The organism is Roseivirga echinicomitans, from assembly GCF_001592935.1.
Lineage (GTDB): Bacteria > Bacteroidota > Bacteroidia > Cytophagales > Cyclobacteriaceae > Roseivirga > Roseivirga echinicomitans.
Window position 1 is genome coordinate 57,672 of record NZ_LRDB01000050.1, and the last position, 115,343, is coordinate 173,014.

Genomic DNA, 115,343 nt, shown 5'->3' on the forward strand with positions numbered 1-115,343 from the left:
GGTGGCCGTTATTATGGTAGAAATCCTTTTGCCTTCGGTATCCCAAATTATGGGCATCAGCCTGAAGATGGACTATGAAGACATTACCATTTTAGGCTACTTATTGGCCTATGCATTGTTCTGTGGTCTTTTGGCTGGTATTTATCCAGCGGTACTATTGTCTCGTTTCAACCCGGTGAAAGCACTAAAAGGGCAGAAACAGCAAGGTCATTCTCGTTTTTCTCATCGCAGTATTTTGCTCTTTTTTCAGTTCACCATTTCAGCTTTTATGATCATTGTGCTTTTGGTGGCCAATAAGCAAATCAATCATTACATCAACTTTGACCTTGGCTTTAATAAAGAAAGGGTGGTCAGCATTCGCATGACAAAGGAAATGTCTGAGAGACCTCAGGTATTTATGCAAGAGGTAAAGAATATTAGTGGGGTTGAAGGGGTTACAACGGGGCCACTTCCCGGAGGTGCTTTCGGTTTTAATACATTAGAATTTGAAGGAAAGACTTTTAAAAATGTCCCTCGGGTTGAGACTGATGAGAGTTTCATCACAATGCTTGAAATTCCATTGCTGGCCGGCAGAAATTTCGACCCTGAAATTACATCTGATTTTGATAATGCAATCATAATTAATGAAGCCTTAGCCAAGAAGTTGGAATTGGAGGATCCAGTAGGGGCAACGCTGATATTTGAAGGGAGTACTAAAAGAGTGATAGGCTTGATCAAGGATTTCCTCATTACGGGTTCTATGTCGACAGCTGGAGATCTGATGTTAACACCGCTACTCAGTGGAAGGGTCAATAATCTATTGATCAAGGTGAACGCTCAGAACATGGCCAGCACCTTAGGGCAGATTGATGCCATTTGGGATCAGTTTGATTATAAGGACGCTTATCAATATCAGTTTTTAGATGACGCATATGAGGCCAAGCTAAGTGAATTGCAACGCCTTACTTTGATTATTAACGGGGTTACTACTGCCATTGTGGTGATTTCACTCTTTGGGCTATTCTCTTTGGTTGCCTTTCAAACTTCACAACGCATTAAGGAAATTGGCATTCGAAAAGTGTTAGGAGCCACTGCAAATAACATCCTCTTTATTTTAGCTAAACCTTATGCTTGGTTGATTCTTTTATCGTCTCTAGTGTCCATACCATTGGCCTATTACTTTATGGGCAACGCACTCAATCAATACCCGAACAGGATTGATTTGGACGCGTCATTTGGAGTCATTACAGTGATCAGTATTCTCGGTTTTTCAGCACTGGTGTTACTGAGTAGGGCGCTTTCAACCATTAGAAACAATCCAGTAGATATTTTGAGGAACGAATAAGTCGGTCAATAGTCAATGGACATTGGTCAATAGTTTGAATTGGCTGATTCACCAATGACCAATGACCAATTAACTAATAAACCAATACGCTATGCTACGAAACTACATCAAAGTTGCTTTTAGAAACCTGAGAAGAAATAAGCTCTATGCAAGCCTGAACATCATTGGGCTGAGTATCGGTTTGGGCTCATTCTTTATCATTTACCTATTTCTTCAGAATGAATTGGCCTATGACCAGTTTCATGAAAAGAAGGATAGGATTTACAGGGTAGTAGCGATTGCTGAAAGCGATTTTGGGGTAGAGAAACAAGCCAGTATGAGCCATGCCTTTTCTCAAAAGTTTATTGAAGGGATACCGGGTATCGAAGCTTTTAGCAAAGTGGATAGAAATTCTGCTGTATTCAATTTTCATGAGGTAACGGAGAACGGTACTCCAACAGAGACCTTAATTGTTGATCGTGATTTCTTGAATTTCTTTACGATCCACTTTATGTATGGTAACACTAAGAGTGTATTTAAATCTCCCAATTCCATGCTGATTAGCGAATCAATGGCCTTGAAGCAATATGGTACAACTGATGTTTTGGGTAAAACTGTCGGCTATTATAAAGACAGTTACATTATTACTGGACTGTTTCATGACCTGCCGAAGAGTTCATCTATTAAGGCTGATGTTATTGTTCTTAATGAAAAAATGAATGCTCGCCATGAGGTAGGGGCTTGGGGAGTAAGAATGAATAACCTGCAAGCCTATATGCTGTTGAACGAAAATACCGAGGTAGCTGATGTTGAAAATAAACTCACTGAACTTTATTTAGAAAAGAATAAGTACGGGAAGGGAAGTGAACTGAGCTTACAGTCCATTTCCGATGTTCATTATTCATTAGATGTAAAAGATGAGGTGAAGGAAAAAACTGACCGTCAGTACGTTTCGATTTTTGCATTTGTAGCCATCTTCATTTTAGCAAGCTCCATTTTTAACTACATCAGTTTATCAGTCTCCCAGTCTATTGAAAGAGCAAAAGAGATCGGAGTTCGAAAAGTGGCAGGCGCCAGCAGCAGAGAGCTACGCAAACAATTTATAATTGAGTCATTATTGCATGTCCTTATAAGCTTTGTACTTTCCATGATTTTGGTGGAATTACTTATTCCTCAACTAGAAGCTTTAGTAGAAAGAGATTTAGGCATCAGCGTTTTAGCCCAGCCTATTCTTTTGCTCCAAGGCATTATGTTCGCCTTGTTTATTGCCCTTCTTTGCTCGTTCTATCCCACTTATTTGAGCACAAAACTAAAGGTGGTTCAAGTTTTTAAAAATGGCAAAGGTGTTTTTTCTTCCCAACGATTGATCGGAGCAATTGGCATTTTTCAAATTGTGGTTTTTGTAGTGCTTATCTGTGTTTCGGTCACTGCTAACCGACAAATGCGCTTTATGCGGAACGAGAATTTAGGCTTCGATAAAGATCAACTACTGGTATTGGAACACATGCCCTATCAAAATAGAGTCGAGCCCAAAAATGAATTACTGAAAATCCCTGGTGTAAAATCTATCAGTAGTGGTGGTCAACTTCCAAATGATGTTGTACCTACCATGAGTTTTAAAGAGTTTGATTTTGATTTCAGTTTCTTCGAGATAGATGAAGACTACGTTCAAACCATGGGTATGACTTTGTTAGGTGGGCGAACTTTTTTACCCGAAGATGCCGATTCGGCTAGATTGGTATTGATCAATACCACTGCCGCACATAAAATAGGCTATGATGAGATTACAGCGGTTGGTAAGATGCTAGGCTCGGGCTCGTCAGCCTATAAAATTATTGGTGTAGTTAGTGATTTTCACTTTGCTTCCAAAAAAGAACTTATAGCGCCAGTAGTATTTAGACCTATTACCATTGGCTTCAGTGGTCAGTTCATCGTTAAACTTGACGGTGCAAATTGGGCTTCAACCACCAAAGAAGTTTTAGAGTACTACAACATAATCCCAGACGTCTATAGGCCTTCGTATTTCTTTTTCGAAGATCGAATTGACGCCCAATACAGACAAGAAAACGTGATGATTACTATGCTAAACACTTTTACAGTGATAGCAGCTTTGGTGGCTTTTATTGGCTTGTTCGGTATTGCAGGCTATTCGGTGAAACGCAGGCTAAAGGAAATGGGCATTCGCAAAGTACTCGGTGCAGGCTTCATGAGTATTCAGAAAACACTTAATGTTTCAAGTGTATGGAAACTACTGATTGCGGTGGCTATTGCTGTACCCGTAGTGGTGTATTGGATGGACAATTGGCTGAGTTCTTTTGCTTATCGCATTGAAATGCCTGTCTTCCTAATCTTCGGAGCCATTGCCGTTGCCTCCATCGTGATTTTCATTACTGTTTCCATTCACAGCATAAAAGCCTATTTGATTAACCCAGTGGAGATATTGAAAGACGAATGAAGGAATGATAGAAGGGATTAATGAAATAAGTTTAGAAGACCGAAGATGGATTCAGAAGTGGTTTTTCGTTTTCACTAATGACTAATGACTAATGACAAATGACAAATTAACTAATAAACCAACACGCTATGCTACGAAACTACATCAAAGTCGCTTTTAGAAACCTGAGAAGAAACAAGCTCTATGCAGGCCTGAACATCCTTGGACTGAGTATCGGTTTGGGGTCATTCTTTATCATCTATCTCTTTCTTCAGAATGAATTGGCCTATGATCAGTTTCATGAAAAGAAAGACAGGATTTTCAGGGTAGTTCAGGTTAGCGAAATAGATGGTGGAGAGGAAAAGACGAGTAGTCTTAGCTCTGCTTTTGGCCCAGTGGCAAAGGATGAAATCCCCGAAATAGAAGCTTTCAGTAGGCTCGATAACTCCCAAGTGAGTATAGTAGTCAAAGGAGTTCAAGATTCTATCGGACGCGTACACAGTGCGGCCATTGACCGAGGATTTTTAGAATTCTTCGACCTTGATTTTGTCGCTGGCGATGTATCAGGGGCACTAAAGACTCCCAACTCTATGCTAATGAATGAATCAAAAGCCATTCAATACTTTGGCAGTGCTAATGAGGCGCTTGGCAAGGTGGTTAAAGTGGGGCGTGTTGACTTGATCATTGATGGAGTATATAAAGACCTCCCAAATACCACCTCGATCAAAGCTGAAATCATTGCGCTACTCACCACTGTGAATGCTTGGAGAGGGGAGAATGGCTTTAATCAGTGGAGGGCCAGCTATGGAGACCAAACTTATTTTTTACTCAATAAAGGCGATCAAATAACAGAAGTGGAATCAAAACTCAATGACTTATATCAGGCCAATGCTAAGATTGAGAGTATGTCTTTGACGCTTCAGCCATTAGCTGATGTACATTTCTCTTTGGATGTAACAGGACGAGTAACAGAAAAGACGGATCGTCAGTACATTTTTATTTTCACACTAGTTGCTGCATTTATACTCATCTGCTCTGTGTTTAACTATATAAGTCTTGCACTTTCTCAATCTATTGAGAGAACTAAAGAAATTGGTGTAAGGAAGGTATCGGGTGCTAGGAATAAAGAGCTTTACACTCAATTTTTGATTGAGTCTGTCATTCAGGTGTTTTTCAGTTTCTTGGCCGCTATCATTTTGGTAGAATTATTACTTCCGCAACTGGAAAGCCTTATCGATAGAAGTTTGGCCATTAGTGTTTTTGAACAACCAGAGTTTTTATTCAAGGGCTTAATATTTTCTTTGATTATTGCCTGTCTGTGTGCTCTTTATCCTGCCTATTTAAGCACAAGGCTTAATGTGGTGAAGATTTTCAAAAACACTTCTAGTAATTTCTCAACAAAGAGGCTTATAGGTGTTGTCAGCATTTTCCAAATCGTAGTATTCATCGTGCTTATTTGTGTTTCATTTACGGCCAATCGTCAGATGGATTTTATGCGAAATGAAAACCTTGGTTTTGATAAAGACCAACAACTGATTTTGCACTTATCTCGAAAAGTAGGTGCGGAAGTATTTAAAAATGAGTTTCAATCTCTACCTGGAGTCAAGTCGGCTAGTTTAACAAGCTCAATACCAAGTAGGGTATCAGGATGGGGTAAATTCAGTGATTATGACTTTGGCTTTCATAATTTCGATATTGACGAGGATTACCTTCAGACTTTAGGCATGTCTTTGATTGAAGGAAGAAATTTTGTTTTGGAAGATACCGATTCCTCAAGGGTAGTGATGATAAATGAAACGGCTGTTCAAAAACTTGGCTTCAAAGGCTCAGCAATAGGAAAAACAATAAGACGAAATCAGGAGGACTTACGGATTGTAGGTGTTGTGAATGATTTCCATTTTGTGTCTAAAAAAGAATCCGTTGAAGCTACATTATTTGAGCTTTTAGATAGAAATGCTTCGCTACTCGTCTTAAAGTTGGATAATGAAAGCACCGTGTCCGTAGTGGATAACATCAAAGCCAAGTACTCAGACTTAACCAGTGGGGACCAAGCCAATTTCTTCTTTCTAGAAGACCAAATCAACGCCCAATACAAACAAGAAAATGTAATGATTACCATGCTCAACACTTTTACAGTGATTGCAGCTTTGGTGGCTTTTATCGGCCTGTTCGGTATTGCAGGTTATTCAGTAAAACGTAGGTTAAAGGAAATGGGCATTCGTAAAGTGCTGGGAGCCGGTTTCTTCAGTATTCAAAAGGTGCTGAATGTTTCAAGTGTATGGAAACTACTGATTGCGGTTATCATTTCAGTGCCAGTGGTTGTCTATTGGATGGACAATTGGCTTAGTTCTTTTGCTTATCGCATTGAAATGCCTGTCTTCCTAATCTTCGGAGCCATTGCCGTTGCCTCTGTTGTGATTTTCATTACTGTTTCCATTCACAGCATAAAAGCTTACTTAATTAACCCAGTGGAGATATTGAAAGACGAATGAAGCAATGAATTAAGGGATTAATGAAATAAGGTTGGAAGACCGAAGACGGGAGTCAGAAGTGGTTTTTCGTTTTCACTAATGACCAATTAACTAATAAACCGACACGCTATGCTACGAAACTATATAAAATCAGCTTTTACTAACCTAAAGAGAAACACTGGCTACACACTTTTAATGATCTTTTCATTGGCTTTGGGCATGTACTGTTTTGTAATGGCAGGGCTCTATGTACGCTATGAATATTCCAGAAACCTCAATCACGCAAATGCAGATAGGGTGTATAGGGTTATGCTAGATTATGAGCGATATCATCAATATATATCAGCGGATATGGTAGCAGAAATGCCAAATGTAAGCCCAGATATTGAGGCAGTCAACGTGATTAACTCCTATAACGGAGAAGTCTATTTAAGTAAGGATGAACAATCTTTCATCAGACAAGCAAAGGCCTTTTATACTGACGCCAATGTATTCGATGTATTTAGTTTTCCACTTAAATATGGAAATCCTGAAAATGCCTTGGTGGGTACAGGTAAAATAGTGATTTCCAACTTTTTGTCAGAAAGGCTATTTCCAAATGAAAACCCAGTAGGCAAGGAAGTTTTGGTTCATGAAAAAGGAACGTTCTTAATTAGCGGAGTGCTTGAAGAAGTGTCTGAATTATCAATATTAAATCCTGGGATCTTCTTTTCAATGGATCAGTTTGTGGCGGACACTAAAGCCAGTGGTAATACAGATGCAATGCTAACGCATGTTTTGTTAAAAGAAGGAGCTGACCTTAATCGTTTTAAAGTGAGCTTGCTTAGGACTGCCCAAACTATGGCGCCTACGGAAGGATTGAAAGGTATATATACTGAAAAACTAGCGGACGCCTATTGGGGGAATTCTATCTATGATTATGGTGCGCAGTACTATTCTCTTTTTGGGGCTTCCAAAAAAATGATAAAGACTGTATTATACGTTAGCATAGGCGTATTGCTTTGTGCCTTTTTGGGTTACGTAGCCATTGCGTTGAGTTTATCCTTAAAAAGGGCGAAAGAGGTAGGGGTTAGAAAGGTAAATGGTGCGAATGTTAGCACCATTCGAAGTCAATTCTTAGTTGAATCAGTAATTTATGCGGCAGTATCTTTACTGCTAACTGTTGTTGCTTTAGAGATTTCTGGGAAGTGGGTTTCCGATTTGCTTCAAGTACCTATTGGTCTGCGGATGGATCAACCTGAGGTGATTGTATTACTAATCGCATTTACACTTTTCACAGGTCTTATTGCGGGTTTATATCCTGCATTCATAGTTTCTAAATTAAACCCTGTAAAAGTACTTTCTGGTTTTTCAAGTCCAACAGGTTCAGGCTTTGTGATGAAACGGGTTTTGCTTACAACGCAATTCGTGATTACCATCTGCTTGGTTTTCGGAGTTTATGTTCTGAAGCTTCAAGTTTCTGAAATGGCCCAATTCGATAATGGCTATACGACTGAGAACATCCTGTCTTTCGACAATACAAACCCAGAAATGAAGAAGAATAGCACAGTGCTTTTAGAGTCGTTGCGTTCAGTGTCTGGAGTGGTAGAAGTAGCCAAAGGTCCGTTTCCGCTTAATTTTAATGGTTTTTCAAAAGTAAAGATTCAAATAGGGGATAGCCTTATTCAAGATAATCCTTCTAGAATATTTGTGTCGGAAAACTTCTTTGAGACTATGGAGATTAAGCTTCTAGAAGGAGGTTCTTTCAATGGAGTATCAGATGAAAGTTCTTGTTTAATTAATGAGAGTTTTGTGGCTCAACATGGCTTAGTAAATCCATTAGGAATGACTTTGAGTGTTGATGGAAAGCCAAGAATAGTCATTGGCGTAGTGAGTAATTACGCAGACTGGGGTGTGAGTAACCCAACTCCGATGAGCCATGTGTTTTTACCCGCTGTTGACACGAAGTTCCATAGTTATTTACTGAAGATTTCTGACAATAATCAGGCTTCAGTTATGGCACAGTTAGAAGCGGTTTGGGAAACTTTTGACCCAGTTAAAGACTCGCGTATCTATGCATTAAGTGATAGGGTACAAGGTTCCGTTCAGAAGGTATCTAAAATCTCAACGCTCTTTAGCATTTTGGCGGGAGTAGTGCTTCTGCTTTCCTTTATGAACCTTTTCGGGATGGCTATTATGTTTGCTAATTCCAAGATGAAAGCAGTGAGTATTCGTAAAATTCTAGGGGCAAGTGTTCCTGAATTACTGGGAAGGTTGTCACTTCCTTTTCTCTATAGCCTTATCATCGCTTTACTGATTGCTTTACCTATTGGCTATTATTTGATGGAACAATACCTGCAAGACTATGCGGTGAGAATAAGTCTTAATGCCAGTCAAGGCCTTATCGCTGGTGTCTTTATGATTGTACTGCTATTCGTAGTTATCGGCTTTAAAATGCTTCAGTTTAGCAAAACCAATCCGGTTGAGGTATTGAGGAAGGAATAAAAAAGCTGAAAGTCCGAAGACGGGAGCCCACTCTTAACTAATAACTAATAACCCATAACTCAATAGGACATAAAAAAAGCGACTATCACTAGTCGCTTTTTTTATGGTATTAGAAATAAGATTATTTCTTAATGATTTTAAGCGCAGGGTCATTCTTTTTAACACCTGGAGTTCTATCTAAGAATTCGTCAAACAATCTGATTTGCTGAGAAGTCATTGGTACTTTATAACCGTCAATGAATAAGTCAGTAATCTTAGTAGCAGTTTCAAATGGATCGCCAGTAGAAATAAACACGTTTGCTTTCTTTCCTACTTCAATTGATCCGATACTATTAGAAACGCCTAAAATCTCAGCAGCATTGATAGTAATGGCTTTCAATGCTTCTTCTCTACCCATTCCGTATGAAGCTGCGAAGCCTGCATGGTAAGGTAAGTTTCTAACATTTTCAGTATCACCAGTACGCAAGGCTACTTTAACACCTGCAGCGCTCATGATTCCTGGGTTTGCATAAGCTGCATCATATTTATCAGAACCACGCGTTGGAATAGCTTGAATAGGGCCAGCAATTACAGGAAGCTTAGACTTAGCAATTTCATCGGCTACTCTCCAGCCTTCAGAAACACCAGTGATAACAACATCTTTGTAACCTCTAGATTTTACCCAATCAATAACTGCAAGGATATCCTTTGCAGCATTAGCTTCGATGAAAAGTTTCATCTCACCTTTAACAACAGGTACCAAAGCTTCGATTTCAGGGTAGTTTCTTACATCATCTGAATTCTCAATTTTAGCATAAAGCTCTGCTTTGTCCCAAGCATCGTTTACTTGCTTTAAAGCTCTTTCAGTAGCTTTTGCTTGCTCTTCAGGAGATCTTCTTCTGAAACGACCTCCACCAGCGGTAGAAGGGAAGTTCATGATGATTCCTTTTGCGCCAGCGAACATTTGATCTGGAGTGTAACCAAACAAGTTAATTGCAGCCGCTGTTCCTGGTAGGAATCCTCCGCTAGGAGTAGTCCATACTGTAGTAACACCACTTACACGGGTTACTGGAATAACAGCTGAATTTGGGTTAACCGCAGTTAAGGCTTGCATTTGAGGTGTTAAAGCTCCGCTTTCGCTAAAATCTTGTGACACATCAATACTACCGATTTCTGATAAACCTACTTTAGTACCAGAATCAATCATGCCTGGGTAAATTTCTTTTCCCTTGCAGTCAATTACTTCAGCATCATCTGGAATTCTAACATTGGCGCCAACAGCTTCGATAATGCCATTGTTAATAATCAAAGTACCGTTCTCAATAATACCGTTGGTTACAGTATAGATCTTGGCATTTGTAAGCGCGAATTTACCCGCTCGGGCTTTCATTACTTGGTCGTCTTCTTGCCCAAAAGAAAGAAGTGGAACCATTAAAGCGATTATGAGTATTTGGAATATTCTTTTCATAGCTACTTTCTATTTTTTGTTGGAGAATAATGCCTCGAAACTAACTACACCTTCTTCCATGCATCTGTCTTCATCAAGACGATTGAAAATAGTGATATTTTCAACAGACTCTTCAGGGTTAACATAGATACGCTGGTCAGCTATATCATTGGCTCTATCAAAGTATTTTACACCATCCACGAAAGTCATTACTGGAATAGCATAAACAGATAGGGGATGACCCTCAAAGATTGCGATATCAGCATCTTTTCCTACTTCAATTGAACCAACTCTGTTGTCGATACCTAATTGTTTGGCAGGGTTTAATGTGATTAAAGAAAGGGCTTCATCATCGCTTAAGTCACCATATTTCTGCGTTTTAGCAGCTTCATGGAATAAGTGACGAATCAATTCGCCAGAATCAGAGTTGATAGAAGTCAACACGCCATTTCTTGTAAGAATAGTAGCGTTGTAGGCTGTCGACCAGTATACTTCTAATTTATATGCCCACCAGTCAGCAAAAACTGAAGCGCTTGCTCCAAATTCAGCCAATTCAGAAGCTACTTTGTACGCTTCGTTTGCATGTTGGAAGGTGAGTTTCTTGATTCCGAAATCAGTGAAAACTTTCAACAACATGTAAATCTCATCCGCACGGTAAGAGTGGCAATGCACCAAAACTTTACCATCAAGAATATCAACCAAAGTCTCCATTCTTAAATCATATTCTGGAGCTACTTTTCTTGGGTTTTTGTCTGCTTTGTAAGCAGCCCATGTAGATCTGTAAGCAATAGCATCGTTAAATGAATTTCTCAACATAGCCTCAACGCCCATACGGCTTGAAGGCTGAATGCCACGAGAACGACCACCTCTAGTTGGGTTTTCACCCAAAGCGAATTTAATTGTTCTTGGAGCATCTTCGAACTTCAATTCCTCAGGATTAGAAGTTCCATAACGAAGTTTTAAGGTTTCGCTTTCTCCACCAATTACGTTAGCAGAACCGTGAAGTGCGTGCGTAGAAGTTACACCTCCAGCCAATGCTCTATAAATAGAAACATCAAATGGATCAATAACATCGCCCATGTTTACTTCAGCTGTTACTTGGCTTGTGCCTTCGTTAACAGAGCTAAGAGCAATATGCGAGTGTGCATCGATAATTCCAGGCATAATGAACTTACCTGTAGCGTCAACCTCTTGAACTCCATTGGGAGCTTTAAGATTTTTTCCAATTCTAGAGATCTTGCCGTCTTTAATGAGAACGTCTGTATTGTCCAAAGTTCCTTTGGTAATGGTCAAAACGGTTCCATTCTTAATCAGCACATCTCCTTTCTTTACCTGAGCTTTTGCAACAAAGCCAGTAAAGAGAATAAGTGTTAGTATTAAAATATTCTTTTTCATGTTTTCAGATTTTATTGGCCGTCTTTAGTAGCACTCATCGGAGTAGAGAAATTGAAAGCAGAAACTGTAACCTCTGCATCGTATTGGTTGCCAGTAACGGTTCCAGAAACAACTAATTCAACAGATTGACCTCCTGCATCTATCATAAAGATGAAGCTAAGTGTGCCATTGGCAAAAACTATTTCTTGCATGTTGGCATCAGGGGCACCGTCATTGCTGGTCATTGAGCCAGTATATGTACCGCCATCTTTAGCGAAAGTCATTTTACCAGTAGAGGCACCTTGAGGTGTTTCGAAGTTATAAGACCAAGTCCCAACAATTGGGTCATTTCCAGCAGCAGCAGACCCTGCTCTGTTACCATTTCCTGCTGCACTTTTCTCTTTGATTTCGAAGTCATACTTATCACCATCCACAAACATGAACTTGATTTGAGAATCTTTAGTGAAGTAAGGAGCATTGCTCACCATAATGTTGGCAATTTTACCAGTTTCTACAGTTCCTGTGATCTTATCAATTCCCAAAATGCCAGCAGCATTTGTGGTAAGGGCAGCAAGAGCATCAGTTTCACTTAAGCCATTTTCTATCATGGTCAATAAGTTGGCCTTTACTTTAGTGCTTGTCACATCAAGTGAAGAAAAACCAAATTTCACACCTGAAGTGGCAAGAGAAGCAGCTTGGCCTACGTATTTTTTGTAGAAGTCTACTTTTCTAGCTTCTAACCTTTTGGTTTCTTCTGTCATCTCATCTAAATCTTTTCCTTTCGCTTCTTTCGGAGCATCAGGTAAATCTAGAGACAAGAATACACCTGTACCGTTGTCTTTGAACATTTGACCTAAATCCCATGCTTGTTTTACATTACCAACCATCAATTTAAAACCTAAGTCTTTTTGTAACCTAATGGCTCTCTGAACTTCAAGAACACTAGATACATCAAACATTACTGATTGTTGTTTTGTAACAACAGGGAAGAAAGCCTCAGTCACTCTGTCTCTTTCTGGTCTTTCAATACCACTTGGGTTTTGAGCATATGAATCATAATGCTTTTTGTTGTTTTCAGCATTACGATAAAGGTTTCTCCATTTGGCCATAATTCCCAATACATTGCCTGGGTAAGCACCTGGAGCACCTGCGAATTGGGTGAACATAGAGATATCTTTAGATAGCACAAGCTCATCAGCGTGTTTTTTATCTCCTAAAAGGATGATAGAACCTGAGCCAGGAAGCATTCTTCCGAAAGGCACAGAGTGAGAAACTCCGAATCCTTCTTTTCTCAATGAAGCGATTGTGTTGCTTTCAATGTCCAATTGATCCAAAAGACTATGCTCTGGAGTTATTCCTGCATAATCGTTTGGAGGATCTGGGCTGAAAAGGTTATTTGGGCGAGGCATGTTTTCAGGGCGTTTTGCACCTGTGTTAGACAAACCGTCAATAAAGGCAGCATAAACAAACATGTCCTTGCCGTCAATTACTTGAGCATTTTTAGGTACCGTTACATTGGTGCCTACGGCCTGAATTAGGCCATTTTTAATCACTACGGTTGCTCCTTTTAACTCCTTACCAGGTGCTTGAATCACCGTTGCATTGGTGATGGCGAAGGTTCGGGTTACTGCTGATTCTCCGGATGGATCACTTTGAGCATTTAAGCCAATTGTGCTTACCGTTAGCAGCATAAGGAAAACCGCGCGAATGGTTTTCGTAAGTAGTAGTTTCATTCTTAGCGCTTTGAATTGTTGAAAATTAAAAACCTAATATATAAGAAACTACGGCACTTTTTCAAAGCCAAATATAGGAGTGGTAAGATTCCAATTCGAAGACATCCATAATTATCATTATTCTTCAATTGGAGGCGTATATCAGTTGAAACTCAGAGTTATTACTAACTATTTAGTGATAGGACTTACTTTGAAAACCCTTTCAAAATTTAGTTGGAATAAAAAAAAATGCCCACCCAAATTTTCTGAGTAGGCATTTTTAAGACTTTATAGTTCTTATGATTACTTGTTACTGATAATAAAATCGATATCAACTCTTCTGTTCAGCGCTCTTTCACCTGAAGTGTCGTTATCAGTTCTAGGGGCTCTTTCTCCGAAACCTTCAGCCATTAATCTATTGGCAGCAATTCCTTTGCCTATAAAATACTTTCGTACAGTTTCTGCTCTATTTTTAGATAACTGGTAATTGTAATCTACAGAGCCCGTATTATCTGCATGACCATTGATGTCAAGCTTCATACTAGGGTTATTCTGTAATACATTCAGAATGTCATTTAATGCTTCGTAAGAAGCTTGAGTCAAAGTTGCTTCATCTAGCTCGAAAAGAATGTTTTCAGCAGCTTCGATCAATTTGACTTTAATATGCTCTTCTGATTCAGGAATCATCGATTCAATGGCTTGTTGTGTACATCCGTTTATTATACCATATGTGTTAGGGCAAGGGTCCTGTGAATCCACCACACTATCATTATCTGAATCTGGGCATCCACCTAATGCAGGGTCTCCTGCTGTATTTGGACAAGCATCGTAAATATCTGGTACTGTATCTCCGTCAGTATCTGGGCAACCATTTAATGTTCCAGCTACATTTGGACATGCGTCATAAATGTTGGCTACACCATCGTTGTCGTCATCATCCAATGGACAACCATTGTTAGAAATAGGCCCAGCCATTTCGGGACAGGCATCATCTCTATCGAACACACCATCTTCATCGCTGTCCTTGTTTCTTTTAAAGGTGAATTTTACACCAAGCGAGTATTGCATGTAGTTATAAGTGTCGTCAATTGAGTTTTTGAAAGTGGCCTGTGTAACAAGGTCTGTTTTCGGGTTGACTCTCCAGTTTAAACCTGCGGCAAATGGGATCATCGCATGAGATTCTTGAAATTCCCCAAAGTAGTATTCTTGGTCATCTAAATTTGTCATTCCAAAACCGGATGAAATAAAAGGAGAAACTCGGGCGTCTTCAGGTAATATATAACCGTTATTAAACTTGTAGGTCAATCGGGCATCTAAATCTGTTACCGTTCCACGGAAAATATTGTCAAATCTTAATTTCCCTCGTGTTGCACTTAGTGCGGCATTAAAGCTAGGGTTAATATAAAGTTCAGAAGCCACCCTAATTCCAAATGCGTTTAGGTTACTTAAATCGAAGGGTCTTTCTAGCTCCTTTAGCTCAATCTTGTTATTGGTAACTCCGACTTCAAATCTTATTGGGTCATATTTTGTTTGAGCTGTGGTTGAAAGCGTAAACAAGCTCAAAATGAGTAATAGGTATATCTTTTTCATCTTTTCGAATTTTGGTTATACTCATATTGCGACCAGAATCCTGCCGACAGCGGCTTTTAACTCGATTCTTTCTTATTCGTAAATGAAAACTTATAATATTTATATTATTTAGGATTTAGTTGTGTATCGTTTTCTACACGACTGTGTAGTCTGCTTCTTAATGAGGGCTACATTAATGAACGAAGAATAACGAGTGATTGAACTAGGTTCAGGTTAAAATAGCTTGATCCAGAGGCCTGGGGGCTGAGATTAAGGGATTAGTATTCACTTTGAGCTATTGAAAACAAAAAGGCCTTCTCAGAAATTCCTGAGAAGGCCTTTTTAAAGAATCGATAACCTAATTTACTTCGGATCAAGAATTTCAGCTATTCGATCTAATAGATCTTCTAAATGAATTGAACTAGCCCTGTCTGTAAATTTGCCTTTATTACTTTTGATCTCTTGTTGAAGTGCTTTTAATTCGGATTTTACTACTGGACGAATATCCGATTGTGCAACATTCACTTGTCTTGCCTGGAATGAATTTGAATCAGTGGTCATTAACGATTCAAGCTTTTCAACAAACGATCTCTGTAAGTTTCTACGGTAAGTATCAATTTCATTACCTGAAGTAAGCTCAGAAAACAAACCTTTTCTCATATCACCAAAAAGTTGATAAATGGTATAGGTGTTTCTGCCTTTAAAGGCCTCTGCTTCAATTAATCTTTGTGCCCTAGTGGGGTCTAAAACTGAATTTAGGAAAGAAGACTGAGTTCCACTGATACGATTTACGGCACCATAGTTTTCAAGTCTTCTAAGCAATTCTTCATCAAGTAACCAATCAGGCGTACTGAAAGCATATTTCTGCATCCATGCCATGGCTTCCTTTTGATAAGTTTCTGGAACTACGTTGAATACTGAACCAGACTGATCAGCTGATTTCAAGTCTTCCGTAATACCACCGATCACGGTAGTTACATGTCCCGTGAAACGTCTCCATTGACCAATGATTTCACCATAGATTTCGTTGGTTTCAGTATAATCCTCACCAGCGGTAGTGGTCCAAGTCAATAAGTTAGGCACTACCTTTTTGAGGTTCTCCATTCCGTACATACTTGCCATTACAGCGTTATCGCCTAAATCTTCCGTTTGTGCTTCGGGGTTACTTCCGTTACTACTTCCAAAACGATACATTCTGTCATTGGCCTTTTCCATTATCCACTTGTCTAATGTGCTAGATTCGGCTTGTGGTGTATTGGCAGAAGGAATTACTCTATAGCCCCAGTTGATGGAATACTTATCGTAAGGACCAATTTTGCGGATAAAGCGAGTTACACCATCACCAGGTTGTGCAATGTAGTTTACACGAGCGTAATCCATAATGGTAGGGGCTACACCATATTCTTGCGTAAACTCAGGGTCTCTTAATTTTTCAACCGGGTAGGCTGAACTGGCTTTCATATTGTGAGGTAAACCAAGTGCATGGCCTATTTCATGGGCAATTACAGCTCTCATCATTTCACCAATCTCATCTTCTGGCACATCAAGGCTTCTTGCTAAAGGGTTTGCAGCGCCTGTCTGAATCATGTACCAGTTTCGATATGACCTCAAATGATTATGAAACCATACAATATCACTCTCAATAATTTCACCTGTTCTAGGATCGGCAGTGCTTGGCCCAACTGCATTTCTTGTCATGCTGGCTACGTAGCGCACCGTTGAATAACGAGCATCCTCTGGAGACCAATCTGGATCTTCCTCTTTGCTTGGAGGCTCTTTGGCGATGATGGCGTTTTTAAAACCAGCGGCTTCAAAAGCTACTTGCCAATCTTCAATTCCAAGTTTAAACCACTTTACAAACCTTTCTGGAGTAGCAGGGTCTAAGTAGTAAATAATAGGTTTGATAGGCTCAACCAATTCACCTCTAGCGTAAGCAGCAGGGTCTTTGGGTTCTAATCTCCATCTTTTTAAGAAGGTTTGTTGATCACCTTTTAGTTTTAGGGAGCTATAATTGATATTGCTTTGAGTAAACCAGCCAACACGCTCATCTGCCAACCTAGGCATCATTTTGTTCTCGGGTAATTTAATCATCGACTGACTTACTTCGACAGTCATTAAACCTAATTCAGAATTTGAAGGAGGTCTTCCTGCATCATAAGTCATTACCTGACGCACTTCTACGTTGATCGGGAAACTCTTTACCGAGGACAAATAACTCTTTTCGTTGTCAAGTCTACGTACTTGAAACTGCGTTCGCATTCCATTACTTATCGCGCTAATGGCTTTTGTGTCCTGGGTGAAGAATTTACTTACATCAATTAAGTAAGCCTCTGAACCATCTGGTTGTCCTTCTATTTTGAAAGAACCGATAATAGGGGACAAGTTGTTGTCTGCCACTGATTTAGAGATGGCATCCGTAGTGTCTGCTACATTGTTGAATGAAATAGACTTGAGTAGGATGTTTTCATTTAACTTCTCCCATTTTACTATTTGCTCACTCATTTTCCAACCACTGCCTATAAAACCACCGAAGTTTTCGGGTACTGCAACTACTCGAGTTACCCAAAGCATGTCCTTACCTAATTCCGACTTAGGGATTTCGAACATGACCTTATCGTCTTTTTGATAAAGCTTAAAAATTCCTTCATCCTCGGTAAGTCCTTTTACAAGGTCTGAGTAACCTTTTTCTTTTTTCTCAGGCTTAGTTTCAGGAGCCGTCTGCTCCGTAGTAGTTTCGTTCTTTTTTCTCTGGGCCTGTAAGTCCTCAGGTAAGCTGCCGATTGCAACAAAAGCCAAGGCTAAGATTGCAGTACTTCGTAATTTCAATTTCATAATAAAGTGGTTAAATGAATTTTCGACCAATAAGTAAATGAACATCCATTGGGATAATTCTGGAACTTTTATTTAACACAAAGGGTAAATGGTTATGTTAGTGGTCACAGATAAAATTGAAATGAACAGATATTGGGAATTAGCGAAGGAATCTTACACCGGATATGCAAATTATATCTGGAACGAAATCACCTTTCAGTATGACTATAAGCCCCTTTGGCAGAATTACTTTTGGGGATTAATTCTTTTGTCACTTTTCTTTTTTGTTTGGGAATGGCTTAGGCCTTGGAGAAAAGAGCAACCTAAATTTAGGAAGGACTTTTGGCTCGATGCCTTTTATATGTTCTTTAACTTTTTTCTTTTCTCACTTATTATATTCAATGCGCTGTCTGATGTTTTTGTAAACTTATTCAATGACTTTTTAGGCGTTTTTGGCCTTACTAATGTAGTCGCCTTAAAGATTGAAACGTGGCCCAAAATTGCGCAACTCTTTATGCTTTTCATCATTCGAGATTTTATCCAATGGTGGATACACAGGTTACTACATGCGTCACCAAAGCTGTGGGAATTTCATAAAGTGCATCATTCGGTAGAGCAGATGGGGTTTGCAGCCCACTTACGCTATCATTGGATGGAAACCATCGTATATAGAACTATTGAATATCTTCCGTTGGCCATGATTGGCTTCGGAATTGATGATTTTTTCTTCGTCCATATGTTTACCCTAGCGGTGGGGCATTGGAACCATGCCAACATCAATGTGAGATTGGGTTATTTAAAATACATTTTCAATAACCCTAACATGCACATGTGGCACCATGCCCATGATTTACCAAAAGAAAGAAGAACCGGAGTCAATTTTGGTTTAACATTAAGTCTTTGGGATTACATTTTCAGAACAGCCTATATCCCACATAGTGGAAAGGATATTAAACTCGGCTTCCCAGGAGTGAAGAAATTCCCAAAGAGCTTTATCGGTCAAATTTCGCATGGTTTTAATACGAAAGGTTCTTCCGAAAAGGAGTAGCCGTGTCGTTTTGATACGATTAGAGCATGAGTTTAAATGATGGCTTAGTATTTTTTTTGGACTAACTACATCATTTTTTCAATTTTTTGGTTTATCATGTCGAAGATAAAGCCATGAACAAACAAATAATCCGAAACGCCCAAAACGAGATTTTCTACGAAGCGAAGCTCGATCAAGAGAACGGTTGGATCTATATCAATTGGATTGGAGACATTGAACTTGAGGATGTTAAAAGAGGAACTCAAGCTTACTTGGACCTGCTTGCTATTTCCGGTTGTAGAAAGTTATTGAACGATAATAGTTTACTTACCAGTAATTTTTTGGAGATCAATGAATGGATAGAGGCCAACGTATTACCTGTGGCCGTTCGAACTGGTTTACGATACATGGCACATATACTCTCTCCCAAATTTATTGCTCGATTTTCAGGCATTGATTTAGGACTTCGTTTGAAACCCGTTGAATTCCATGCATTTAAAGAATTGAAGAAAGCGGAAAAATGGCTTAATTCTAAAAGTTAAATCGATAAAGTAATACATAGGCAAAGCTATCTCTACAGCACACTATAATTGTCAGACAATAAGTTCTATACTCGCCTTCCCATTCAAAAGAGCACAATTAGCCAGCTCTTGGCCAACGAAGCGATGTTTTCCCGTTGTCCGCCCGATTGGGTTGTGATCACCACAGATATTAAAAATTCGACCAACAGCATTAAGAATGGCAAACATCAACTTGTCAATTTAATTGCCACTGGGAGTATTATTGCAGGGTTAAATATTGCTCATAAAACAAATATCGAAATACCATTTTTCTTTGGTGGGGATGGAGCAGCTATGCTTGTTCCTTTGGCTTTAAAGGGAGAGACTTTAAACGCATTGCTTGAACATAGGCAGAATACAAAAAAGAACTTTGATTTAGACTTGAGAGTAGGTTCTATACCCGTTTCTGAAATCTATGAAAATGGTCATAATATAATGATTGCTAAAGCTCAAATCACCAAAACATTAGTATCGCCTGTTATTGTTGGTTCGGGTCTGCATTATGCCGAAAAAGTACTGAAAAATAGCCATTCCCCTCTAACGTTAGACACTAATCAATTGGGCTATTTATCGCTTGAGGGCATGAATTGTAGGTGGAATGAGATAAAAGCACCAAACACGGGGAATGAAGTATTAAGCCTTTTGGTTGATGTGATCGATCCAGCCGAACAACATGCAATGATGGCCAAAGTAATGCTGGAAATGGAAGGGATTTATGGTGACATCGCAAAGCGTAATCCCATTTCATTAGCAAAGCTCAATCTGAACCCAGGTTTTACAAAATTGCAGGACGAAATTAGGGTGAAGCTGGGGCAGAGAAGCTTCTTCCGAACCTTATCAGCCTCCATGATGACTTTCATTGGGAAGTCGTATCTATCGAACTCAAAAAAGGGGAAGCGATATCTGATTAATATGGTTGAATCTTCGGATACATTGGTGATTGATGGAAGAATTAACACTGTAATTTCTGGTACTACAGATCAGTGTAAATCACTCATTTCTAGCTTGGCTAAAATGGAAGATGAAGGGGAAATTCATTTTGGTTACCACATTACAAATGCCTCGATTCTTTCTTGCTATGTGAGAAGTATGGAGGCTGATCATGTTCATTTTGTTGATGGTATCGGGGGAGGTTATACCCAAGCATCGAAAATGCTTAAAAGCAAATATCAAAAATCACTTTAGTCCATTTGGAAGTACTCTCTTTTTTAAACATTTTCAAGTCAAATTATGAATCATGAGATCACACGAAATAGATTATGAATTGCATGGCGATGACATGCAAATGGTGGAAATAGAGCTTGATCCACAGGAAACAGTAATTGCCGAAGCAGGCGCCATGAACTGGATGGAAGAAGATATTGATTTTCAGGCCAAAATGGGGGACGGATCGGAACCAGATAACGGCATTTTCGGGAAACTACTAAGTGTCGGGAAACGAGTGCTAACTGGTGAATCCATTTTTATGACCCATTTCACCAATTTGGGTCGCGCAAAACGCAAAGTAACCTTTGCTGCACCATATCCTGGCAAAATTATTCCTATTGATTTAAATGAAATTGGTCAGAGTATTATTTGCCAGAAAGATGCATTTCTTTGTGCCGCTATGGGTACAAACGTTTCTATAGCCTTTAGTAGGAAGCTAGGCGCTGGTTTTTTTGGTGGCGAAGGTTTTATTCTTCAGAAACTTAAAGGTGATGGAATGGCATTTATGCATGCCGGTGGTACCGTAGTGAAACGCCAATTGAATGGAGAAACACTTCGTGTTGACACAGGTTGTATTGTAGCTTTTTCTCCCGGTATTGATTATGATATTCAGCGAGCAGGTAACTTGAAATCTATGTTTTTTGGTGGTGAGGGGTTATTCTTGGCTACATTGAGAGGTACTGGGACAGTTTATTTACAAAGCTTACCATTTTCTAGATTAGCAGATAGAATTATTCAACATGCACCAAGAGCAGGTGGTTCTTCAAAAGGAGAGGGCTCTATTTTGGGTGGCCTTGGAAGGATAATCGATGGTGACCGATAAACAAAAAAAGGCATTAAGCAGGAAATTCCGCTTAATGCCTTTTTTAATCCTAAATCATCAGTTGTGCTTAGCTGATGATCAAAATAGGAATACTTACTTTGTGACGCACGACATCTAAGGTGGTTCCGAAAACCAAATCCTTAAGGCCTTTGTGGCCGTGAGCGCCCATAACAAGCATATCGATATCGTTCTCCTTCACAATTTTGACAATCTCTGTTGGCGCACTTCCAAAGCCAATTTTTTGCTCCGTTTTATAGCCTAGCTCTTCCAACATTTTCTGATATTGCTTTAGGTTATCAATATCAAGTTGAGTTTCATTATCAAGGGTATTCTTACCTAAATAACGCGCAGCAGCACTCTCTACCACATGTATGAAAATGTAAGTAGCGGATTTCCCTCCCTGTTTTAATGCGTTCTGAATGATGGTTTGGTCATTGCCAGAGAAATCAATAGTAATACCAATGTGCTTGTATTCAATAATCAGTTCTTCAGAAAAGTCTTCAGCTTGTCCATGCGGTAAATGGTTAGTTTCATTAGGCTCTTCTTCTTTATTTTTGTTAAGGAAAGGGTGGATAAACACATAGACCAATAACGCGAGACAAGCGAGGGCAATAGGGATGACAATAGTGTATATATAAACTTTATTATCACCAGAGTTAATCGCCCAAGAGCTGATTTCATCAATAACCAAGGTGATATTTAAGTACACAATGATGGCTGCTATTAACCAAGCAAGTCCTTTTACCCAAGGTTTGATCGCAAATTCTCCCATCATTTTTTTGTCTGAGTTAAAATGTATGAGTGGAATTACAGCGAACCCCAATTGTAAACTCAAAACTACCTGACTAAGGATCAAGAGACTTCCTAAGGCTTCTTCACCAAAATAGATAATGGTAAATAAGGCAGGAGCAATAGCCAATAATCGAGTAATCAACCTTCTGAGCCAAGGCTGAATTCTTAAGTTCAAATGTCCTTCCATTACAATTTGACCTGCCAGTGTGCCCGTGATTGTTGAGCTTTGGCCAGCAGCAATCAAAGCAATGGCAAAGAATGTTGGTGCAATGCTACCAAAAAGATTTTCCAATAAAATAGAAGCATCTTGAATTTCGGCCACATTATAAAAACCATTGGTATAGAAGGCGGCAGCAGCTAAAATTAGAATGGCAGCATTAACAAAAAACGCCATATTCAAGGCAATCACAGTATCAATGAAATTGTACTTAATCGCCTTTTTTAATCCTTGAAAAGAGCGATCAATTTTTCGAGTTTGAACTAATGAAGAATGTAAGTACAGGTTATGGGGCATCACCGTAGCCCCAATAATACCGATAGCGAGATATAATGCGTTTCCGCCTAGGTCAGAAGGAACAAAGCCCTTCACCACATCGCCATACACAGGCGCAACGACAATCATTTGTATGATAAAAGAAACACCTATGATAAAGATCAAAGAAATGATAAAAACTTCCATTACCCGCATTCCCTTTTTAAGTAGGAAAAGGAGCAGAAATGTATCTAATGCGGTAATACTCACCCCCCAAATCAAGGGTAGGTCGAACAATAAGCTTAAACCAATGGCCATCCCCACAATCTCAGCCAAGTCGCAAGCTGCAATGGCTATTTCAGCTAGAATATAAAGAGGAATGTTAGCCCATTTTGGATAGGCATTTTTAGACGCTTGTGCTAAGTCTAGGCCTTTTACAATCCCTAAACGGGCACTTAACGATTGGAGCAACAAGGCCATTATATTGGACATGAGTAACACCCAAATTAGCTTGTAGCCAAATTCCGACCCCCCTGCAATATCGGTTGCCCAGTTTCCTGGGTCCATATAGCCCACACTTACTAAATAGGCAGGGCCTAGAAATGCTAAAACCTTTCTCCAACCTTTTTTGTCGGTGCGTACCGTAGAGTGGACTTCGCTTAACGATTCTGATTTCATATATAGGTCAAGTATATATTAGTTTTCTAATATCTCAAGCATCTGTTGAGCATCTAAATATTGGAAGTAACGGGCCGTAGCTTCGAAATTCTCATTCAATACAACCATGGCGGGTAGTGAAAAAGGCTTCCCCTTTCTGCTGGCCATCATCAAAGGGATTTCGTGGACAGACATTCGTTTATTGGCATTCTTATTCTTGAATTCAGTGTTGCCAAAAATTATAGTATCCTCTGATTCAATATTCATTTTTACCACATAGTAATCTTTATTAAAACGCTCTATGATGGTTGGATCTTCAAATACATTACGATCCATTTTATGGCAGTAAGTACACCAATCAGCATTGAAGTAAACAAAAACCTTTTTTGGGTTTACTTTAAGTGAGTCTTCCAGTTGCTCAAAGTTGAGCCAGTTTATCTGATCTGTTTTTTGAGCGTGTAGCTGATTCGGTCCAGTGGCCATAATACTTGACCAAAGCAAAAATATTGTCAATATGTTTAATGTCCGTTTTGCCATGCTGAAAACTAGTTGGATTTCACTTTTAGTCCAAAGAAAAAGGTACGTGGCAGGCTTGGGCCATAAACATAATTGCTATCCCTGTTTTTACCGTAGTCAAAATCACTCTGATATGCATCGAAAACATTTTTAATTCCCCCAAAAAACTCAAGACTGGTATCGATTTTAGGTATATCTACCATATGTCCAAGCCTTATTCCTAACTCTGTAAAAGTAGGAGAGCTGTAGTATTTGTCTTCGCTATTTCCAGTGGCTGAGCCTCCAAAATGAACCAGTTCCATTGTGCCTGTATAAACCAAGTTCCCACTTAAGGACCAGTTTTTTACTGGTGTATAAGTAAGTGTAGCATAACCGTAATGGTTTGGGGTTCTTAAAAACTCACGCTTTTCAGGCAAACCCTCAATGTTTTCAACTGGTGAAGTAAATAGACTCGATTGAATGGTGAAACCAGCGTCTACTTCAAATACATAATCAAAATTGGCTCTGGTTTCTAAGGTGATTCCACGCACCGTAGCGCCATCGCCATTGCGCTTTTCGAAACGCTCACCAAAGGCATCTGTCCCTAATGGAGACAAGAAGAAGGCATCCTTTAAATTGGTATAAAACCCTTCTAGGGTGAAGCCCGCAATAACGTGCTCAGTGGCTTTGTCGTAATTAAAAGAGGCTGTTAAACTATTTGAACGCTCTTCTTTCAGATTGTCAGCCAATGAAATTCTAGAAATTCCACCCCCAGCAAAAGCGATATGAAGATCAGCATCAAAGGCCTGCGGTGCTCTAAACCCAGTACCCCAACCCAACCTTATCTGCGCTGTTGGTTTTAGTTTATAAAGAAGCGAGACCCTAGGACTAAAGATGGCCTTGTCCATTAAATTGTGTTTGTCTAGTCTAAAACCTGTAAGCAGATTTAGTTGAGGACTAACATCCCAGTCGTGCTGAACAAATGTCCCTATATTCCTTGTGGTTTGATCAATAAGGTAATTGTAAGCCTCAATTTGATCGTATACTTTGTCGTGGACATATTCGGCACCAAAAGTTAAAACCGCATTCCCGCCTAAAAACTCATCAAACCTATTATTCATTTGAACGCCTCCTTGATGCGTCACCACATCTGAAGTACCGTAGGGAGGATTGGCAAGGAATTCTTCGAGCGCTGGACTGTTATCAGGAATGATACCCGTGTAATGCTGTCTGTCCGTCTTTTGCCCTCCATAATAGAAAATGAAAGAGTTCTTATTTTCATTAAAGTTAACCTGATAGTCTAGGCTGCCCATAAAAATATTATGCGTCCTTTCTTCAGATTGTTGAGCCAAATGAGCAGGTTTACTTACTATTTCTCCACCAAAGCGATACTCGTTGATGCTACTCAGGCTTATGGAAAGCTTTTGATCTTTGCTGGGCAAATAGAAAAGGTTAGTTCCGAAGGATGTGTTTTTTAATTCTGGTGCCTCCGAAAAATTGTCACCGTTGGCATCATAAGCTTGCCGCGTTCTGTTGTTCACAAAAAAAGTTGCTCCAGCATCTTCGTCCTCATTAATTAAAGTGGCATTTCCTGAAAGGATATTGTCTGCAGCTTGGCCATCTATACTTTGAAAGGTGTTGGTAAGTGTATATTCATTTCTATCTGGAACTTTAGTAATCACGTTTACTGTGCCACCAATAGCGCTTGATCCATACAATGCCGAAACGCCACCCCTTACTACTTCAATCCGCTCAATCATGTTGGCAGGAATCTGTTCCATTCCATAAAGACCAGTCAATGGACTGAATATTGGTCTGCCATTAATCAGGATTTGAGAATAGCCACCTTGCAAGCCATTCATTCTGAGTTGGGTATAATTACAGGTTTGGCAATCCGTTTCAACACGTAAGCCAGGTTGAAAGCGTAGGCCTTCCGATAGATTTGTAGCAACAACCCTGTCCAATTCCTTGCTGTCCATCAAGTTGACAATTACAGGAGTGTTGACTCTTCTTTTGGCAGTTCTTGTCCCTGTTACCACTACTTCATTAAGATTTAATTTACTTTCTGTTAAGCTCACATCAAGTGTGAGCTCTTTCCCTTCAACGATTTCAATGGCTTGGCTATAGTTTTCATAACCCACCGAACTAACCATGAGATTATATTTCCCTTGAGGTATTTTTTCGAATTTAAATCTACCTCTTGCGTCTGTGCTGGTACCAATATCAGTACCAGCTATAATTACGGTGGCATAGGCGAGAATATCATATTGGTCATGAACAGTACCCGATAAACTACTCGTTTGGGCAAATGAAGATGAAGATAAGCAAATCCCTATGAGTGTAATCAGTATTTGATGCTTCATAAATGATGGCCTCTAGAGTAATCGATTTTATTAATTTGAATTACAAAACTAATATGTTAGAGTCTTCTAACAAATGTTTTCTAAACAAATTTTATACTTTTGCTTTCACAGAGAAGAAAAGACATGGCTTCACAAACTGAAGAAAATTATCTAAAGGCATTATACTCGCTATCCGTTGGGAAAATGGAGGTTAATATTTCTGAATTAAGCGCGGCCCTTAATGTGAGTAATCCCACCGTAAACAGTATGGTAAAAAACCTTAAAAGCAAAGGTTTGGTGAAGTATGAAAAGTACAAACCAATTTCGCTTACAGAAAAGGGGAGGAAAGCGGCTGCATTAATAGTCCGTAAGCACAGGCTTACCGAAATGTTCTTGGTTGAGAAAATGGGATTTGGCTGGGAGGAAGTGCACGAGATTGCAGAGCAATTGGAACATGTGAATTCGTCTGCACTTTTTGAAAGGATGGATGAGCTAATGGATCACCCTTTGGTCGATCCGCATGGTTCACCAATTCCTGATAGGCAAGGGAATATCTCAGAATCTGCATATGAGCCACTTAGCAAATTCAGTTCAGGCAGAAAGGTCAAGCTTGCAGCCCTTGGTCACTCTTCCACTGAGTTCTTGAAATTCTTGAACAGCCGTGAACTCAGTTTAGGGACCGAAATAGAAATCAAATCCATTGAAACCTATGATGGGAGCATGGTTTTAAGCTATCAAAACCATGCTTCGGAAACTTTCACTAAAGCCGTTTGTGAAAGCCTATTGGTGGAAAGAGTGGGTTAAATCTTACTTTTTGATCTCTTTGTTAGTAACGTAATAGTTACGATCAACTTCCACTGTTTGAATGGTGCTATCAAACTTTTTAGTTTGTGCTTTAGTGGATGGTTTAATCCTTACTTTTTTCCCGTTTACCATAATATCCAACGGCATATCAAAGCCATAGACGACCTTTTTCCACTGATAAGTAAGTTTGCTTCCTTCAATGCTATATTCAAACTCAGGAATCATGGTGTCCCTCAAATACTGGTCAAACACTTTAGATAAGTTGATTCCAGCCTTTTTAGAAATGTAATTCTCGATTTGAGCTGTGGTAACCGTTTGGTGATAGAACTCCTTGTTTAAGCCCCTTAAAATTCCTCTCCATTTTTCATCATTTTCAATAATGGTTCTGATGTTGTGGAGCATATTGGCGCCTTTATAGTACATATCGCTCGAACCCGAGGCGTTTACTCCATAGGTTCCAATTATAGGCCTGTCATTTACTATGTTTTTACGTATGCCAACCGCATAGTCTTGGCTTGCCTCTTTACCGAAATGGTAATCCACATATAGATTTTCTGAATAAGAGGTGAAGCCTTCATGCACCCACATATCAGCCATGTCTTTATAAGTGATGTTATTAGCAAACCACTCGTGACCAGATTCGTGAATAATGATAAAGTCGAATTTCAGGCCCCAACCGCTTCCACTTACATCGCGCCCTAAATAACCATTGGCATACTTGTTACCATAAGTGACAGAGCTTTGATGTTCCATGCCCAAATAAGGTACTTCCACAAGTTTATAGCTGTCTTCGTAAAAGGGGTAAGGGCCAAACCAATGTTCGAAGGCTTTCAACATAAGTGAGGCCTGCTTAAACTGTTCTTTGGCCTTATCTAAGTTTTCGCGCAGCACATAATAATCGCAATCAAGTGGGCCGTTTTCTCCATCAAAAACCTCCGAGAAATGCACGTAATCCCCAATGTTCATATTCACTCCGTAATTGTTAATGGGGTTATCCACGAACCAGTTATAAGTTTTGGTCTTATCCGCATTTTGATCTACAGACTTCAATCTACCGTTTGAAACGTTCATCAAATGTTCGGGTACTGTAACACTAATGAGCATACTATCTACCTCATCGTACATATGGTCTTTATTGGGCCACCAAAGACTTGCCCCATCACCTTGGCAACTGGTAGCAATAAAGTCTAAACCATTACTGTCTTTCTTCCAGGTTACACCCCCGCTCCACGGTGGGTTTTTGCTGATTACTGGATTGCCTTCAAACTCAATTAATATCTCATTAACGCTGTTTTTGGTTTGCTTTTGACCGAGTTCAATGAAATAAGCATTTCCATCTTGCTCTACTTTCAAATCCTTCCCCGCTTGCGTTACTTTCGTAATCCGCATCGGAGACTGCAGGTCAATCTGCATGCGTTGTGCAGACTTCAATACTTTATACTGTACCAAATTTGTGCCTTTCAAAAACTTCTGATCGATGTCTGTTTTGATGGAAAGGTGATAATAGGTCAAATCCCACCATTCGCGTTCAGGAGTGATGCTTCCCCGAAGCGAATCTTGTCGAGTAAAGTCTTGAGCACTTAAGGAGGCGCAGAAAAGAATGCATAGAAGAAGGTAGGTATGTCTCATTGCTTAAAATTTGATTGAAATTAAGAATTATTGGGGCCAGTTTGATTTCCATGAACGAATAAAAACCATAGAAAATTAAAAATGAATTATTAGTTTGGTTTTGAACGGCCTTTAGCTGTTCCGATGTTGTGAGGAAAACCTGTCTTTCGTAAACCATTTATCTCTTATGCTTACGCCTTTCGAAACAAAGATTCATGAATGCCTTATTAGCAAGCGGTATTCAAAAATCACCTATTTTAATGAGTATCAGGAGTTCCATTCTGTAGATGCTTTAATCAAAAGCATTGGCAATCATGAGGATAGCGACACTATTATTTTGAGTACTGGTGATGAAATTCGATTAGAAAAAGTGATCAGTATAAATGGACAATATGCTGAGAACTATAAGCATATCGAAGATTTCACCTGCGACTGTTAATGCTGTGTAACCTATGTTACAAAGGCAATTCATTTCTTTTAACTTTGGTTACCTTTGTTCTGTTATTGAGAAATTAAAGGCTTGTCAAATTAGCATTCAGTGATTAAAAGATTGTTCCCCATTCTTAGTTGGCTTCCAAATTACCAGAAGCAAAACCTTAACGGTGATGTTTTTGCTGGTTTAGCAGTTGGTGTAATGCTGATTCCACAGGGAATGGCCTATGCTATGATTGCAGGTTTACCGCCTGTTTATGGCCTTTATACCGCCATTTTTCCTCAACTCATTTATGCCATCATGGGCACTTCTCGCCAGCTGGCGGTTGGCCCTGTAGCCATGGACTCTTTATTGGTGGCTTCAGGCATCTCCATTTTAGCCACTGAAGGCACAGAAACCTACTTAGCCTTTGCCATACTTCTTGCTTTTTTTGTTGGGGCTTTGCAATTTATGTTGGGGGTTTTGAAAATGGGTTTTATTACCAATTTACTCTCCAAACCTGTCATTAGTGGGTTTACTTCTGCCGTTGCATTTATCATTGCGCTCAATCAATTGAAAGATTTAATAGGAGTGGAGTTGGTGAAGAGCAATAGGAGTCATGAAATCCTCATTTCAGCCTTCAATAATATAGGCCAGACACACTTGATCACCTTGGCAGTGGGAGTGGCTGGTATTGTACTTATAAAGTCATTGAAGGGATGGAACAAAAGAATACCTGGGGCTTTTATCGCATTGATAATAGGGATTGGAGCAGTCTATGGTTTAGGCCTTCAAAATATGGGAGTGAGTATTGTTCAGGACATTCCTTCTGGTTTGCCTCAGTTTGTTATTCCCGAAATCACTTTGGCCCATTTCAAAACATTAATTCCTCTCGCGGGTACTTTAGCTGTGATTTCCTTCATAGAAGCCTATTCTGTAGGAAAGGCCATGGAGGCAAAGGAAAGAACCTATAAGATTGTTCCAAATCAAGAGCTGATGGCCTTGGGCGCATCAAACATGTTTGGCTCATTTTTTCAAGCATTCCCGGCTACAGCAGGTTTTTCTCGTTCAGCAGTGAATTACGAATCAGGAGCTAAGACTCCTTTGGCAGGTATTATCAGTGCGGTGATCGTGACGCTCACATTACTGTTTTTAACGCCTTTATTCTACTACCTGCCTAAAGCTATTTTGGCTTCCATTATTATGATTGCGGTAGTCAACCTAATTGAATATGCTTATTTAAAACACCTCTGGCGCACGAGTAAAATGGAGTTTGCCCTTATGCTCATTACTTTCTTGGTGACCTTTAGTTTTGGTATGGTTGAAGGAATTGTTACTGGGGTGGCCTTGTCAATTTTACTCTTGCTTTTTAAAGCCGCTAATCCACATATGGCGGTTTTAGGAAGAATAAAAGGATTTACAGAATACCGTAACGAAAAACGGTTTAGCGACTTAGAATCTTGGGAACACCTGCTCATAGTTCGTGTGGATGCACCATTTGCGTTTGTGAATATTCAAACCATTAAAGAATGGGTGCTTAGCGAGATTCAGAAAAGAGAAGGGAAACTAAAAAAGGTAATAATAGACGCTGGCCCAGTTTCATACATTGACGCCACAGGAGTGGATGGTATTCGAGACCTTATTCACACTTTAAAAGAGAAAGAAATCGAATTGATTTTTTCGGAAGTAATTGGGCCTGTTCGTGACGCTTTCCATAGAAATCAATTATTCAGTGAAAAGGCTTCGGAAGTGTTTTTTATGACTACTGATGAGGCTGTGAACTACTTTATAGTGGAAGATTCTAAAAATCACCATGCAAATTTTGCTGTTCAGGTGAACGAAAAGAGCAAGCAATTGTTAAAAAAGTAGTGTTACTCGTAACATCATAACTAGAAAATTAAAAGAGATGAAAATAGATCAAATTTACACCGGATGCTTGGCTCAAGGAGCCTACTATATTGAAAGCAATGGAGAAGTGGCAATCATAGATCCGCTTCGAGAAACGCAAACATATATCGATAGAGCAGCTAAAGATGGCGCAAAGATTAAGTATGTTTTCGAAACACATTTCCATGCCGACTTTGTATCTGGCCATTTAGACCTTGCCAGCAAAACAGGTGCTACTATAATCTACGGACCAGGCGCAACGACCAATTTCGAAATTCATGAGGCGAAAGACGGTGAGATTTTCGAATTGGGTAATGTAAAGTTCAAAGTGCTGCATACACCAGGCCACACACAAGAAAGCTCAAGCTATTTACTCCTTGATGAAAACGGGAAAGAAAAAGCCTTATTCAGTGGTGATACCCTATTTATTGGTGATGTTGGAAGACCCGATTTGGCCATTAAATCTGATTTAACGAAAGAGGATTTAGCCGGCATGTTATTCGATAGTCTTCGAAATAAAATTATGCCCTTACCAGACGATGTAATTGTTTATCCAGCACATGGCGCGGGCTCTGCCTGTGGTAAAAACATGAGCAAGGAGACTTCCGATACACTAGGTAATCAAAAGAAAGTGAATTATGCACTTCGTGCGAATATGACGCGTGAAGAGTTTATAAAAGAAGTTACCACGGGTATTTTACCTCCGCCACAGTACTTTCAGAAAAATGCCATGTTAAACAAAACGGGAGCTTCTGGTTTAGATGAAATTCTCGAAAAGGGAAGTGTTCCTTTAGATGTAGAAACATTTGAAGCCATAGCAAACCATGAAGAAGCTTTGATTTTAGATACCCGTAAGCAAGGTGACTTCAAGGACGGTTTTATTCCCAACTCTATATTTATTGGTATCGATGGAAGTTTCGCCCCTTGGGTGGGAGCATTAATTACAGACTTAAAACAGCCTATTATTTTCTTGGCTGAAGAAGGCAGAGAAGAAGAAGTCGTGACACGATTATCTAGAGTAGGTTACGACAATACTTTGGGCTATCTGAAAGGCGGAATTGAGGCATGGAAGAAGGCAGGTAAAGAAATTGATACTATTGAATCTATTCCAGCTACTCAGTTAGCAGAAGAGTTTAAGTCTGGCGATTTGAATGTGCTTGACGTAAGAAACCCTACTGAGTACTCTTCAGAGCATATTGATGGTGCCGAAAACGTGGCGCTTGATTACATTAATGAAAACATGGGTAAAATCAGCAAGGACAAATCTTACCACATTCATTGTGCAGGAGGGTATCGTTCCATGATTTTCTCTTCAATACTGAAGGCAAGAGGTTTCGATAAGGTAATTGATGTAGCGGGAGGCTTTAAAGCTATCAGCGAAACTGATTTACCAGTAACAAATTTCGTTTGTCCTACGACACTTAATAAGTAACCCTTTAGAAAAAGGAAACTATTCTTCCAGCTACTTTTGGCCAACCTTGGTCTAAGAGTAGCTGGATTTATTTTATACTCATTTCAACTCTTTTATGAACAATTTTATTGAGCTGATCAGCTCACCATGGCCATGGTGGATTGCAGGTCCAGCTATTGCATTGTTAATGTTTGCCTTAATCTATTTCGGAAATAGTTTTGGTTTTTCTGCTAATTTCAGAACCATCTGCTCCATGTTTGGGGCGGGGAAATCTTGCGACTTTTTTGATTTTGATTGGAAAAAGCAGACTTGGAATCTAGTGTTTGCATTAGGTGCCATTCTTGGCGGATTCATTGCCAGCCAATACTTGACATCTGGAGATGCCATTGCGCTTTCAGAAAATACCATTACCGAACTTGAAGGCTACGGTTTAGAAAACGTTGGGGCGGATATGGTACCTATGTCCATCTTTAATTTTGAAGCACTGTTGACTTTAAAAGGTTTCGTATTTATAGTGTTAGGTGGCTTCTTTGTTGGCTTCGGAACTCGCTATGCAGGTGGTTGTACTTCTGGTCATGCTATCTCAGGCTTAAGCGATTTGCAGCCTGCTTCGCTAATCGCAGTCATAGGCTTCTTTATTGGAGGTCTTACTATCACTTACTTTGTTCTTCCTTCAATATTAGCCCTTTAAACTACTGATAATGAAATACTTTAAATACTTAGTTTTAGGAGTAGTATTCGGAATAACATTAACGAAAGCTGAACTTATTTCATGGTACAGAATTTATGAAATGTTCCGCTTTCAATCTTTCCATATGTATGGCGTAATTGGTTCAGCGGTGGTGACGGGAATTATAATTACCCAAATAATCAAACGAACCAAAATGAAAGACGCTCAGGGAAAAACCGTTGTTATTGCTCCCAAGCAGTTCTCAATTTGGCGATATCTTCTAGGGGGAATCATATTCGGTTTTGGCTGGGCCTTAACGGGCGCTTGCCCAGGCCCAATGTTTATTTTGGCTGGTAATGGTGTGTTTGTTATTTTCGTGGCCATTGCATCGGGGCTATCTGGCACTTATGTTTACGGAAAAATAAGACATAAACTTCCACATTAGAAACCATGAAACGAACTCGATCTCTATTCTTGATCTGCTTTTTTATTCTTCCATTTATAGCTGTTTTGGCTCAAGAAGGAGAAAAAGAGCGTGGCTTTTGGTCCGCAGAGGTGACTACTCGTTATATGCAAACTTCCAACAAAGGAAGCCTAGAAGACTTCTCCATTTTGGCTTCTTATGGTAGAGTTGGCTACCATATTAAACTGCGTGATTGGCTTAAATTTGGTGTTTCAGGAAATGGACTGGTTCATTATGGAACGGGTGGTATTGATAAAAGAGATCAAACAACAGGCTCAGGGCCAATTTACGAGACTAACCTTTGGAATAGTAGATTGATGTCGGGATCAACAGAATTCAGTCTACCAGAGTTTTACCTCGACTTCAAATTCGATAGTCATTTAATAAGAGTAGGGAGGTTTATTGAAGATACACCCCTGATAAATGGTGAAGGCTGGCCATTTCCAAATGCCATCAAAGGGCTATGGTATAAGTACTCGTCTGTGGAAGGTTTTAATGCGGAAGCTGGTTTTATAGACAGGATTTCTTCCCGGTTCACTGGTGAATTTCAGAATGTCGGAAACACATTGGGTGCTGGCGGCATTGGTGTGGGAACAGACGGCAATAGCAGCCAATACCGAGATGTAACGGAGTCTGATTATATAGCCATCGTGAAATTGGGCTATCGCTTTTCTAGTGGATTGGATTTAGCTCTTTGGAATTATTACACCGACAATATTTCGAATACAATTTTTACAGAAGCTAAATTCGATTTAGGATCGGATAAGGATTGGCATATTTCTAGCCAGTTTATTTATCAAAGCAAAGTAGGAGACGGGGGAAATAATTCTGGGGTACTTCAATACAAAGCAGACGAATCTGCTAACGGTTTTGGATTCATGGTAAAGAAAGACATTTCGAAAAGTGCTGTATCTTTAGCCTTTACAAGGATTGGAGACGGAGGCCGACTGCTCTTACCTAGAGAATGGGGAAAAGAACCTTTCTATACTTTTCAGCGAAGAACTCGTGTTGAGGGATTTAGTGATGTAACAGCCGTTGCTTTAAAATGGGAGAGCAACTATGATAAGGAAAACTATAAGTTGAGCATGTTTTCAAGTCTAGGTTATCACAGCTTACCAGATCCTGCTGATGCATCTAAAAGCAAATATCAAGTGCCATCAACGGCACATTTAGATGGTTCAATTAAGTATAGTCCTAAAAATAAGCTCTTTGGTTTTTCAGCGGAGCTATACTTGGCAGGTCGATTTTTGGCCGGAGAAACGGTTTCAAACCCCGCTTATCTAATTAATCGTGCCGATTTCTTTCATTCTGACCTGATTTTAAGCTACATTTTCTAAAATTAGAGAATGAACCCTATTGAAGGAATAAAAGCGATTAGTAAAATCCTAAAGCTGATACTATCGGTTTTAGTAGTGCTTATTGTGTTTGTTTTCATGCTCCAATTTAACCCCGAAGCATTTCAATCTAAGAAAGTTGACCCTGCCAACTGGAAACCTCGTTCGGTACTTACTGACTTAGAAGGTGAAAGTCAGGCTCCTCTGATCAAGTTTGGTCATGAGCTGATTATTAAAACACCACAATTCATTGGCCCTATGTCAGCCGATGAACGTAAGCGCTTGGCAGGTAATAACCTCACCTGCCAAAACTGTCATTTAGAAGCAGGTACAAAACCAGGAGCTGGCTCTTTTGTTGGGGTGTTTAATCGTTTTCCCCAATTCCGCGGGAGAGAAAATATCATAGGAACACTCGAGGAACGCATTAATGGTTGTATGCAACGCAGCATGAATGGCGATACTTTGCCAGAAATCAGCCTAGAAATGAAGGCCATAATTGCTTATATCAAATGGGTGAGTGAAGATGTTCCTGAGGAAAAAGTTGACATATATAAGGGGTTTGTTAAGGTTGAATTGCCCGATGTAAAGGCTGATCTTTTGATTGGAAAATCTGTTTATGAGAAAACCTGTGTTAGCTGTCATGGCCCAGACGGACAAGGAGTGAGGCTTAGCGAAAACAGTCTGTATCAATATCCACCGCTGTGGGGGAGCGACACGTTTAATGATGGCGCAGGAATGCATCGAATCATTACCGCAGCAGAGTTCATTAAGGGAAATATGCCATACTTGCAAGCCACTTGGGACAATCCAGTATTATCTGATGATGAGGCCTATCATGTGGCCGCTTATATCAACAGTTTCGATCGACCTGAAAAGACAAATAAGGAACTGGATTTTCCTGATAAAAAACTCAAGCCCGTTTCTACGCCTTATGGGCCATGGGCGGATACTTTTTCTGCAGAACAACATAAATACGGTCCTTTTCAGCCTATAATGGCTTATTACGAAAAGGAATTCGGCATGAAGAAATCGAAATAGTAGGCTAGATTCTTTAGCCTACAATGGGTTTTGGCTTTGTGTATAATCTAAATCTGTATAGCTTTAGGAAACAACCTTAAACCATGAAGACTTTATTGACACTCGCATTGCTGGCCTTTGCTGTTTTACCTACCTATTCTCAAGCCAGTAGTACCCATATTCTTTCAATGAAAGACAGGGCTGAAACCATTGATCGGTTACTGGAAGATAAAATTCAGAACTACCTTCCTGAAATAATGAGAAGGGAAGGAGTAGACATGTGGGTGGTGATGTCTAGAGAGTACAATGAAGACCCCGTGATAAAGACTTTATTGCCAGCTACTTGGTTGGCTGCCCGAAGAAGAACAATCCTTATTATGTTCGATCGGGGTGAAAAGGAAGGAATCGAATCGATTGCTGTAGCTCGATACGATGTGGGCTCAAGTTTTAAAAGCTCATGGAATCCAGAAGAACAGCCTGACCAATGGGCGCGTGTGGCTGAGATTATCAGAGAAAGAAATCCGAAGAAGATAGCCGTCAATAAGTCAAAGCACTTCGGCATCACCGATGGGGTGGTGGCTACGGATTTAGAAGAGTTTACAGCCGCTTTAGACAAGAAAGATCAAGCCAAAATTACCTCAGCAGAGAAAGTAGCCATTGGTTGGTTAGAAACGCGTACAGAGGCAGAAATGGCTATTTACCCTCATATCGTGCGTATTTCACACATGATTATTCAAGAAGCTTTTTCAGATAAGGTAATTACACCGGGAGTAACCACTACCGAGGATGTCGTATGGTGGATGCGAGACAAAGTAATAGAGTTGGGGCTACAAACATGGTTTCATCCCACCATCGATGTGCAACGCGCTGACCCAGAGAGCTTCGATCATTTACGCACTTTTTCAAAACGACCAGAAAAGAATGTGATACTACCTGGAGATTTATTGCACTGCGATTTCGGCATTACCTATTTAAGGCTCAACACCGACCAACAACAACACGCTTATGTATTAAGACCTGGCGAAAATGAAGTGCCATCCTATTTAAAGGCTGCTTTCAAAAACGGGAACCGTCTTCAAGACATCTTCACTAATAACTTTAAAGAGGGGAGAACAGGGAATGAAGTATTGAAAATGTCTCGTGAGCAAGCGATTGCGGAAGGTATTAAACCCTCAATTTACACCCATCCAATTGGCTATCATGGTCACGCTTCTGGTACTACTTTAGGGATGTGGGATTCACAGGGGGGAGTACCAGTTACAGGCGATTATCCTTTGCACTTGAATACGGCTTATTCGATTGAATTAAATGCTGCCACCTTTATTCAGGAGTGGAAAAAAGAAATTCGAATAATGTTGGAAGAAGAGGCCTTTTTCGATAAATCGGGTATTTGGTATATTGATGGTCGTCAGAATGAAATCATGACCATTCCGAGAATACCAGCCAGGTCCAAATAAGTCTTAAGTTGATTAGCTTCAGCAAATGAAAAAGCAGCAAAAGGGTTTCTATAACTACTTTACTAAAAACCTGATCAAGGGCTTTCTTTATTTGGCTGTTCTTGTCATTCTCATCATTATTTTTAAAAACTACTTTCAAGAACAGCATGACGCCATAGAACATTGGGTCTCCGATGACTACGGTATGATGCTGGTTATCTTTCTGATCTCTGAAATTTTCGTAGGGATTCTTCCTCCCGAACTTTTTATGATATGGTCTATTGACGATCCTATGATGACGTATATAGGAATAGTGGCCACAATGACTGTTATCTCGCTTTTCGCAGGTTGGGTTAACTATTGGGTTGGAAAAAAAATAAGTACCAAACGTTTCTTTCATCGTATTTTTAAAAGGCGACTGCGTAAATTCCAGAGACGCTATGAGCAATATGGGGGAGGTTTTATAGTGGTGGCAGCCTTAACGCCATTGCCGTTCTCTTTGATCAGCTTATTTACAGGCTCAATGTCATACCCAGCTAAAAAGTATATGGTTTATTCTTCCTTCAGGATACTCAGGTTTATTGTCTACGGCATTATTGTTTGGCATTTAGAAGGAGTGATCTAAGTATTCATTTAGAGTTTTCGCCTTTTATCTATCTAGAATCAGGTCCATAATAATAGGCAAATGATCACTATAGCCCCCAATGTATTTTGGTCCTTGGTATGTTCTGAATGGTCTCCTTGCCCCAGTGGCTCCTTCCATAATTAGAAAGTCCATATCGAATATTTGGGCGGTTCGATTAGCTATTCTGGTTTTCGATTGCTTCAGCAGTAAGTTGCCTGAAACCACAAACTGATCCAGAATACCCCATTTGTTTTCGAAGCTATGGGTGCCAGTTACAAATCTAAGGTCATACATCAGATTGAAGAGGTCTGTAGATTTTAGGGAATTTATATCGGTGTTAACGGCCAATCCATTCAGCATACTTTCTTCTTCTGGTTCGTCATTAAAGTCACCAGTAATTACAATGTGAGCATTGGAGTTTAACCTTAGCAATGAATCTGCTTTCGACCTTACAAACTGAGCAGCAAACATACGCTTTGGTTGAGTCTCAAATTCACCACCAAACTTTGAAGGCCAGTGGTTTACAAAAAAGTGGAGTGTATCTCGGTTGGGCATCTCCATAACCGCATGTAGAATGTCTCGCGTACGGCTTGCTGTATCGAAGGGAAAGTTGAGTACATAGAATTCGTAATTGAGTAATTTAAGCCTGTCCGGTCTGTAAATAGCTGCCACATCAATTCCTCGAGCATCCCGTGAGTCTTTATGGATGATTTCGTAGCCTAAGGGCTTGAGCTGAGTAAACTGGGTTAGCGACTCTAAGACATACCTATTTTCAACTTCGCATAAACCAATTAACTCGGGAGCACCCCAGCCCCCCATGGCCAGAATAGTTTTGGCCAATTTATTCTGTTTTTCAGTATAGCGGGCTTTGGTCCAGTAATGATCTCCGCGGGGCAAGAACTGTTCGTCAATCGTCAGGCTGTCATCGAAGTAATCGAAAAGGTTTTCTACATTGTAAAAGGCAAGCCTGATTCTTTCTTCATTTCTTGGGCTTGGGTCGAAGGATTCACTGGCCAAATAAGGCTTTTGACCATGAGTGATAAAGGGCACTAGAAATAGACAACTCCATAAGGTGATGTTTATTTTTTGCTTAGAATGCCTAAAACACGATTGGTTAATCATAACTTTGTCGATTGGTAAACCAAATTAGTAAAAGATAAATCATAATGAGCATGGAAATAGGTAAAAACCACGTATTAAAAGTAGCTCGTGAAGTAGATTTCGGTCTATACTTGACTAATGGCGAAGAAGATATTCTTTTACCAATGAAATATGTGCCTTCAGACACGAACATTGGAGATGACATTGAAGTGTTTGTTTATGTTGACTCATTGGGACGTCCTATTGCTGTAACTGCTCAGCCTTTTGCTAAGGTCGGTGATATTGCCAGCTTAGAAGTAAAGCAAGTGTCTAGCGTGGGTGCCTTTATGGATATAGGCTTAGAAAAAGACCTGATGGTTCCTTTCAAGGAACAAGGACAAAGGATGGAGACAGGCCGTAAATATGTTGTTAAAGTGCTTTTAGACTTTAAGACCAATCGAATGATTGGTACAACGAAGATTGGTCCATTCCTTAGTGCGCACGAAGACGAGCTCGAAGAGGGAGAGCAGGTGAAGATTCTTATTTGGCAAGAGACCACTTTGGGCTATAAAGTAGTAATTAACAACAAGTATCAGGGGTTAGTTTTTCATAACGAAATTTTTGACCACGTTGAAATTGGTGATGAGCGTTCTGGTTATGTAAAAGCCATTAGAGAGGATGGTAAAATTGATATTTCTTTACAAAAGCAGGGTTACGAAGCTGTAAAGGACATGAGTCAAGTTGTCCTTGATAAGATTAAAACTACAGGCAGTTTGGCACTAGGAGATAAAAGTAGCCCAGAGGAGATAAAATATAAGCTCGGAATGAGCAAAAAGAACTTCAAGAAAATTCTAGGTGGCTTGTATAAATCAGGACAAGTGGAAATCTTTGACCATGAAGTGCGTTTAAAAGCGGAAGGTTAGCCTGAGGAGAGACTAACCTTCACATAAACTACCTATAAAACTAAAACTAACTTAAACTTAGTTTGATTAAACTAACATGATCCATTACAAAAATGGAGATCAAAAGCTTGTTAGCACCTATTGCTGTTAAATCAATAGGCACCATTAAATTAGGTAAAAATACTGACTTGTAAAATATTATTTTACAATAAATAAATTAACGAACTATTTAGGTGGTGAAATCATGTTTTACCAACGATTAAAGGAAAATCCATTTATTGTTACTTAATGTCAATTTCGTTGGCGATTCCTAAGGCAGTAAAACGAATCGATAATTTTCTAGGGTTTTCCGAAGGTTGATCGCATTTGGGAGATGGATCAATATAATACCAATAATAAGTTTGGCTACGCTCGTAGAGCTCTTCGGCCTCTGGTTTGCCCAAGACTTCTATTATTGATTTATGATATAAAGCCAACAGGTTTGGTTTGATCTTAATCAAATCTTGAATCATTTCAGCCCTTTGACTAGAACAGCCTTCTTGATCACCAATCCATTTCGCAGAATCAAAATCACCTACATCTATTTTTTTGGTGCAAGCCGTAGCGAATAAAAAGACAGAACATAAGGTGATAACTACTAGTTTAGAGATTTTCATTCCAATTGGGCTTTGACTGGTAAAGGTACTTTGCGCACCAGCATCAACCAAATTTGAAACACGATAAGAAGAGCAGCGGCAAGTATAATCATCAGGGGCTCTGTATTTATTCCTACAAAGGCATAAAAGGCTGCCGAGATAATGAATATTAGCCGAAAAGATTCCATGACTAAAGCCCAAGAACGGTTTTCAAACAACGCGCCAAAGCTAACCACTGAGAAAATGATAACCCCAGCAAAAATTAATTTATCAGTGGCATGCATTTTATCCAAGTTGAAAAGGAACATGGAGGTACCTGCAAGCAATAAGATATACTGGACCAACACATAAATATTGAGTTTGGCGGCAGTATTGGTATTGAATTTTTTATAAGTGTCTGTGTTCACTTCCTGTGGTGCTCTATAGCCGCCCATATAATTAGGTAGCCATCCTGGCTTCTCAAAAACATAGCGAATTTTGTCACCCAGTTTTGGGATGGATTTGATATCCAACCACATGTCTGAGTAATGGGCCATGTTTGCCCATACAGGGTTCCAACTATTTAAATTTTTAGTAATGCCATAAATAGGTCTTTCTTCTTCCGCTTTGAAGGTGCCGAAGAGCTTGTCCCAAACGATAAAAGTACCAGCATGATTTTTATCAATATATTTTGGATTTCTAGCGTGATGAACCCTATGGTGAGACGGTGTATTAAATACGGCTTCAAACCACTTGGGAAGTTTATTGATAGACTCGGTATGAATCCAAAATTGATATAGAAGATTAAAGCCAGAAACGGAAACTAATAAAATCGGATGGACACCCACTAAAGCCATTGGAATATAAAAGGCGAAGGTCCAAATGGTTTGAGTAGAACTCTGTCTTAAGGCTACAGAAAGATTATATTCTTCACTTTGGTGATGTACACTATGACCTCCCCAAAATAAATTCACTTGATGACTCATCCGATGGGCCCAGTAATAAAAGAAGTCATATGCAATAAAGGCACTTATCCATATGATGGCCGAATTTGGTAAATCCATGATCCTGAAGTTCTCAAATATTATTGTGTAAACCCCTATACTTAATACTTTAAGGAATGCCCCTGTCACTTGTGAAGTCACTCCGCAATTAATATTTGTAATGGCATCGTTTAGCCTATATGATTTAACAGCTTGAACCCGATGTACTATTAATTCAATTCCTATCAGAAGGAAGTAAACAGGAATTGCAATGACGGTTGGATCTAGTATCATCTTAACATATCAATTACCGAATGTATAACCTTCATTAATAAGTTTCAAGTGTTTTTGAACATTAGCAGCATTGCATTTCTTTGGCCATGATCAGGCTAAATTAATTATGAATTTGTGCTTAAATATGTTTATGTTTAGTTTAATTCATCTTACCAAAACATCGATCAGTACTTTTTATGGATATCATTTTTGACCAAATCTTCAATAACCCTGTAATAGGCATAGCACTGGTGAATCATGACGGAAAAATCACTAGGGTCAATAAGACGTTCTGTGATTTACTAGGCTACTCTATCACTGAAATGACTGGGATAAATTTTGTGGAAATTACTCATTCAGAAGATATCGACAAAGACTTGCAACTTTTTGAGAAGCTTAAAAGAGGCGAAATAAATCAGTATAAGCTTAATAAAAGGTACATCACAAAAGCAGGAGATAACACATGGGTCGAGTTAAGTGTGTTTATGGGGGAAGAGGTTGAAGGGCAGGAAACTGTTATTTCATTTGTTAAGAATATATCTGAGGCCAAAAAATTACAAGATGAATTGAAAAGTCATAAAGCCAGATTTCAAGCCATTTTCGATAATACTTTTCAATTTATTGGGTTGATGAATACAGATGGATCATTACTTGAAGTCAACGAAGCAATCACGCAATTTTATGGACGAACGAGAGAAGAACTTATCGGTAAAAAATTATGGGAAATATCTGGTTTATTAGATCTAAATGAAAAAGAAAGAAATAAAGTCATTTCCTCAGTTCAGTTAGCGGCCAAAGGTAAGTTTGTGCGATATGACACCAAAGTGACTGGGGCCCTCATTACTGAGATGGTTGATTTCTCCATTCGCCCCATACTCAATGATAGCGGTGAAGTAATTCTATTGATTCCCGAGGGACGAATAATTACAGAGCGCTATAACCTTCAGCGCCAACTTGAAAGTAAAACACGCCTTCTTGAAACAACGGAGCAATTATCAAGTGTTGGAAGCTGGGAATGGCTCGTCCAGCCAGATCAATTGTACTGGTCTATAGGTACCTATGATATGTTTGAAAAAAAACCATTAGACAATAGATACTTAGTGGTACAGAACTATGTTGAATATGTTCATGAAGACGATTTAGAAAGAATTCTGAAAGCCATTGAAAACACTGTGAATAATGGCGTTGACTTTAATGTAGAGCACAGGATAAGGGTAGGCGATAATGTGAAGCATATTCATGTGAAAGGTGAGTGTGTATTTGATAAATCAGGAAGGGTAATTATCGTTAGAGGAGCCGTTAGAAATCATACTTCTGAGATTCAGATTCAGGAATCTTTGATGTTGTATAATGAGCTTCTTGAAAAGAAAAATGATGAATTAAAGCAGTTTGCTTACGTAGCTTCTCATGATCTTCAAGAACCCTTAAGAACGATCACCAGCTTTATTCAATTACTAAGAATGGAAATAGGGGATGTTGAGGACAATATTGAGAAGTACTTAGAAATTATTGAAAAAGGGGCAGGACGAATGAAAAGCCTTATTTCAGATTTACTTTCTTATTCTCGACTCGAAAATCATGACCTCGCCATTGAGATGAATGACCTCAATGTTATGTTTAAAGAATTGGAACAGGACCTTACCACCAGTATTAGCGAATCAAAAGCCAATATTACCATAAAAAATAAGCTACCCACCATTGAGTGTGATTTGCGAAGAATGAATATCCTCTTTCAAAACCTCATTTCAAATGCCATTAAATTCAAGAAGCCCGATTGCCTTCCAGAGATTCAAGTAGATTGGAGATTGAATAATGGGTTTTATACCTTTACGGTCACTGACAATGGAATTGGAATTGATCCAGAGTATTTTGAGGCTGTTTTTGACCCATTTAGGAGGTTGCATGCAAGAGCTCAATATGAAGGAAATGGTATTGGCTTGGCGCTATGTGAAAGAGTAATTAAGCAACATAGTGGTGAGATTTGGCTTAGCTCTGAAAAAGATATGGGTACTGCATTCCATTTCACCATACCACAAAATATAATGAATGTTAGCCCAGGGGCTTAAAATTTATTCAGGTCTGCACAAAAATTATAAACCAATCCATAATGGAAATTTTACTCATAGAGGATAATGAAAATGATGTATTCCTGATAATGGAATATTTAAAATTAATTGGGTTTTCAAGCGCTAAAGTTACAGCATTAGCTACTTCTAAAGAAGTGAGAGAGGTTTTGAAAAACAAGACTTTTGATTTAGCGTTGTTGGACCTTACATTACCAGACACCACTGGGATTTCTAGTTTTGAGTCGTTGATGAGTTGCTCTCCAAAATTCCCGATCATTGTTCTTACTGGAGTAGAAGATCAAGAAATAGCCAGAAAAATAATCCATAAAGGAGCGCAGGATTATTTAGTAAAAGGGCTCTATCAACCAAAAGATTTAATGAAATCAATTGAATATTCCATTGAAAGACATCAATGGTTTATGGATCGATATAACATGGAGCGGAATTATATAAACGCCATTATTAAGGGGGCCGAAACGGAAAGAACAAGAATTGCCAGAGATCTACATGATGGAGTTGTTCAAACCTTAACCATAAGTTTATTAACCGTAGACCTTCTTATTAAGAAAAATCCTGACTTTAATGAAGACAACAGTGCTTTGATTGCAAAAACCAGGAAACAATTAAAGAACTCTGTAGATGAAGTAAGAAACATTGCCCATTCGCTAATTCCAAATGCGATTCAAAACACTGGATTGAAACTCGCTTTGAGTGAATTAATGGAGGACATTCGATCACTGGCCAGTATCAATGTTGATTTTAAATATGACATTGTTTCAGAAGACCTTTCAGAAGATAAATACATGACTGTCTATAGGGTTGTGCAGGAAATTTTCAATAATATGATCAAGCATGCCAAAGCTACTCATTGTTTAGTCTCTATGGTACAAAAGGAAAACTTCATCAATATCCTGATCAAGGATAATGGCTCTGGGTTTGATCTTGATGCTATCAAAGAAACCAAATCATCATTTGGTATCGATAATATCGAGAGTAGAATAAATTTATTGAATGGTACCTGTACTCTTGACTCTAAAATAGGAGAGGGGACTTCTTATAAGATTAGTTTCCCTATGAGTTAATGCAATTGTCCAATTCATTGTCATTAAGGAATCTAAAGATGAATTGTGCTTATTGGTATTTTATGTAATTTCGATGCTTACTAAAAAATCGAATGGCTATAGAAATCACTACTGCACTCAAAGAACTGACAGGGGAATTAAATGATAAGAGTTTTAATGCTTCAAATTACCTAGGAAGCATTGGTTCCGAAGAGGTTGTGAATGCCATGATCGCATTGCTAGATGACCCAAACCCTGAAACTCGGTTTATGGCCTCTAGAACACTGGGCTTGGTTGAGAATAATTCAGCCGCATTATCTTGGCTTTTTGAGGCTTTTAAAAAGAAAGAAAACAGTGAAATACTAGGCGATTTAATAATGGCCTTAGAAGGCTTTGATGTGAGTGATAATTATGTAGATATCTTTAAACTATACCTTTTCGGAAGCTTTAAAGTATCGCGTATTGCAGAAGACTTATTAGACCACAAAGAATTTAATATTACGCCTCGTGTGTTGAAAAAGGTGCAAAAACACTGGCTACATTATTCAAATAATGTGAAACAAGATGAAGCCTTTAGCCTTCAAAAAATAGAAGTAGAAGAAAGGTTGAATGACCTCAAGGGTTTTATCGATGATTCTCAAGGTTAGCGTTGATCAATGACTGACTCAGCATTGAACCGATTAGCTAATTTTTCTCGTTTTTAATGGAGTTATTTTTTACATTCAGCGCTAGATATTTTTTCACTTATACCAATAGGCCAAACTAAAATCGCTTTATGAGATTCAATCCCAAATACTCAATTTTCGCAATCGTTCTATCACTTTTTTCTGTAGCATGTGTTCCAAAATCTAATACCATTGATCTATTTAATGGTGAAAATTTAGATGGCTGGGTCAATCACGGAGAAGAAAAGTGGTATGTAGAAGATGGACTCTTAGTTTGCGAAAGTGGACCAGCTGCCCAATATGGTTACCTTTCCACAGTTGATTTTTATGATGACTTCGAATTGACACTTGACTTTAAACAAGATGCCAATGGCAACAGTGGAGTATTTATCAGGTCCACGGTAGAAGGCACAAAAGTAAGTGGATGGCAGGTAGAAGTTGCGCCTCCTGGAGACAATACCGGAGGTATTTATGAATCATACGGACGTGGTTGGTTAATTCAGCCTGACAAAGAAAAGGATAAAGCCCTGAAAATGGGAGAGTGGAACTCTATGAAGATCAGAGTAGTAGGTTCAGAGGTTACGACTTGGTTGAACGGTACTCAAATGGTCAATTTAGTAGATGAAAAAATTGGCGCTGGTAAAGGCGCGATCGCCCTTCAAATTCATGATGGTGGTGGAATTAAAGTAAGCTGGAGAAATATTAAATTAACTCCGATAGTAAGCGAGTAATCTCTTTTTATTTAAACTATGAACACAAAATCAATAACCATAAACATGAAAAAACTCTTTCTACTTACTTTTTTGGCCGCAACAGTTTCGGCCTGTAGTTCTGGTTCCAAAGCCGAAGATGATGGCTGGATTTACCTGTTTGATGGCACCAGTACAGAAGGATGGAGGGCCTATAATGGAGAAGACCTTCCTCCCCAATGGGTCATTGAAGATGGAGCTCTGACTTTTGACACAGAAAAAAAATTAGAATCTGAGCGCCAAGGCGGTAAAGACATTATTTATGCTGCGGAGGAATTTGACAACTTTGAGTTGTACTTGGAATGGAAAATTCCAGAAGGCGGAAACAGCGGTGTTTTCTATCATTTGAAAGAAGGTATTGAAGGAGGTCCAGCAGCCGTAGCCCCTGAATACCAATTACTAGATGATCTTAAATGGGAGGAAATCAATAATGCCAAACTCGAAGAGTGGCAGAAAACTGGTGCGGACTACGCCATGCATCTTCCTGATCTTACGCAGAAAATTGTAAAACCAGCAGGGGAGTGGAACACCACTAAAATCATCTTTACCCCAGAGCGAGTAGAACATTGGTTGAATGGAAAAATGATTGTGTCGTTTGTGCCTTGGTCAGACGATTGGTATGAGCGTAAATCTGTTGGGAAATGGAAAGATTATCCAAAATACGGTTCGTTCAAAACAGGTTATATTGGTTTACAAGACCACGATAGCCCGCTTTGGTTCAAGAATATCAAAATCAGAAAACTTTAACTCATTAATTCCTTCTTTCATTAAGCCCCTAATTCATTATTTCCTTAACTCATTGTTATGAACAAAAGAGACTTTTTAAAAAACGCAGCCATACTTACTTCAGCTTCCATGTTACCCTCCTCCCTTTGGGCATTGGGAAAAGCTGACAAACTCAGAACCGCTCATATCGGAGTAGGTGGAATGGGAATGGAAGACCTTAAGGCCATTTCTTCACATTCGGCAGTAGAAGTGACTGCTCTTTGCGATGTGGACGCCAATAATCTGGCAGCCGCTCTTAAAATGCATCCTAATGCCAAAACATACATGGACTATCGCCAAATGTTGAATGAAATGGGTGGAAGTATCGATGCCGTTGTGGTCTCTACTCCAGATCATACACATGCGCCAGCATCTATGATGGCCATGGGCATGGATAAGCCCGTGTATTGTCAGAAGCCATTGACGCACCATGTTACTGAAGCCAGGGCCATGCGTAAAATGGCAGAAGAGAAGAACCTAGTCACTCAAATGGGGATTCAAGTACATTCGTTCTATGATTACAAATTAGGGACAGCCCTGATTCAATCAGGTATTATCGGTAAAGTAAAAGCTGTGCACGCTTGGTCTCCAAAGAACTGGGGCTTTGATGGTCCAGCACCGGAAGGAAGCGACCCTGTACCAAACACTTTAGACTGGAACCTTTGGTTAGGAACAGCCCCTGAAAGACCTTATAAACAAGGGGTTTATCACCCAGGGAATTGGAGAAAGATTATGGATTATGGCTGTGGCACTTTAGGGGATATGGGCGTACATATTTTCGATACTCCTTATAATGCATTGGCCTTAGATATTCCAAAAACTATTCGGACTAAATGTAGAAAACCAACGGGTTTTGGTTTTCCAGAAAACAATATAGTTACCTATGAGTTTCCGGGAACAGAATATACCACCAAGAAATTTAAATGGGTTTGGTATGATGGGCCAGGTGCTCCTAAAGACCATAAAGATTTGAAGTTGCCAAATGGTGACCAACTTCCTGACCAAGGTGCCATGTTTATTGGTGAAAAAGGGAGACTCTTATTACCGCACTTCATGCAGCTTCCTAAGCACATTGTTAAAGGCGAATATGTAGACATTGACTTGGAGCCGTTCTCTAACGTAGGCAGCCCGACAGAGGACTATGGAGCAGAAAGCAAGAAGCACTACCATCAGTTTGTTGATGCCTGTATAGGGAAAGATCAAGTGACTGCACCATTTTCATACGCTGCCCGACTGACAGAAACCATTCTTTTAGGAGTGATCGCAGGTCGTTTCCCCAATAAAAAACTACACTGGAATAACCAAACGGCTCGTTTCAAAGAAGAGGCAGCTAATGCCTTTTTAGATGGTGAGTATAGGAAGTTCTAATTGACTTCGGTTCATTTCCTGAAAGCTTATTTTATCACTTAAAGTCCCAGTCGAATCAACGGCTGGGACTTTTTTGTTTATGCCAAACTTGACAGTCTCCAGTGCTCCATAGTCGATGCATATCCATGTCTGAACTATAAAAACCTCACTATCAACAGATTATTTGTGATGAATGATAAAATTTATATTGTGAGTTACAATAATCACACGTATCTTCTAACTATTATTTTTTACCAACCAACCAAAAAACCATGCAATTAACTATCAAAAACCTCACAAAGACCTATTCAAATGGTGTTTGTGCACTCAACAATGTTTCACTAACCATTAACCAAGGTATGTTTGGTTTACTAGGGCCTAACGGTGCTGGTAAATCCACTTTAATGAGGACTATAGCCACCCTTCAAGATGCGGATTCAGGGAGTATTTTTCTAGATGACGTCAACCTGTCTGAAAACAAGCAAGCCATACGAGAGAAACTGGGTTATTTACCGCAGGATTTTGGGCTTTATCCACGCATAAGTGCTGAGGTAATGTTAGATCACATCGCTCAGATGAAAGGAGTGGGGAATAAGTCAGAGCGCAAAGAGTTGGTCAATGGACTGCTGGAAAAGGTTAACCTTTACAGGCACCGTAAGAAGGCCTTAGGTACTTATTCTGGAGGTATGCGCCAACGCTTCGGTATTGCACAAGCCTTAGCCGGTAATCCCTCCTTAATTATTGTTGATGAACCTACAGCAGGGCTTGATCCATCGGAACGTAATCGATTTTACAATTTATTGAGTGAAATAGGTGAAAATACGATTGTAATTCTATCTACGCACATAGTAGAAGATGTCAGCACTTTATGCTCTAATATGGCTATTATTTGCGCTGGAGAAGTATTAATGCAAGGAAAGCCATCAGAGGGTATTCAGAGTATGGATGGAAAAATATATGCTAAAACGATAGATAAGGTAGAACTAGATGAATACCGTGAGGGCCATCAGGTAATTTCAACGCAACTAAAAGAAGGTCGTTTAAGCTTGCGGATTTATAGTGATGTTGCACCGGGCAATGGTTTCGAACCGTCAAAAGCAGATTTAGAGGATGTGTATTTCAGTAACATCTCTAAAAAAGTAGATCCAATCACTATTTAACCCTTGCTCCATGTTTTTTAATATTTTCAATTTCGAATTGAAGTATCGGTTCAGTAGACCTGCTACTTACATATATTTTGCATTGCTGTTTCTGGTGTCATTTGTATTAGTTGGTGTTGGTAATACGCCAGCTACCGAAAAAGTATTTCACAATGCTCCCATAACATTAGCCTTCTTACAGCTCATCATGTCGCTGTTTGGTATTTTTCTAGCCTCGGCTGTTATGGGCGTACCAATTTATAGAGACCTAGAACATAAAACAGGGACTTTTCTCTTTAGTTATCCCATTTCAAAAACAGCCTATTTCATGGGGCGATTCTGGGGGTCTTTCGTTATACTGGTTTTCATCTCATTTGGGTCATTAATCGGCTCATATCTTGGAAGTATAATAGGCCCTGCACTTGGCTGGGAGGAAGCTTCGAGGTATGGTCCAAATTTGTTAATGAACTATTTGTACCCTTGGCTTACGCTCACCTTACCAAATTTATGGTTAGCGGGCACCCTGTTTTTTGCAGTAATTGTATTTACTAAAAACATTAAAGCAATTTACGCAGGAGGAATTATTGTATTTATTATTTATATGCTCTCCAGTATTTTTTCGGAAGACGTAGCGAGTAGTAGCATTGCTCAGATTTTAGATCCTTTTGGTTTGAACACTTTTGACATTCAAACGAGGTACCTAACCCCTTATGAGCAGAATAATTTTTTATTGCAGGTTGAAGGAAACCTGCTATTGAACAGACTTCTGTGGTTTGGTATTGGCACGGTTCTTTTTGTAAGTGCTTATGCAAGGTTTAGTTTTGAAAACTTCTTTTCACCAAAAGTAGCCAAGACTAAAAAAGAAAAAGAGGCCACAAAAATCAGCAGTATAAAAAAGCTAGTAGCAAATGTGAGTTTTACCAATAAATATCAATGGTCAAGCTTCAAAACACTGGCGAAAATTGAGGTTCAAAATGTTTTAAAGGATGTTTACTTCAAGGTAATTCTACTAGGAGGAGTTATATTTTTGTTTGTTGACCTTTGGTTTGGTTTGCCACTCTATGGGGTGTCTTCGTTACCAGTCACTTCGGATATAGTAGCAAATAGAGGTTTTACTTATGCTATTTTTGTTTTCATCATCATAGTATTTTTTACTGGTGAATCGCTTCATCGTGATAAGGCGAGCGGCTATGCATCAATCAATGATACTTTTCCAGTAAAAGACAGCGCAATCGTTGCCTCCAAGTTTGCTGGAATGGCCTTTATTTGTGTGCTACTCACTCTAGTGCCCGTTTTTGCAGGCTTGGTTACTCAGACGCTAAATGGCTACTTCAATTATCATTTGGATGTCTATTTAATTGATGCTTTCCTTATTGCGCTTCCTGACTACTTACAGATGGTCATGCTTGTATTCGCTATTCATTTGCTTGTGAATAATAAGTTTGCGGGTCATGCCACAAGTGTGGTTGTGTGGCTTTCAATGCTAATCCTGAGGAACTTAGCAGGTTACGATTTCAATATGTTTTTCTATTCGTATAAACCAGGTTTCAGTTGGTCTGAGATGAATGGCTTAGGGCATTTTGGAGAGTCGCTTTTTTGGTTCAATAGTTACTGGACAGCGTTTGGTATATTTTTGGTGTTATTCTTCAGCATATTTTTTAGCCGAGGAACAAATGACGGATTCAAAAGTAGGCTTCGAGGTGCCAGAGGCAGACTAACTTCCGCCAACGCTAAACTGTCCTATTTGTTTTTAATCATTACCATAGGCCTAGGCGCCTATATCTTTAAAAGTGTGGTTTATGATAATAATTATCTTACTTCTGATGAGGCCACATTGTCATCTGTGAGTTATGAGAAACAGCTGAAACAATTTGAGAATTTACCTCAGCCAAAACTGACAAGTGTAAACATGAAAGCGGATCTTTTTCCATATGATAGGGAGGCGCATTTTAATGCTGAAGTTACCTTGGTTAACAAAACAGATAGCAATATTGATTCCCTTCACCTAGATATAGGTCAGCTTTCTGATTTGGTGGTAATGTATCGAGAAGATACTCTTAAGTATAGAGCACCATTGAAACTTGAGCCTAGAAAATTTCAAATTTTTGGAAAGAAACCAAGACAAGGTTACTATAGAATTATGGCGTTACCCAAAACTATGGCCCCTGGAGATACGCTTAACTTGGTAATGAACAGCAAAAGAATCTATAAGGGTTTTCCAAACTCTGGTTCTGGAAGAGATATTGTTTATAATGGCACTTTCACCTCAGAAACTTTACCCACAATAGGTTACAATCCTCAGGTTGAACTTACGAGTGACAGTGAGCGAAAGAAGTATGATCTACCTGCTAAAGATTATGATTTACCCGCTCATGATGATGAATTGGGTAGACGTACACTTTTGTTTACTGATGATGCGGACTTTATTCAGTTTGAAGCAACCATAAGCACCGTACCAGATCAAATTGCGATTGCGCCAGGTTATTTACAAAGAGAATGGGTAGAAAATGGGAGACGTTATTTTCACTATATCCAAGACACGCCCATTCAAGCCTTTTTCAGCATAGTATCGGCAAAGTATGACGTGCTAAAGTCAGAGCAAGAGCTTCCAAATGGAGAAAAGGTGAATATTGAAATTTTCTACCATCCAGACCATATTTATAACTTGGGTCGATTTGAGGCGGCTTATAAAGATGGGCTTAAGTATTTTTCTGAAACCTATGGATCGTTTCAGTTTAGGCAAATGCGTTTACTCGAATTCCCTAAGTATGCTAGTTTCGCCCAATCATTCCCGAATACGGTTCCTTTTTCCGAAGGCTTTGGTTGGTTGGCAGACTTCAATGACCCAGACGATTTTGATTATACTTATTTCGTTACGGCACATGAATTAGCGCATCAATGGTGGGGGCATCAAATTGCTCCTAATTACACCCGAGGAGCTAACCTTGTTTCCGAAGCACTGGCCGAATACTCTGCTTTGGTGCTTACAGAAAGACAATATGGTAAGGATAACATGACGTATTTCTTAAGAAATGAGTTGGACGATTACCTATACGGTAGAGCGAATGAAAGTAAGAAAGAAAATACTTTCATAAACTGTAATAGAGCTTATCAATGGTATAACAAGGGTAGCCTTATTCTGTATGGTTTACGCGATTATATTGGAGAAGAAGCCATGAATACAGCATTGAGAAACTTCACAGATGAGTTTGCTTTAAAACAAACACCACCATTTGCAGGCAGTACTGATTTGTACAGACATTTAACAGAGAATACGCCAGATAGTCTTCATTATTATTTAGATGATACTTGGAATAGAATCACGCTTTATGAAAATAAAGCAAGCGAAGTAAAAGCTGAGAAAATAGCTGAGGATGAATATTTGGTGACATTTGATATCAGCTCTCAAAAATTATATGCAGACAGCGCAGGAATGGAATCTAAGGCTGAATACTTAGGCGATTATATTGATATAGGAGTGTTCTCTGAAGATGATAAAGATGAAAACGGAAGAACTAGAACCAATTCAATTTATCTGCAAAAGCATAAAATCAGTCCTGGTCAAACGAGTTTAACAGTCAAGGTTAAAGGTGTCCCAGTCAGGGCTGGAATCGATCCTTACAATAAACTAATTGATAGGATGCCAGATGACAATATTGTGGATGTAGAAGTTGATAATTCTACTTACAAAGAATAATGATGAACTTTTAACAAACATTTACTGAATTAGGTGTTACCTGATTTATTTACTCAAAGTCCCGGCTATTAATCAGACTGGGACTTTTTGTTTGTGCTAATCTGTACTCATTATGGCCAACTGTATTGACTTTTATTAAAACTGCAATTGCGAATAAAATAGTTTTATCTATATTTACTGCAATTACGATTAATATAAAATGAAGAAAACAAAACTTGGTGAATTTGAAGAGTTGGTGCTATTAACAGTGCTAGTTTTAAGAGAGGAGGCTTATGGAGTCGAAATTAAGCGTGAGTTAGAACACCGCTTAAAAGAGACCTTAAGTGTAGGCTCAGTTCAGTCCGCTTTAAAAAGACTAGAAGAGAAGGGCTATTTAGATTCGGAGTTTGGTGAAACGACACTGAAAAGAGGAGGTAAGCGTAAACGTATTTATACCGTCACCGCTTCAGGCACAAAAGTACTGAACGAAATGAAAGATATTCGTACGCAATTGTGGAACGCGATTCCCCAAGCCTCATTGAGCTTTTAGAGCATATGAAATCTTCTAATCAAAAGCATATTCATCCACCTAAATGGCCACTTAAACTTCTTCGAGGCTTGGTCAAGCCTCGTTATTTAGAAGAGATAGAAGGGGACATGGAAGAGGTATTTACAGATTATCTGGAAGTTCATTCTCCTACCCGTGCCAAAAGGCGATATATCATAGAAACACTCAAACTATTAAGGCCCAGTCTGCTCCGTGGAATGTCTGGTTCCTATCAATTAAATTATTTCGGCATGTTTAAACTAATGGTCAAAAGCGCAACAAGAAATTATTTAAAACACCGAATGGTAGCCACCATGAGCCTTCTTACGCTCATTTTTGGAGCCGTTTGTTTTCAGCTGATCAATGCTTGGCTTCAAAATGAGCAAAGTATGGATCAGTTTCATAGTAAGTCAGATCGAATTCACATTGCGGTAGCAAAACTGAATCCAAAGGCTGAATTATCACCGCTACATGTTCAACGAATCTTTAATCTGGATTACAGCAAATTTCCGCAAATAGAAAAGAGCCTGATTGTACATACTTATGGAGAAGATGAAATCAAGCTGATCAAGGATGAAGTCGCATTTGGGGGGAAAGCATTGATAGCGGACAGCACATTTTTCGACTTCTTTGATTTTGAATTGATTCGAGGTGATCAATTAGTATTGAACGACCCAAGCAGTATTGTCCTCACAAAGGAATTTGCAGAACGTGTTTTTGGTAACGAAGACCCAATGGGCAAATTAGTTTCAATCCGCTGCGACCAAACTGGTACATATAAGGTAGCTGGAATAACAGCCAATATCCCTTCAAACAGTTCTATATCCTTTGATTTTCTAGTTCCAAGACAATCAAAGAGCTTTTGGCGCAGAATGCCGCAAGATTTACTCTTGGTGAATGAAAATTTTGATCGTGAGGCTTTCAATCAGCAAATTGAATCAGTAGGAAGGCAAAATGCTCGCTTCCCTGAAAGCCAAATTTCGACAGTACCACTGAATACCGTCTATAACGATCGGCCTTTTAATATTTCACTTTTTGCGAAATATGGTGACAGCACGAGCTTTCAGACCATGCAATTTGTGGCTGTTATCATTTTCCTTATTACGCTCATCAGTTTTGTGAATTTACAATCCACACTGCAACTGACTTTAGTAAAGAAGTTAGGTGTGAAACAGGTGATGGGTGCCAGTAAATTCGACCTAGGTTTTGAGATAGTAGTGAGTAGGCTACTCTATTTCTTAATAGCCTCAGGAATGGCTTATCTACTTTATCAATTTACCTTCCCCTGGTATGTAAATACAATGGGACTTTCTCTGGATCTTTATCCAATTCGATACCTTTTCAACTTATTGACAATCATAGGTGTTGTAGTGATGATTTCGATGATCACTTCACTTATTCAAACTTCTAAGATTAAAACGATGCAGGCCATTTCGGGGGAAGCAAATATGCTGAAAATACCTCGTGCACAACGGGTGATGACGACCATTCAATACACTGTTACTATATTGCTTTTAGTCGCAACTTCAGTGGTGTTTCTTCAACTGCGTTTTATGCTGAATAAGGACACAGGCTTGAATCAAGCCAACATCATTAAAACTGACTTTTTTGAAATGTCGCCTAATGGAGCTCAAGACAGTTTGGCTCAGCAAAACATGGAACGGCAGTTTCAATATGTGATGTCGCATATAGCGGAACAACCTAATGTTATGGCTGTTTCTCAAGGAAGTATGCCAATTGATTTTGCCTATCAAAACGATTGGAAAGTTGTGGGTTCGCAGGATGATTACAATTCCATTAACAGCATGTCTGTTGATCCACATTACAGAGAATTGTTCGGTTTACAGCTGGTCAAAGGTCGCTTTTTTGCTGATTCTTTGGATACAAACAATTCTCCAAAACTGGTGATCAACGAAGCTGCAATGAAATATTGGGGCATCGATGATATTGGTCAAGTGAACCTTACCACCAACTCTCGTTCCAATGAAACAGTGAGTTATAATATCATTGGTGTGGTAAAAGATTATCACTATGAACACTTATCGCAGAAAATACGGCCGTTAGTGCTATCGTACTATACCTATATGGACAGCGATATACTTATTCGTGTAAAGCCAGAAAAGCAAGCAGAGGTGCTTGCGTTTTTAGAAGGGTTGTTTCAAGAGATCAATCCAAGAGGTTTTTTCACCTATACCGCTATGGAAGAGCAGATTGCCCAACAGTACTCAAAAGAGCAACAGACAGGAAAAATCTACTTGGCCTTAAGCCTTGTTGCCTTACTGTTGTCTTCGGTGGGCTTATTCACTTTTGCTTTCCACGAAACCAAACGTAGGACCAAAGAAATAGGCATTAGAAAAGTAAATGGAGCCAATGCGGGCAATGTGTTCTGGCTTTTGAGCCGTTCATTCCTTAACTCTATAATTATTGCTTTCGTTTTAGCCTGCCCTGTGGCTTGGTATTTAATGAAACAATGGCTCGATAATTTTGCCTACCGTGTTGGGATTAGTTGGTGGGTTTTCGGCTTGGTAGGGCTTGTGGTAACTATGGTTGCCTTAATTGCGGTTAGTTGGCAAACCCTGAGAGTGGCTTATCTCAACCCAGTCGATTCACTGAGGTATGAGTGAATTAACGATGTCTAAATAAAAAGGCTTCCCTCTTTGTCAACTGACAAGAAGGAAGCCTTTATGATTGATGAGAACTAAAACTAGTTCCCCTTTTTCTCTAAAGTAATTTTACCTGAAAGCGGTTGTTGCTTGAGGTCAGAATTAAGTACTTGATCCAGTTTGTCTAAATGTATTTTCAGCTCTGCAGAAAGCTCTTCAAATACCACGTAAGAGGCATCTGTTGGTCTTGCCTGCCCACTTTCAACACTTCTTCTTAAAGAAGCCAAACGGTTATTGAGCTTGATAGGGAAGTTGAGCGGATCTTGTCCACTTTGGTTCTTCACTTGGTATAAATCTTCTTCAATGACCTTCATTTTTTCAAGCATGTCATTAATGGCGTTGTTAAGACCTGCATCGCCAGACTTCGATAATGCTTCGGCTTGCTTACGAATATTTCTGATCTGAATCACAGCTTCGTTAGCGGCTGAAGTTTTATCTCTAATCTGCACGGCCAAATCAAATTGCTTTTGAATATCATCCGCTGTAACGCCTTCTAAGTTCGGATCCATTTCTACAGTAAATGTACTAGTTTGAGACACTCCATCCGCAGTGAGTTTCACTTGATAGTTTCCTAATGGTGCTAGAGGCCCGTTTTGAGGTCTTCCACTCCAGATAATCATTCCTTCAAAGGTGGTAGCACCTGGGTAGCGTAAGTTCCAATTAAAGTCGTTTAGCCCTTTGCCCGTAGCAACACGTGACCTTCTTCCTTCTGATTTTGTACCCTTGTAAGTTTCGATGAGATTACCTTTGGCGTCCATAATTTCTATGGTCACATTATCAACCTCTTCTGGTAAGTAATACTGAATAGTCGCACTGTATACACCTCTAATCGGGTTGGCTGGTTTAAATAGTTTTACTTGATTCATGTTCATTGAAGCTGCATCTCGGAATGGGGCTACATCATGCATAATCCAGAAACCGCGGCCATGAGACCCTAATACAACATCATCATTTTTCAATACCAAATCACGGATAGGGGTATCCGGTAAGTTCATTTGCAATGATTGCCACATGGCACCATCATTGAATGAAACATATACACCGTGTTCTGTAGCTAAATACAATAACCCTGGTACTTTCAAGTCTTCACGAATAGAACGGGCAAAATGACCTGGTTTAATGCCCGTGATGATCTTTGTCCATTTTTTACCATAATCTGTAGTTTTGAACACATAAGGTTCTCTATCGTCTACCTGATAGCGGTTGGCTGCTAAATACAAAGTACCTGGGTTGAATTTACTTTCTTCGATAATACTCACCCTTGAGAACTTAGGAAGGTCTTTAGGAGTAATGTCGTCCCATTTCTTTCCACCATTTCTTGTGATATGCACCTTACCATCATCAGATCCAGCCCAAATGGTGTTCACATCGTAGTTTGATGGGGCTAAGGCAAATACAGTCGCATAAATTTCAGGCCCATTCATGTCCATCGTAATTACCCCACCTGTTACGCCTAATGTTTCAGGGGCGGCATAGGTAAGGTCTGGACTGATTTTCTCCCAAGTTTGTCCGTCATTGGTGGTTTTCCAAACGTGTTGCGATGTAGTGTACATCACTGAAGGATCTTTAGGGGAGAACATAATTGGGAAAGTCCACTGCCATCTTTCTGGCAAAGCACTAGAAGGCTCTCCAGAGAAGAATCTCGGATACACCTGAATATCTCTGTATTGGCCAGTTCTGCGGTTATAACGGGTTAATAAAGCGCCTTGACTACCTGCATAAAATACGTCAGGGTCAACAGGACTTTGGGTAATCCAACCACTTTCACCACCACCAACAGAATAAGATGGCCCTCTGCCTTGGCTAGGCATGGCCAGGGTGCTGTTGTCTTGCTGGGCTCCAGCGACATGATAAGGCACATCACTAGTAGTCATAACATGGTAAAACTGAGCGGTAGGGAAATCTAAATCCGTCCAAGATTGGCCGCCATTCACACTTACAGTTCCGCCACCATCATTCGAACTGATCATTCGCATAGGGTCATTAGGATCTATCCACAAATCATGGTTGTCACCATGCGGTGGACGAATAGTAACATCGAAAGTCCTTCCACCATCTGTAGATTTGTAGAAACCTACATTTAGGCCATATACCACATCTCTGTCTAACGGATCGGCATAAATTCTAGAGTAATAGAAAGCGCGTTGACGTAGTTTACGCTCTGAATTGACACGTTCCCAAGTCCAGCCACCATCATCGGAACGGAAAATTCCACCCTCATTGGCTTCAACAGAAGCCCAAACACGATTGGGATCGGCAGGGGAGACGGTTACTCCAATTTTACCGATCGGCCCTTCAGGCATGCCTGGGTTTTTGGTCAAGTCGATCCAAGTATCACCACCATCTAAAGATTTAAAAAGCTTGCTGTCAGGTCCACCGCCCCACATTTTCCATGCTTTACGGTACACTTGCCAAGTAGAGGCATAAAGTACATTTGGATTGGTACGGTCGATGATTAAATCAGCAGCACCGGCTTTATCACTAACATACAATACTTTTTCCCAGGTATTTCCTCCGTCTTTCGATCGGAAAACACCACGTTCTTCATTGTCGCCATAGGGGTGACCTAATGCCGCCACATAAACGGTGTTGGGGTTTGTAGGGTGAACTCTAATTCTTGAAATCGCTTGCGTTTCTTTCAGACCTATGTCCCTCCATGTTTTTCCACCATCGGTGGTTTTATAAACACCATCACCTTGGGTAATGCTGCCTCGAAGCTGTGTTTCTCCACCTCCGATATAAACAATATCTGGGTTGGTTTCTGCCACGGCCACAGCGCCAATACTAGAAGAGGTGATTTGGCCATCGGTGACTGGAAACCATTCATTTCCGCCATCAACAGTTTTCCATAAACCACCACCAGTAGCACCAAAATAGTACTCGTTAGGTCGGCCTGGGCTTCCTGAGCTTCCTAACGAACGTCCACCACGGTCTGGGCCAATGTTTCGCCACGAGTAGTTTTTATAGAAAGAGGGGTCAACAGGTAAGGTCTGTTTCTGAGCTTGTGCAAAAGCTAAGCTGTCGGGTATCAGCAAGGCACTGATACACAGGGAAAGCATAAATAATATTCGATTGATTTTCATTGTTTTTGTAATAAGGTTGAAGGGAAAATTACAAAAACTAAAAGGCATATCATTCACCAATTTACTTTAATGGTGATTTCAAGAATATTCTTATTCTGAATGAACGACATACTATTTAGTTTGTACTCCTAGGAATATTTATCTTGCCATGTTTTAATGTTCGAAACAAAGTAGGCAAGCTAAATTCATGACTAGATTGTAATGATAGAATTTTTTCAAAAATATCAGGGTGACTTGATGTATGTGGCTCTCGTAGTAGTCAGTGTTGTATTGTTACGCTACCTGACCAACCTCTTACACAAATGGCTCATTAAAAAGGAACAAAAGAGGTTTTCAGGCGAAATCACTAAGCCTGTTTATTTTATCAAAAGAATTCTGAATGCTCTTTGGTTAGTTTTAGGAGTGCTTTCACTACTCAATATCTTCCCAGATCTGACTCACAGCGAATCTCTCATTACTGATTTTAGATTCATTTTTTATCTAGGCTTCCTATCTGTATGTACCATTGTTGGTGCAACGTCAGTAAATTTATGGTTTAAGCAGAGCATTACTAAAAAAATAAACAAACATGAAGACCCTACGAGCTTAAAGTTCTTAAGGTATGTAGCGGTATATGGAATCTACTTTTTCGGTCTATTTTTCGGTCTCCTGGCTATTCCTTCTTTTCAGAACGTAGCACAAACCGCATTGGGTGGAGCAGGTGTCATAGCCATTATTGCAGGTATTGCTTCGCAGGAAGCCTTATCAAATCTAGTAGGGGGTGTTTTTATTATTTCCTTTAAGCCATTTAAAATTGGCGACATCATCAAGGTGACCGACAACATGGTAGGCACCGTCACAGACATTACATTACGACATACGGTGATCAGGAATTTTGAAAATAAGATGATCGTTATCCCTAACAGTATCATCAATAAGGAAAGGCTAATTAATTATGATTTGGGAGAAAAGAAGTGCTGTGAGCATATAGAAATTGGTATTTCCTATGATAGCAATGTGAAACTGGCCAAAAGTATCATGCAGCAAGAATGCGAAAATCACCCTCTTATTTTTGATAACCGTTCCGAAATAGATTTAGCCAACGACCTACCGAAGGTGAGAGTAGCACTTACTACACTGAACGATTCTTCCGTAACCATTAGGGCATGGGCATGGGCTGCTAACTTCACAAATGCTTTCCAGCTTCGAATTGATGTACTCGAAAGTATCAAAGAACGTTTCGATAATGAAGGCATCGAAATTCCATTCCCGTATCGCACCATTGTTATGAAAAAGGAGAAGTCGGATGAAAAGGTGAAAACTGGGAAGTAGAGCCTACCTCAAAGTTGAGGTCACTATGCCCCGAAGGTTAGGAATCGTAGACATCAGGTTCATCTTCAAGACAAACAAGGAATAATTTGATTTTATTGTAAAGAAATTTTGACAGACATAAATCTTTGCTTTTGGCTCAGAATGACACTTTTTATTCTGTAACAATCTAAAATATAGGGTTTTTCAACTGTCCATTCTCGTAATTCCTACTTCATTTCTTTTTATATTAATTTATTCCTTTTAAATTGGTCGACCAGTTGTTGGTAAACTAGTTAAGAATGGAAATCGATTTATTAAATAATTTCAAAGAAATAGTCATTGAGAAACCGGTTGATAAAATCATCAATCAGATTAAGAAATTAATTTCCTCAGGACAATTAAAACCCGGTGACAAACTTCCGTCTGAAAGGATGCTGAGCGAACGCTTTGGTATTGGAAGAACAAATGTGCGAGATGCAATTAGAAAACTCGAGTTCTATGGCATTCTCAAGACACTTCCTCAAAGTGGGACCATTGTTGCAGGTTTTGGAATCAGGGCTTTGGAAGGTTTGATTACTGATGTACTCGAATTAGAGGGTACAGACTTCCATTCGCTAGTTGAAACCCGTTTTCTTTTGGAATGTAACTCGGCAAAATTTGCCGCTGTTAGACGTACTGATGAAGACATTGCAGCTTTAGAGAGTTCGTTGATCTCTTATAAAGAAGCAGTATTGGATGGAAGTGAGGCTGTAGAGGAAGATGTGATGTTTCACTTGAAAATTGCTGAAGCGAGCAAGAATTCAGTTTTGAAGTCACTCATGCTCATCATCACGCCAGATATTCTAAGCTACTTCAAACAACATGATGTTTGTGGAGATGGCCGGTCAGTAAGGGCTATCACTGAACACGAACTGATTATTGCCAAAATTAAGGATCGGGATGTTTTGGGAGTTGAACAAGCAATGCATCAGCATTTGCAAGACCTGATGGATTTCTCGAAAAAGCTCTAAGTAAACTAAGAACCAAATGACCAAACTAAAAAACGCTCATCACTATGAATAGTTGTTAAAAAAAAATGGATCAGCCAAAAGGCCAATCCATAATCGGTAGGAATGTTCCAAACCACTTTCGAAATATCAATTTGGCGATCGGTATCGAAATAGGTAGGAGGAAATTCTAAGGGCAAATGTAAAAAATATTTCCCGGAATCCCCCTCTAATGTCGTTCCTGCAAATCTGCGTTCAACATTTTGAAATCTAACAATCAAAAAATGAAAATTTTTCACTCACTCGATTCCCGTTTAAAACGGAGTATCGTATTAAAAAGCATAATGCTAGTGCTAGTTTTTCTAGTAGTCTCTATGCCATCGTTCGCGCAAACGAGCGACAAAATAGCAGGAAAGGTTGTCACAGATGACGGTCTACCGCTCCCTGGGGTTACTATCAGAGTTCAAGGGACAGAAAAAGGAACTATTTCTGATGCTGATGGTAAATTTACCATTGAAGCGAATACAGGTGAAGTCCTCAGCTTCACTTTTATCGGTTACACCGAGCTTATCGTTTCAGTGAATAATCAAACACAGGTTAACGTAACCATGTATGAAGAAACAACAGAACTTGGAGAGTTTGTAGTTGTGGGTTATGGAACACAGCGTAAATCACTTGTTACAGGTTCGATTTCCAAGGTTACTAACGAAAAGCTTGATCAAATTCCGTTATCTCGTGTTGATGACGCTCTAGTGGGGCAAGTGGCAGGCGTGAATATTCAACAAACAAATCCTGCTGCAGGTGAAGCACCGACATTACGTATTAGAGGGCCAGGCTCAATTTCTTCGTTTTCCGACCCACTTGTTGTGGTTGACGGTCTTGTTGTAGATAGTGATTACCTAGGCAATATCGACATGAACGATGTGGAGTCTTTAGAAATACTGAAAGACGCTGCCTCAGCTGCCATTTATGGATCTCGTGGAGCAAATGGAATTGTGATGATTACCACAAAATCAGGAAAAGAAGGGCCTACAGTGTTTTCTTATAACACTTATGTTGGGTTCAAATCTGTTCCAAAGAATGACGTACTATCAAATGTTAATGATTGGAGTAGTTGGGTGAGAGAAAACAACAATGGAGAGCTGACTGAAAAGTTAAAATACATTGAGTTACTCGGCACTTCCACAGATTGGGAAGATGTAATGTATGATGGAGGTATCATTAATAGCCACAGTTTATCCGTAAAAGGGGGGACAAAGACTACCAAATACAGAGCCTCAGCTAGTTATTTGAAAGACGAAGGAGTATTACTTACTGATGAATACGATAAAGTCAACTTCTCATTGAACATGACTACTAAGGTGAACGAGAAGGTAGAATTTGGAATAACGCTAAACCCTTCCTTTACTAATCAGAGAAGATTTCCCATCGGACTTCATGACGCCATGAGAAGTGCCTCTTGGTTACCCCTTTATCTTGATGAAAATAACATTCAGTATGTAAACAGACTCCGTGAAAACGGACGCTGGGCTGATGCCAAAGTAGGGGATTACGCCATGGAACGTATGTTTGACAATTATGATTTAACCAATGGAATATCATTAGCTTCAGGAGGTACAACTATTAGTACCACTTCGAATGCATCTTCTTTAGCGAAAGTGTTGGAAAGAGAAAACACAAAAGCAGAGACAAAAATATTTTCAAACATTTTCTTAAAATTTAATTTAACAAACGATCTCTTTTTCAAAACTTCTTTCGGTGGAGATTTTCGTTATAGAAAATACCAAAACTGGACTGGAATTAAAGCGAGTAGAAACGGTGCTTCAGATTCAGAGTCGAGCATTTCAACACTCTCTCAAACACATATTGTAAGTGAAAATACTTTCAACTATACTAAAGACCTTGATAAGCATAGCTTAAGTGCTGTGGTAGGTTTTGCTTACGAAAAGTATGATGGTCAGACCACAGGTATTCAAGCCGCAGGTTACAACTTCGATTATATTCAAACGATTCCTGCAACAAATGTTGTAGGTGCAGGAACTGCTGAATTTGAAGAATCTCTAGTATCTTTCTTCGGTAGATTCAATTATTCTTATGCCGATAAGTACTTACTTTCTTTAAGTGCAAGAGCTGATGGTAGTTCAAAGTTTAGCCCTGATAATAAATATGGCGTTTTCCCTGCTGTATCTGTAGGCTGGAGAGCTGCAGAAGAAGATTTTCTTCGAAATAGTGATGTTATTTCAGATTTGAAGTTCCGTTTTAGCTACGGACAAACAGGAAGTAATTCAGGTATTGGTAGGTATGCGCATATCGGTTTGGTTGAACCAGCTGGAGCTGTGTTAGATGGTGGTGTAATCACAGGTTTTAACGTGGCAAATATTTCTAACTCTGATTTACGTTGGGAAAAACTAGTAGAAGTAAACCCAGGTATCGATGCGGCTTTCTTAAACGGCAGATTAAGCTTGGGACTTGACTACTATGTAAGAAAGAGTAAGGATTTGCTTTTGAATCAGCCAATTCCTTCAATAACAGGATTTAACGAAGCACTTGTGAATCTTGGAGAGGTAGAGAATAAGGGATTTGAACTTGAATTTGGTTCGAATAATTATAGCAATTCAAATTTCTCGTGGAGCACGATAGCCATTCTAACTCACAACAAAAACACATTGGTGAATTTTGCAGGAGCCAATGGCCTTATTAGTGTTGTGGATGAAAAGAGACCAGCAGAGTGGATTGCTCTTGAGGGACACCCTATTTCATCTTTCTACGGTTATGTCGTAAGTCACGAAATCACTCCAGAATACATCAATGATTCATTTTATCCGATTGCTGGCCAAAGCCAAGATATTTATGTAAAAGATTTGAATGGTGATGGTGTAATCGATACTGACGATCGTACAATTTTGGGATCTCCTTTTCCAGATTTTATTTGGAGCATTACCAACAACTTGACTTACAAAAATTTCGATTTCAGTCTTATGTTCCAAGGTTCTCAAGGAGCAGAGGTTAGAAACATTGACTCACAATACATCTATAATGAGTTCGCCTCGGCACAAGATTACGTGTCGACTTTCCCAGATACAGACTTGGTTCGTGAAAGAATATACACTAGTGATGATATACAGGATGCGTCTTATATCGCTCTGAGAAACCTAAATATCGGCTACAAAATACCCTTCAAGGTACTTGAGCGCTCAGGGTTGAAAAGTGCTAGAATCTATGTGGGTGGTCAAAACCTGATCTATAAAATGTCTAAGAGTTATGAAGGCTGGAATCCTGAAGGAATTAACCAAGGATTGGATAGCCCACTTACTTACGGATATCAGAGAGGTGCTGCACCACTTTACAGAACATACTCAGTTGGCTTAAATATCGAATTTTAATCATGAAGACTATGAAAAAAATATATACAATAGTGTTGACAGTGATTATACTTTTCTGTTTCACAGCATGTAAAGACCAGCTTGACTTACAGCCCATTTCGACCATTGGTGATAATGCGTTTTACAATACACCTGATGAGATCAATGCAGCAGTAGTTGCTATTTACGATGGACTTCAGAATGTTGTGCAGCGCGAATTTGCTATCACAGAAATGCGTTCAGATAACACCCGAACTAAATCAAGTGAGGGTGATTGGGCTCAGTTTCAAGAATTTGACGTTAAGCCTACCAATTTGACTGTTTCTAGTTATTGGTCAAGTTATTACAACGTGATTTTCAGAACAAATAAGGTGCTTGAAAACCTTGATGTAGTAACCAATGATGTTCAGAGAGCTCAATATGAGGGGGAAGCGAAATTTGTGAGAGCACTTGCTCACTTCAATCTATTGCGAGCCTATGGAGCCATTCCTTACATAGATCGAGTAATTATTCAAACCGATACTGAGTATATGAGTCGTGATTCACAAGCTGACGTTCTTGCTGCTATCATAGCAGACCTTACTGAGGCAATGGGTAAATTACCAACTCGATCAGGAATTGCAGAAGGTAGAGCCACTAGTGGCGCTGCTGCTGCTTTGTTGGCAAAAGTTCAACTAACAGCAGAGAATTATCCTGCAGCTGAAACCTTATTAAGTCAACTACTGACCAGCACTGATTACGAATTGGTGGATAACTATCGCAATGTATTTTACTCTGAATTGAATTCTGAAATTATTTTCGCCATTCAGTTCTTAAACGATAATGCCAATGAAAGCCAAGATTTCTCTTTTGAAATGACGGCAGGTGGACAAGCCAGTGGCTTGAACTATATCACAAACGATTTCATTGCATCTGTTGATCCATTAGATACTGAAAGGTCAGGTACATTATTCAATCCAAATGTAAGTGTAGAGGTAGGTAAATTTATGACCACTTCTAATGATGCTAGGCTTTGCGGAAATGACTGGATTGTATTGCGATTGGCTGACGTATATCTGATGCATGCCGAGGCCATCATGGCTGGAAGTAGTTCAACTAATGATATAGATGCAATAGCTTCTTACAATACGATCAGAAATAGAGTAGGGCTAAGTACTCTGCCGTTAGACGGTAGTGCAACATTGACTCGCGATGTGCTTTTGAAAGAAAGAAGAGTGGAGTTGGCTTTTGAAAATCACAGGTTATACGATTTGATGCGTTTCGGAGTAGCCGAAAGTGTATTGTCTGCCTTCGCGGTTAGTGAAGGATATAATTTTGCTGCAACGGATTTGCTATTGCCAATTCCGCAAAGAGAAATCGATACGAGCTTTGGAGTTTTAACTCAAAACCCAGGTTACTAAAATTAGAATACACCTCAATGTATAGGATACTTTGCTCTTGGGATTGTGTACAGCAACCGAAGTGCAAGGTTATCTGAATTTGAAATCTCATGTTCACAAATTTTAAAAAGTAAATCATGAAACTTAATCAAAGAACAAAGTCATACAGGGCTGGATTATCTGGGCTCATTACAATATTGTTTCTGGTGTTCATTACTATTTCATGTGATGAAGAACTACCTGGAGAAGGCAGTATCATAGATTTAACCCCAGCGTCTGCAGATTTCTCTTTCTCACCTTCTGATGGGGATTATAAGGAAATATTATTCAGCAACTTATCTGTTAGTGCGTCTGGTTATGCATGGGATTTTGGTGATGGAAGTACAACTACCGAGAAAAATCCAACTCATATTTTTGCTGCTGTTGGTAGTTATAGTGTAAAACTAACAGCTTCAGATAATAACGGCCTCACAAGTGACTTTACTACTACAGTAGAAGTGGTAGAACCAATTAACGACTTTGAACCAGTGATACTCAACCCTGGTTTCGATATTCAGGGCTCAGATGATTATAGAGACAATTGGACTAACCCTAATGGAGACAGAAGTAAACTTTTACAAATTACCACTAGCCCTGTTCATTCAGGGGCAAAGGCAGCTAAACTGCCTGCTGACGGAAGCAGAGAGATCATTCAAGTGATCACAGTAGAGAGAAATAGTGATTATATTCTTTCTTTCTATTACACTTTGAAAACCTCCCCAGCAGGCTTTGTCACTATGGCTATTTTAGCTTCTGACGGAACCACAGAAATAGTATCAGAATCATTCAATGACCAAACTGATGCTAGTTCTTATGTGCTAGCTTCTATGTCCTTTAATTCTGGTGACAACACTCAGATTGTGATTTATGGCACCAATCAAGGAGCTGAAGCACGTGTTGACTCATTTACAATCGTAAACGACTAATGAATACGCAACGAACATATGGTATGCTAGTCTTGCTATTTTGCTTCACAATCGTAAGTGGTTGTGCAGAAAAAGGACTTGTAAATCCTGATGGTTCTATGGCAAAATATAAGTTGCCGAATGTAGACTTATCCCACTGGAAAGTAACCCTTCCAGTGGGTGATTCTAAACCTATTGAAGTTGATCCTCCTGAGATTTTGGCTTACGCTAAAGACAAAATGGTTCAACCCTATATGTACAATGATTCAACCGATGGTTCATTGGTTTTCTATGCCTTTCCAGGAGGTGTGACTACTCAGAACAGTAGTTATCCGCGTACGGAACTTAGAGAGCAGATGACTCCAGGTAGTAACAGTGTGAATTGGACTTTCGCCCAAGGTGGAATAATGAAAGGGCAATTGGCTGTTTCTGATGTTACTAAAAGTTCAGATGGCAAGTATCATAAAGTCATCGTTATGCAAATTCACGGAAGGCTTTCAAATGAACAAAGAGACCTTTTAGGCAGAGATGATAATGATGCTCCACCCATTCTAAAAATTTACTGGCAAGACCGAAAGGTGAGGGTAAAGACGAAAGTATTGCAAAACCTGAATGCCAATGCTACTGAAATTCTCGAAAAAGATGCTTGGATTGATGACAATGGACACACTTTCAGCCAAGATGTAGGTTTCGGAAAATTCACATTAGAGGTCATCGTATCTGAGGGTAGACTAGAAGTAGTACTCAACGAATACGAAAGGATAGTTTACGATAGCGAACACATTGAAAAGTGGGGCGTTTTTGAAAACTACTTCAAGGCCGGTAACTACTTTCAAACGAATGATAAAGGAGCAAAGGCTATGGTAAAGTATTATAGCCTGCAAGTATCGCATAATTAGTCTGAATTAATAAAAACGAAAAAATAATTCACTTTTCATAAACATAAAGGGGCTTCGGCCAAGTTGGAGACCCTGATTTTAACATATGTACAAATCATTGAAGCAATTAAAATTAGTCGCCTTAGCAGTTATCCTAACCATCGGTTTAACCAGCTGTGGAGATAACAGTATTGTTAAGAATTTCATCGAATTGGAACAAGCCATTTCTAATGCTCAGCCGGGCACCGAGATAGTAATGGCCAACGGAGTTTGGAAAGATGTTGAAATTGAATTTAAAGGAGTGGGCACAGCCGATCAGATGATCGTTTTACGTGCAGAAACACCGGGTAAAGTGTTTATAGAAGGTGAGTCTAACTTAAGCCTATCAGGAGAGTTTCTCGAGGTTTCAGGTTTGATTTTCAGAAATGGTTTTACGCCTACTGCCGAAGTAATTTCATTTAGAACATCAAGTGAGGATTTGGCCAACAACAGCCGAGTAACCAACTGTGTAATTGACAATTATAACACCTTCGAGCGCTTCGATTCAGATTTGTGGGTAGCGATGTATGGCAAAAACAACCGATTCGACCACAATAGCTTAATCGGAAAAAGAAATCAAGGAGTAACCATGGCTGTGCGACTCAATACAGAAGCTAGTCGTGAAAACAATCACCTCATCGACTATAATTATTTCGGCCCACGTCAAAACCTAGGTTCAAATGGTGGCGAGACATTAAGAATTGGAACGAGTCATTATTCACTCACCGCTTCTCGCACCATGGTGAGCAATAACTATTTTGACCGTACCAACGGAGAACATGAAACGATCTCCAATAAATCTGGAAATAACACCTATAAAGACAATGTGTTTTTCGAGAGTAGGGGAACACTCACCATGAGACACGGTCAGTACACTTTGGTGGAAGGCAATTACTTTTTAGGAAACAGAAAATCGAATACAGGTGGTATTAGAGTGATTAACGAATACCAAACAGTAAGAAATAACTACCTCAGCGGACTTACAGGCTATCGTTTTAGAGGTGCGCTAGTGGTCATGAATGGTGTTCCAAATTCACCCATCAATCGTTACAACCAAGTTGTCGATTCTAAAATCGAAGGAAACGTGGTCGTTAATTCAGATCACATTCAACTTGCTGCGGGTAGTGATGAAGAACGTTCCGCTGTTCCAATAGGATCTAGCTTTAATAATAATATTATCATGAGCGAAACCAACCTCAACCCATTTACAGTGTATGATGATGTTTCAGGCATATCATTCGAAGGCAATATCATTAATGACAACGCTGAGGTTCCATTTAAATCAGGTTTCACCAAAGTACCATTTAGCCTAACGACTAACGCTGAAGGTCTTTTAGTGCCTGACCAAGCATTGCTTGCCAAAATAGGTATGGAAAAAATCATTCTTCCCGTGTCGAAAGAAGAAACAGGGGCCAGCTATTACCCTAAATCTGGCCCAGAAGCAACATTTGGAACTGGTGAGGTGATTAAAGTAGCACCGGGTACAAATACTTTGCTTGAAGCTTTTGAGCAAAGTAAGCAAGGAGATGTACTGGAACTAGAAAACGGAAAAGACTACCTCATTACAAAGGATTTTAGAATAACTCACCTGATCACGATCAAAGCTCCAGCAGGTGCTAAGCCAGTCATAAAATCGAGAAAATCAGCATTTTTCCATATAGAAAATGAAGGTGGACTTGAGCTAGACAATATCAAAATTGACGGAGCTGAATCTCCAGACGAACCAGGCAACAGCGTGGTAAGTACCAGCAAATACTCCATGAATCGAAACTATAAGCTCTTTGTGAAGAATTGTGAAATAGTTGATCTCGATGTCAACCACAGTTTCAACTTCCTTAAGATTGCTCAACACACCATGGCAGATACGCTCTTGATCTCCAATTCACACTTTAATAATGTGACTGGATCTATTTTCTCTCTCGATAGAGAAGTGGAAGATCTCGGCATCTATAATGTTGAAGATGTGATTATTGAAAACAGTAGTTTTTCAAAAATTCAAGGAGCCATCGCCAATATCTACAGAGGCGGAACGGATGAAAGCACCTTTGGCCCAATTGTATCGGTGAGCGGAAACACTTTCGAAGACACTGGCCTTGGCGACCGTAATAAAACCAGCGCTTCTTTATTGTTCCATGGGGTTCAGGACCTGAGCATTGAAAATAATGTTTGGACGAGTAGTGCGCCTTTGACACTATACCTCACTAATGGAGAGCCAGTTACGATGATTAAGAACAACACCATGAAAAATTCAGGTGGTATTGTATCGAATAACAATGAGTACAAATCAGAGAGCAATACAATCTCTAAATAGAAATAGATTGAAAGCAAGAATTATCATATTCATTTTAGGCTGTTTTTCTGCACACTTTCTAATAGCGCAGCATCCTTCACTCATCCTTACCAAGGCCGGAGTGGAGCAAATGCGGAAAGAAGGTGTTAAGTCTCCGCTTTTCAGTGCGTCTTTAAATGAGGTTCAGAAAGAGGTTGATGAATACATGGCCAAGGGGATAAAAGTACCTATGCCAAAGGATTTGGCCGGGGGCTATACCCACGAGCAACACAAGTCAAATTTCTTCATGCTTCAGAAAGCCGGTGTATTATTTCAGGTCACTGGAAACGAAGATTATGCCCGATATATTCATGAAACATTGAAAGCCTATGCTTTGTTGTTTCCAACCTTTGACAGACATCCATCCGACAGATCATATGCCCCAGGTAAGTTCTTTTGGCAGTGTTTGAATGATGCGAACTGGCTCGTTTATGTAAGTCAGGCTTACGACTGTATTTATGATTGGATTTCGGAAGAAGAAAGAAATGACTTGAACTCGAAGCTGTTTAGGCCAATGGCTGATTTTCTCTCTGTAGAAACTCCGCAATTCTTCAACAGAATTCATAATCACAGTACTTGGGCGAATGCCGCTGTAGGTATGATTGGTTTGGTGATGGATGATGAAGAACTCATTCAAAGGGCCTTATATGGTTTAAAATCTTCAGACTTAAGGCTCACACAAGTGGATAATGATGGGGGCTCTATTTTGCAAGAAGGGCAACAAGAGGCCGGCTTTATTGCCCAAATCGACTTCGCCTTCTCACCTGATGGTTATTTTACAGAGGGGCCTTATTATCAACGATATGCGATGTATCCATTTCTGATCTTCGCACAAGCCCTGGCCAATAAAAGACCCGATCTTAAAATTTTTGAACATCGCAATGGATTGTTGATCAATGCAGTATATGCATTGTTGTATCAAACCAATTCAGAAGGAGAATTCTTTCCTATCAACGATGCGCAGAAAGGGATGTCCATTTACTCAAGAGAATTGATCACCGCTGTTAGCACAGCTTTTCATTACGGAAATAAGGATGAAGCGCTGTTATCTATCATTGCCGACCAAGGCAAAGTATCGCTGGATGACGCAGGGCTAGAAGCTGCGTTGGCTTTAGAAAAAGTGAATGTAAAACCTTTTGTTAAGCCAAGTATTCAGTTTACGGATGGGCCAAATGGAGATGAAGGAGGGGTAGGAATACTCAGACAATATGCAAATGAAGATGAACTGACCTTGGTGATGAAATATGCCAAACATGGCATGGGGCACGGTCACTTCGATCAACTTTCTTTTCTCTACTATTTGAATGGTGATGAAATCATTCAGGATTATGGCGCAGCACGATGGGTGAACATTGAGCAGAAATCGGGAGGTGGTTACTTGAACGAAAACAAAACGTGGGCAAAACAAACCGTTGCACATAATACACTCGTCATCAATAACGCTTCACAATTTGGTGGAAATGTTACCGAAGCAGATAAATACCATGGTGAGCCATACCTTTTCAGCGGCACGGATGAAAACCTAATGGTTGTCAGTGCTAAGAATAATCAGGTTTATGAAAACACAGGTTTGCATCGCAGCATGGTGATGATCAAGAATCCATCGTTTGAAAACCCAATTCTACTCGATCTTTTCAGAGTAACAACGACTGGACAAAACGATTACGATTTGCCTTTACTATACCAAGGTCAACTGATGAAAACGAGCTTTGACTTTGAAATCCATGAATCTATGGAAAAACTGGGAAGTTCAGATGGTTATGAACACCTCTGGAACGAAGCAGAAGTACCTTTAACAAAGGGAACAAGTCAGGTGAGTTGGTTTAATAAGAACCGATTCTACACCCAATCATTTGTTTCAACAGCGCAAGACAAAATGATTCATGCAAGGCTGGGAGCCACAGACCCTGAGTTCAACCTCAGACGCGACCCAATCTTGATTACAAGGAGAACAACAACTGGTAATACGCTTTTTGCCAGCATTTTAGAAGTACATGGTGCCTATTCAACTGTATCGGAAATAGCCACGAATACTTATAGTCAGGTCCAACAACTGGAAATTTTGAGAAATGACGAACAGTATTCATTGGTTGCTTTCACGCATAAGAATGGTGAATCATGGGTATTCGCGATATCCAACAACGACAATGCTGCGGAAGCAAAACACGAAGTAGTACAGAACGGGGAGAAGTTTGTCTGGAAAGGCAGTTTTCACCTGTTCGATCAATCAAGAAATCAGAAATAAATATGGAAAAGGTATTTGCAAGCAAAGAATTTCTTTTTGGAAATGAACTGGAATGGGAAGATGTGGGGCCAGGTCTAAAAAGGCAGATTATGGGCTATGACAATAAAATATTGATGGCCAGAGTACTGTTCGAAAAAGGAGCCATAGGAGAGGTGCATGAGCATCATCACAGCCAGGTGACTTACGTGGTGAGTGGTGCTTTCGAACTTCAGGTAGGTATCGAGAAGAAAGTAATAAAAGCGGGAGATGGTTTTTACATTCCACCTCATGTAGATCATGGAGCAGTTTGTCTAGAAAAAGGCGAATTGATCGATGTATTCAGCCCAATAAGAGACGATTTATTCAGTTCAAACATCCAACATGAAAGTTAAAGGACTTAGGTGGTGGATTATATCACTGATTGGTATAGCTACAGTAATTAATTACATCGATCGATCTGCATTGAGCATTATGTGGCCAAGCATTTCAGAAGATCTGGGCATGGACAAAAATGACTATGCACTGATTCTGAATGTCTTTATGGTGGCTTACGCCATAGGACAGTCATTGTCTGGTAAAATGTTCGATAAGATTGGTACCCGTTTTGGGTTTGTCGTTTCAATTACTGTATGGGGCCTTGCAACTATGATGCACGCCATGGCAAAAGGTATTTTCTCTTTCTCAGCATTCCGTGTAATACTCGGATTGGGAGAAGCAGGAAATTGGCCGGGTGCTGTAAAAAGTAACGCAGAATGGTTCCCGGTAAAGGAGCGGGCAATGGCACAGGGCATATTCAACTCGGGTGCTGCATTAGGCTCTGTGGTTGCTCCGCCTCTTATCGCTATACTTTGGATTGCCTACGGTTGGAAAGTCACTTTTATTCTGATCGGAGTTTTAGGCCTGATCTGGATTATTCCTTGGTTGTTAATCAATAAGGCAAAACCCAACGGTCACCCTTGGATTACCGAAGAGGAGAAGGCGTATATAAAGAATGGGCAGTCTGAAGCGGACAATGCTGAAGACAGCAAAGGCTTGAGCATGAGAGAAATTTTATCTCACAGAGCTTCATGGGCAGTACTCATCTCTAGGTTTTTCATTGAACCGATTTGGTGGTTGTTTGTAGGCTGGATGCCAATTTACCTCGCAGACGTTTATGGCTTCAATGTAAAGGAAATTGGCTTTTTCGCCTGGGTTCCATATGTAGGTGCAGCCTTGGGTAGTCTCTCTGGAGGTTACTTTGCTGGTCGATTAATGTTAGGTGGGGCCAGTGTAGATCAGGCCCGTAAGCGTACGATACTCATTGGTGGAATCATCATGTTCGTGGGACTAATTATGACCATTTTGTTTGCAGATACTGCGCTCAAATTTGTACTCATTGTAGCCCTAGTGCTCTACGGGTTCCAGTTTGTTATCAGCAATATCCAAACATTAGCAAGTGACCTTTTTAGTGGGAAATCTTGTGGTTCCCTTGCAGGACTAGGAGGTACTTTCGGGCTCTTCTCGGTCTTTATCATGAACTTTTTAGTACCCGTAATATCCGATTATTCTTACACACCAGTTTTCATTATGATCGCTGTTTTTGTTCCTCTGGGTGTGGGAGCAGTGTATTGGTTTGCAAAAGAAATCAAGCCTATTCAATAAATACAATTAAAAAGATTAACAATAAACAATTACAATATGACTCTTAAGAATAAAGTAGCAATAGTAACAGGTGGGGCAAGAGACATTGGCCGCGCAGTTTCAATTAAATTAGCACAAGAAGGTGCACGTGTGGTGATCAATTACTTTGATAACAAAGCACAAGCGGAAGATACATTGAAAGAAATTGAATCGTTAGGTGGTACTGCTATGATTGTTCATGGCGACATGACTAAATCGTCTGATGTGGATGCAGTTGTAGCCGAAACGCTCAAAGCTTATGGAGATGAAATCAATGTTTTGGTAAATGTAGCAGGTGGTTTAGTGGCTAGAAAAACCATTGAAGAAATGGACGAAGACTTCTTCAGCTTTGTAATGAAATTGAACATGACTTCTGTGTTCCTTATGACCAAAGCAGCTGTTCCGCATATGAAATCAGGTGCTTCTATTGTCAACTTTGCCTCACAGGCAGGTAGAGATGGCGGTGGACCTGGAGCTTCAGCTTATTCAACAGCCAAAGGTGCAGTAATGACTTTTACGCGTTCAATGGCGAAAGAATTAGGACCAAAGAACATTCGTGTGAATGCACTTTGCCCAGGCATGATTGCTACCACTTTCCATGATACTTTCACTAAAGATCAGGTAAGAACTAATGTAGCCAATGGTACACCATTAAGAAGAGAAGGAGAAGCGGTAGAAGTTGCTAATTTAGTAGCTTGTTTAGCATCTTCCGCTACCTCTTTTGTAACGGGAACCAATATTGATATTAATGGAGGCTTGGCCTTCTCTTAATTCTTACTAGAAAGAATGAAAATTGTAACCTTTGGTGAATTATTAATGCGCCTGACTCCTCCGGGAAATTTCAGGTTTGCACAAGCAGATACTTATCGAGTGGTGTACGGTGGGGCTGAGGCCAATACTGCCATTAGTTTAAGCCAAATGGGGCATAAACTACATTACGTAACGCAGTTGCCAGATACCATGATAGGTCATACTGCCATTCGTGAGGTGACTAAATGGGGCGTAAATGTAGATGATGTCAAATTTTCTGGCGAAAAAATGGGCATCTACTTTCTCGAACGCGGTGTCTCTGTAAGAGGCGGTCAAATTATTTATGACCGCAAAAACTCTTCGTTCAGTGAGATTGATGAAAACACCTTTGACTGGGAAACCATTCTTGAAGGAGCCGACTGGTTTCACTGGACAGGCATTACGCCTGCATTATCTGAAGGAACTGCCAAGGCATGCCTGAAGGCGATAACCGTTGCACATAAGATGGGAATTCCTATTTCTTGCGATCTTAATTATCGTGGGATGCTCTGGAAGTATGGAGCGGATCCGAAAAGCGTTATGCCAGAACTCATTTCAATGTCTACAGTAGTGCTAGCAAATGAAAAAGACGTAGCTAACTATTTGGGAATAGAACCTACAGAAGCAGATTATCAAGAGGTTGAAGGCTTTGGTAAGCGATGCCATGAATTTGTGAGTAAGGCTTTGGTAGCTGAGTTTCCGAATATTAAAACGGTCGTCACTACGCTTCGCCAAACCATCAACGCTACCCATAATAGGTGGTCAGGTGTAGTTTATCACGAGGGCAATTTTATCACAGGTAAGGTCTATGACCTCAATTCTATTGTAGAGCGTATTGGTGGTGGCGATTCATTTATGGGCGCATACTTACATGGTGTGCTTGAATATAAAGATCAGCAAATGGCCCTAGATTTTGGTTTGGCAGCGTCAAGCTTAAAGCTTACCGTCCCAGGCGACTATAATATCGCATCTGAGAAAGAGATTAATCATTTTATGAACAGCAAGTCTGTAGGAAGAATAAACCGTTGAAATGGCAAATTTTACACGAATAGAAGTAACAACAAGTATGTATAAGACTGGAATTGTTCCAGTCTTTTACCACCCTGACCTTGAAGTATGCAAATCGGTACTTAAAGCCTGTTATGATGGTGGAGTTAGGGTGTTTGAATTTACGAATCGAGCGGATATGGCCCATGAAGTATTTGCTGAGATCAATCAATATGCCTTGGCCGAACTGCCAGGGATGATGCTTGGTATAGGTTCAATCATTGATGCAGCTACCACGGCACTTTACCTTCAGATCGGAGCTAATTTCATAGTATCGCCTATTGTAGATGCGGAAATGGCTCGTATTTGTAACAAACGAAAAGTGGCCTGGTCGCCTGGTTGTGGCAGTGTAACTGAAATATCACTAGCGCATGAACTTGGTGCCGAAGTGGTTAAAGTTTTCCCTGGTGGATCTGTAGGAGGTCCTTCTTTTGTAAAAGGAGCTCGTGGCCCATTGCCTTGGGCCAGTATTATGCCAACAGGAGGAGTAGAACCTACGGAAGAAAGCTTATCGGCTTGGTTTAAGGCTGGAGTGCATTGCGTAGGCCTAGGCTCTCAGTTGTTTACCAAGGATGTTGTAGAGCATGGCAATTATGCCGCACTTGAAACCAGTGTTAAAAAATCTATTCAGTTTGTAGAGAATTTTAGATGAAACTTTTAAAGTAGAGTATAGAAGTATGTGTTAATTCAGCTGACTGCCTGATTGTCCATAGGAAACTTAAGTGAAACAAATCTGAAATCTGCAAATTCAGATTGTTAAATAAAACTCCCAATCGACAATCGGGTAGTTCGGTTGATTTGAGCATTGTTACAGATTCATTCTTAAGCTAAATCAAAGTCTAAATCCTTTCACTTAAGCTTGTGTAATAGCTCAAACCTAGAATTTAAGTCATGCTGCAAGCCCCGAAGCTCCATAATTTTTCGTAATGACGGTTCGAGTAGTCATCCAGCTCCGAAGGTCCAGAGTGTTTCAGTAGCTGTTGATTTAGACAGTTGTCATTGCATAGGGATCCTGAGACAAGCTCAGGATGACCTCAATAAAAAAAAAATGCGCTCCTTCGTGCCCTTTGCGGTTTCATCGTTACTTGACACTCACATCAAAAAACATATCCCCCAAAAAAGTACAGTTCTAAATCATAAGGATAAACTGTATATTGATCGACATCACCATTAACTTTTAGAGAAGCTACCTTCTCATTCAACCTTAAATGCGCTTTTGTCATGCAAAAATTCTTCAAACCTCATTTTTACACACTCCTTTATGGTTTACTACTTTTTAGTCAAGTAGCCCTCAGTCAAGAAAAGAAAGCTTTATCGCTTGACGATTATGGTCAATGGAACAGCATCAGGAATACTTCCATTTCGCCCAACGGGCTTTGGATGACTTATTCTTATGTTCCAAATGATGGAGATTCTCGCCTTCATATCCGAAAAATAGATGGTGACACCGTACGCAGTGCCATCAACGGAAAGCAAGTGAATTTCTCCATGGACAATCAATGGGTGGCCTATCTTACTGATGTTCCAGAAAAATCAAAGAAAGCAGGGCAGCCGAGTACTAGTACACTTGAGTTATTTAACCTAGCCTCAAACACGGTGTTGACAGTTGAAAACACCAGTGGTTACAGTTTCTCTGAAGCTTCTAATTATATCGCCATACAGAAAAACCCAGGTGATAGAAAAGCGGAACACAAAGGAAGTGACCTTATTCTTAAGAATTTGAAAAGTGATAAAGCTCTGAATATTGGTAACGTATCCAGCTATGCCTTCAATGAAAAAGGAACGCTCTTCGCTTATTTGGTAGACGCTGATGGAGACAACGGTAATGGCTTGTACATTATCGACTTGAGCAATAATCGCTCTTGGCCGCTACATACGGGTGCTTTTACTTACAGTCAAATGACTTGGAATGAAGAAGGAAACCAACTGGCTGTATTGTACGGCAGCACCGAAAAAGGCAATGTAGAACAGAATAACAGCCTTTATTGGGCTTCCAACCTTGCTTCAGGCATGTCAGCCCTCAATAGCGAGAATACTTACTCACCAGACTCAAGTTTCCCTAACAACATGGTGATCAGCGAGTATGGTCGATTAGCATGGAATGAAAATAGCACACAACTCTATTTTGGAGTGAAGGAGCAAACAAAGGAATTGAAAAAAGACGATGAGTTGAAAGCCAATGTAGATGTATGGCATTGGAAAGATGAGCGTGTGCAATCTGTGCAAATGGTGCAGTCGGGTAGAGATCGTAGGTCTACCTATACCGCTGTGTTAAACCTTGGAAATAAGAAATTCATTCAATTGGAAAATGAAGACATGCCCAATGTGAGTTACAGTGATAAAAGCCAATGGGCTGTGGGGCAGAATAATACTAAGTATCGTAATGACGTGAACATCCCTGGCAACTATGCAGACATTTACAGCGTCAACACACGCACAGGGGAAAAGAAGTTGATAACTGAAAGGTTGTATTGGAAACTGGGAATGTCGCCCAATGGAGAATGGACGGTTTTCTCAAGAGAAGGCGAGGTATTCGCTTACAATTTCGGAACAGGAAAAACGACCAATATGACGGCCAAAGCTGGTGTGAGCTTTCAAAACGTAGATTATGATACGCCTGTGGAAAAGCCTTCTTATGGTGTCGCAGGCTGGTCTAAAGATGGTAAGTGGCTGCTGTTGAATAATAGATATGACCTCTGGGCCATTTCTTTAAACTCGAACGAAGCCAAAAACATAACACAAGGGATGGGCGATCAAGAAGAAATTCAGTTCAGACTGGCACAGCTAGATCCTGAAGCAGACGACTATGACTTGAGCAAACCCTTGTTGCTGTCTGCTTATGGCGAATGGACAAAGAAATCGGGCTATTACACAGTAGAAATGGGTAAGAAACCCAACGTATTGCGCTATGAGGACAATATGATTGGAAGACCAACCAAGGCAAAAGATGCCAATAAGCTTATTTACACAGAACAGACCTTTGTGGATTTCCCTGATTATTGGATAGCTGACTTGACATTTAAAAACCCGAAGAAAATCACAGATGCCAATCCACAACAAGCCAATTACAAATGGGGGAAAAGGATTTTAGTAGACTATACTGATCAACGTGGTAACAAACTGCAAGCTACTTTGGCCTTACCTGCCGACTATGAGCCAGGCAAAAAATATCCAATGGTGATGTACTTCTATGAGAAAATGTCACAGCGCCACCACCAGTATTCTATGCCGACTTATGACGACAGACCACACATGTCTACCTACGCCAGCAACGGTTATTTGGTGTTAATGCCTGATATCGTTTTTGATGAAGGTAAGCCTGGTTCTTCTGCTTTAGACGATGTTACCAGTGCGGCCAAAGAAGTAATTAAGCTGGGATATGCTGATCCTGAACGAATTGGTTTACAAGGGCATAGCTGGGGAGGTTACGAGACTTCCTTTATAGTCACCCAAACCGATATGTTTGCAGCGGTTGTGACTGGCGCGCCACTCACTAACCTTATCAGTATGTACAATATTGCTTACAAGCAGTCGGGTAGTTTGAATGGGCCGATTTTAGAATGGTCTCAAGGTAGAATGGGCGTTAGTCCTTGGGAGAATATGCAATTGTACCAAGACCAATCTCCATTATTTCATGCACAAAACATCAAAACACCTTTCTTGCTTTTGCATGGTACTGCCGATGGTGCTGTGGACTGGAACCAAGGTTTGGAGTTTTATTCCGCGGCCAGAAGGCTGGACAAAGAAGTGATTATGTTATCCTATCCTGATGAACCGCATCATTTGGCCAAAGAAGATAACCAGAAGGATTTTCAAATCCGTATGAAGCAATACTTCGACCATTACCTAAAAGGCGCTGAAGCTCCATTATGGATGAAAGAAGGAATTCCTAACGCAGATAAAAAGAGAGTAGGACCAGAGGTGATGGAGGGGAATAAGTAAGATATAATTAAGCGTCACTCTTGAGGTTGAAACTTGAAAAGCGAGACCGTGAGAGTCTGTCTAGAGAGGTAAGCGCCAAATAACTGACAGATTCTTGCGGTCGATTATTTCTCTATCGCGAAATACTCTTCCTCAGAATGACGATAAAAATATACCGTCACTCTGAGGTTGAAGTTTGCAAAACGAAACCGTGAGAGTCTGTCTGTTGGAAGGGAAGTGTCATGAACCGACACTCCGTGGAGCTAGCGGTCATTTACTTTGTGTACACACAGAGGCTAAAAAAGATAAGTGAGTACAAATAATGCATTAACTTGATATAACAGACCAAAAATAAACCACCACCCCATGAACACGATCATCAAAGGCTGCGATCATGCTTGGCCAGCATTAGATTATAACAGTTGGAAGGACACGGTGAAAACCATTCATCAGTGGACGCAGATAGTGGGTAAAATACGGCTTAGGGCCATGCCTTGGCAAAATCACTCATGGCACGCTACGCTTTATATCACCGCCAGAGGCTTTAGTACAGGCCCAATGCCCTACAAAGATGGCATTTTCGAAATAGAGTTTGATTTCGAGAATCATCAGTTGATCATTTCTTCTACTTTTAACCAAAACGAGGTGATTGGTCTATTCCCTCGCTCCGTAGCCGACTTCTACAGAGAATTGTTTCAAAAGCTCAAAGCCTTGAAAATCGATGTAGCTATTCACGCCTCACCCAATGAATTGGCAGAAGCCATCCCTTTTGCAGAGAACACCACCAACAAGTCTTATCACAAGCAAAGTGTACAAGACTTTTGGCAAGCTGCCGTGAGTGTACATAATGTATTTCAAAAATTCAGAAGTGGTTTTATTGGCAAATGCAGTCCCGTGCATTTCTTTTGGGGCGCTTTCGATTTGGCTGTTACTCGCTTTTCTGGGCGTAAGGCTCCATTGCACCAAGGTGGAATGCCCAATATGCCTTTGTCGGTAATGCAAGAAGCCTATTCGCATGAAGTGAGCAGTGCTGGCTTCTGGCCCGGCAGCGATGATTCACCCATGCCTGTTTTTTATTCCTATTGTTACCCGTCTCCAGCAGCATTTGCAAACCAAAAAGTACAGCCTGCTGAAGCTTTTTGGAGTCCAGAAATGGGAGAGTACTTCCTTAAATATGACGATGTACGTCAAGCCAAAGACCCCGAAGCCATGTTGATGTCATTTTTAGAATCTACCTATATAGCATCGGCCAATACGGGTAACTGGGATAGAGAGAACCTGGAATTGAAGAAATAGCGACTCGTTAGCTATTTCTTCAATTCTTATCTGTGCCGTGCATTTCGTCTTCATGCTCAGCAAACCAAGCAGGGGCTGGAAGCTCATTATCATAAATAAAAGCAACAATGGCCTTGATTTGCTCATCAGTCACTGGTGGTTTAGGCATTAAGCCAAAACGACCTATTGGCCCTTTCATCAATGCAGCCTCTTCACTCGGGTTAGTGACGAATGCCCCCATGCGTTCTACAAAACCCGCACGATCTTCAGTAGCATTTAAGTATTGTTGCTTTATACCGACAAGGGGCGGAGCCAGCATTTCATCATGCGAGCCACTTTTTGGGTTGTGACAGGCATAACATACCGTTGTAAGCAAGTTAGCGGCATCGATATTCGCCATTACCTGAGTAGGTTGATCGGTTGGCTTTTCAGCTTCTTCTGTACTAACATTGCTTTTACCATTACAGCCCACGGCTGCTAACATGGCTGTAAATAATAGGCCTAAGGCTAAAAATATGTTTTTCTGTTTCATGTCTTTTATCGTGTCATAAAGTGGGAAAGCTTCCTACAGTAAATAGACACATCTCTAAGTTAAGAGTGAGTAACATTTGTTACCGAAGCGCAAACAAGACAAAAATATACGTCACTCTGAGGTTGACGCTTGAAAAGCGAAACCGCAAGAGTCTGTCTGTTTGGAGGTAAGGTGTGATAATAATTTACAGATTCTAGCGGTCATTCACTTTGTGTACCCACAAATGAATTCCCTCAGAATGACGCTGAAGCTTGCTAACTAGAAGATAAAAACCCTTAAATTCGGCTCTATATGCTGACGAACAACGATATCCTCAAAAAACTAAGAGTAGCTCATAAACTCCGTGATGAAAACATCGTGGAAATTTTGAAATTGGTAGACTTTGAAATCACCAAAGGTGCCCTTGGAGACCTATTCAGGGCAGAAGACCATCCCAAATATGTGGATGCCGGTGATCAAATCCTTAGAAAATTTTTAGATGGACTGATCATTCACCTCAGAGGGGAGCGGCCACCAAAAGTCAAAGGAGAAAGTAAACCTACTACTCCAAATAAGAACGCATAATTTTATTTACTAGAATTGTTTTCCCTAACTCGTCTTCCTATAACTCCAAACGGCCAATCCATTCATAATCACGGCAAAGGCAAGGGTTTTTAAAAGCTGAGGCATAATGTCAGTAAGGCTGGAGCCTTTGAGCATGACCATCCGCATGACCTGTACAAAATACTTGATGGGATTAAAATCGGTAATCGTTTGCGCCCATTTAGGCATACTTTCAATAGGGGTAAAGAGGCCGCTCATCAGAATGAAAATCACAATGAAAAACCAAGAGATAAACATGGCCTGTTGCTGTGTATCGGTAAAATTGGAAATAAACAGCCCAATGCCTAAAATGACTAGGATATAAACGGAGGTGTAGCCATACATCAGTACCAAGCTGCCCAGCATAGGCACATCAAAAATCAGTTTGGCAATAATCAGCCCAACGCTCAGCAGAGCCAAACCAATCACCCAAAACGGAAAGAGTTTGCCAATGATAAACTGGCTCTTTTTAATGGGCGTTACATTGATTTGTTCCAACGTGCCAATCTCTTTTTCGCGCACAATGTTCATTCCCGATAAAAACAAGGTAATCATCGTTACAAGCAGCACCAAAATACCGGGCACCATAAAAGTTTTATAGTTGAGGGTTTCATTGTACCAGAACAGGGGAATGGTATTGATGCTTTTCATCAAATTACTGGCTTGGCCCTGCTGCATCAGTTCCGGTCTGATGTTGCGGTTAAAGCCTTGTATAATCTGGCTGATATATACATTCTCAATCCCCGCAGCCGCACCGTCAATGGCGTTGATGGTGATGCCCAGTGGTGCGTATTTGTCCTTGGCCAGGTCGCGCTCAAAATGTTGAGGGATTTCTAAAATCACATCTACTTCTCCACTCAGCATGGCCGAATTGGCCAAAGCAGCAGAAGGAAAGTCAGTAATGACATTGAAATAGCTGGAAGTATTGAATTTCTCAATCAAAGCCCTAGACATGGCACTATGATCGTGGTCGATATAAGAGAACTTGATGTTTTTTACATCAAAAGTAGCCGCATTCGAAAGGATGATGAGCTGAAAAAGCGGCATAATGAAAATGATAGGAAGCATGGCTTTATTTCTAAAGATCTGCCTGAATTCCTTCTGAATGATATATCCGATCGTCTTCATTATTCCAGTCTGATTTTATATTTCTTCGCGCTTAGGCCAATCAAAAATAATGTCATTCCCAAGAGCACCAGCGTTTCCTTCCATAGGAAACTGATGCCCACGCCTTTGAGCATAATCCCTTTCAGGATAATGATAAACCACTTGGCAGGGATAATATTACTGATCACTTGCAGGGGCAAAGGCATGCTAGTAATCGGGAAAATAAAGCCTGAGAGTAGTATAGTGGGCAGCATTAATCCCATCAGGGAAATCATCATGGCCGTTTGTTGGGTGGCCGATGCCGTGGAAATCAAAATACCCAAGGACAATGAAGTGATAATAAACAGGATGCTTTCTAAGGCCAGTAAAAACAGGCTTCCGTTCACGGGTACCCTGAAAATGAAAATGCTCATTACCACAATAACGGTGGCGTTGATAATGGAAAGGAAGATATAGGGCACTACCTTTCCGATAATGACTTGCAGTGGTTTTAAAGGCGATACCAACAGAATTTCCATAGTGCCTAATTCCTTTTCGCGCGAAATAGAAATGGAAGTCATCATGGCGGAAACCAACATCAGGATGATGGTCATTACCCCGGGCACAAACATAAATACACCCTTGAGTTCTGGGTTGTACACCATGCGCGTCTGTGGAACGATTTGATAAGCAAGCTTTACATTCTTGTTCATCTCTTGCTGATAATTCTGGAGAATGGCATTGGTGTAATTGCTGATGGTATTGGCCGTATTCGGGTCTGTAGCATCCGTAATGATCTGTACCGTAGCAAAACCATCCGTGATCAAATGTTGGCCGAAATCCTTTTCAAAATTCAATACGGCTTTGATTTTTCCTTTTTTGAAAACGGCTTCAATGTCTGCTTCGCGCTCTATAAAAGTCTCTATGGTGAAGTATTTGGAAGCCGAAATCTTATTGATGATTTCTTGGGTGGTTACATCCTTTGAATGGTCCAACACCGCGATATCCACATTGTTGATCTCGTTGGTAATGGCAAAGCCAAAGAGCAGAATTTGGGCAATGGGCATTCCGAAAAGGATAAACAAAGAACGCTTGTCCCTGAAAATGTGGTAAAACTCCTTTTTGATAAATCCTATAAAGCGCTTCATCCTCTGGCCAGTTTTAAAAACACATCATTCATATTTTCCACTCCGAATTGCGTTTTCAGGTTTTTTGGGCTGTCCAAAGCCTCAATCTTCCCATTGACCATAATGGACACGCGGTCGCAATATTCCGCTTCATCCATATAATGGGTCGTCACGAAAACGGTGGTACCGTTATTGGCGGCTTTGTAAATCATTTCCCAAAACTGACGTCTAGTAATCGGATCCACACCGCCTGTAGGTTCATCTAGAAATACGATTTTAGGGTTGTGTAAAAGTGATACAGAAAAGGAAATCTTCTGTTTCCAGCCCAAAGGCAATGCGCCTACCAGTTGGTTCACTACTTCTTTCAAATCGAGTTCTTCTACCAATTCGGCAGTTTTCAATTTGATCTGCGCCCTGGACAAGCCATAGATGCCGCCAAAGAAGGTGATGTTCTGTTTTACTGTGAGATCGTCATAGAGCGCAAATTTCTGGCTCATGTACCCAATGTTCTTTTTGATCTTCTCGGCTTCGCTAGACACGTCAAAACCGGCTACTGTGGCTTTGCCAGCACTGGGGGTCGAAATACCGATGAGCATTTTCATGGCGGTCGTTTTTCCGGCACCATTGGCGCCCAAGAAACCAAAGATTTCACCCTTCCGCACTGAGAAGCTGATGGCATCTACAGCGGTAAAAGAACCAAAGGTTTTGGTAAGGTTTTCAGCTTGTATGACGAGTTCGTTGGTCATTAATTCTTTTTACAATTTGGTGCTAAACGATTAGTTCCTACACTGTCTTCAGAACGCTTGCGCCCTAGCTTCAGCGATGGAGCAATGAAAAGCGGTGTGCGTGAAATTGAGGTATTAAGGATGATTCGTCTTTGCATGTTTATCAATCGTCTACTTAGCTAATTCCATAAAAGTGTCTTCAATAGTCGGGGCGGTGGGCTCAATGGTAATGTCCTTGAGACCTTGACTTTCGAGAAAGGCGTTCAAGTCACTGCTGTCGAAATCCGTCCTTTTGTCGGTGTAGTGCACAAACTCTCCAAAAGGGTACACGCTATAATGATGCTCATAGGCTTTAAGGCCTTGAATCAGCGCATACATATTGTTGGCCTTCACATTGTACAGTGGCTTTGGATAATGCTTTACAATGGCTTGTGGCGTGTCTATTTCTAGAATTTTTCCTTCTTGAATAAAAGCAATGCGATCGCAAAGCGCGGCCTCGTCCATATAAGGCGTAGAAACCAAAATGGTAATTCCTTTTTGTTGAAGGCGCTTGAGCATTTCCCAAAACTCTTTTCTGGATACCGGATCAACGCCTGTGGTAGGTTCATCTAGAAAAAGCACTTTAGGTTTGTGAATCAAAGCACAGCAAAGTGCGAGCTTTTGCTTCATTCCACCTGAAAGTTTGCCAGCCCTACGTTTTTTGAAAGGTTCAATTTGAACATAAATATCCCGAATCAGCTCGTAGTTTTCCTCGATTGTCGTTCCGAAAATGGTCGCGAAGAAGTTTAGGTTTTCTTTGACCGTCATGTCCTGATACAGCGAGAACTTGCCTGGCATATAGCCCACACTATTTCTGATCTGTTTGTAATCTTTGACCACATCATAACCCGCTACCGTGGCATCGCCTTGGTCAGCAAATAGGAGTGTGGTCAAAATTCGGAATAGGGTGGTTTTGCCCGCACCATCAGGCCCAATCAAACCGAATAATTCGCCTTCCTTCACCTCAAAAGAGATGTCGGTCAAGGCGTTAACCTTTTTGTAAGACTTGGATATGTTGGAAATGGTAATGCTCACTGTATTAATTTGAAGCAATCCACATTTCGGCTGGCATTCCGATTTTTAATCGGCCATCGTTTTTAACCTTCACTTTTACCGCATAGACCAAGGCCACGCGCTCTTCTTTGGTTTGAATAATCTTAGGGGTGAACTCTGCTTCCGAAGACACCCAAGTGATGGTGCCTGTTAAAGATTCCATGTCCTCGTTGGTATCGATTTTCACTTCCACTTCTTGACCTATTTTGATACTGGATAGCTGCGTTTCACTAACATAAACCCTTAACTCCAAAACACTTAGATTGGCAATCTTATACAATGGCTTTCCAAAGGCAGTAACCTCATTCGGTTCCGCATATTTCACCAGCACCGTTCCGTCAATCGGATTAATGATTTTACCTTTTTCGATTTGATCATTGATTTGTTTGATCTGCACATCGATGCTTTTGAGTTCTGTCATGACAGGTGCATTCTGAATTTCAATGCTCTTGGTCTGCTGTCTGATTACCGCCATTTCCCCATTGATATCATCGAGTTGCTTCTGCGTACCAGCATTTTCCCTGATCAGGTTTTCAACACGCACTTTATTGACCTCCGCTGCCGCCAATTGTGCATTCAACACATTAATTTGTGACAATACCCCTCTAGACTTTGAAGCAATCAGTTCTTTAGAAACGGCCAGTTGTTCCCTTTTTAGGGCCAAGGGAATGGTGTCTATATAACCGATAAAGCTGCCTTGGGTCAGTTGCTGACCTTCTTCCACATTAAAGGCCATCAATTTGCCATTGCTCTCAGCAGAGATGGTGGTTTCCGTGGCCTCAAAGTTGCCATAACCATCGGCCCTGTCGTTTTGCTCTGTGCATGAGAAAAGTGTCAAGAGACTGAGACTTAAAATGGAGATTGTTTGTATCTGTTTCATCGTTCTATTGTCCTTTGGTGGTGTTGTAGTTCGCTTTCAGCAATTTGAGCTGGATCTTATGGATGGCCAGGGTATTCTTGGCTTCGAAAAGGTTGGTCAATTCGGTAATGTAGGCGGAAGCGGTAATGATTCCGTTTCTCAATTGGGCATCGGCCGATTTAAGTACTTCGTCACGTAATTCAATAATCTCATCATCTGAGCTGATAAAGCCTGTCAGCTTTTCCATTTCAGATTGCAGCTGATCCATTTCTATCTGGGTATTCAGCTCAAATACTTTGGTTTCATTGTCAATGATTTCCTTATTGATGGAAAGCGACTGACGCTTTTTGGTATTGACATCCCAGTCAAAAATGTTCCAGTTGAGCTTAACGCCCACAGTATAAAAGGCTTGGAAGGAATTGTCTAACATGTTCAGTCCAGGATTTCCATAACCTCCTGTTGCAAAGCCAAATACCTTAGGCGAGTTCTGTTTCGACATTAAGGACAGATTACTTTCTATTTCCGTCTTTTTAAGTTGAAATAACTCCAGTTCTGGTCGTTTGATTTCAGTAGTAAAAGGGGCGTTTATTTCTGAGTTTTGAAGTCTTGTGTTCGGACTGATGTTTTTGCCCAAAAGGGAAGAAAGGCTTTGGAACAAACTGCTTTGGTTATAATCCACTTCGCTGAGTTGCTGCTTGATTTTGATTAATTCAGCCTCAATCACCTTGTCCGAAGTGGGGAGAATGGCACCGTATTCAATTCCCGATTTCACCTCTTTTAGTTTGGCTTCCAGCTGTTCTTGTCTGGCGCTTAATAAAGCGGCCTTTTCCTGAAGCAGTAGCACAGAGAAATAGAGCTGGTTGACCTGCTTTTTCAAACCATATAGATTGACCTCAATCTGTTTCTTCTTGGTGTTCAGCGCGGCTGTTTGGGTATTGAGGGTGGCGTCAATCATTCCACCATTGTAAATCAACTGATTGACAGAAACCGTAGCGCGGTATTGGTCTTTATTGAGCGGAGTGATACCCGGAAGGGGCACTTGAATCACATCAGATTGATAAGTAGCCTGTGCATTCAGCTCAAATTGGGGCAATTTACCCGTATTGGTGACCTCTAAATCAATGGCATTCTGTCTTGCCAATTTTTCGTTTTGGAGCGCCAAAGGATAATTGACTGCAACCAAATTGTAACATTCCTCCAAGCTCAGTTGCTCTTGTGCATCCGATAGCAAGGGAAAAAGGAACATCACGATTATGCTTATTTTCTTCATAGCTAGGCTTTTATGGCATTGATAATAAAGTTGGCTACTTCTGTTTTTCTAGACTCGAGCAACTGTGTATATCCTTCGTCATCCGCACGGATAAATGCTTTGATCATCGGGCTGGCGATGATAGGGAAGATGTTCAGTGCCAAAATATTGATGAACAGTTGTTCTCCCGCAATGGGTTTAAGAATGCCCTGCTTCACTTCAGCCGCTACCTGTATTTTGAATTTCTCAATACTAGGAAAACCAGTTTTGGTTTTCATATTCGTAACAAAGTCCGGGTTTCTATTGAGCTCTTGAATGATGAATTTCGGAAGGTAGGGATGCTCCATGATGAAGCTCAGGTGGTCATGTGTGAAATGCCTGATTTTTTCCTCTATAGAAGAATCATCGTTTAAGATCTGATTCAGTTGAGGCGCCATCATAGCAAAGGCATGAGAGAAAACAGCTTCAAAGAGTAGTTGCTTGCTTCTGTAATAATAATGAAGCATGGCTTTGTTAATACCGGCCTCATCTGCAATCTCTTGCATTCTAGCGCCATCCATTCCCTTGAGTTGAAAGACCTTTTTAGCGGCCTCTAAAATCTGCTGTTCTGTATTCTCGTTTTTCGTTTTTGCCATTGTTGACTGTTTGGTTTAACCAAATGGTTAACAAAGGTAATGGAATAAATTAATGAATCAAGACATCATGTTTCACTGATTAATAACTCAGGATAAAAGTCCACTCGTCAGACTACTCACAGTGGCCAGGCAGACCAATTGACCACAAAAAAATATTCCTTCTTGAGATAAACTCTCATCGAATTCTGAATATATTTATTTAGCATTATTAATTAGCAGAATATCATGAACCTAAGGTTTCCTCTTTTGTTGACTTTTCTATCACTAACACTGTTGCTCGGCTCATGCGGAAAAAATGATATTGACGCCCCATTTACCGACTCTAACAACATCAAAGGAACATGGCAATTGGTGGAAAGGTATACAAGCAGTGGTGGGCCTGGTCAATGGTCTTCGGTAACAAATGGCTACACTTACACCTTCTCAGAAGACAATGTTGTAATTACAGACCAATTTGAGTGTGATGGCACCTATCAATTTAATGCTGGCCGTTTAACCATCGACTTTAATTGTCCCGATCAACAGTTTAACCACACTTATAAAATTGAATCTGAAGGGAATTTCATCATCTTATCTCCAGATCCGAGCCCATGCGATGAGGGCTGTGCCGAAAAGTTTAGAAGGATAACAATAGATTAGATAGCATTCTAGCTTTCGCTTACATGGGTAAACTCACCGTAAACCTTGTCACCTCATTTACTCGGCTGTATTCCAATACACCGCCATGCGCTCTGACAATCTTTCTAGATAAAGCGAGACCTATTCCAGAGCCTTCTATTTTGGTGGTATAAAAGGGAACAAAGATTTCTTGAATGGCATGAACCGCCACACCAGGCCCATTGTCTTCTACTGCTATGGATAGCATATTGTTGTTGCTGCTTACAGAAATCACTAATTGTGGGTTCTCAACTCCTTTCAAGGCATCTACCGCATTTTTAACGAGGTTGATCAACACTTGACTGATCAATACGCGATCGAGTGTTAGCACGCCTTTTACCTCGTCATTCACTATTAGCTCAACAGGTGTTTCATGCGTCATTAATGAGGTAATTGAATTGATTAAGTCTGAACTCTCAACTGTCTCAATGTGAGGTTGAATCGGGCGATTGATTTGCTTATAGGCTTCCACAAACTTTAGCATCCCGGCAGTACGTTCTTCAATGGCATTCAAGCTAATGGATACGTTTTTCTGATCTTTCGTATCTAAGGCCACCAGCTCCGAACCTTTGATCAGCTTCTTGTTCACGACTTTGATCAAGGATAGGATAGGAGTAGTAGAATTCATGATCTCATGCGTCATCACGCGCATCAGCTTTTGGTAACTGTCAAGTTCTTTGGCATCTAACGAACTTCGAATGTCTGTTAATGAAACCAGCCTATGTGCTTTCCCTTTCAGCTTAAAGGACTCCGTTTTCACAAAAAGCTTCTGACCATTCGCATGATCAATCCACTCGGAAGGTGTTCCATCTTTCTTACCAATCACCTGGTAAATCTTAGGATAGTCTTTTTGCAATCGATCGATATGAATCAGCCCAGGAATGTCGAGCAGGGTATCAAAGGATTTATTGGTGAAGATCACCTCTCCATCTTCCTTATAGCATAATACGGCTATGGAGACATGCTTGAGCACCAGCTGTAGCAATCGAAACTCAGCGGCCTTATTGGTCTGAAGCGTCTCCATGCTTTGCGTAATCAGGTCGTATGCGGCTCTTAGTTCCTTAGAATCGGTTTGATTTTGATAAGTGCGATTGAAGTCGCCATATTTTACGGAATGCAGGAAGTTTGCCCAGTTGCGTTCTTGTTTTTGTAAACGCCAAGTGAGCTCTATGGTCACAATGAACATCAACAAGCCAAACATAATGGGCGTAACGGAAAGGTCAGTTTCTAAATAGGAGTAGACCAAACCAATGGCCAAGGCGATGATCAGCAGTACCCGAATGAGAATATGGAGGAAGCCTTTATTAAAGATCATACTTCTTCATTTTGCGATATAGCGTGTTTCTCCCAATGCCCAATTCAGCCGCGGCACGACTGATATTTCCAGCGTGACGTTCCATGATCTCCTCAATCTTGCGCTTCTCTAATTCATAGAGGTTGTCGGCTTGGACTTGTGTCTTGTCAGTTCCATCGAACACATCATCATTGTCCATGATCACCATCCGCTCAATGTTGTTTTTGAGCTCCCTCACATTGCCCGGCCAATGGTAATCTTCAAGCTCCCTGACTTGCTTTTTGGTCAGGTCGAAAGCCTTGGCGTATTTCCGATTGAACTGGGCCAAAAAGTGCTCTGTAAGTGGTTTAATATCCTCTTGTCTATTTCTTAAAGGAGGAATTTCAATATGGACTGTATTAATTCGGAACAATAGGTCTTGGCGGAATTGCGAAGCATCGCTTAGCATTTCCATGGGTTTATGTGAAGTACTGATCAAGCGTACATCTATTGCCCTGGGCCGATGTTCACCCACGCGGTTCACTTCTCTGTTTTGCAGCGCAGCGAGTAGTTTTGATTGTAAGTCGAGAGAGAGGCTGCTGATTTCATCTAACAATAAGGTACCCAAATTGGCGCCTTCCATCATTCCCGCTTTGTCCTCGCTGGCATCGGTGAAAGCCCCTTTGACATGACCGAATAGCGTGGATTCGAATAAGCTTGAGGTAATTGCGCTCAAATCTACATTGACGAATGGCTGTGCTGCTCTGGCTGATTGCTGATGAATCAGCCTGGCCAATACTTCTTTTCCGGTGCCGTGCGCGCCTGTAATGAGGATCGAAGCATCGGTATGGGCCACTTTCGATACCATATTCATTACCTGCTCCATGCCTTTAGATTTCCCCACGACCATACTGCTCAAGCGATTGGCTTGATGAATCAATAGGTCTCGATTGGAGCTTACATCTGCTAATGCTTGCTGAGAATTGGCCAAGTTCAAGGCCGCTTGTACGGTGGCTACGAGCTTTTCATTGGCAAAAGGTTTCTCTAAGAAATCGGTGGCGCCTTGCTTCAAGGCTTTTACTGCGACATCTAGAAAGCCATGGGCTGTGAGCACTATTATTGAAACATTCGGTTTTGCCTCTTTAATCTTCTTAATCCAGGCCAAACCCTCAGCACCATCGGAATCGCCAATGGCAAAATTAAGGTCGAGAAGGATTACTTTGATGTCGGTATGGTCGAGCAAAGAGAGCGCTAAACCGGGATGCTCAAGGGTTTGAATCTCGCCAAAAGGTTCTTCCAACACCATGCTAATGGTATGAAGTAATAGGGGATCGTCATCTACGGCAAGTATTTCCACGGATAAATATAGTAATTTACTGTTCTAGGTTGGAACAGTTGACTGTACCTATTCGATCACTTTTGAAGCTAAACCACTATTAATCAATGTTAAAGATCATCATATCAGTAAGTTATACTTCATGGCAGCTTTATTGGCTATAGCCTTATCAAATCTGAAGAACTTATGACCAAGACTTTTATCCTTTCTATCCTCCGCAACCTCTGGAAAAACAGAGTCACTTCTGCCATTAATGTTTTAGCATTAACGCTCGGGCTGAGCAGCATTCTATTTTTATTCGTTCAGAACCGTTATGAAAACAGCTTCGATATCCATCAGCCAAAAGCGGACCGAATTTACCGGGTCAACACCACGATGGAATATCCCAATAGGACAATAAATAGCGGTAATACTCAATCCATGTTGATCAAAGTGATGCGCAACGACTACCCGGAGTTGGAAGGGCTCATACAGGTCCACGGTCGTCAAAATGCATTGTTGGCGGTCAATCCAGGTGCGTCCAACGAAAAGGTATTTGAAGAACAGAATAACCTCATTTTGGCTGACAGTTCATTTTTAAAGCATTTCGACTATGACTTCATTGTAGGAAATAAAAGAACCGCATTAGATACGCGTAATGCCATTGTGTTGTCTGAAAAAATGGTGGAGAAATACTATCCAGATTTTATTGGTAAAGAGGCCGCCTTATTGGGGAAAGAAATAAGTTTATATGATTCCCTGCGTGTGTTTATCACAGGCGTCATCGAAACCCCGCCCAGCAATAGCAGCATTCCTTTTCAGCTCCTTGCATCATCAGAGATTTACTATCAGGTGAATGACTGGGACAGGGACAATTGGGGGAATATATCTTCCGGATTGACCTTCGTGGTATTGAAAGAAGGGCAGACGCCTGAAAGTTTTGAGAAGCGTTTTCCTGAAATGGTCAAGAAGCATAGATCTGAAGAAGCGGCAAGTTCTACAAGTTACAGCCTGATCAATCTGATCGACATTCATAATGAGCCCAAATGGGGTTTTGCGGGCAACTACACCAACGACTCATCGCTTACTATTGGTTTTACCGCCATTGGTTTATTTATCATGCTTTCTGCCTGCATCAATTTTATCAATATTCAAACAGTTCAGGTGATGACCCGCTCGAAGGAAGTAGGCATTAGAAAGGTATTGGGCGGTACTCGCTTACAATTGATCTTTCAGTTTTTGGTAGAAACCGTGCTGCTGACGACCATTTCATTCGTTTTCGCTATATGGATTACGGAGCTGGCGCTCAATGGCTGGAACGACCTGCTGAGCATTGTAGGTATGAACATGCAAATTGACGCTTCCGTATTACTCTTTGGTGTAGGGCTAATTTTATTGGTGAGTTTGGTGGCAGGGCTTTATCCCGCACTTAAGCTTTCTTCTTTCGATCCCTCGGAATCACTGAGAAGTGGCTTTTCGGCACTTACCAGAAGTAAATCTGGCTTCAACCTGCGTCAGGTGCTCGTGGTTACCCAGTTTACAATTACCCAACTCATGATTATCGGTACCATTGTGGTGTCGGTGCAAATGGACTACTTCATTAACAAAGACCTTGGTTTTGATAAGGAGGAAATGATCACCATCAATACTTACAATCAAGACCGACAAAAAACGGATCGCCTGATCCGGGCCATTGAGGCAATGCCAGAGGTAATTTCTTATAGTTTTTCGTCAGGGCCACCGATGGATGCAGGCCGATATTCCACCTCATTTAAGGAAGTAGGGCATGAGGACAAGGGGGATATGAAAACCCGAAACAAATTTGTGGATCATCGCTATTTGAGTACTTATAATATTGAGTTGATTGCCGGTAGAGACTTTAGAGAAAGCGAATACAATGACACCATAGACGCATTTATCGTTAACGAAGCCTTTGTAAAACAACTGGAAGTCAATAGCCCTGAAGAGGCCATCGGCAAACAAATTCTCTGTTATGGAGTGCGTGCCGTGATTGTTGGGGTCACCAAAGACTTTCATGCCGATAAGCTGGACCAAGAAATCTCACCCATGATTTTGTTTCCTTGGCACCATAACGTGAGCGGAGCGGACCTCAAGATTGCTACAGCTAACCTTGGTCCAGCACTCGACAAGCTAGAAGGCATCTGGGCTGAAGTATTTCCTACCCGCACACTCCAGTTTCAAACGGTGGACGATTTTATCACAGAGAGCTATTTAGTGGAAGACATTATGGCGAAAAGCATCCGAATCTTTTCATTGGTGGCCATTTGTATAGGCTGTTTGGGGCTGTACGGCTTGGTTTCTTTTATGTCTGTCAAACGCAAGAAAGAGATTGGGATCAGAAAGGTATTGGGCGCTTCTTTCGGACAGATTCTGTTCAGCTTCTCCAATCGATTCTTTATACTGACCTTTGTCGCTTTCTTAATCAGTGCACCATTGGCTTATTTCTCAATGGACCTTTGGCTGGCCAATTATGTGTACAGAATCCCTTTAAGTTGGGAAATCTTTGCCTTTGGTCTTCTTATCACCCTGCTGCTCACCATGCTGACCGTAGGCTATATTTCCTTTAGAGCCGCCAGAACCAACCCAGCAGAGACTTTGCAAGTAGAGTAGGGGTTTCAACTTCAGATACGATTAAGCCAATCTTTCTTTAGGAGGGTTGGCTTTTTTTGTGGGGGAAGCAATGCTGCATTCTTTTGGCATTTTTAGATCAAAGGGAATGACGAATTTACAAATTGACAACTTTTTGATTCTTATCTATAATTTCCTGTATCATTCTGTCGAAATACCAACAACTGAGTATTTTTTCTTTACAAGGTAATCACCTATTTTAGATATAACATTTAACCAATTACCATCATGAAATTTATTGGAAACATAAATCTTTCAAATCAAGAAGATTATCAAGCCATCTATGCCAGTCAGTTGTACGGAACATTCTTTTGTGTTTTTGGTAAATTCACTTGTTTGGCAATAGAAAAGGATGAATACACACTTGACAAAATTGAATTCAAAATCATTAATTACAAGGGGATTATTAACTTGGGAATTTCTGATGTGAAGGGCATTTTTGATCTCAAAGACGGAGCTGGAAATATTATAAAAGCTATAAATATTGAAGTAAGGGGTCTTTGTGAGGCTGACGAATTCCAACTCAATTGTTCAGGGGTTAAGCTCAACAAAAATGAATTACTTATTGCTGAAAGAACGGTAAAACCTATGCATGAGGAAGTCGCTCTTAGTGGAAGTGTTTTTGATAATGAGTATTACTATCGAGAAGGTCTTCCAGACCTTGATGGATTATTTTCTAATAGGTCACCTCAGCCTATGTCCGTATTTAATCAAGTAGCGATATTCAAAGAGTTTCCAGGTACTATATGTCCGAGAGGTACCAATCGAATCATTTAAGAATGATTAGGCTTCTGGCATTTTTCTGTGTAATTATACTTAGCGAGTATTGTGGGTTTGCAGTGTCGGGCAAGCCAAATGAGATGGAAACCTACTTTCAACAGCTCAAAAACTTAAATTATGAGAAGGCAGAAGAGTTAGCCAAGGGAGTTGAAAAGCAATCGCTAAGAGAGGGAATGATACAGTTGGCCAAGGTGCTCTATTCTGCAGGTCAAAAAAACATTTATTTTCAAGACACTTCTATTTCAGAAGACAAGACCGTTCAGTTAATTTCTTATTTAGGACGGGGTTATTACCATTTATATACAAATCCGTATAGTGAAAAGCCTTTCCGGTTTTTTAATGAAGCCTATAATATAGCCCAAGAAATTGGTTCCGCTGAAGCAGAGAAGTACGCTCTATTATCTATTCTGGAAGTCTATAATTTTGAAATATCCCAGTCAAATAATGATAAGGTTCTCTTTGTAAAAAAATTTAAAGAACTGATATCCGACAATGCAGACAAGTATCATTATCTAATGAATGTACTGCATATCAACCTTCGAGACATTTTTTTTAATGTGAACATTGACCTGTCCTTTTTTCAGGAATTTGATGAAGTAATGACCTCGTTTAAGGTTGATCATCGTTTTTGGCCAAATTACTATTCTTCGAAGGGGGTTTTTTATGAATCTATTAATCCAGAAGAGGCCATACGACTTCATCAAAGGGCAATTGCTTCCATTCATGATGAGCCCTTTCTCAAATTTATTCTATTCAGGTCGAACATCAAGCTTTCAGAAATATACAGGAATAGAGAAGCCTTTGATGAAGCGCTCAGTTACATTAATAAAGCCTCAGAGAATATTGATCTAGCAGACACTACGCGATCTAAATATTACATCCATTATTATGTATCCAGAATTTATGATCAGGTTGGTGATTATAAAAAAGCCTACAGTAATTTATTAAGGTTCACGGACCTTAAGAACAAGCTGGACTATGAGCTGAATAGTCTTGAAATTGCCTTACTCAATGTGCGTTACCAAGCCAACGAAAGAGAGTTAGCTCTTTTAAAGGAAAAAGGAAAGGTGAGAGCAACAAGAAATTGGTTATTGGGCTCAATACTCGTGATCGTATTTATTTCAATCACTTATTATCTTGTTCAGAAGAATACAAAGCGTAAACAGCTTTTAGCAGTTAAGGAAAAAGATCTAGAAAGTCAGAAGGTTGTCAGTCTACTTAAGGAGCAGGAATTGGTCTCTATAGATTCCATGATTGCCGGCCAAGAAAAAGAACGCCAGAGACTTGCTAATGAGTTACACGATGATCTAGGAGGCTTACTGGCCTCTATTAAACTTCATTTCCACACATTGACAGGGGAAGACAATAGCAAGCGAAGTCAACAATTCGATAAAACCGATTTGTTGATTAATGAAGCTTACGAAAAGGTAAGAGCTATTGCCCATGCCAAAAGCTCAGGTGTAATAGCAAAAGAGGGATTCCTTAAATCGGTGAAAGAAATGGCCAGGAAGGTCTCTGTTGCAAATAATCTGGCAGTAAGTGTCAATGAGCATGGGCTAGATGATCGTCTAGAAAACAGCATGGAACTCTCGCTCTTTCGGATTATTCAGGAGTTGGTCACCAACGTTATCAGACATTCAAACGCTACTGAGGCCATTATCCATTTAACTAAGCATCATGACTATTTAAATATCATGGTAGAGGATAATGGGGGTGGGTTCGACTCCAACGGGATTACGCTAAAGTCTGAAGGTATGGGGATTAAGAGCATAGATAAAAGAGTAACCTCCCTGAATGGAACAATGAATATAGAATCTGAACTAGGACAGGGTACTACCATAATAATTGAAATACCATTATGATGATAAGAGTAGCAATTGCAGAAGATCATCAGTCGCTTATTGATGGTCTTAAACTTCAACTTGAGCGGATAAAGGAGATTTCCGTTGTTGGAACGGCTAACGATGGAGAAGCACTTCTCAATATTATAAAATTAAAGCGGCCTGACGTAGTAATCACCGACATAAGAATGCCAAAGATTGATGGCATTGTCGTCACTTCAATGATCAAAAAAGAGTTCCCGGAAATTAGGGTTTTGGCTTTCACTATGTTCGATCAGAATGAAGCTGTTCAACAAATGTTAGATGCTGGTGCAAGCGGATATGTTTTAAAAAAATCTTCACTCAAAGAAGTCATAGAGGCTATCAAAGCTGTCTACAGAGGCGAAAAGTATTTCGATGCCAATATTCAAGTAGGCCCTGAGAAAGGTATGGATACCAAAACTAAAAAGGGGGTCTTAACCAATCGGCAAAAGGAGATATTAAACCTTGTTGCCCAGGGGCTCACATCGAGAGAAATAGCGGATATGCTTTTTATTGGAGTGTTTACCGTAGAGACACATAGGAGAAATATGGTTCGAATCCTTGGTTTAAAAGGAAATGGTGAATTACTGAGGTATGCTATTGAGAAAAAGTATGACTTCAACTAATTAGTTCAAAATCTATCAAAATGAAACCTATATCCTTACCAAATAGTCCAGAGGTTAATAAGGAACTAAAAAGCACCAAGTCAGAAGACCTTTCAAAACTGAAAGACCTCAGATTTAAAGTGCATAGAGAACTAGAAATACTTGATTCTTTGATAGAAAACGTTGCTATAAGGTCGGTATGTGGTGATTCAAATGAAGCCCAACATGTGGAGCGTTATGATGGTACACTTGGAGTTACCCAAGATTTTGTAAAGAAACTTAGTCCCAGCATTGGTCAGTTACAATGGTCTCCATTTATATATCGAGACTTCAGAGGCCCTAGTCGGAGTCAGGGAAATGTCCAAGGTTTGAGTTGGGGGAGTGGGGCGCTGATTTCCTCAGATCTTTTTCTAACAGCCGGTCATTGTTTTCATCAAACGATGGGTATTTGGACTAGACCTTCAGAAAATGGGAGCGTATTACCAGAAACAGAGCTGGCCAAACTGATGCAGGTTAATTTTAACTATCAGTTTGCCAAGCATACGAATACAATACTCCCAGTTGATACTTTTCCTGTATTGGAACTGGTCGATTATCAAATTGAACCAATTGATTTCGCTATAGTCAGACTTGGTAAAAATAGCAAGGGTGAATCCCCAGGTGATAAGTATCCTAAACTGTCTTTAGCATTATCAAACTTTGTTTCACCCGGTGAGATGCTGTGTGTTATCCAGCACCCAAAAGGAAGCCCGAAAAAAATTGAAGCAGGTCCACTTCATAGCACCGATGGCATTAGACTCTACTATGATAGCATAGATACACTTGGAGCATCCTCTGGTGCGCCAATTTTATGGGCCGAGACTGAAAAAATTGTAGGTGTTCATACTAATGGAGGCTGCACGTTGAATAGCGGATACAATTATGGTAATTCCATTCAAGCCATTGCTAAGGTTACATCTCACTTTTAACTAAGGAGAACGTCTTTACCTTACAATCAAGTCTAAATATCAGGTTGGAGTAACCTATCTCAAAAACCCCAAAATATCAATCACATAATAGTCTGATTATCAATTTATTAAATCAATAAAATACTCAATTCTGAGTATTGATTCTAGAATATGATTATACGAAATTTATCTCAATAAGTAAGAGAAATCGATAATCTCGTTAGGGTTGAAAGTATCGCTGAATAAGTGAAATTATCTCTGCTATAGGACATGACATAGAATTGAATGCAATGTTTAGTCAACGGTATAGCTTGTTATTTCTATTCACTTAAAAGAAAAAATCCATCGCTATGAATAAGTTAATTATTTGCTTTTTGGTCTTTAATAGTATAGCATTTCAAGCACTATCTCAAGATAATAAGGAAGTGGATTATTATCTTACTTTAGATAAGGTTGTGAAAGACACCACAGGTTATCTGAGATTAAATCATGTGCTAAGGCAGGAATTTTCTAGAATCATAAAAACCAACACAAATGGTACAATTGGTAACTATGTTGGTTTAAGCACGAAAGACAATAACTTGTCTTTCGCCTATAGTTTGGTTAGGAAAGAAAATGTACTTCAAATCAAAGGTGGTGGTGGAGTAACTGACGGAATCACCAATATCTTCTCAAATAGCGAGCTTAATAGTGGCACTAACATTGGCTTCAATTTCTATCGTATGTTCGGGCATAAACATATAAGTATTGTTTTTGACGAGGTGAAAAGCCTACAGAAGAAAGACCATGAGCTTACTCATGCTTTTGAACTGTATAAGTTGACTGATCATAAGAAAAAGGTCAATGATGAGTTGGATAAAAAGAAGGCAGAAATTCAGAAATTAGAAGCTTTGTCCAAAAGACTACAAACGGTCAGATCCCAGTTGTTGGCTGGTGGTCGTAAGACTTATATCGATTCTATAGTTTACGTAGATCTTAATTATAAAAGGAGTTTGATCGAAATAGAATTGACGACCCTTGAATCGAATATTAATACAATAAAAACACAAGTCAATCAAACCGTCAGGCAATTGCAGCAAGTTCGTGACAATAACCCTAACCGCAATGCAGCACGTCAGCAATTTGCGATAGACAGCCTTTTGACCTTGAAGCCATTGTACATAATGAAGCAATCGTTAAAAGTCACAAAAGACTCTTTAAAAACCATCAACAAACAAATCAGAGCCAACACTTTTGATGAATACCAAATAATTGATACCGAACGAAAATTAAAAATAGCTAAGTATGAGTTCACGGTAGCGGAAGAAAAATTAGAATATCACCAGAGTGCATGGGATTTTGGAGATGTAAATTATACTTATGAAGAGAACAAAATTAAAAATTTAGATAAATTTAAAAATATTCGTGCTAAAGAAGTAGCGCTTACATGGTTTGGGGGTGGTTTTGGCTTGGAGAATAATAGTTTCAAATTACTGGATTCTCTTAATGCGGTGAAGAGTGAACGTGACTTAATCCCCACGATCAACCTTTCACTAACAAGATATGTAAATAAGCTAATTTCTGGTTCTGCAAAAAGAAGGAATATATCATACTCCACGATTGCTGCTAAAATAAGTTTTGGAAACAATTTGGGTACACTGAAAGAGTTGACAATTGAAAGTACGGACTCACTTACAAGCAATACAGCATCTGTTTCTTCACAGAAAGCCTTTTCTGGTTTTTTTAATGATGAGGTTATTTCTGGTCAATTGTCCCTAGATCATTACCGTTTCGTAGGTGGTAAAGACACTTTTGGTATCCATTTACGAACCCAAATAGATATTATCGATAAAAAAACGGTTACTTCTCTCAGAGCAGGAGTTTTATTTGCAGCTCTGTCACAAGATGATTACACGTCAGTTATCAATTTTGAGTTGTTTATTGGCTTAAATGATATTTTCAAAGAAGGGGAAGAAGATAGTCTGTTCAACAGAAATGTAATTGGAATTCAGACTACTATACCTTTCAATTTAAAACTAAAATAAAATAACCATGGCAAAATACTACGTTTATTGTGAGACACACGGTCGATTAACGCCTGATTATAATTCGGCAGATCAAGCTTCTATCGCACGAAAAAAACATATCATAAATACTTCTGGCCCTCACTATCGAGTTAATGTAATTGAGGAATACGCGCAAAAGAAATATGGTCAAACTATTAAAAACCTTCGTCAAGTGGTGAAAAAAAAGAGATAGAAATTCGGGTTAAAACATCTCTGTATTGGCTGTTTTGAACGAGTTTCCTATTCTAAATCCGTTTAATATTTAGGATCATACATATAGTCACTAATAGACTGTTTCAAATTATCAGGCCGCTCGTTTCCGGCAAGGCCAAAGTCGTAAGCTTTCTCTGCCACGGCCACCGCAATTTGAAGGGATACTTCTCTAATGTCTTTTAAGGGAGGATAAAGAGAACCTTCCAAAATATCCTGCTCACTCACAAATTCGGAGAGCGTTTTGGCAGCCGTCAGAAATAAAGGATCGGTAATTTTACTGGCACAACAAGCCACCGCTCCCAAACCAATTCCTGGGAAGATATAGGCGTTATTTCCTTGTCCTGGTTTAAAATTATAGCCATTAAAGTCAACCCTGGCAAATGGGCTTCCGCTTGCAAATACGGCTTTTCCATTACTCCATTTGTAAGCCTCTTCAGCCGTGCATTCAGCGCGGTCCGTAGGGTTGGAAAGCGCAAAAATTACAGGCCTATCATTATTGGCACTCATGTGCTCGATCACTTCTTGATTAAAAGTACCAGGCGCTCCGGTAGCGCCAATAAGCACGTGTGGCTTAAGGCTGTCAATCGCTTGGATCAAATCCATTTGTTCAAAATCATGCGCATAAGGAAGGTTATGTTCCATCAGGTCATTTCTTGAAGAAACCACCAATCCGTTAATGTCCACAAAACAAAGCCTGCTATGCGCTTCTTCCTGAGTCAGCCCAGCTTCCTGAAATGCGGAAACCATCAAGTCGGCTATTCCTGTGGCTGCCGACCCAGCCCCTAAAAACATGATTTTCAAGTCAGCGAAGTTTCGCCCGGTAATTCTGCTTGAAGCATACACTCCGGCCAGTGCCACAGAGGCCGTTCCCTGAATATCATCATTGAAGCACAGCACCCTGTCTCTGTATTTCCTTAACAGCGCGTAGGCATTAGGTGTTAAAAAATCCTCGAACTGTATCAGGACATTGGGGTATTTATCCTGCACCGTCATCACAAACTCTTCCACCAAATCGAAATATGCTTCGCCTTCCAGCCGTGGATGAGGGTATCCTAAATAAAGCGGATCATTCAATAAGTCTTTGTTGCCAGTACCCACATCTAACATGACCGGCAAACATTGATGAGGGTGAATGCCTGCACAGGCAGTGTACAGGGCCAATTTACCAATAGGAATCCCCATGCCGTTCGCTCCAAGGTCGCCCAAGCCAAGAATCCGTTGCCCGTCAGTAATCACGATCACACGGATGTCTGTTTGCGGCCAATTGTCCAAAATTTTATTGATTTCACCTTTGTCCTCAGACGTAATGTATAACCCTTTTGACTGCCTGAAAATGTGAGAAAATTCCCGGCAAGCCTGTCCCACCGTGGGGGTGTAGATGATGGGCATCAATTCCTCAATATGCTGAATTACCGTTTTATAAAACAACCGCTCAGTACGATCTTGAAGTGCGTTGAGTAACACATACTTCTCAATGTCAAAAGTCTTTCGCCTCACATTACCCATTACACGATCCACCTGCATTGCTTGCGTGGAGACAGCATAAGGCAATAGTCCTCGCAAGCCCAAAGCTTCTCGCTCTTCTTTGGTAAAAGCTGTCGATTTATTTAATGTGCCATCATGCAGGATTCGGCTTCCCTTTTCGGTTGGGTTCATGTTTTTTGATTACTAGTGGGTTGATTTTTTAACAGAGGAAATATTACATCTTTAAGTAGATGGCATGACCAATTTATTACTAAAACTGTTATGGGCATAAGGTAAAAAAAGTATTCACTGAATTCTAATGCTATCTAATAGACGGCCATAAATGTGATTCCTTACAGGAAAAATAATTATTCCCTCTGTTAAATACGTAACCCTATGCTGTTTACTTTAGACATATCATATTCCGAAACTACTGATGAAACATTGGGCTTGTTCCAAAATGTCACAGGGGATGCAATGTAATACTATAGGGTTGTCTATTTTGCAGCACGAACAGACGATACATGAAGGAAGAGGTGATCATTATTGGAGGTGGAATTGCTGGGCTTACCGCAGCCTACGCTCTCAAAAAGCAAGGCGTAAAGGCATTGATCCTCGAATCGAACAATAGACTAGGGGGGAGGATCTATACCAAAACAGATAAGGGTCGCTTATTTGAACTTGGCGCCACTTGGGTATTCCAAGATGCACTGCTTAAACAATTGATTGCTGAGTTGGGGCTAGAGCTTTATACGCAGTATTTGAAAGGAGATGCGCTGATCAAATATGAACCTTCTATGGCCACTCAAAGGAGCCCGACTGATGCCTTAATGAGCGGAGCCATCTATCATAAGATCACAGGCGGTACGGGGGCCATTATTCAAGCATTGGCGGATCAACTTGATGCTGATCGTATTCTGCTCAACAAGAAAGTAAAGTCATTGGTCTATCAAAATGAGGGCATCACCTTGACCATGGAGGATGGATCCATCATGGAGGCGGCAAAAGTGATTATCACTGTCCCACCAAAAGTAATAGCGAATCAAATAAGCATCAGCCCAAAACTCCATAATGCTCAACTTATGCACAGCACGCATACATGGATGGGGGACTCTGCCAAGTTTACGGTGCTATTGGGCCGAGACTATTGGAGAAACAATAACCTCTCAGGTTTTGTGTATTCAAACTATGGCCTCATCCGAGAGGCGCAAGACCATACTTCAAGCGATGGGCAATCCTTTGGACTTCTAGGTTTCATACAGCCAACCGGAGAATTGAGCACCGATTTTGAAATGAGAAAGCAAGTCATCATTCAGGAGTTGAAAGAATTATTTGGTATTGATGAAGCCCATATCTTGGGCTATGATGATTTTTTATGGAGTAACTATTTTGTAGACGAGCAAAATAGAAATGTCAACAAAGACTTGATGCCTCATCAAAACAATGGCCATTCCTTTTACCTGCAATCGCATTTTGATGACCACTTGTTCTTTGCGGGAGCAGAGACCTCACCATCGAATCCAGGTTATATGGAAGGCGCTGTTGGCTCTGCTTATCGAGCAGTGAGTTTGTTGTTGAAGTAAGCCCAGGGTGATGATCTATAGCTTTATTAAAGTTTTAAGAAAGCGCTGATATTGGAGCCTTTATGCTTTAAGGTTAATTTGCATTCAGTGTCTGTAATAGTTCTTCTCTGAGCGTCTCGTTAGCAGCAATGGCCACCAAAATGGAGATTAATAAGCCAATTAATACATAGGACAAGTCTTTCAATATTAAGCGATAGGTTTTTTTCAGCTTGTCTTTATTCCTGATTCTTATTCCCAGTTCCCGACCTCCCAATAGACCTATGAAAACCCAGGTAGTACTCATTGGAATCGTGTTTACCCAAGTAAACCAAATGAGAATGAGGGCATAAACAAGGTCGATAATTGTGGCAGGCCGTACATCCTTAACATCAGACTTTTCATCGATCACCTGTTGTATTTTGTCGCCTTTCAAAAAGAAAATCAAACCCAAGCCGAAGAAGATGGTACTCCCAAAAGCAATAAACTCGCCTATGCTCAGACTTCGAGGCAAAAACACCGCTATGTTGGCCGCATCTTGCATAATCCATAGCGCCCAAAGGAATCCACTTGTGACCCATTGAAATACTGTCCAGCCCACATGCGCTTTGCCTTTGAAGACCCCTTTCATCAATTTATTAAGGGTGATCCAAATCAAAAAGGCCAAAGCAAAAGCAATCAAATAACCTATTACGCTTTTTTCGAATACTTTTAAGATAGATCCTGTGGCTGTCGTAAAAGAACTTAACAGTAAAAAAGTAGTGGAGACGGGCATCCTTAATCTGGTAATGATCAGCAGAAATATTGGTGCGGCTATTTGTAAAAAATTAAACGAGGCAGGTGCTTCTGAAAATCCTTTTGAGGCTAATCTTTGGTACGTGACATCACCATCATTGATTACCCAGCTTATGGTCACGGTAATAAGAAAGATAGAGCCTATATAGAGCCACAATAACCACCACTTTTTGTCCCCATTAGAGGAGATGAAAGTGCCAATGGTCTGGATGCTGTCGTTGGCAACAGCAGAATAAGCCGCTAATGCAAAACCAATCCACATGGCAATGGCCGGGTATGGATAAAAGATCCCTGACAGCAAAAAACTAACGGCAATAATGAGGAGGAAGTTTTTCTCTTTTCTGATTAGAAGATTGATTAACACATATCTTCTATTTGAAATCAGCCCATTATTTTTTTTGATATTTTTCATCTCATAAAATGTTATCAATATTAGTTTTTTATAAGTTCTAAGTAGCGTGTAAGTGAAAAGAAAAGTTTTGGTAACACACACCTTAATATAGAACTCAACTGGTCAAGTTAATATCTGATGATAGAACAAGCGGTTGGCCCTTATCCGCTGAGCATAGACAAAGAATAGGAGTGGTGTGGCCTTACAGTTTATTACTATTCAAATAAGCCTTTAAGGCCTCTCGGTAACTGCTGCCCACGGGAATTTCAGTATTGTTGATGAGCACACACCTTCCATTGTACTGGCTTATTTTGGACAATGGAACAATGTATGATTTATGGATTCTCATAAATTGATAAGCACCCAGTGTTTCTTCGATTGACTTGAGCGTTTTTAAAGCCAAACAATGGTTGTTCCCAATCACAATTTTAGCGTAGTCTTTCAAGCCTTCTATATAGTCAATGTCCTTCACCAAAATCTTCACAAATTCATCCCCTTCCTTTACAAAAAAGGAGGGGGCTAGAGTGTTTGACTGCTCATTGTTTCGCAAGCTTTCAAAGCGTGAAATGGCTTTGGCAAAACGCTCAAAGGAAATGGGTTTCAATAGGTAATCCACCACTTCTAAATCAAAACTCTCCACAGCATATTCACTAAAGGAAGTCGTGATGATAAACTGAGTATTGGCACGGGAAAGCTTTACCAATTCGATCCCGGAAATCTCGGGCATGGCAATGTCTGTAAAGACAAGGTCCACTTTAGCACCTTCCTTGAGAAAGTTAAACGCTTCTACCGAATCGGTAAATGTTTTGATGACTTCAAAATTAGAGAACCGCTTTAAATGGTGGGCTATCACGTCAATCGCTAAAGGCTCATCATCAATGATTATGGTTTTATACAACTCCATTTAGGTCAAAGTTACTTTAAGTTTTGCGCTATAGACTTCTTCATTATTGATAACCTCTAAACTCGAACTTTTAGGGTAAAGCAGCGCTAAGCGTTGTTTTAAGTTTTCAAGTCCTTTTCCTTCTCTGTTACTTTCTTGAAAATGCTGCTTCTTAAAAACACTGTTTTCTACGATAAATAGAAGTTCATTATGTTCGATAGTCACAGCAATATTCACAAATGCACCCTTTGAATTAGTGTAAAACCCATGTTTAAAGGCGTTCTCTACGAGTACGATTAAGAGAAAAGGTTCTATCCATTTTTCATGATCAAGGGAGTCATCAATGCTCAGCTTGATCCGAGCATCCTTGCCAAATCTAATCTCTTCAATCGCGATGTATTTCTGAATGAAGTCTAATTCTTTCCTCAGCTGGATCTTATTGTGATGCGTTTCATCGGTTAAATAACGCATCATACTCGATAGTTTCAGGATATATTCAGAGGTATCGGGATGGTTTTTCAATGATAAACTATACAACGAGTTAAAAGCATTGAATAAGAAATGAGGATGCAATTGATTCCGAAGTAATTGTGCTTTGGCTTGGCTCAATTCATCTTCTAATTGCTGATAACGACTAAAAAACTCTAGTCGATTGACGAAATAGATCAGTAAGTAATACAAAAGTGCATGTCCTAAAAAGCTTGTGAAGTATTCAAAGCTTTGTTCGAAAACAACGACATCATGGATTCTGTAATCTTTCAGCCCAGCCAATAAGAATAAGGGGATAATAAGCGCTATGGCCAAGCCGATTTTCTTCCAAATGCCATGGAGTTTTAATCCGTAATAGTACAAGACATAAGCGCTCAAAGCGAATAGGAGGTTCTCTACCGCATCGCTGGTCCAAAAGAATAGCCAATCATCTGGAATCAGGAAATAGGCACTTCTTCCGAGTCGGAAAACCACAATCGAGATTAACGTCACGTTAAAAATGATCTTAATCTTCCGTATGGTCTTAAGCGATAGTTGCAACATATTGACTTCTAATAAGTACCCGTAAAGATATGGAAATCATATTCTGTTAAGTCGGTTAGAAAGTTAGGTTTATCTGTACAGGCCTAATGTTCGTCTATCTCATTTTTATTGATGCTCAAATAAAAATACGTTTGATCGTAAATCACTAAAATATCCATCATGAGATCGTATTTCATTCTAATTGCTTTGTGCTTCAGTTCTCTAGTCGTTTTTGGTCAAAAACTAGAATTAACAAAGGCATCACCTTTCACTGCCGTAAAATGGGAAGAAGGCCAGCCCATCGTTCAATTCGATAATGAATGGTATCACTTTGAAAAGTTAGATCACCTGGACAAGGAGGAGATCTTAGCCTTTTGTAAAAGTGAGTTTGGCGGTAAATGGCAAAGGCGCTTCTCTGAAGACTTGGTGGAAGTATTAGAAGGTCTCCATTATGCACCCAATGTGAAAGTTGAATTACAGTTGTCTCAAAATGGTGTTTCAAAAACATACATAGGAACATTTACTTTGGCCAATAGACAGCGTGCACTTCAGTATAATGCAAATTCGGAACAAGCCAATCGTTCTCAAAAAATCACTAAGACGCAAGCCATTGAAGACTTAAAAGAGTTTGAGGAAATACTGGAATCTCGGTCATCCTACGCCCAACTTTCTGAGCTTGATTATAAAGCTGCCATAAAGAAATTATCAGCCTCTATTGCCAATAAAAATGGGGATATAGATATTAATGAGTTGGCCCACGAAATGGCCAAAATCATGGCTCAAATAGGGGATAGGCACTCTTCCATCAAAAATGAATCCTTCAATAGCAGGGGGCATGAAAGCTATAATCTGAAACTTCCTTTTGGTGTAGCGACAATTGAAGGGAAGCTTGTGGCTATAAAGCGAAATTTGGATGAGCAGGGTTACGACTATTATTACCAAGCCTATCCATATCTAAAAAGCATCGATGGAGTCTCCGTAGCAACCTTGATCAACAACTATAATTATAAAGCGGCCAAAGCCCCCACAGTGGCAAAAAACACCAGAGGAGCCATGGCCATTGAGAATTATGGTGCGCTATTATTTAATAACAACATAGAAAGTACAGGCAGTATACAAGTAGTTTTCAGCGATGGTACAAATGAAAAAACTGAAATCTTTCAATTAACCTCCGATGAAAAAGGATACAGCTCAATAGTGAATGAAGCGAACCATAGGAATAGTGAGCAGGTAGCCAACGGAAACTTGGATGGGTTAAGCAAAATGTTAGACCACAATATTGGCTACATCAATCTTCCAGAAATGTACCATTATGATGAAGTAGAAGGCCTTGAAGCGTTTATCCAAAACACGTTTGCTCGTTTTTCAACCACTAAAGCATTGATTATTGATGTCAGAAATAACCCTGGAGGGGTGAGAGATATTCTTCAAACAGTGGCCAGTTATGTGGTACAGCCAGCACAATCACCTTGGGTAGCAAATGTGGCATATTTACGCACCGATAAAACCTTGAATACCGATGAGGAATCAATGAATGCGCGGTATTTATACAGTTATCACTCTGAAGAATTTACGGACAGCGATAGAAATGCCATAGACCAGTTTGATAAGAGTTTCAAACCTCAAAAATCGGTGGATCCGTCAAAGTTTAGTAGTCCGTTTTATATGGTTTTGCATCAGGGAGGTCAATCCTATACGCAGCCTGTTTATATCTTGGTGAATGAAGGGAGTTTTAGCGCAGCAACGGTCTTTACAAGCGCATTTAAAGGTTTACCAAACGTTAAAATTGTAGGCGAAACAACCGATGGTTCAAGCGGTAATTCAAAAGAACTGTACCTGATGAATTCCATGATTCGAGTAAAGGTGTCTACCATGTTGTCCTTTCAAAGGAACGGAAAAACCCTAGATGGAAATGGCACTGTGCCTGATATTGTTATTCCTGAAGATAAAGCACAGGTGTTAAAAACAATTGATAGTCAGTTAATTAAGTTGATGGAGATGATTAATTTGAAGAAGGACTAGGTGCTGTGTAAGACATTGATTTTTTATAGGTCAAAAATGTTTTGGATTTGGTCATAAAGAAAGAGATCTATTTTGTTATACTACTTCTGATACTCTATTTTAAGAATTTCCCATACGAAATCACCCATCTTGGTTTTAACGATTACTTCATCTCCAACAGTTTTATCAAGAAGCGCTTTAGCCATTGGGGAGTCCATAGAGATATAATCTTTGTTACCTATTAACTCTTCGTAGCCAACAATACGAAAACGGTTTTGTAGACCTTTCTCTTCGTTTTTAATTTCTACCCAAGCACCAAAATTTACTTTCCCTGCTTGGTTGGGGTGGTATTCAATAATTTTAAAGTCATCAATGCATTTACGCAAATAACGAACGCGATTATCAATCTCTCGAAGACGTTTTTTGTTGTAGTGGTAATCGGCATTTTCCGAACGATCTCCCAAACTTGCAGCCCATGTGACCTTAGCGGTAACGTCTGGACGTTCAACTCGCCACAAGTGATCATGTTCTTCCTTTAATTTTTGAAAGCCTTCGGAAGTAATCATTTGCGAGCGATTGAGTTTTGGTAGCGTTGATTCTGGGATTTTTCGCCTCATGATAAATGATATTGTTTTGAAAGTTTTCGCAAGATAATATAATGATGGATAGTTTGTTCGTGCAGAACAATCAATAGATAGTATATAATGTTTACAGTTTTACCTGCCTGTCGAAACGCAGTGCAGGCAAGTGTTAAGTAGCTTAGGGTTTAGCGCGGGTATTTATTCTAAGAAGGGGAGGTCATTTGCCTTATAAGAGGGGAGTAATGGCACACTTTTTACATTAGCACATCCCGGGCATGGGCTTGATACTATAATGTATCGATTAATTTAGAACAATGCCTTTTAAATGTTCGATATAAAAATCAAAGTTGATTTATTCTATGTAAATAATTTTCTGATACAGAAATGTTTTATTGTTATTTTTAGCCAAATAAAAAGAATGAAGAGCTCTATACATCTATTCGGACTCTTACTAATACTGATTTTAGTTGTCAGTGCTTGTCGAGGTAACAAGGATGAAGTGCCTCAGGATGGGGCACCTATTGCGGAAGAAGGCACCATCCCTTTTGTTACTATTTGGACAATTACACGACCTAGCCAAACCATTAGTTTTGATACGAAGCCCGGTCTGGTATATAATTACAATGTAGACTGGGGAGATGGAACGTCAGAAACTGGTTTAACCGAAGGTGCCTCACATACCTACACAGACTATGGACATCATCGGGTATCTATTACAGGTATTTTTCCAGCCATAGATGCTAACTCTTCACCAAACATTACATCTATTGAACAATGGGGTAATATCGTATGGGAAACGATGCAAGGGGCGTTTGCAGGTTGCAGCAACCTGAAAGAAAACGCACCAGATGCACCTAACTTATCTCGAGTCACGGACATGCAGGGTATGTTTTCATCCTGTGAGGATTTTAGTGGCGATTTAAACAATTGGGATGTCAGTAACGTCACTGATATGTCTTTTATGTTCGAGAATAATTCTCCTTACGACAAGGATATAGAAATAGGAGACTGGGATGTTAGTAAAGTCACTAGTATGGATCGAATGTTTGCTGGAGCTGATGTTTTTAACGATGATATTGGGAATTGGGATGTTGGTAGTGTCACTACTATGAGTGAAATGTTTGAGGATGCTCGTTCTTTTAATCAAGACATCGGAAGTTGGAATGTTAGCAATGTCTCTGATATGTCTAGTATGTTCCGTAGTGCTAGTTCCTTTAATCAAGATATTGGGAGTTGGAATGTCAAGAAGGTTACTGATATGTCTTCTATGTTCCTTAATGCTTTTGCTTTCAACCAGAATATAGGAAACTGGAATGTTGGCAATGTTACAGACATGGGCCATATGTTCACGTCAGCTGGCGCTTTTAATCAAGATATTGGGAATTGGGATGTTAGCAGGGTTTCGAATATGTTTGGCATGTTCAATATGGCTAATGCTTTTAATCAAGACATCGGTAGGTGGGATGTTAGCAATGTTGTTCGGATGGTTAGTATGTTCGAGGATGCTATTGCCTTTAATCAAGATATTGGAAATTGGAATGTTAGCAAAGTCTTTGACATGCGACAAATGTTCCTTCGTGCCAGGTCATTTAATCGGGACCTTACTAAATGGAATGTATCAGCCATAATAAGTTGCTGGATATTTTCAACTTCATCTGCCTTAGAGGCTCAGCACCTTCCTATATTTGTTAAATGCAAACCCGGAGGTTAAAAATACTCGCTTGCTTAAGCTTCATTTTAATCCTATATGACGGGAACAGGCACATCGGGCGAGTAATATATAATTTAGGGCTGGAACATCGTGGCCGTGGGCTGTATTGTAAGATGCGTCTATTTAAAACAAAATTAAACTTCGAGACTTCTGGATAACAATGGCTCGGATTGATCTCGCTTAACGAGAACCAAGAACATCAATGAGAAACGAGAGCGTTTCTCTCGGGATTAATATAATATAGAATTATAGAACAAGCGGTTGGCACTATAGGCCGCAGTTCCCTTAACATAAACGCTAAGAAGTTCTTGAACAGCTAACCTGTGTCAAGAACTGCATTTATGTTAAATACTCCGCAGGCTTCGTATTACGGGAATTGCTACGAATGTTATATAATTTATATTATGTTAAATATAAAATCAAAGAAGAAGGGAGATCGTTAAACCTCCCTCTTTCTCTCTGTATTATTCTCCGCCTTCTAAAGCTTCAATTCTAGCAAGGATAGCATCTCTTTTAGCATCCATTCCCAATTGATCATATACAGTACTTAAGGGATTAAGTATAAATAGATCATTTGGCTTAGACTTCTCAGCCTGCTCGAAATTAGGTAATGCCAATCTGAATTTCGCATACGCCTCTTCACGTTTCTTATCGTAAGCTGCATTATCAGTTAAATCGTTTGCAGCTTTAAGAATATCCACACCTTCATTAAAGTAAACACTACCTACTACGTAAGAAGCATCTGGATAATCAGGTTGAAGCTCTAAGGCCTTTTTTGCCGACTCTAAAGCCGAAGGATAATCCTGAGCGTTATACTGCAAGAAAGAAAGCGTGTAATATAGAATGGCAGTTTTATCGCCATTGTCAATATTGTTTTGAATTCCAGCAATCGCTTCGTCCAATTTATCACCTTGAATCAAGATATCAATCTCAAAGTCTCTGTACACTTTTTCCTCAGGAAACGCCTTTTGAGCCATTCTTGCATACTTTAAAGCATTGTCGAAATCTTTGTTGGACAGGTACATGTCGATCAGGCCATTGTAAGCGAAGTTAGTATTCTCAAACTCTTCACTTGACTCTACTACCGCCACATAAAATGGAATAGCCTTTTCGAACAAATCAGCATTATAAGCACTATAACCTGCATAGAAGTTCATAATAATGTCCGCTTTGATCTTTGCTGATAAGTCAAAGTACTTAAATGCACCTGCAAAATCATCTACTTCAAAGTATTCGTTTCCCTTTTTGTTCAAAAGGTTTTGAAGAAAAATAAAACCTTCTCCACCACCAATAAAGTCACCATTATTGTTCATTACAGGAGGGAAATATAAATCCTCCTTAAGATCCGAGTCTCCTTTTTCTACAGCAGTGTTGAAATAGGCAAACGATTCTTTTGCTAGGTCAAGTTGCTCCATATCAGCTTTAAACTGATATAATTTCGCCTTCCCTAGAATCACGTATACTTCTGGATCATCTTTAGTCTCAGCATTTTCTGAGGCTTGTTTGGCCAATGTAAGTGCTTCTGCGTATTCGCCCTTCTTAAGCGCCTTGTCGGCACTTTTTAGCACTTTCTTTTGTCCGTATACCCCTGCTACAAAAAACAATAGCAAGGCGGTAAAAAATAGCTTTTTCATGTTTTCTAGTTTCTTGTTTAATTTAAAATTTACTCCTCTGTTTTACTTTCGTCTTGGTCTCCGCCTTCAACTTTCGGTGTGTCGTTGGTTCCTTCAACAGTTCCTTCAATTTCCTCTACTTCAGTATCCGATTCGATATGTTGAATCTTCTCTACAGATGAAATAGCATCACCTTCGTTTAAGCGTATAAGTTTAACACCTTGAGTGGCCCTTCCCATTACTCTTAGGGAATCCACTGATATTCTAATGGTAATTCCTGATTTGTTAATGATCATAAGGTCATCGCTATCGATTACCTCTTTAATGGCCACAAGATTTCCTGTTTTCTCGGTAACATTAATGGTTTTTACTCCCTTACCTCCTCTTTTGGTAATTCGGTAATCATCGATGAGTGAGCGCTTACCATATCCGTTTTCAGACACAACTAATAGGTTAGCCTCTTCCCTGTTTACACATACCATGCCAATCACCCTGTCGTCTTCATTAGCAAGCCTATACCCTCTTACTCCAGCAGCAGTTCTTCCCATTGGACGAACATCGCTTTCGTGGAAGTGAATAGCCCTACCTGATTTAGCTCCAATAATGATGTGATTATCACCGTTTGTGAATTTGACCTCAAGTAAGCGATCTCCTTCGTTAATTGTAATGGCATTTATACCATTGGTACGTGGACGAGAATAAGCTTCTAAAGAAGTCTTTTTAATGGTTCCGAGCTCAGTACACATGACTACATAATTGTTGTTAATGTAGTCTTCGTCTTTCAAGTTTTGAACGTTAATGACCGCTCTAATTTTATCTCCTGCTTCAATATTGATCAGGTTTTGTACCGGACGACCTTTGGCCGTTTTACTGCCTTCTGGTAATTCCCATACTTTCTTCCAGAACACTTTACCAAACTCAGTGAAAATGAGCAAGTAATCGTGCGTCATTCCAGTAAATAAGTATTCAGTAAAGTCATCCGTTTTAGAACCAGCACCTTTAGAGCCAACTCCTCCTCTACCTTGAGTTCTGTATTCAGACAGCAAGGTTCTTTTTACATAACCTAGGTGAGATATAGTGATCAACATTTCCTCATTAGGAATCATGTCTTCAGCACTAAAGTCTTCGGCAGAATGAATGATATCCGTTCTACGCTCATCACCATAACGGTCTTTGATTTCTATCAACTCATTTTTTATGATTTCCATTCTAAGCTCCTCTTTTTCAAGGATTTCTTTTAGTCCGGTAATCAACTCCATGATCTCATCGTATTCCTTTTGAATCTTATCTCTTTCCAGACCTGTGAGTCTTTGGAGACGCATTTCCAAAATGGCTTTGGCTTGGATTTCAGAGAGCTCAAACTTCTCCATCAAACCAGTTTTGGCTACTTCAGGATCTCTAGAATTTCTGATCAAGGAAATTACTTCGTCAAGATGATCTAAAGCGATAAGGTAACCCTGAAGGATGTGGGCTCTTTTTTCTGCTTCATTCAGTTCGAACTGAGTTCTGCGAACTACCACTTCATGCCTATGTTCCACATAGTACTTGATGAGGTCCTTAGTATTAAGTGTATAAGGTCTTCCTTTTACAAGGGCTACATTGTTTACACTGAAAGAAGATTGCAGCTGGGTGTATTTGAACAAATTGTTCAATACTACATTGCCAATGGCATCTTTCTTCAATTCATAAACGATACGCATTCCATTACGATCCGACTCGTCACGTAAATCTGAAATACCTT

General features: G+C 40.0%; 87 protein-coding genes (2 of these 87 cut by a window edge). 56 read left to right on the plus strand and 31 right to left on the minus strand.

Annotated elements, in window-relative coordinates; all coding sequences use genetic code 11:
• The 4 genes from AWN68_RS14490 to AWN68_RS14505 all read left to right on the plus strand — a co-directional run.
• Nucleotides 1–1,324, plus strand: the 3' portion of a protein-coding gene (locus AWN68_RS14490; RefSeq protein WP_068417144.1) for an ABC transporter permease. It extends 1,043 nt beyond the left edge of the window; 1,324 of the gene's 2,367 nt are visible here — the last part of the coding sequence; its start codon lies beyond the left edge, outside the window; the stop codon is at nt 1,322–1,324.
• A gap of 91 nt (nt 1,325–1,415) precedes the next feature.
• Nucleotides 1,416–3,758 (plus strand): ABC transporter permease, encoded by a 2,343-nt coding sequence (locus AWN68_RS14495; protein WP_068417146.1) that lies wholly within the window; start codon nt 1,416–1,418, stop codon nt 3,756–3,758.
• 128 nt (nt 3,759–3,886) lie between these two features.
• Nucleotides 3,887–6,229, plus strand: a complete 2,343-nt coding sequence (locus AWN68_RS14500) for an ABC transporter permease (RefSeq protein ID WP_068417147.1) — start codon at nt 3,887–3,889, stop codon at nt 6,227–6,229.
• Nucleotides 6,230–6,337: 108 nt separating this feature from the next.
• The gene (locus tag AWN68_RS14505; protein ID WP_068417148.1) at nt 6,338–8,692 is read left to right on the plus strand and encodes an ABC transporter permease; all 2,355 of its coding nucleotides are present in this window, start codon (nt 6,338–6,340) and stop codon (nt 8,690–8,692) included.
• 121 nt (nt 8,693–8,813) lie between these two features.
• Here the strand turns inward: AWN68_RS14505 and AWN68_RS14510 are convergent, their stop codons facing one another.
• The 5 genes from AWN68_RS14510 to AWN68_RS14530 all read right to left on the minus strand — a co-directional run bounded on the left by AWN68_RS14510 (nt 8,814) and on the right by AWN68_RS14530 (nt 17,605).
• Nucleotides 8,814–10,139, minus strand: coding sequence for an amidohydrolase family protein (locus tag AWN68_RS14510; protein WP_068417149.1), 1,326 nt, complete (start codon nt 10,137–10,139; stop codon nt 8,814–8,816).
• Between the two features lie 9 nt (nt 10,140–10,148).
• Nucleotides 10,149–11,513 carry an amidohydrolase gene (locus tag AWN68_RS14515; protein ID WP_068417152.1) on the minus strand — a complete coding sequence of 455 codons (1,365 nt, stop codon included), beginning with the start codon at nt 11,511–11,513 and terminating at the stop codon, nt 10,149–10,151.
• Nucleotides 11,514–11,524: 11 nt separating this feature from the next.
• Nucleotides 11,525–13,225, minus strand: coding sequence for an amidohydrolase family protein (locus AWN68_RS14520; RefSeq protein ID WP_068417154.1), 1,701 nt, complete (start codon nt 13,223–13,225; stop codon nt 11,525–11,527).
• Nucleotides 13,226–13,507: 282 nt separating this feature from the next.
• Nucleotides 13,508–14,794, minus strand: a complete 1,287-nt coding sequence (locus AWN68_RS14525; protein WP_068417155.1) for an OmpA family protein — start codon at nt 14,792–14,794, stop codon at nt 13,508–13,510.
• A 342-nt stretch (nt 14,795–15,136) separates the two neighbouring features.
• Entirely contained in the window at nt 15,137–17,605 is a 2,469-nt protein-coding gene (locus AWN68_RS14530; RefSeq protein WP_068418506.1) for a zinc-dependent metalloprotease, read from the minus strand.
• Between the two features lie 121 nt (nt 17,606–17,726).
• Here AWN68_RS14530 and AWN68_RS14535 point away from each other — a divergent pair, with 121 nt between their 5' ends.
• From AWN68_RS14535 to AWN68_RS14550, 4 genes are all read left to right on the plus strand, one after another.
• Nucleotides 17,727–18,632: a sterol desaturase family protein gene (locus AWN68_RS14535; protein WP_068418509.1), complete on the plus strand. Its 906-nt coding sequence runs from the start codon at nt 17,727–17,729 to the stop codon at nt 18,630–18,632.
• Nucleotides 18,633–18,745: 113 nt separating this feature from the next.
• The gene (locus AWN68_RS14540) at nt 18,746–19,153 is read left to right on the plus strand and encodes a hypothetical protein (RefSeq protein WP_157716241.1); all 408 of its coding nucleotides are present in this window, start codon (nt 18,746–18,748) and stop codon (nt 19,151–19,153) included.
• 48 nt (nt 19,154–19,201) lie between these two features.
• Nucleotides 19,202–20,356, plus strand: coding sequence for a DUF3095 family protein (locus AWN68_RS14545; RefSeq protein WP_068417158.1), 1,155 nt, complete (start codon nt 19,202–19,204; stop codon nt 20,354–20,356).
• A gap of 52 nt (nt 20,357–20,408) precedes the next feature.
• Entirely contained in the window at nt 20,409–21,200 is a 792-nt protein-coding gene (locus tag AWN68_RS14550; protein WP_068417160.1) for a TIGR00266 family protein, read from the plus strand.
• Between the two features lie 67 nt (nt 21,201–21,267).
• On the opposite strand, the gene AWN68_RS14555 is transcribed toward AWN68_RS14550, so the two are convergent.
• The 3 genes from AWN68_RS14555 to AWN68_RS14565 are packed head-to-tail and all read right to left on the minus strand — an operon-like array spanning nt 21,268 to nt 25,979.
• Complete coding sequence (locus AWN68_RS14555) at nt 21,268–23,142, minus strand: Nramp family divalent metal transporter (RefSeq protein ID WP_068417161.1); 1,875 nt, start codon at nt 23,140–23,142, stop codon at nt 21,268–21,270.
• An 18-nt stretch (nt 23,143–23,160) separates the two neighbouring features.
• A complete protein-coding gene (locus AWN68_RS14560; RefSeq protein WP_221405731.1) occupies nt 23,161–23,658 on the minus strand; it encodes a thioredoxin family protein in 498 nt (165 codons plus the stop codon).
• An 8-nt stretch (nt 23,659–23,666) separates the two neighbouring features.
• On the minus strand, nt 23,667–25,979 hold the full coding sequence (locus AWN68_RS14565) for a TonB-dependent receptor (RefSeq protein WP_068417168.1): 2,313 nt from the start codon (nt 25,977–25,979) through the stop codon (nt 23,667–23,669).
• Between the two features lie 99 nt (nt 25,980–26,078).
• On the opposite strand from AWN68_RS14565, the gene AWN68_RS14570 reads away from it, so the two are divergent.
• A complete protein-coding gene (locus tag AWN68_RS14570; protein WP_245658016.1) occupies nt 26,079–26,762 on the plus strand; it encodes a metal-dependent transcriptional regulator in 684 nt (227 codons plus the stop codon).
• A 3-nt stretch (nt 26,763–26,765) separates the two neighbouring features.
• Here the strand turns inward: AWN68_RS14570 and AWN68_RS14575 are convergent, their stop codons facing one another.
• Nucleotides 26,766–28,391, minus strand: coding sequence for a M1 family metallopeptidase (locus AWN68_RS14575; RefSeq protein ID WP_068417173.1), 1,626 nt, complete (start codon nt 28,389–28,391; stop codon nt 26,766–26,768).
• A 166-nt stretch (nt 28,392–28,557) separates the two neighbouring features.
• Between AWN68_RS14575 and AWN68_RS14580 the strand changes: the two genes are divergently transcribed.
• The 9 genes from AWN68_RS14580 (at nt 28,558) to AWN68_RS14620 (ending at nt 37,625) form a co-directional block, all read left to right on the plus strand.
• Nucleotides 28,558–28,809: a hypothetical protein gene (locus AWN68_RS14580; RefSeq protein ID WP_068417177.1), complete on the plus strand. Its 252-nt coding sequence runs from the start codon at nt 28,558–28,560 to the stop codon at nt 28,807–28,809.
• Nucleotides 28,810–28,908: 99 nt separating this feature from the next.
• Complete coding sequence (locus AWN68_RS14585; protein WP_068417179.1) at nt 28,909–30,651, plus strand: SulP family inorganic anion transporter; 1,743 nt, start codon at nt 28,909–28,911, stop codon at nt 30,649–30,651.
• Between the two features lie 37 nt (nt 30,652–30,688).
• Complete coding sequence (locus AWN68_RS14590) at nt 30,689–32,101, plus strand: MBL fold metallo-hydrolase (protein WP_068417182.1); 1,413 nt, start codon at nt 30,689–30,691, stop codon at nt 32,099–32,101.
• 94 nt (nt 32,102–32,195) lie between these two features.
• Nucleotides 32,196–32,771, plus strand: a complete 576-nt coding sequence (locus AWN68_RS14595; RefSeq protein ID WP_068417185.1) for a YeeE/YedE family protein — start codon at nt 32,196–32,198, stop codon at nt 32,769–32,771.
• 10 nt (nt 32,772–32,781) lie between these two features.
• The gene (locus AWN68_RS14600) at nt 32,782–33,195 is read left to right on the plus strand and encodes a YeeE/YedE family protein (RefSeq protein WP_068417188.1); all 414 of its coding nucleotides are present in this window, start codon (nt 32,782–32,784) and stop codon (nt 33,193–33,195) included.
• Nucleotides 33,196–33,200: 5 nt separating this feature from the next.
• Nucleotides 33,201–34,550, plus strand: coding sequence for a hypothetical protein (locus AWN68_RS14605; protein ID WP_068417193.1), 1,350 nt, complete (start codon nt 33,201–33,203; stop codon nt 34,548–34,550).
• A 9-nt stretch (nt 34,551–34,559) separates the two neighbouring features.
• Nucleotides 34,560–35,585, plus strand: coding sequence for a c-type cytochrome (locus AWN68_RS14610; protein WP_068417198.1), 1,026 nt, complete (start codon nt 34,560–34,562; stop codon nt 35,583–35,585).
• An 83-nt stretch (nt 35,586–35,668) separates the two neighbouring features.
• Nucleotides 35,669–37,021: a M24 family metallopeptidase gene (locus AWN68_RS14615; RefSeq protein WP_068417202.1), complete on the plus strand. Its 1,353-nt coding sequence runs from the start codon at nt 35,669–35,671 to the stop codon at nt 37,019–37,021.
• Between the two features lie 25 nt (nt 37,022–37,046).
• Nucleotides 37,047–37,625 (plus strand): YqaA family protein, encoded by a 579-nt coding sequence (locus AWN68_RS14620; protein ID WP_068417206.1) that lies wholly within the window; start codon nt 37,047–37,049, stop codon nt 37,623–37,625.
• A gap of 24 nt (nt 37,626–37,649) precedes the next feature.
• Here the strand turns inward: AWN68_RS14620 and AWN68_RS14625 are convergent, their stop codons facing one another.
• A complete protein-coding gene (locus AWN68_RS14625; RefSeq protein ID WP_157716243.1) occupies nt 37,650–38,747 on the minus strand; it encodes an endonuclease/exonuclease/phosphatase family protein in 1,098 nt (365 codons plus the stop codon).
• A 50-nt stretch (nt 38,748–38,797) separates the two neighbouring features.
• On the opposite strand from AWN68_RS14625, the gene AWN68_RS14630 reads away from it, so the two are divergent.
• Nucleotides 38,798–39,628 carry a CvfB family protein gene (locus AWN68_RS14630; protein WP_068417211.1) on the plus strand — a complete coding sequence of 277 codons (831 nt, stop codon included), beginning with the start codon at nt 38,798–38,800 and terminating at the stop codon, nt 39,626–39,628.
• A gap of 260 nt (nt 39,629–39,888) precedes the next feature.
• On the opposite strand, the gene AWN68_RS14635 is transcribed toward AWN68_RS14630, so the two are convergent.
• Nucleotides 39,889–40,263, minus strand: coding sequence for a hypothetical protein (locus tag AWN68_RS14635; protein WP_068417212.1), 375 nt, complete (start codon nt 40,261–40,263; stop codon nt 39,889–39,891).
• Nucleotides 40,260–41,285, minus strand: coding sequence for a sterol desaturase family protein (locus AWN68_RS14640; protein WP_245658017.1), 1,026 nt, complete (start codon nt 41,283–41,285; stop codon nt 40,260–40,262). The genes AWN68_RS14635 and AWN68_RS14640 overlap by 4 nt, the downstream gene beginning before the upstream one ends.
• Before the next feature lie 389 nt (nt 41,286–41,674).
• Between AWN68_RS14640 and AWN68_RS14645 the strand changes: the two genes are divergently transcribed.
• The 10 genes from AWN68_RS14645 (at nt 41,675) to AWN68_RS14690 (ending at nt 56,116) form a co-directional block, all read left to right on the plus strand.
• Nucleotides 41,675–43,543, plus strand: a complete 1,869-nt coding sequence (locus AWN68_RS14645; protein WP_068417215.1) for a PAS domain S-box protein — start codon at nt 41,675–41,677, stop codon at nt 43,541–43,543.
• A gap of 41 nt (nt 43,544–43,584) precedes the next feature.
• On the plus strand, nt 43,585–44,625 hold the full coding sequence (locus AWN68_RS14650; RefSeq protein ID WP_068417217.1) for a hybrid sensor histidine kinase/response regulator: 1,041 nt from the start codon (nt 43,585–43,587) through the stop codon (nt 44,623–44,625).
• A 92-nt stretch (nt 44,626–44,717) separates the two neighbouring features.
• The gene (locus AWN68_RS14655; RefSeq protein WP_068417218.1) at nt 44,718–45,251 is read left to right on the plus strand and encodes a HEAT repeat domain-containing protein; all 534 of its coding nucleotides are present in this window, start codon (nt 44,718–44,720) and stop codon (nt 45,249–45,251) included.
• Between the two features lie 128 nt (nt 45,252–45,379).
• The gene (locus AWN68_RS14660; protein WP_068417220.1) at nt 45,380–46,000 is read left to right on the plus strand and encodes a 3-keto-disaccharide hydrolase; all 621 of its coding nucleotides are present in this window, start codon (nt 45,380–45,382) and stop codon (nt 45,998–46,000) included.
• Between the two features lie 45 nt (nt 46,001–46,045).
• Entirely contained in the window at nt 46,046–46,765 is a 720-nt protein-coding gene (locus AWN68_RS14665; protein WP_068417223.1) for a 3-keto-disaccharide hydrolase, read from the plus strand.
• 57 nt (nt 46,766–46,822) lie between these two features.
• Nucleotides 46,823–48,151, plus strand: coding sequence for a Gfo/Idh/MocA family protein (locus AWN68_RS14670; RefSeq protein ID WP_068417227.1), 1,329 nt, complete (start codon nt 46,823–46,825; stop codon nt 48,149–48,151).
• A 251-nt stretch (nt 48,152–48,402) separates the two neighbouring features.
• Entirely contained in the window at nt 48,403–49,290 is an 888-nt protein-coding gene (locus tag AWN68_RS14675) for an ABC transporter ATP-binding protein (protein ID WP_068417229.1), read from the plus strand.
• Between the two features lie 10 nt (nt 49,291–49,300).
• Nucleotides 49,301–52,966, plus strand: a complete 3,666-nt coding sequence (locus AWN68_RS14680; protein ID WP_068417230.1) for an ABC transporter permease/M1 family aminopeptidase — start codon at nt 49,301–49,303, stop codon at nt 52,964–52,966.
• Nucleotides 52,967–53,165: 199 nt separating this feature from the next.
• Nucleotides 53,166–53,495 (plus strand): PadR family transcriptional regulator, encoded by a 330-nt coding sequence (locus AWN68_RS14685; protein ID WP_068417233.1) that lies wholly within the window; start codon nt 53,166–53,168, stop codon nt 53,493–53,495.
• A 5-nt stretch (nt 53,496–53,500) separates the two neighbouring features.
• Entirely contained in the window at nt 53,501–56,116 is a 2,616-nt protein-coding gene (locus AWN68_RS14690; protein WP_068417235.1) for an ABC transporter permease, read from the plus strand.
• A gap of 80 nt (nt 56,117–56,196) precedes the next feature.
• On the opposite strand, the gene AWN68_RS14695 is transcribed toward AWN68_RS14690, so the two are convergent.
• On the minus strand, nt 56,197–59,238 hold the full coding sequence (locus tag AWN68_RS14695) for a VPS10 domain-containing protein (RefSeq protein WP_068417239.1): 3,042 nt from the start codon (nt 59,236–59,238) through the stop codon (nt 56,197–56,199).
• Nucleotides 59,239–59,439: 201 nt separating this feature from the next.
• Here AWN68_RS14695 and AWN68_RS14700 point away from each other — a divergent pair, with 201 nt between their 5' ends.
• Both AWN68_RS14700 and AWN68_RS14705 read left to right on the plus strand, forming a co-directional pair.
• The gene (locus tag AWN68_RS14700; RefSeq protein WP_068417243.1) at nt 59,440–60,549 is read left to right on the plus strand and encodes a mechanosensitive ion channel family protein; all 1,110 of its coding nucleotides are present in this window, start codon (nt 59,440–59,442) and stop codon (nt 60,547–60,549) included.
• Between the two features lie 278 nt (nt 60,550–60,827).
• A complete protein-coding gene (locus tag AWN68_RS14705) occupies nt 60,828–61,538 on the plus strand; it encodes a FadR/GntR family transcriptional regulator (RefSeq protein ID WP_068417244.1) in 711 nt (236 codons plus the stop codon).
• Between the two features lie 5 nt (nt 61,539–61,543).
• Here the strand turns inward: AWN68_RS14705 and AWN68_RS14710 are convergent, their stop codons facing one another.
• Nucleotides 61,544–61,795, minus strand: coding sequence for a hypothetical protein (locus AWN68_RS14710; RefSeq protein ID WP_157716245.1), 252 nt, complete (start codon nt 61,793–61,795; stop codon nt 61,544–61,546).
• Between the two features lie 3 nt (nt 61,796–61,798).
• On the opposite strand from AWN68_RS14710, the gene AWN68_RS14715 reads away from it, so the two are divergent.
• From AWN68_RS14715 to AWN68_RS14775, 13 genes are all read left to right on the plus strand, one after another.
• Nucleotides 61,799–64,897 (plus strand): SusC/RagA family TonB-linked outer membrane protein, encoded by a 3,099-nt coding sequence (locus AWN68_RS14715; protein ID WP_221405732.1) that lies wholly within the window; start codon nt 61,799–61,801, stop codon nt 64,895–64,897.
• A gap of 11 nt (nt 64,898–64,908) precedes the next feature.
• Nucleotides 64,909–66,276 (plus strand): RagB/SusD family nutrient uptake outer membrane protein, encoded by a 1,368-nt coding sequence (locus tag AWN68_RS14720; RefSeq protein ID WP_172796072.1) that lies wholly within the window; start codon nt 64,909–64,911, stop codon nt 66,274–66,276.
• A gap of 116 nt (nt 66,277–66,392) precedes the next feature.
• Nucleotides 66,393–67,220, plus strand: a complete 828-nt coding sequence (locus AWN68_RS14725) for a PKD domain-containing protein (RefSeq protein WP_068417251.1) — start codon at nt 66,393–66,395, stop codon at nt 67,218–67,220.
• A 98-nt stretch (nt 67,221–67,318) separates the two neighbouring features.
• The gene (locus AWN68_RS14730; protein ID WP_245658018.1) at nt 67,319–68,098 is read left to right on the plus strand and encodes a polysaccharide lyase family 7 protein; all 780 of its coding nucleotides are present in this window, start codon (nt 67,319–67,321) and stop codon (nt 68,096–68,098) included.
• Between the two features lie 85 nt (nt 68,099–68,183).
• A complete protein-coding gene (locus AWN68_RS14735; protein ID WP_068417253.1) occupies nt 68,184–70,427 on the plus strand; it encodes a polysaccharide lyase 6 family protein in 2,244 nt (747 codons plus the stop codon).
• 7 nt (nt 70,428–70,434) lie between these two features.
• Nucleotides 70,435–72,690, plus strand: coding sequence for a heparinase II/III domain-containing protein (locus AWN68_RS14740; protein ID WP_172796073.1), 2,256 nt, complete (start codon nt 70,435–70,437; stop codon nt 72,688–72,690).
• Nucleotides 72,691–72,692: 2 nt separating this feature from the next.
• Nucleotides 72,693–73,061 (plus strand): cupin domain-containing protein, encoded by a 369-nt coding sequence (locus AWN68_RS14745; RefSeq protein WP_068417256.1) that lies wholly within the window; start codon nt 72,693–72,695, stop codon nt 73,059–73,061.
• A complete protein-coding gene (locus AWN68_RS14750) occupies nt 73,051–74,310 on the plus strand; it encodes an MFS transporter (protein WP_068417259.1) in 1,260 nt (419 codons plus the stop codon). Before AWN68_RS14745 ends, AWN68_RS14750 begins: the two co-directional genes overlap by 11 nt.
• 36 nt (nt 74,311–74,346) lie before the next feature.
• The gene (locus tag AWN68_RS14755; protein WP_068417262.1) at nt 74,347–75,099 is read left to right on the plus strand and encodes an SDR family NAD(P)-dependent oxidoreductase; all 753 of its coding nucleotides are present in this window, start codon (nt 74,347–74,349) and stop codon (nt 75,097–75,099) included.
• Nucleotides 75,100–75,114: 15 nt separating this feature from the next.
• Complete coding sequence (locus AWN68_RS14760) at nt 75,115–76,146, plus strand: sugar kinase (protein ID WP_068417265.1); 1,032 nt, start codon at nt 75,115–75,117, stop codon at nt 76,144–76,146.
• A gap of 1 nt (nt 76,147) precedes the next feature.
• On the plus strand, nt 76,148–76,816 hold the full coding sequence (locus tag AWN68_RS14765) for a bifunctional 4-hydroxy-2-oxoglutarate aldolase/2-dehydro-3-deoxy-phosphogluconate aldolase (RefSeq protein ID WP_068417267.1): 669 nt from the start codon (nt 76,148–76,150) through the stop codon (nt 76,814–76,816).
• A gap of 569 nt (nt 76,817–77,385) precedes the next feature.
• Nucleotides 77,386–80,106, plus strand: a complete 2,721-nt coding sequence (locus tag AWN68_RS14770; RefSeq protein ID WP_068417269.1) for a prolyl oligopeptidase family serine peptidase — start codon at nt 77,386–77,388, stop codon at nt 80,104–80,106.
• A gap of 345 nt (nt 80,107–80,451) precedes the next feature.
• Nucleotides 80,452–81,381 (plus strand): DUF5996 family protein, encoded by a 930-nt coding sequence (locus tag AWN68_RS14775; protein WP_068417272.1) that lies wholly within the window; start codon nt 80,452–80,454, stop codon nt 81,379–81,381.
• 19 nt (nt 81,382–81,400) lie between these two features.
• Here the strand turns inward: AWN68_RS14775 and AWN68_RS14780 are convergent, their stop codons facing one another.
• Nucleotides 81,401–81,892, minus strand: coding sequence for a c-type cytochrome (locus AWN68_RS14780; RefSeq protein WP_068417275.1), 492 nt, complete (start codon nt 81,890–81,892; stop codon nt 81,401–81,403).
• 291 nt (nt 81,893–82,183) lie between these two features.
• On the opposite strand from AWN68_RS14780, the gene AWN68_RS14785 reads away from it, so the two are divergent.
• A complete protein-coding gene (locus AWN68_RS14785) occupies nt 82,184–82,456 on the plus strand; it encodes a DUF1456 family protein (RefSeq protein WP_068417278.1) in 273 nt (90 codons plus the stop codon).
• 24 nt (nt 82,457–82,480) lie between these two features.
• Here the strand turns inward: AWN68_RS14785 and AWN68_RS14790 are convergent, their stop codons facing one another.
• The 7 genes from AWN68_RS14790 to AWN68_RS14820 all read right to left on the minus strand — a co-directional run bounded on the left by AWN68_RS14790 (nt 82,481) and on the right by AWN68_RS14820 (nt 89,247).
• The gene (locus tag AWN68_RS14790) at nt 82,481–83,602 is read right to left on the minus strand and encodes an ABC transporter permease (RefSeq protein WP_068417281.1); all 1,122 of its coding nucleotides are present in this window, start codon (nt 83,600–83,602) and stop codon (nt 82,481–82,483) included.
• Nucleotides 83,602–84,708: an ABC transporter permease gene (locus AWN68_RS14795; protein WP_068417283.1), complete on the minus strand. Its 1,107-nt coding sequence runs from the start codon at nt 84,706–84,708 to the stop codon at nt 83,602–83,604. Before AWN68_RS14795 ends, AWN68_RS14790 begins: the two co-directional genes overlap by 1 nt.
• Entirely contained in the window at nt 84,705–85,433 is a 729-nt protein-coding gene (locus AWN68_RS14800) for an ABC transporter ATP-binding protein (protein WP_068417286.1), read from the minus strand. Before AWN68_RS14800 ends, AWN68_RS14795 begins: the two co-directional genes overlap by 4 nt.
• A gap of 150 nt (nt 85,434–85,583) precedes the next feature.
• Entirely contained in the window at nt 85,584–86,486 is a 903-nt protein-coding gene (locus AWN68_RS14805; RefSeq protein WP_068418516.1) for an ABC transporter ATP-binding protein, read from the minus strand.
• Nucleotides 86,487–86,490: 4 nt separating this feature from the next.
• Nucleotides 86,491–87,384, minus strand: a complete 894-nt coding sequence (locus AWN68_RS14810) for an HlyD family secretion protein (protein WP_068417289.1) — start codon at nt 87,382–87,384, stop codon at nt 86,491–86,493.
• Nucleotides 87,385–87,388: 4 nt separating this feature from the next.
• Nucleotides 87,389–88,633: a TolC family protein gene (locus tag AWN68_RS14815; protein WP_068417292.1), complete on the minus strand. Its 1,245-nt coding sequence runs from the start codon at nt 88,631–88,633 to the stop codon at nt 87,389–87,391.
• Between the two features lie 2 nt (nt 88,634–88,635).
• A complete protein-coding gene (locus AWN68_RS14820) occupies nt 88,636–89,247 on the minus strand; it encodes a TetR/AcrR family transcriptional regulator (RefSeq protein ID WP_068417296.1) in 612 nt (203 codons plus the stop codon).
• A gap of 225 nt (nt 89,248–89,472) precedes the next feature.
• On the opposite strand from AWN68_RS14820, the gene AWN68_RS14825 reads away from it, so the two are divergent.
• Entirely contained in the window at nt 89,473–89,886 is a 414-nt protein-coding gene (locus AWN68_RS14825; protein WP_068417299.1) for a lipocalin-like domain-containing protein, read from the plus strand.
• 19 nt (nt 89,887–89,905) lie between these two features.
• Here the strand turns inward: AWN68_RS14825 and AWN68_RS14830 are convergent, their stop codons facing one another.
• Both AWN68_RS14830 and AWN68_RS14835 read right to left on the minus strand, forming a co-directional pair.
• A complete protein-coding gene (locus AWN68_RS14830) occupies nt 89,906–91,219 on the minus strand; it encodes a sensor histidine kinase (RefSeq protein ID WP_068417302.1) in 1,314 nt (437 codons plus the stop codon).
• Nucleotides 91,209–92,534 (minus strand): sigma-54-dependent transcriptional regulator, encoded by a 1,326-nt coding sequence (locus AWN68_RS14835; RefSeq protein WP_068417304.1) that lies wholly within the window; start codon nt 92,532–92,534, stop codon nt 91,209–91,211. Before AWN68_RS14835 ends, AWN68_RS14830 begins: the two co-directional genes overlap by 11 nt.
• Before the next feature lie 165 nt (nt 92,535–92,699).
• On the opposite strand from AWN68_RS14835, the gene AWN68_RS14840 reads away from it, so the two are divergent.
• The 7 genes from AWN68_RS14840 to AWN68_RS14870 all read left to right on the plus strand — a co-directional run bounded on the left by AWN68_RS14840 (nt 92,700) and on the right by AWN68_RS14870 (nt 101,573).
• On the plus strand, nt 92,700–95,123 hold the full coding sequence (locus AWN68_RS14840) for an FtsX-like permease family protein (protein ID WP_068417306.1): 2,424 nt from the start codon (nt 92,700–92,702) through the stop codon (nt 95,121–95,123).
• A gap of 246 nt (nt 95,124–95,369) precedes the next feature.
• Nucleotides 95,370–95,918, plus strand: a complete 549-nt coding sequence (locus AWN68_RS14845) for a hypothetical protein (RefSeq protein WP_068417312.1) — start codon at nt 95,370–95,372, stop codon at nt 95,916–95,918.
• A 2-nt stretch (nt 95,919–95,920) separates the two neighbouring features.
• Entirely contained in the window at nt 95,921–97,783 is a 1,863-nt protein-coding gene (locus AWN68_RS14850) for a tetratricopeptide repeat-containing sensor histidine kinase (RefSeq protein ID WP_068417315.1), read from the plus strand.
• Nucleotides 97,780–98,409: a response regulator gene (locus AWN68_RS14855; RefSeq protein WP_221405733.1), complete on the plus strand. Its 630-nt coding sequence runs from the start codon at nt 97,780–97,782 to the stop codon at nt 98,407–98,409. Before AWN68_RS14850 ends, AWN68_RS14855 begins: the two co-directional genes overlap by 4 nt.
• A 20-nt stretch (nt 98,410–98,429) precedes the next feature.
• The gene (locus AWN68_RS14860; RefSeq protein WP_068417321.1) at nt 98,430–99,356 is read left to right on the plus strand and encodes a trypsin-like serine peptidase; all 927 of its coding nucleotides are present in this window, start codon (nt 98,430–98,432) and stop codon (nt 99,354–99,356) included.
• A 329-nt stretch (nt 99,357–99,685) separates the two neighbouring features.
• The gene (locus tag AWN68_RS14865; RefSeq protein WP_068417323.1) at nt 99,686–101,359 is read left to right on the plus strand and encodes an AAA family ATPase; all 1,674 of its coding nucleotides are present in this window, start codon (nt 99,686–99,688) and stop codon (nt 101,357–101,359) included.
• Nucleotides 101,360–101,366: 7 nt separating this feature from the next.
• On the plus strand, nt 101,367–101,573 hold the full coding sequence (locus tag AWN68_RS14870; protein ID WP_068417325.1) for a hypothetical protein: 207 nt from the start codon (nt 101,367–101,369) through the stop codon (nt 101,571–101,573).
• A 62-nt stretch (nt 101,574–101,635) separates the two neighbouring features.
• Here AWN68_RS14870 and AWN68_RS14875 read toward each other — a convergent pair whose 3' ends face one another.
• Complete coding sequence (locus AWN68_RS14875; RefSeq protein WP_068417327.1) at nt 101,636–103,249, minus strand: NAD-dependent malic enzyme; 1,614 nt, start codon at nt 103,247–103,249, stop codon at nt 101,636–101,638.
• A 332-nt stretch (nt 103,250–103,581) separates the two neighbouring features.
• Between AWN68_RS14875 and AWN68_RS14880 the strand changes: the two genes are divergently transcribed.
• Complete coding sequence (locus AWN68_RS14880) at nt 103,582–104,640, plus strand: flavin monoamine oxidase family protein (protein WP_068417328.1); 1,059 nt, start codon at nt 103,582–103,584, stop codon at nt 104,638–104,640.
• A gap of 73 nt (nt 104,641–104,713) precedes the next feature.
• Here the strand turns inward: AWN68_RS14880 and AWN68_RS14885 are convergent, their stop codons facing one another.
• From AWN68_RS14885 to AWN68_RS14895, 3 genes are all read right to left on the minus strand, one after another.
• Nucleotides 104,714–105,823, minus strand: a complete 1,110-nt coding sequence (locus AWN68_RS14885; protein ID WP_068417331.1) for a hypothetical protein — start codon at nt 105,821–105,823, stop codon at nt 104,714–104,716.
• Between the two features lie 181 nt (nt 105,824–106,004).
• Nucleotides 106,005–106,706 (minus strand): LytR/AlgR family response regulator transcription factor, encoded by a 702-nt coding sequence (locus tag AWN68_RS14890; protein ID WP_068417333.1) that lies wholly within the window; start codon nt 106,704–106,706, stop codon nt 106,005–106,007.
• Nucleotides 106,707–107,717, minus strand: coding sequence for a sensor histidine kinase (locus AWN68_RS14895; RefSeq protein ID WP_068417335.1), 1,011 nt, complete (start codon nt 107,715–107,717; stop codon nt 106,707–106,709).
• 159 nt (nt 107,718–107,876) lie between these two features.
• Between AWN68_RS14895 and AWN68_RS14900 the strand changes: the two genes are divergently transcribed.
• Entirely contained in the window at nt 107,877–109,718 is a 1,842-nt protein-coding gene (locus AWN68_RS14900) for a S41 family peptidase (RefSeq protein ID WP_068417338.1), read from the plus strand.
• 80 nt (nt 109,719–109,798) lie between these two features.
• Here AWN68_RS14900 and greB read toward each other — a convergent pair whose 3' ends face one another.
• Nucleotides 109,799–110,314, minus strand: coding sequence for a transcription elongation factor GreB (gene greB / locus AWN68_RS14905; RefSeq protein WP_068417340.1), 516 nt, complete (start codon nt 110,312–110,314; stop codon nt 109,799–109,801).
• A 463-nt stretch (nt 110,315–110,777) separates the two neighbouring features.
• Between greB and AWN68_RS14910 the strand changes: the two genes are divergently transcribed.
• Nucleotides 110,778–111,989 (plus strand): BspA family leucine-rich repeat surface protein, encoded by a 1,212-nt coding sequence (locus AWN68_RS14910; protein ID WP_172796074.1) that lies wholly within the window; start codon nt 110,778–110,780, stop codon nt 111,987–111,989.
• 464 nt (nt 111,990–112,453) lie between these two features.
• On the opposite strand, the gene AWN68_RS14915 is transcribed toward AWN68_RS14910, so the two are convergent.
• Together AWN68_RS14915 and gyrA are read right to left on the minus strand one after the other, a co-directional pair.
• On the minus strand, nt 112,454–113,623 hold the full coding sequence (locus tag AWN68_RS14915) for a tetratricopeptide repeat protein (RefSeq protein ID WP_068417350.1): 1,170 nt from the start codon (nt 113,621–113,623) through the stop codon (nt 112,454–112,456).
• Nucleotides 113,624–113,652: 29 nt separating this feature from the next.
• Nucleotides 113,653–115,343: the 3' portion of a DNA gyrase subunit A gene (gene gyrA, locus AWN68_RS14920; RefSeq protein WP_068417351.1), read on the minus strand. 859 nt of this gene lie beyond the right edge of the window; only the last 1,691 of its 2,550 coding nucleotides appear in the window; the start codon falls outside the window, past its right edge — the gene reads right to left on this strand; its stop codon occupies nt 113,653–113,655.

Coding starts and splice junctions, on each gene's coding strand:
- AWN68_RS14495 (WP_068417146.1), top strand. CDS start 1,416: ATGCTACGAAACTACATCAAAGTTGCTTTTAGAAACCTGAGAAGAAAT.
- AWN68_RS14500 (WP_068417147.1), top strand. CDS start 3,887: ATGCTACGAAACTACATCAAAGTCGCTTTTAGAAACCTGAGAAGAAAC.
- AWN68_RS14505 (WP_068417148.1), top strand. CDS start 6,338: ATGCTACGAAACTATATAAAATCAGCTTTTACTAACCTAAAGAGAAAC.
- AWN68_RS14510 (WP_068417149.1), bottom strand. CDS start 10,139: ATGAAAAGAATATTCCAAATACTCATAATCGCTTTAATGGTTCCACTT.
- AWN68_RS14515 (WP_068417152.1), bottom strand. CDS start 11,513: ATGAAAAAGAATATTTTAATACTAACACTTATTCTCTTTACTGGCTTT.
- AWN68_RS14520 (WP_068417154.1), bottom strand. CDS start 13,225: ATGAAACTACTACTTACGAAAACCATTCGCGCGGTTTTCCTTATGCTG.
- AWN68_RS14525 (WP_068417155.1), bottom strand. CDS start 14,794: ATGAAAAAGATATACCTATTACTCATTTTGAGCTTGTTTACGCTTTCA.
- AWN68_RS14530 (WP_068418506.1), bottom strand. CDS start 17,605: ATGAAATTGAAATTACGAAGTACTGCAATCTTAGCCTTGGCTTTTGTT.
- AWN68_RS14535 (WP_068418509.1), top strand. CDS start 17,727: ATGAACAGATATTGGGAATTAGCGAAGGAATCTTACACCGGATATGCA.
- AWN68_RS14540 (WP_157716241.1), top strand. CDS start 18,746: ATGAACAAACAAATAATCCGAAACGCCCAAAACGAGATTTTCTACGAA.
- AWN68_RS14550 (WP_068417160.1), top strand. CDS start 20,409: ATGAGATCACACGAAATAGATTATGAATTGCATGGCGATGACATGCAA.
- AWN68_RS14555 (WP_068417161.1), bottom strand. CDS start 23,142: ATGAAATCAGAATCGTTAAGCGAAGTCCACTCTACGGTACGCACCGAC.
- AWN68_RS14560 (WP_221405731.1), bottom strand. CDS start 23,658: ATGGCAAAACGGACATTAAACATATTGACAATATTTTTGCTTTGGTCA.
- AWN68_RS14565 (WP_068417168.1), bottom strand. CDS start 25,979: ATGAAGCATCAAATACTGATTACACTCATAGGGATTTGCTTATCTTCA.
- AWN68_RS14575 (WP_068417173.1), bottom strand. CDS start 28,391: ATGAGACATACCTACCTTCTTCTATGCATTCTTTTCTGCGCCTCCTTA.
- AWN68_RS14580 (WP_068417177.1), top strand. CDS start 28,558: ATGCTTACGCCTTTCGAAACAAAGATTCATGAATGCCTTATTAGCAAG.
- AWN68_RS14590 (WP_068417182.1), top strand. CDS start 30,689: ATGAAAATAGATCAAATTTACACCGGATGCTTGGCTCAAGGAGCCTAC.
- AWN68_RS14595 (WP_068417185.1), top strand. CDS start 32,196: ATGAACAATTTTATTGAGCTGATCAGCTCACCATGGCCATGGTGGATT.
- AWN68_RS14600 (WP_068417188.1), top strand. CDS start 32,782: ATGAAATACTTTAAATACTTAGTTTTAGGAGTAGTATTCGGAATAACA.
- AWN68_RS14605 (WP_068417193.1), top strand. CDS start 33,201: ATGAAACGAACTCGATCTCTATTCTTGATCTGCTTTTTTATTCTTCCA.
- AWN68_RS14610 (WP_068417198.1), top strand. CDS start 34,560: ATGAACCCTATTGAAGGAATAAAAGCGATTAGTAAAATCCTAAAGCTG.
- AWN68_RS14615 (WP_068417202.1), top strand. CDS start 35,669: ATGAAGACTTTATTGACACTCGCATTGCTGGCCTTTGCTGTTTTACCT.
- AWN68_RS14620 (WP_068417206.1), top strand. CDS start 37,047: ATGAAAAAGCAGCAAAAGGGTTTCTATAACTACTTTACTAAAAACCTG.
- AWN68_RS14625 (WP_157716243.1), bottom strand. CDS start 38,747: ATGATTAACCAATCGTGTTTTAGGCATTCTAAGCAAAAAATAAACATC.
- AWN68_RS14630 (WP_068417211.1), top strand. CDS start 38,798: ATGGAAATAGGTAAAAACCACGTATTAAAAGTAGCTCGTGAAGTAGAT.
- AWN68_RS14635 (WP_068417212.1), bottom strand. CDS start 40,263: ATGAAAATCTCTAAACTAGTAGTTATCACCTTATGTTCTGTCTTTTTA.
- AWN68_RS14640 (WP_245658017.1), bottom strand. CDS start 41,285: ATGGATTTACCAAATTCGGCCATCATATGGATAAGTGCCTTTATTGCA.
- AWN68_RS14645 (WP_068417215.1), top strand. CDS start 41,675: ATGGATATCATTTTTGACCAAATCTTCAATAACCCTGTAATAGGCATA.
- AWN68_RS14650 (WP_068417217.1), top strand. CDS start 43,585: ATGGAAATTTTACTCATAGAGGATAATGAAAATGATGTATTCCTGATA.
- AWN68_RS14655 (WP_068417218.1), top strand. CDS start 44,718: ATGGCTATAGAAATCACTACTGCACTCAAAGAACTGACAGGGGAATTA.
- AWN68_RS14660 (WP_068417220.1), top strand. CDS start 45,380: ATGAGATTCAATCCCAAATACTCAATTTTCGCAATCGTTCTATCACTT.
- AWN68_RS14665 (WP_068417223.1), top strand. CDS start 46,046: ATGAAAAAACTCTTTCTACTTACTTTTTTGGCCGCAACAGTTTCGGCC.
- AWN68_RS14670 (WP_068417227.1), top strand. CDS start 46,823: ATGAACAAAAGAGACTTTTTAAAAAACGCAGCCATACTTACTTCAGCT.
- AWN68_RS14675 (WP_068417229.1), top strand. CDS start 48,403: ATGCAATTAACTATCAAAAACCTCACAAAGACCTATTCAAATGGTGTT.
- AWN68_RS14680 (WP_068417230.1), top strand. CDS start 49,301: ATGTTTTTTAATATTTTCAATTTCGAATTGAAGTATCGGTTCAGTAGA.
- AWN68_RS14685 (WP_068417233.1), top strand. CDS start 53,166: ATGAAGAAAACAAAACTTGGTGAATTTGAAGAGTTGGTGCTATTAACA.
- AWN68_RS14690 (WP_068417235.1), top strand. CDS start 53,501: ATGAAATCTTCTAATCAAAAGCATATTCATCCACCTAAATGGCCACTT.
- AWN68_RS14695 (WP_068417239.1), bottom strand. CDS start 59,238: ATGAAAATCAATCGAATATTATTTATGCTTTCCCTGTGTATCAGTGCC.
- AWN68_RS14700 (WP_068417243.1), top strand. CDS start 59,440: ATGATAGAATTTTTTCAAAAATATCAGGGTGACTTGATGTATGTGGCT.
- AWN68_RS14705 (WP_068417244.1), top strand. CDS start 60,828: ATGGAAATCGATTTATTAAATAATTTCAAAGAAATAGTCATTGAGAAA.
- AWN68_RS14715 (WP_221405732.1), top strand. CDS start 61,799: ATGAAAATTTTTCACTCACTCGATTCCCGTTTAAAACGGAGTATCGTA.
- AWN68_RS14720 (WP_172796072.1), top strand. CDS start 64,909: ATGAAAAAAATATATACAATAGTGTTGACAGTGATTATACTTTTCTGT.
- AWN68_RS14725 (WP_068417251.1), top strand. CDS start 66,393: ATGAAACTTAATCAAAGAACAAAGTCATACAGGGCTGGATTATCTGGG.
- AWN68_RS14730 (WP_245658018.1), top strand. CDS start 67,319: ATGGCAAAATATAAGTTGCCGAATGTAGACTTATCCCACTGGAAAGTA.
- AWN68_RS14735 (WP_068417253.1), top strand. CDS start 68,184: ATGTACAAATCATTGAAGCAATTAAAATTAGTCGCCTTAGCAGTTATC.
- AWN68_RS14745 (WP_068417256.1), top strand. CDS start 72,693: ATGGAAAAGGTATTTGCAAGCAAAGAATTTCTTTTTGGAAATGAACTG.
- AWN68_RS14750 (WP_068417259.1), top strand. CDS start 73,051: ATGAAAGTTAAAGGACTTAGGTGGTGGATTATATCACTGATTGGTATA.
- AWN68_RS14755 (WP_068417262.1), top strand. CDS start 74,347: ATGACTCTTAAGAATAAAGTAGCAATAGTAACAGGTGGGGCAAGAGAC.
- AWN68_RS14760 (WP_068417265.1), top strand. CDS start 75,115: ATGAAAATTGTAACCTTTGGTGAATTATTAATGCGCCTGACTCCTCCG.
- AWN68_RS14765 (WP_068417267.1), top strand. CDS start 76,148: ATGGCAAATTTTACACGAATAGAAGTAACAACAAGTATGTATAAGACT.
- AWN68_RS14770 (WP_068417269.1), top strand. CDS start 77,386: ATGCAAAAATTCTTCAAACCTCATTTTTACACACTCCTTTATGGTTTA.
- AWN68_RS14775 (WP_068417272.1), top strand. CDS start 80,452: ATGAACACGATCATCAAAGGCTGCGATCATGCTTGGCCAGCATTAGAT.
- AWN68_RS14780 (WP_068417275.1), bottom strand. CDS start 81,892: ATGAAACAGAAAAACATATTTTTAGCCTTAGGCCTATTATTTACAGCC.
- AWN68_RS14785 (WP_068417278.1), top strand. CDS start 82,184: ATGCTGACGAACAACGATATCCTCAAAAAACTAAGAGTAGCTCATAAA.
- AWN68_RS14790 (WP_068417281.1), bottom strand. CDS start 83,602: ATGAAGACGATCGGATATATCATTCAGAAGGAATTCAGGCAGATCTTT.
- AWN68_RS14795 (WP_068417283.1), bottom strand. CDS start 84,708: ATGAAGCGCTTTATAGGATTTATCAAAAAGGAGTTTTACCACATTTTC.
- AWN68_RS14800 (WP_068417286.1), bottom strand. CDS start 85,433: ATGACCAACGAACTCGTCATACAAGCTGAAAACCTTACCAAAACCTTT.
- AWN68_RS14810 (WP_068417289.1), bottom strand. CDS start 87,384: ATGAAACAGATACAAACAATCTCCATTTTAAGTCTCAGTCTCTTGACA.
- AWN68_RS14815 (WP_068417292.1), bottom strand. CDS start 88,633: ATGAAGAAAATAAGCATAATCGTGATGTTCCTTTTTCCCTTGCTATCG.
- AWN68_RS14820 (WP_068417296.1), bottom strand. CDS start 89,247: ATGGCAAAAACGAAAAACGAGAATACAGAACAGCAGATTTTAGAGGCC.
- AWN68_RS14825 (WP_068417299.1), top strand. CDS start 89,473: ATGAACCTAAGGTTTCCTCTTTTGTTGACTTTTCTATCACTAACACTG.
- AWN68_RS14830 (WP_068417302.1), bottom strand. CDS start 91,219: ATGATCTTTAATAAAGGCTTCCTCCATATTCTCATTCGGGTACTGCTG.
- AWN68_RS14840 (WP_068417306.1), top strand. CDS start 92,700: ATGACCAAGACTTTTATCCTTTCTATCCTCCGCAACCTCTGGAAAAAC.
- AWN68_RS14845 (WP_068417312.1), top strand. CDS start 95,370: ATGAAATTTATTGGAAACATAAATCTTTCAAATCAAGAAGATTATCAA.
- AWN68_RS14850 (WP_068417315.1), top strand. CDS start 95,921: ATGATTAGGCTTCTGGCATTTTTCTGTGTAATTATACTTAGCGAGTAT.
- AWN68_RS14855 (WP_221405733.1), top strand. CDS start 97,780: ATGATGATAAGAGTAGCAATTGCAGAAGATCATCAGTCGCTTATTGAT.
- AWN68_RS14860 (WP_068417321.1), top strand. CDS start 98,430: ATGAAACCTATATCCTTACCAAATAGTCCAGAGGTTAATAAGGAACTA.
- AWN68_RS14865 (WP_068417323.1), top strand. CDS start 99,686: ATGAATAAGTTAATTATTTGCTTTTTGGTCTTTAATAGTATAGCATTT.
- AWN68_RS14870 (WP_068417325.1), top strand. CDS start 101,367: ATGGCAAAATACTACGTTTATTGTGAGACACACGGTCGATTAACGCCT.
- AWN68_RS14875 (WP_068417327.1), bottom strand. CDS start 103,249: ATGAACCCAACCGAAAAGGGAAGCCGAATCCTGCATGATGGCACATTA.
- AWN68_RS14880 (WP_068417328.1), top strand. CDS start 103,582: ATGAAGGAAGAGGTGATCATTATTGGAGGTGGAATTGCTGGGCTTACC.
- AWN68_RS14885 (WP_068417331.1), bottom strand. CDS start 105,823: ATGAAAAATATCAAAAAAAATAATGGGCTGATTTCAAATAGAAGATAT.
- AWN68_RS14890 (WP_068417333.1), bottom strand. CDS start 106,706: ATGGAGTTGTATAAAACCATAATCATTGATGATGAGCCTTTAGCGATT.
- AWN68_RS14895 (WP_068417335.1), bottom strand. CDS start 107,717: ATGTTGCAACTATCGCTTAAGACCATACGGAAGATTAAGATCATTTTT.
- AWN68_RS14900 (WP_068417338.1), top strand. CDS start 107,877: ATGAGATCGTATTTCATTCTAATTGCTTTGTGCTTCAGTTCTCTAGTC.
- greB (WP_068417340.1), bottom strand. CDS start 110,314: ATGAGGCGAAAAATCCCAGAATCAACGCTACCAAAACTCAATCGCTCG.
- AWN68_RS14915 (WP_068417350.1), bottom strand. CDS start 113,623: ATGAAAAAGCTATTTTTTACCGCCTTGCTATTGTTTTTTGTAGCAGGG.